The organism is Nonomuraea sediminis (assembly GCF_018531495.1).
In the GTDB taxonomy this organism is placed as follows: Bacteria; Actinomycetota; Actinomycetes; order Streptosporangiales; family Streptosporangiaceae; genus Nonomuraea; species Nonomuraea sediminis.
The window spans coordinates 283,589-396,827 of sequence record NZ_JAHDTI010000001.1; the positions used below are offsets into that span (position 1 = coordinate 283,589).

The 113,239-nt window shown below is 71.4% G+C and carries 100 protein-coding genes (2 of these 100 cut by a window edge); 38 read left to right on the forward strand and 62 right to left on the reverse strand.

Going from position 1 to position 113,239, the window contains the following annotated elements:
• The 3 genes in view from KIK09_RS01260 to KIK09_RS01270 are tightly spaced (at most 11 nt apart) and all read left to right on the forward strand, a layout consistent with a single transcriptional unit that may run on beyond the window.
• A protein-coding gene (locus KIK09_RS01260; protein WP_214316732.1) for an NAD(P)/FAD-dependent oxidoreductase crosses the window boundary here: on the forward strand, positions 1-66 show its 3' portion. It extends 1,254 nt beyond the left edge of the window; 66 of the gene's 1,320 nt are visible here — the last part of the coding sequence; its start codon lies off the left edge, out of view; its stop codon occupies positions 64-66.
• A gap of 11 nt (positions 67-77) precedes the next feature.
• Positions 78-2,885, forward strand: a complete 2,808-nt coding sequence (locus tag KIK09_RS01265) for a glycoside hydrolase family 2 TIM barrel-domain containing protein (protein ID WP_214316733.1) — start codon at positions 78-80, stop codon at positions 2,883-2,885.
• Positions 2,885-3,778 carry an aminoglycoside phosphotransferase family protein gene (locus KIK09_RS01270; RefSeq protein WP_214316734.1) on the forward strand — a complete coding sequence of 298 codons (894 nt, stop codon included), beginning with the start codon at positions 2,885-2,887 and terminating at the stop codon, positions 3,776-3,778. The genes KIK09_RS01265 and KIK09_RS01270 overlap by 1 nt, the downstream gene beginning before the upstream one ends.
• A 27-nt stretch (positions 3,779-3,805) precedes the next feature.
• Here KIK09_RS01270 and KIK09_RS01275 read toward each other — a convergent pair whose 3' ends face one another.
• Positions 3,806-7,153 (reverse strand): phosphodiester glycosidase family protein, encoded by a 3,348-nt coding sequence (locus tag KIK09_RS01275; protein WP_250572483.1) that lies wholly within the window; start codon positions 7,151-7,153, stop codon positions 3,806-3,808.
• Positions 7,154-7,253: 100 nt separating this feature from the next.
• Here KIK09_RS01275 and KIK09_RS01280 point away from each other — a divergent pair, with 100 nt between their 5' ends.
• Positions 7,254-8,423 carry a cytochrome P450 gene (locus tag KIK09_RS01280; protein ID WP_214316735.1) on the forward strand — a complete coding sequence of 390 codons (1,170 nt, stop codon included), beginning with the start codon at positions 7,254-7,256 and terminating at the stop codon, positions 8,421-8,423.
• Between the two features lie 53 nt (positions 8,424-8,476).
• On the opposite strand, the gene KIK09_RS01285 is transcribed toward KIK09_RS01280, so the two are convergent.
• Positions 8,477-11,359, reverse strand: a complete 2,883-nt coding sequence (locus KIK09_RS01285) for a YbhB/YbcL family Raf kinase inhibitor-like protein (protein WP_214316736.1) — start codon at positions 11,357-11,359, stop codon at positions 8,477-8,479.
• 160 nt (positions 11,360-11,519) lie between these two features.
• Here KIK09_RS01285 and KIK09_RS01290 point away from each other — a divergent pair, with 160 nt between their 5' ends.
• The 3 genes from KIK09_RS01290 to KIK09_RS01300 all read left to right on the forward strand — a co-directional run bounded on the left by KIK09_RS01290 (position 11,520) and on the right by KIK09_RS01300 (position 14,385).
• A complete protein-coding gene (locus KIK09_RS01290; protein ID WP_308163880.1) occupies positions 11,520-12,185 on the forward strand; it encodes a hypothetical protein in 666 nt (221 codons plus the stop codon).
• Between the two features lie 97 nt (positions 12,186-12,282).
• Positions 12,283-13,005: a VIT1/CCC1 transporter family protein gene (locus tag KIK09_RS01295; protein ID WP_214316737.1), complete on the forward strand. Its 723-nt coding sequence runs from the start codon at positions 12,283-12,285 to the stop codon at positions 13,003-13,005.
• A 249-nt stretch (positions 13,006-13,254) separates the two neighbouring features.
• Complete coding sequence (locus KIK09_RS01300) at positions 13,255-14,385, forward strand: ankyrin repeat domain-containing protein (RefSeq protein WP_214316738.1); 1,131 nt, start codon at positions 13,255-13,257, stop codon at positions 14,383-14,385.
• Positions 14,386-14,628: 243 nt separating this feature from the next.
• On the opposite strand, the gene KIK09_RS01305 is transcribed toward KIK09_RS01300, so the two are convergent.
• Genes KIK09_RS01305 through KIK09_RS01330 form a run of 6 tightly spaced genes read right to left on the reverse strand, consistent with a single transcriptional unit; the run spans position 14,629 to position 22,249 of the window.
• On the reverse strand, positions 14,629-14,967 hold the full coding sequence (locus tag KIK09_RS01305; protein WP_214316739.1) for a spore germination protein GerW family protein: 339 nt from the start codon (positions 14,965-14,967) through the stop codon (positions 14,629-14,631).
• Between the two features lie 16 nt (positions 14,968-14,983).
• Positions 14,984-17,065 (reverse strand): alpha-galactosidase, encoded by a 2,082-nt coding sequence (locus KIK09_RS01310; protein ID WP_214316740.1) that lies wholly within the window; start codon positions 17,063-17,065, stop codon positions 14,984-14,986.
• A gap of 41 nt (positions 17,066-17,106) precedes the next feature.
• Positions 17,107-19,665: an ABC transporter permease gene (locus KIK09_RS01315; protein WP_214316741.1), complete on the reverse strand. Its 2,559-nt coding sequence runs from the start codon at positions 19,663-19,665 to the stop codon at positions 17,107-17,109.
• Positions 19,659-20,306, reverse strand: a complete 648-nt coding sequence (locus tag KIK09_RS01320) for an ABC transporter ATP-binding protein (protein ID WP_214316742.1) — start codon at positions 20,304-20,306, stop codon at positions 19,659-19,661. The genes KIK09_RS01315 and KIK09_RS01320 overlap by 7 nt, the downstream gene beginning before the upstream one ends.
• On the reverse strand, positions 20,303-20,977 hold the full coding sequence (locus KIK09_RS01325; protein ID WP_214316743.1) for an ABC transporter ATP-binding protein: 675 nt from the start codon (positions 20,975-20,977) through the stop codon (positions 20,303-20,305). The genes KIK09_RS01320 and KIK09_RS01325 overlap by 4 nt, the downstream gene beginning before the upstream one ends.
• A 24-nt stretch (positions 20,978-21,001) precedes the next feature.
• Positions 21,002-22,249, reverse strand: a complete 1,248-nt coding sequence (locus tag KIK09_RS01330; RefSeq protein WP_214316744.1) for an MFS transporter — start codon at positions 22,247-22,249, stop codon at positions 21,002-21,004.
• A gap of 77 nt (positions 22,250-22,326) precedes the next feature.
• Here KIK09_RS01330 and KIK09_RS01335 point away from each other — a divergent pair, with 77 nt between their 5' ends.
• Positions 22,327-23,649: a HAMP domain-containing sensor histidine kinase gene (locus KIK09_RS01335; RefSeq protein ID WP_214316745.1), complete on the forward strand. Its 1,323-nt coding sequence runs from the start codon at positions 22,327-22,329 to the stop codon at positions 23,647-23,649.
• Here the strand turns inward: KIK09_RS01335 and KIK09_RS01340 are convergent.
• A complete protein-coding gene (locus tag KIK09_RS01340) occupies positions 23,606-24,286 on the reverse strand; it encodes a response regulator transcription factor (RefSeq protein ID WP_214316746.1) in 681 nt (226 codons plus the stop codon). The genes KIK09_RS01335 and KIK09_RS01340 overlap by 44 nt on opposite strands.
• On the reverse strand, positions 24,264-25,481 hold the full coding sequence (locus KIK09_RS01345) for a glycosyltransferase family 4 protein (protein WP_214317989.1): 1,218 nt from the start codon (positions 25,479-25,481) through the stop codon (positions 24,264-24,266). The genes KIK09_RS01340 and KIK09_RS01345 overlap by 23 nt, the downstream gene beginning before the upstream one ends.
• A 69-nt stretch (positions 25,482-25,550) precedes the next feature.
• Between KIK09_RS01345 and KIK09_RS01350 the strand changes: the two genes are divergently transcribed.
• Both KIK09_RS01350 and KIK09_RS01355 read left to right on the forward strand, forming a co-directional pair.
• Entirely contained in the window at positions 25,551-25,922 is a 372-nt protein-coding gene (locus KIK09_RS01350) for a BlaI/MecI/CopY family transcriptional regulator (RefSeq protein ID WP_214316747.1), read from the forward strand.
• A 1-nt stretch (position 25,923) separates the two neighbouring features.
• Positions 25,924-26,844: a M56 family metallopeptidase gene (locus KIK09_RS01355; protein WP_214316748.1), complete on the forward strand. Its 921-nt coding sequence runs from the start codon at positions 25,924-25,926 to the stop codon at positions 26,842-26,844.
• A gap of 1 nt (position 26,845) precedes the next feature.
• Here KIK09_RS01355 and KIK09_RS58895 read toward each other — a convergent pair whose 3' ends face one another.
• The 9 genes from KIK09_RS58895 to KIK09_RS01400 all read right to left on the reverse strand — a co-directional run bounded on the left by KIK09_RS58895 (position 26,846) and on the right by KIK09_RS01400 (position 40,165).
• The gene (locus tag KIK09_RS58895; RefSeq protein ID WP_214316749.1) at positions 26,846-28,690 is read right to left on the reverse strand and encodes a S8 family serine peptidase; all 1,845 of its coding nucleotides are present in this window, start codon (positions 28,688-28,690) and stop codon (positions 26,846-26,848) included.
• Positions 28,687-29,550 (reverse strand): copper resistance CopC family protein, encoded by an 864-nt coding sequence (locus KIK09_RS01365; RefSeq protein ID WP_214316750.1) that lies wholly within the window; start codon positions 29,548-29,550, stop codon positions 28,687-28,689. The genes KIK09_RS58895 and KIK09_RS01365 overlap by 4 nt, the downstream gene beginning before the upstream one ends.
• Positions 29,534-29,980 carry a hypothetical protein gene (locus KIK09_RS01370; protein WP_214316751.1) on the reverse strand — a complete coding sequence of 149 codons (447 nt, stop codon included), beginning with the start codon at positions 29,978-29,980 and terminating at the stop codon, positions 29,534-29,536. Before KIK09_RS01370 ends, KIK09_RS01365 begins: the two co-directional genes overlap by 17 nt.
• Entirely contained in the window at positions 29,977-30,798 is an 822-nt protein-coding gene (locus KIK09_RS01375; RefSeq protein WP_214316752.1) for a multicopper oxidase domain-containing protein, read from the reverse strand. Before KIK09_RS01375 ends, KIK09_RS01370 begins: the two co-directional genes overlap by 4 nt.
• Positions 30,799-30,806: 8 nt before the next feature.
• On the reverse strand, positions 30,807-32,402 hold the full coding sequence (locus tag KIK09_RS01380; protein ID WP_214316753.1) for a multicopper oxidase domain-containing protein: 1,596 nt from the start codon (positions 32,400-32,402) through the stop codon (positions 30,807-30,809).
• A complete protein-coding gene (locus tag KIK09_RS01385; RefSeq protein ID WP_214316754.1) occupies positions 32,395-33,564 on the reverse strand; it encodes a multicopper oxidase domain-containing protein in 1,170 nt (389 codons plus the stop codon). The genes KIK09_RS01380 and KIK09_RS01385 overlap by 8 nt, the downstream gene beginning before the upstream one ends.
• Before the next feature lie 2 nt (positions 33,565-33,566).
• Entirely contained in the window at positions 33,567-38,390 is a 4,824-nt protein-coding gene (locus tag KIK09_RS01390; RefSeq protein WP_214316755.1) for a choice-of-anchor Q domain-containing protein, read from the reverse strand.
• Between the two features lie 70 nt (positions 38,391-38,460).
• Positions 38,461-39,462 carry a sensor histidine kinase gene (locus KIK09_RS01395; protein WP_214316756.1) on the reverse strand — a complete coding sequence of 334 codons (1,002 nt, stop codon included), beginning with the start codon at positions 39,460-39,462 and terminating at the stop codon, positions 38,461-38,463.
• Between the two features lie 34 nt (positions 39,463-39,496).
• Complete coding sequence (locus tag KIK09_RS01400; protein ID WP_308163881.1) at positions 39,497-40,165, reverse strand: response regulator transcription factor; 669 nt, start codon at positions 40,163-40,165, stop codon at positions 39,497-39,499.
• A 173-nt stretch (positions 40,166-40,338) separates the two neighbouring features.
• On the opposite strand from KIK09_RS01400, the gene KIK09_RS01405 reads away from it, so the two are divergent.
• The 3 genes from KIK09_RS01405 (at position 40,339) to KIK09_RS01415 (ending at position 43,795) form a co-directional block, all read left to right on the forward strand.
• Positions 40,339-42,216 (forward strand): S8 family peptidase, encoded by a 1,878-nt coding sequence (locus tag KIK09_RS01405; protein ID WP_214316757.1) that lies wholly within the window; start codon positions 40,339-40,341, stop codon positions 42,214-42,216.
• A 153-nt stretch (positions 42,217-42,369) separates the two neighbouring features.
• Entirely contained in the window at positions 42,370-43,128 is a 759-nt protein-coding gene (locus KIK09_RS01410; protein ID WP_214316758.1) for a DeoR/GlpR family DNA-binding transcription regulator, read from the forward strand.
• Positions 43,129-43,132: 4 nt separating this feature from the next.
• Positions 43,133-43,795 carry an HAD family hydrolase gene (locus tag KIK09_RS01415; protein WP_214316759.1) on the forward strand — a complete coding sequence of 221 codons (663 nt, stop codon included), beginning with the start codon at positions 43,133-43,135 and terminating at the stop codon, positions 43,793-43,795.
• Here the strand turns inward: KIK09_RS01415 and KIK09_RS01420 are convergent.
• Positions 43,764-44,453, reverse strand: a complete 690-nt coding sequence (locus KIK09_RS01420; RefSeq protein ID WP_214316760.1) for a winged helix-turn-helix transcriptional regulator — start codon at positions 44,451-44,453, stop codon at positions 43,764-43,766. The genes KIK09_RS01415 and KIK09_RS01420 overlap by 32 nt on opposite strands.
• Positions 44,454-44,603: 150 nt before the next feature.
• Between KIK09_RS01420 and KIK09_RS01425 the strand changes: the two genes are divergently transcribed.
• On the forward strand, positions 44,604-45,971 hold the full coding sequence (locus KIK09_RS01425; RefSeq protein ID WP_214316761.1) for an FAD-binding oxidoreductase: 1,368 nt from the start codon (positions 44,604-44,606) through the stop codon (positions 45,969-45,971).
• A 44-nt stretch (positions 45,972-46,015) separates the two neighbouring features.
• On the opposite strand, the gene zwf is transcribed toward KIK09_RS01425, so the two are convergent.
• Together zwf and pgi are read right to left on the reverse strand one after the other, a co-directional pair.
• A complete protein-coding gene (zwf, locus tag KIK09_RS01430) occupies positions 46,016-47,386 on the reverse strand; it encodes a glucose-6-phosphate dehydrogenase (protein ID WP_214316762.1) in 1,371 nt (456 codons plus the stop codon).
• A 2-nt stretch (positions 47,387-47,388) separates the two neighbouring features.
• Positions 47,389-49,056 carry a glucose-6-phosphate isomerase gene (pgi, locus tag KIK09_RS01435; protein WP_214316763.1) on the reverse strand — a complete coding sequence of 556 codons (1,668 nt, stop codon included), beginning with the start codon at positions 49,054-49,056 and terminating at the stop codon, positions 47,389-47,391.
• A 302-nt stretch (positions 49,057-49,358) separates the two neighbouring features.
• Between pgi and KIK09_RS01440 the strand changes: the two genes are divergently transcribed.
• Positions 49,359-50,060 (forward strand): vWA domain-containing protein, encoded by a 702-nt coding sequence (locus KIK09_RS01440; RefSeq protein WP_214316764.1) that lies wholly within the window; start codon positions 49,359-49,361, stop codon positions 50,058-50,060.
• Positions 50,057-51,004 (forward strand): ARPP-1 family domain-containing protein, encoded by a 948-nt coding sequence (locus KIK09_RS01445; RefSeq protein ID WP_214316765.1) that lies wholly within the window; start codon positions 50,057-50,059, stop codon positions 51,002-51,004. Before KIK09_RS01440 ends, KIK09_RS01445 begins: the two co-directional genes overlap by 4 nt.
• Before the next feature lie 48 nt (positions 51,005-51,052).
• Here the strand turns inward: KIK09_RS01445 and KIK09_RS01450 are convergent, their stop codons facing one another.
• The 3 genes from KIK09_RS01450 to KIK09_RS01460 are packed head-to-tail and all read right to left on the reverse strand — an operon-like array spanning position 51,053 to position 55,988.
• Positions 51,053-52,468, reverse strand: coding sequence for an aminotransferase class V-fold PLP-dependent enzyme (locus tag KIK09_RS01450; RefSeq protein WP_214316766.1), 1,416 nt, complete (start codon positions 52,466-52,468; stop codon positions 51,053-51,055).
• Complete coding sequence (locus KIK09_RS01455; protein WP_214316767.1) at positions 52,465-54,339, reverse strand: primary-amine oxidase; 1,875 nt, start codon at positions 54,337-54,339, stop codon at positions 52,465-52,467. The genes KIK09_RS01450 and KIK09_RS01455 overlap by 4 nt, the downstream gene beginning before the upstream one ends.
• 20 nt (positions 54,340-54,359) lie before the next feature.
• Entirely contained in the window at positions 54,360-55,988 is a 1,629-nt protein-coding gene (locus tag KIK09_RS01460; protein WP_214316768.1) for an L-lactate permease, read from the reverse strand.
• Positions 55,989-56,069: 81 nt separating this feature from the next.
• Here KIK09_RS01460 and kduI point away from each other — a divergent pair, with 81 nt between their 5' ends.
• From kduI to KIK09_RS59845, 3 genes are read left to right on the forward strand one after another with little or no spacing between them, the layout of a single operon-like run.
• Complete coding sequence (gene kduI, locus KIK09_RS01465) at positions 56,070-56,876, forward strand: 5-dehydro-4-deoxy-D-glucuronate isomerase (RefSeq protein WP_214316769.1); 807 nt, start codon at positions 56,070-56,072, stop codon at positions 56,874-56,876.
• Positions 56,876-57,589 carry an SDR family oxidoreductase gene (locus KIK09_RS01470; RefSeq protein WP_214316770.1) on the forward strand — a complete coding sequence of 238 codons (714 nt, stop codon included), beginning with the start codon at positions 56,876-56,878 and terminating at the stop codon, positions 57,587-57,589. Before kduI ends, KIK09_RS01470 begins: the two co-directional genes overlap by 1 nt.
• A gap of 13 nt (positions 57,590-57,602) precedes the next feature.
• Positions 57,603-58,361 carry an IclR family transcriptional regulator gene (locus KIK09_RS59845; protein WP_214316771.1) on the forward strand — a complete coding sequence of 253 codons (759 nt, stop codon included), beginning with the start codon at positions 57,603-57,605 and terminating at the stop codon, positions 58,359-58,361.
• 28 nt (positions 58,362-58,389) lie between these two features.
• On the opposite strand, the gene KIK09_RS01480 is transcribed toward KIK09_RS59845, so the two are convergent.
• The gene (locus tag KIK09_RS01480) at positions 58,390-58,986 is read right to left on the reverse strand and encodes a TetR/AcrR family transcriptional regulator (protein WP_214316772.1); all 597 of its coding nucleotides are present in this window, start codon (positions 58,984-58,986) and stop codon (positions 58,390-58,392) included.
• Between the two features lie 29 nt (positions 58,987-59,015).
• On the reverse strand, positions 59,016-60,170 hold the full coding sequence (gene fxlM / locus KIK09_RS01485) for a methyltransferase, FxLD system (RefSeq protein ID WP_214316773.1): 1,155 nt from the start codon (positions 60,168-60,170) through the stop codon (positions 59,016-59,018).
• A 77-nt stretch (positions 60,171-60,247) separates the two neighbouring features.
• On the opposite strand from fxlM, the gene KIK09_RS01490 reads away from it, so the two are divergent.
• Both KIK09_RS01490 and KIK09_RS01495 read left to right on the forward strand, forming a co-directional pair.
• Positions 60,248-60,763, forward strand: coding sequence for a phosphoribosyltransferase family protein (locus KIK09_RS01490; protein WP_214316774.1), 516 nt, complete (start codon positions 60,248-60,250; stop codon positions 60,761-60,763).
• Between the two features lie 83 nt (positions 60,764-60,846).
• Positions 60,847-61,131, forward strand: a complete 285-nt coding sequence (locus tag KIK09_RS01495) for a HesB/IscA family protein (RefSeq protein ID WP_214316775.1) — start codon at positions 60,847-60,849, stop codon at positions 61,129-61,131.
• Positions 61,132-61,180: 49 nt separating this feature from the next.
• On the opposite strand, the gene KIK09_RS01500 is transcribed toward KIK09_RS01495, so the two are convergent.
• On the reverse strand, positions 61,181-62,155 hold the full coding sequence (locus tag KIK09_RS01500) for an acetylxylan esterase (RefSeq protein ID WP_214316776.1): 975 nt from the start codon (positions 62,153-62,155) through the stop codon (positions 61,181-61,183).
• Positions 62,156-62,374: 219 nt separating this feature from the next.
• On the opposite strand from KIK09_RS01500, the gene KIK09_RS58910 reads away from it, so the two are divergent.
• On the forward strand, positions 62,375-64,126 hold the full coding sequence (locus KIK09_RS58910) for a CBM35 domain-containing protein (protein WP_214316777.1): 1,752 nt from the start codon (positions 62,375-62,377) through the stop codon (positions 64,124-64,126).
• A 564-nt stretch (positions 64,127-64,690) separates the two neighbouring features.
• On the forward strand, positions 64,691-65,845 hold the full coding sequence (locus KIK09_RS01510) for an alpha/beta hydrolase (protein WP_214316778.1): 1,155 nt from the start codon (positions 64,691-64,693) through the stop codon (positions 65,843-65,845).
• 26 nt (positions 65,846-65,871) lie between these two features.
• Here the strand turns inward: KIK09_RS01510 and KIK09_RS01515 are convergent, their stop codons facing one another.
• From KIK09_RS01515 to KIK09_RS01525, 3 genes are read right to left on the reverse strand one after another with little or no spacing between them, the layout of a single operon-like run.
• Positions 65,872-66,603: an FAD:protein FMN transferase gene (locus KIK09_RS01515; RefSeq protein WP_214316779.1), complete on the reverse strand. Its 732-nt coding sequence runs from the start codon at positions 66,601-66,603 to the stop codon at positions 65,872-65,874.
• A complete protein-coding gene (locus KIK09_RS01520; RefSeq protein WP_214316780.1) occupies positions 66,603-67,034 on the reverse strand; it encodes an FMN-binding protein in 432 nt (143 codons plus the stop codon). Before KIK09_RS01520 ends, KIK09_RS01515 begins: the two co-directional genes overlap by 1 nt.
• Positions 67,035-67,043: 9 nt before the next feature.
• Positions 67,044-68,321 (reverse strand): ferredoxin reductase family protein, encoded by a 1,278-nt coding sequence (locus KIK09_RS01525; protein ID WP_308163882.1) that lies wholly within the window; start codon positions 68,319-68,321, stop codon positions 67,044-67,046.
• 91 nt (positions 68,322-68,412) lie between these two features.
• Between KIK09_RS01525 and KIK09_RS01530 the strand changes: the two genes are divergently transcribed.
• Together KIK09_RS01530 and KIK09_RS01535 are read left to right on the forward strand one after the other, a co-directional pair.
• Positions 68,413-69,129 (forward strand): response regulator transcription factor, encoded by a 717-nt coding sequence (locus KIK09_RS01530; RefSeq protein WP_275955985.1) that lies wholly within the window; start codon positions 68,413-68,415, stop codon positions 69,127-69,129.
• Positions 69,126-70,520, forward strand: a complete 1,395-nt coding sequence (locus tag KIK09_RS01535; RefSeq protein ID WP_214316782.1) for a sensor histidine kinase — start codon at positions 69,126-69,128, stop codon at positions 70,518-70,520. The genes KIK09_RS01530 and KIK09_RS01535 overlap by 4 nt, the downstream gene beginning before the upstream one ends.
• Here KIK09_RS01535 and KIK09_RS01540 read toward each other — a convergent pair.
• The gene (locus KIK09_RS01540; protein ID WP_214316783.1) at positions 70,517-70,957 is read right to left on the reverse strand and encodes a GlcG/HbpS family heme-binding protein; all 441 of its coding nucleotides are present in this window, start codon (positions 70,955-70,957) and stop codon (positions 70,517-70,519) included. The genes KIK09_RS01535 and KIK09_RS01540 overlap by 4 nt on opposite strands.
• Before the next feature lie 180 nt (positions 70,958-71,137).
• On the opposite strand from KIK09_RS01540, the gene KIK09_RS01545 reads away from it, so the two are divergent.
• A complete protein-coding gene (locus tag KIK09_RS01545) occupies positions 71,138-72,823 on the forward strand; it encodes a PucR family transcriptional regulator (protein WP_214316784.1) in 1,686 nt (561 codons plus the stop codon).
• A 216-nt stretch (positions 72,824-73,039) separates the two neighbouring features.
• On the opposite strand, the gene KIK09_RS01550 is transcribed toward KIK09_RS01545, so the two are convergent.
• Genes KIK09_RS01550 through KIK09_RS01570 form a run of 5 tightly spaced genes read right to left on the reverse strand, consistent with a single transcriptional unit; the run spans position 73,040 to position 77,044 of the window.
• Positions 73,040-73,393, reverse strand: a complete 354-nt coding sequence (locus KIK09_RS01550; RefSeq protein WP_214316785.1) for a Rieske (2Fe-2S) protein — start codon at positions 73,391-73,393, stop codon at positions 73,040-73,042.
• An 11-nt stretch (positions 73,394-73,404) separates the two neighbouring features.
• Positions 73,405-74,589, reverse strand: coding sequence for an NAD(P)/FAD-dependent oxidoreductase (locus KIK09_RS01555; RefSeq protein WP_214316786.1), 1,185 nt, complete (start codon positions 74,587-74,589; stop codon positions 73,405-73,407).
• A gap of 8 nt (positions 74,590-74,597) precedes the next feature.
• Positions 74,598-74,966 (reverse strand): Rieske (2Fe-2S) protein, encoded by a 369-nt coding sequence (locus tag KIK09_RS01560; RefSeq protein WP_214316787.1) that lies wholly within the window; start codon positions 74,964-74,966, stop codon positions 74,598-74,600.
• Positions 74,963-75,658 carry an iron-containing redox enzyme family protein gene (locus KIK09_RS01565; RefSeq protein WP_214316788.1) on the reverse strand — a complete coding sequence of 232 codons (696 nt, stop codon included), beginning with the start codon at positions 75,656-75,658 and terminating at the stop codon, positions 74,963-74,965. Before KIK09_RS01565 ends, KIK09_RS01560 begins: the two co-directional genes overlap by 4 nt.
• Positions 75,659-75,667: 9 nt before the next feature.
• On the reverse strand, positions 75,668-77,044 hold the full coding sequence (locus tag KIK09_RS01570) for an aldehyde dehydrogenase family protein (protein WP_214316789.1): 1,377 nt from the start codon (positions 77,042-77,044) through the stop codon (positions 75,668-75,670).
• Positions 77,045-77,358: 314 nt separating this feature from the next.
• Here KIK09_RS01570 and KIK09_RS01575 point away from each other — a divergent pair, with 314 nt between their 5' ends.
• Entirely contained in the window at positions 77,359-78,918 is a 1,560-nt protein-coding gene (locus KIK09_RS01575; protein ID WP_214316790.1) for a hypothetical protein, read from the forward strand.
• On the opposite strand, the gene KIK09_RS01580 is transcribed toward KIK09_RS01575, so the two are convergent.
• From KIK09_RS01580 to KIK09_RS59850, 4 genes are all read right to left on the reverse strand, one after another.
• Positions 78,915-79,838, reverse strand: coding sequence for a hypothetical protein (locus KIK09_RS01580; protein WP_214316791.1), 924 nt, complete (start codon positions 79,836-79,838; stop codon positions 78,915-78,917). The genes KIK09_RS01575 and KIK09_RS01580 overlap by 4 nt on opposite strands.
• Entirely contained in the window at positions 79,835-83,743 is a 3,909-nt protein-coding gene (locus KIK09_RS01585; RefSeq protein WP_214316792.1) for a hypothetical protein, read from the reverse strand. The genes KIK09_RS01580 and KIK09_RS01585 overlap by 4 nt, the downstream gene beginning before the upstream one ends.
• A gap of 180 nt (positions 83,744-83,923) precedes the next feature.
• The gene (locus tag KIK09_RS01590) at positions 83,924-84,421 is read right to left on the reverse strand and encodes a methyltransferase family protein (RefSeq protein WP_214316793.1); all 498 of its coding nucleotides are present in this window, start codon (positions 84,419-84,421) and stop codon (positions 83,924-83,926) included.
• Positions 84,422-84,463: 42 nt separating this feature from the next.
• The gene (locus KIK09_RS59850; RefSeq protein WP_214316794.1) at positions 84,464-85,354 is read right to left on the reverse strand and encodes an AEC family transporter; all 891 of its coding nucleotides are present in this window, start codon (positions 85,352-85,354) and stop codon (positions 84,464-84,466) included.
• 61 nt (positions 85,355-85,415) lie between these two features.
• Between KIK09_RS59850 and KIK09_RS01600 the strand changes: the two genes are divergently transcribed.
• Positions 85,416-85,928 carry a GNAT family N-acetyltransferase gene (locus KIK09_RS01600; protein ID WP_214316795.1) on the forward strand — a complete coding sequence of 171 codons (513 nt, stop codon included), beginning with the start codon at positions 85,416-85,418 and terminating at the stop codon, positions 85,926-85,928.
• A 4-nt stretch (positions 85,929-85,932) separates the two neighbouring features.
• Here the strand turns inward: KIK09_RS01600 and KIK09_RS01605 are convergent, their stop codons facing one another.
• Positions 85,933-86,466: a TetR/AcrR family transcriptional regulator gene (locus KIK09_RS01605; protein WP_214316796.1), complete on the reverse strand. Its 534-nt coding sequence runs from the start codon at positions 86,464-86,466 to the stop codon at positions 85,933-85,935.
• 78 nt (positions 86,467-86,544) lie between these two features.
• Between KIK09_RS01605 and KIK09_RS01610 the strand changes: the two genes are divergently transcribed.
• The gene (locus KIK09_RS01610) at positions 86,545-86,958 is read left to right on the forward strand and encodes an organic hydroperoxide resistance protein (protein WP_214316797.1); all 414 of its coding nucleotides are present in this window, start codon (positions 86,545-86,547) and stop codon (positions 86,956-86,958) included.
• 25 nt (positions 86,959-86,983) lie between these two features.
• On the opposite strand, the gene selD is transcribed toward KIK09_RS01610, so the two are convergent.
• A complete protein-coding gene (gene selD, locus KIK09_RS01615; protein ID WP_214316798.1) occupies positions 86,984-87,976 on the reverse strand; it encodes a selenide, water dikinase SelD in 993 nt (330 codons plus the stop codon).
• Between the two features lie 61 nt (positions 87,977-88,037).
• Between selD and KIK09_RS01620 the strand changes: the two genes are divergently transcribed.
• Complete coding sequence (locus tag KIK09_RS01620) at positions 88,038-91,061, forward strand: chondroitinase family polysaccharide lyase (protein ID WP_214316799.1); 3,024 nt, start codon at positions 88,038-88,040, stop codon at positions 91,059-91,061.
• On the opposite strand, the gene KIK09_RS01625 is transcribed toward KIK09_RS01620, so the two are convergent.
• From KIK09_RS01625 to KIK09_RS01665, 9 genes are all read right to left on the reverse strand, one after another.
• The gene (locus KIK09_RS01625; protein WP_214316800.1) at positions 91,048-92,508 is read right to left on the reverse strand and encodes a carbohydrate binding domain-containing protein; all 1,461 of its coding nucleotides are present in this window, start codon (positions 92,506-92,508) and stop codon (positions 91,048-91,050) included. The genes KIK09_RS01620 and KIK09_RS01625 overlap by 14 nt on opposite strands.
• A gap of 99 nt (positions 92,509-92,607) precedes the next feature.
• Positions 92,608-93,369: an SDR family NAD(P)-dependent oxidoreductase gene (locus KIK09_RS01630; RefSeq protein WP_214316801.1), complete on the reverse strand. Its 762-nt coding sequence runs from the start codon at positions 93,367-93,369 to the stop codon at positions 92,608-92,610.
• A 97-nt stretch (positions 93,370-93,466) separates the two neighbouring features.
• Entirely contained in the window at positions 93,467-93,799 is a 333-nt protein-coding gene (locus KIK09_RS01635; protein ID WP_214316802.1) for a hypothetical protein, read from the reverse strand.
• Positions 93,796-94,323, reverse strand: a complete 528-nt coding sequence (locus KIK09_RS01640; protein WP_214316803.1) for a hypothetical protein — start codon at positions 94,321-94,323, stop codon at positions 93,796-93,798. The genes KIK09_RS01635 and KIK09_RS01640 overlap by 4 nt, the downstream gene beginning before the upstream one ends.
• Positions 94,323-94,820 carry a hypothetical protein gene (locus KIK09_RS01645; RefSeq protein WP_214316804.1) on the reverse strand — a complete coding sequence of 166 codons (498 nt, stop codon included), beginning with the start codon at positions 94,818-94,820 and terminating at the stop codon, positions 94,323-94,325. The genes KIK09_RS01640 and KIK09_RS01645 overlap by 1 nt, the downstream gene beginning before the upstream one ends.
• 20 nt (positions 94,821-94,840) lie before the next feature.
• The gene (locus tag KIK09_RS01650) at positions 94,841-95,383 is read right to left on the reverse strand and encodes a hypothetical protein (protein WP_214316805.1); all 543 of its coding nucleotides are present in this window, start codon (positions 95,381-95,383) and stop codon (positions 94,841-94,843) included.
• Between the two features lie 18 nt (positions 95,384-95,401).
• On the reverse strand, positions 95,402-95,578 hold the full coding sequence (locus KIK09_RS01655) for a hypothetical protein (protein ID WP_214316806.1): 177 nt from the start codon (positions 95,576-95,578) through the stop codon (positions 95,402-95,404).
• Entirely contained in the window at positions 95,575-96,084 is a 510-nt protein-coding gene (locus KIK09_RS01660) for a hypothetical protein (RefSeq protein WP_214316807.1), read from the reverse strand. The genes KIK09_RS01655 and KIK09_RS01660 overlap by 4 nt, the downstream gene beginning before the upstream one ends.
• Positions 96,085-96,094: 10 nt before the next feature.
• Positions 96,095-96,598, reverse strand: coding sequence for a MauE/DoxX family redox-associated membrane protein (locus KIK09_RS01665; RefSeq protein WP_214316808.1), 504 nt, complete (start codon positions 96,596-96,598; stop codon positions 96,095-96,097).
• Between the two features lie 146 nt (positions 96,599-96,744).
• Here KIK09_RS01665 and KIK09_RS01670 point away from each other — a divergent pair, with 146 nt between their 5' ends.
• Positions 96,745-97,149, forward strand: coding sequence for a hypothetical protein (locus tag KIK09_RS01670; RefSeq protein WP_214316809.1), 405 nt, complete (start codon positions 96,745-96,747; stop codon positions 97,147-97,149).
• 6 nt (positions 97,150-97,155) lie between these two features.
• Here the strand turns inward: KIK09_RS01670 and KIK09_RS01675 are convergent, their stop codons facing one another.
• Genes KIK09_RS01675 through KIK09_RS01710 form a run of 8 tightly spaced genes read right to left on the reverse strand, consistent with a single transcriptional unit; the run spans position 97,156 to position 105,693 of the window.
• Positions 97,156-98,592 (reverse strand): aldehyde dehydrogenase family protein, encoded by a 1,437-nt coding sequence (locus tag KIK09_RS01675; protein WP_214316810.1) that lies wholly within the window; start codon positions 98,590-98,592, stop codon positions 97,156-97,158.
• Positions 98,589-99,596 (reverse strand): P1 family peptidase, encoded by a 1,008-nt coding sequence (locus KIK09_RS01680; RefSeq protein WP_214316811.1) that lies wholly within the window; start codon positions 99,594-99,596, stop codon positions 98,589-98,591. Before KIK09_RS01680 ends, KIK09_RS01675 begins: the two co-directional genes overlap by 4 nt.
• Entirely contained in the window at positions 99,593-100,768 is a 1,176-nt protein-coding gene (locus KIK09_RS01685) for a M20 family metallopeptidase (protein ID WP_308163883.1), read from the reverse strand. The genes KIK09_RS01680 and KIK09_RS01685 overlap by 4 nt, the downstream gene beginning before the upstream one ends.
• Positions 100,765-101,565, reverse strand: a complete 801-nt coding sequence (locus KIK09_RS01690; RefSeq protein ID WP_214316812.1) for an ATP-binding cassette domain-containing protein — start codon at positions 101,563-101,565, stop codon at positions 100,765-100,767. The genes KIK09_RS01685 and KIK09_RS01690 overlap by 4 nt, the downstream gene beginning before the upstream one ends.
• The gene (locus KIK09_RS01695; protein WP_214316813.1) at positions 101,534-102,448 is read right to left on the reverse strand and encodes an ABC transporter ATP-binding protein; all 915 of its coding nucleotides are present in this window, start codon (positions 102,446-102,448) and stop codon (positions 101,534-101,536) included. The genes KIK09_RS01690 and KIK09_RS01695 overlap by 32 nt, the downstream gene beginning before the upstream one ends.
• The gene (locus KIK09_RS01700) at positions 102,435-103,268 is read right to left on the reverse strand and encodes an ABC transporter permease (protein ID WP_214316814.1); all 834 of its coding nucleotides are present in this window, start codon (positions 103,266-103,268) and stop codon (positions 102,435-102,437) included. The genes KIK09_RS01695 and KIK09_RS01700 overlap by 14 nt, the downstream gene beginning before the upstream one ends.
• Positions 103,265-104,203 (reverse strand): ABC transporter permease, encoded by a 939-nt coding sequence (locus KIK09_RS01705; RefSeq protein WP_214316815.1) that lies wholly within the window; start codon positions 104,201-104,203, stop codon positions 103,265-103,267. Before KIK09_RS01705 ends, KIK09_RS01700 begins: the two co-directional genes overlap by 4 nt.
• A complete protein-coding gene (locus KIK09_RS01710) occupies positions 104,200-105,693 on the reverse strand; it encodes an ABC transporter substrate-binding protein (protein ID WP_214316816.1) in 1,494 nt (497 codons plus the stop codon). The genes KIK09_RS01705 and KIK09_RS01710 overlap by 4 nt, the downstream gene beginning before the upstream one ends.
• Positions 105,694-105,784: 91 nt before the next feature.
• Between KIK09_RS01710 and KIK09_RS01715 the strand changes: the two genes are divergently transcribed.
• Complete coding sequence (locus tag KIK09_RS01715; RefSeq protein ID WP_214316817.1) at positions 105,785-106,537, forward strand: FadR/GntR family transcriptional regulator; 753 nt, start codon at positions 105,785-105,787, stop codon at positions 106,535-106,537.
• Here KIK09_RS01715 and KIK09_RS01720 read toward each other — a convergent pair.
• Entirely contained in the window at positions 106,489-106,713 is a 225-nt protein-coding gene (locus KIK09_RS01720) for a DUF5708 family protein (RefSeq protein WP_214316818.1), read from the reverse strand. The two genes, KIK09_RS01715 and KIK09_RS01720, sit on opposite strands and share 49 nt — an antisense overlap.
• 96 nt (positions 106,714-106,809) lie before the next feature.
• On the opposite strand from KIK09_RS01720, the gene KIK09_RS59855 reads away from it, so the two are divergent.
• Complete coding sequence (locus KIK09_RS59855; protein ID WP_214316819.1) at positions 106,810-107,760, forward strand: adenylate/guanylate cyclase domain-containing protein; 951 nt, start codon at positions 106,810-106,812, stop codon at positions 107,758-107,760.
• Between the two features lie 9 nt (positions 107,761-107,769).
• Entirely contained in the window at positions 107,770-108,756 is a 987-nt protein-coding gene (locus KIK09_RS01730; RefSeq protein WP_250572485.1) for an LLM class flavin-dependent oxidoreductase, read from the forward strand.
• Between the two features lie 85 nt (positions 108,757-108,841).
• Here the strand turns inward: KIK09_RS01730 and KIK09_RS01735 are convergent, their stop codons facing one another.
• Positions 108,842-109,093, reverse strand: coding sequence for a hypothetical protein (locus tag KIK09_RS01735; protein WP_214316820.1), 252 nt, complete (start codon positions 109,091-109,093; stop codon positions 108,842-108,844).
• Between the two features lie 381 nt (positions 109,094-109,474).
• Between KIK09_RS01735 and KIK09_RS01740 the strand changes: the two genes are divergently transcribed.
• The 4 genes from KIK09_RS01740 to KIK09_RS01755 all read left to right on the forward strand — a co-directional run.
• Positions 109,475-110,521, forward strand: a complete 1,047-nt coding sequence (locus KIK09_RS01740; protein WP_214316821.1) for a hypothetical protein — start codon at positions 109,475-109,477, stop codon at positions 110,519-110,521.
• Positions 110,518-111,645 carry a hypothetical protein gene (locus tag KIK09_RS01745; RefSeq protein ID WP_214316822.1) on the forward strand — a complete coding sequence of 376 codons (1,128 nt, stop codon included), beginning with the start codon at positions 110,518-110,520 and terminating at the stop codon, positions 111,643-111,645. The genes KIK09_RS01740 and KIK09_RS01745 overlap by 4 nt, the downstream gene beginning before the upstream one ends.
• An 88-nt stretch (positions 111,646-111,733) precedes the next feature.
• Positions 111,734-112,273 (forward strand): GNAT family N-acetyltransferase, encoded by a 540-nt coding sequence (locus KIK09_RS01750; protein ID WP_250572618.1) that lies wholly within the window; start codon positions 111,734-111,736, stop codon positions 112,271-112,273.
• A gap of 11 nt (positions 112,274-112,284) precedes the next feature.
• Positions 112,285-113,239, forward strand: partial view of an acyl-CoA synthetase gene (locus tag KIK09_RS01755; protein WP_214316824.1) — the 5' portion only. Its footprint extends 554 nt past the window's final position; 955 of the gene's 1,509 nt are visible here — the first part of the coding sequence; the start codon lies at positions 112,285-112,287; its stop codon lies beyond the right edge, outside the window.

The following is a 113,239-nucleotide window of genomic DNA, read 5'->3' on the forward strand; positions in this document are numbered from 1 at the left end:
ATGCGGCAGGAGCGCCGGGATACGGTCGCAAGATTGACCGGTGACGGGCCGAACCGTTACCCGTAGGCTCTCGAGCGATGGATCTCCACGCTTACACCCCCGGCACCGGGCGGCTCGAACCCCGGGCTGCCCTCCACTCCGACGCGGCCGCGCTCGACCTCAACGGTCTGTGGCGGTTCCGCCTGTCGGCCACGGCGCACGTGTCCGACGCCTTCGCCGATCCGGCCTTCGACGATTCCGGCTGGGACGAGCTGCCCGTCCCTTCGCACTGGGTGCTGCACGGGTACGGCGCGCCCGCCTACACCAACGTGGCCTTCCCGTTCCCCGTCGATCCGCCGTTCGTGCCCGACGAGAACCCGACAGGCGACTACCGGCGCCTCTTCGAGCTGCCGTCGGGCTGGAGCGGGGGCCGGCTGCGGTTCGAAGGGGTCGACTGCGCGGCCACGGTGTGGCTGAACGGGCACGAGCTGGGCTCGACGACCGGGAGCAGGCTGCCGGTGGAGTTCGACGCCGGGCCGTGGCTGCGGCCGGGGTCGAACCTGCTCGCCGTACGGGTGCACCAGTGGTCGGCGGCCAGCTACCTGGAAGACCAGGACATGTGGTGGATGCCGGGCATCTTCCGCGAGGTGACGCTGACGAAGTCGTCGGCGGACGTCTTCGTGCACGCCTCCTACGCCGACGGGCTCGGCACGCTGAGCTTCGAGGGCGGCGGGCTGCTGTCGTGCGAGGAGCTCGGGATCGTGGATCTCGCTCCGGGCGAGCCGGTCACGGTGCCGGTGTCGCCCTGGTCGGCGGACTCGCCGCGGCTGTACTCGGCGGTCGTGAAATTTCCGGATGAGGTGGTTTCCGTCCGGATCGGGTTCCGGACGATCTCCATCGAGGACGGGGTGCTGCTGGCCAACGGGCGTCCGCTGAAGCTGCTCGGCGTGAACAGGCACGAGTTCCACCCGGAGCACGGCAGGGCCGTGCCGTACGAGACCATGCGCGAGGACGTGCTGCTGATGAAGCGGCACAACGTCAACGCGGTCAGGACCAGCCACTACCCGCCGCACCCCGCCTTCCTCGACCTGTGCGACGAGCTGGGGCTGTGGGTGATCGACGAGTGCGACCTGGAGACGCACGGGTTCGGGGACATCGACTGGCGCGGCAACCCGACCGACGACCCGCGCTACGCTCCGGCGCTGCTCGACCGGATGCGGCGGATGGTCGAGCGGGACAAGAACCACCCGTCGGTGTTCATGTGGTCGCTGGGCAACGAGTCGGGCGTCGGGCGGAACCTGGCCGTGATGGCCGACTGGGCGCGGCAGCGGGACCCCTCGCGGCCGCTGCACTACGAGGGCGACTGGTCGTGCGCGCACACCGACGTGTACTCGCGGATGTACGCCTCACACGAGGAGGTCGCGGCCATCGGGCAGCGGGCGGAGGAGCCCCTGGACGACCCCGAGCTGGACGCGCGACGGCGGGCGATGCCGTTCCTGCAGTGCGAGTACGCGCACGCGATGGGCAACGGACCCGGCGGCCTGGTGGAGTACCAGGAGCTCTTCGACCGGTATCCGCGGCTGGCCGGCGGGTTCATCTGGGAGTGGATCGACCACGGGCTGCGGCATCCCACGCTCGAGTACGCCTACGGCGGCGACTACGGCGAGCCGCTGCACGACGGGAACTTCGTCGTGGACGGGCTGGTGTTCCCCGACAGGACGCCCTCGCCCGGCCTGCTGGACCTCAAGCAGGTCTTCTCCCCGCTGCGCTTCTCCTTCGGCGACGGGTTCGTCGAGGTCGCCAACCTGTACGGCTTCCGCGACCTGTCCCACCTGCGCTTCGAGGGCGTGATCGAGGTCGACGGCGAGCCCGTGTCGGCGTTCCCTCTGGAGGTGCCCGCGTCAGGGGGCACGGCGAAGCTGCCCGCTTCGGCGGACGGCCCGGCCGGCGGCGAGACGTGGCTGACGGTCAGGGCGGTGCTCGCGGCCGACGAGCCGTGGGCCGCCGCCGGGCACGAGGTCGGCTGGGGCCAGGTCCGCCTCTCCCGGTCCGACGCGTCCCCGGTCACCGCGCCTGCTTCGGGAGGCTCTTCGGCTCGTGCGGAGGCGCGCGAGGGTGAGATCGTCCTCGGCGGCGGCGTGTTCGACGGGCGGAGCGGCCGGCTGACGCGGCTGTTCGGGCTCGACGTGGACGGTCCGCGACTGGAGCTGTGGCGGGCGGCCACCGACAACGACCGGTCGGCCGGGCTGGAGTGGCGCTGGCACCTGCTCGGCCTGCACCGCCTCACGCACAGGACCGACGCCGTCGAGCAGGTGGGCGAGGAACTGGTGGTGCGGACCCGCGTCGCGGCCGCCGCCACCGACCGCGGCATGCGGGTCGTCTACCGATGGTCGGCCGCGGACGGCGGGCTCGACCTCACCGCCGACATCACTCCCGAAGGCGACTGGAACGACCCGATCGCGCGCCTCGGCCTGACTCTGGCGCTGCCCTCGACGATCACCGAGGTGACCTGGTTCGGCCGCGGCCCCGGCGAGTCCTACCCCGACACGGGAGCCGCCACCAGGGTGGGCCGCTGGACCAGCACCGTTGACGACCTGCAAACGCCCTACGTCTATCCGCAGGAGAACGGTCATCGCTCCGATGTCCGCTGGGCGACCCTCACCGGGCCCGGCGGCGGTCTGCGCGTCTCCGGCCTGTTCGGGCTGACGGCCCGCCGCTGGACCACCGCCCAGCTCCGCGCCGCCAGACACCGCCCCGACCTGGTGCCGGGAGACCACGTCCACATCAACCTCGACCTGGCACACCACGGCATCGGCACGGCCTCCTGCGGTCCCGCCACGCTCCCCCAGTACGAACTGCGCGCCGCGCCCGCCACCCTCCACCTCCGCTTCACCGCGTCCCCCTGATGGTCAAGATGCATGCCGACGAGGCCGACATCGACGGGGACCTCGTGCGGCGGCTGGTGCACGGGCAGTTCCCGCGGTGGGCGGGGCTGCCCGTGGAGCGGGTGGCCTCGGGCGGCACCGTCAACGCGATCTACCGGCTCGGCGAGGGGCTTGCCGTACGGCTGCCGCTCACCGAGGGCGGCGTCGCGGCGCTCGAGCACGAGCAGCGGTGGCTGCCGAGGCTGGCCTCGGCGCTGCCGGTGCCGATTCCCGCGGTGGTGGCGATGGGCGAGCCCGCGCACGGGTATCCGTGGCCGTGGGCGGTCCACCGGTGGATCGAGGGGACGCCGCCCGTCGAGGGACGGGCGGACGACGGGCTCGCGGCGGATCTGGCGGCGTTCGTGCACGCCATGCGCAAGGCCGAGGTCGAGGAGGGGCCGCTCGCCTACCGGGGCGGGCCGCTGGCGGGGGTCGACCGCGGAACGCGGGCGGCGATCGAGGAACTGCGTCAGACCGACGAGCCGTTCGACCTCGAGGCGGCGACCGTCGCGTGGGAGGAGTCGCTCGCGGCGGCGCCCTGGACCGGGGCCCACCGCTGGGTGCACTCGGATCTCATGCCCAGCAACCTGCTCGCCCGCGACGGGCGGCTCACGGCGGTGCTCGACTTCGCGACCGCCGGGGTCGGGGATCCGGCCTGTGACCTCATCCCCGCCTGGAACCTGCTGACCGCGGCCGGTCGGCGGGTCTTCCGTGACGCGCTGGACGTCGACGAGGCGACCTGGCTGCGGGGGCGCGGCTGGGCATTGTCGATGGCGCTCATCCAGCTTCCCTACTACCGGCGCACCAACCCGATCATCTCGGCCAACGCCCGGTACACCATCCACGAGATCACGGCCTCGCCGTACAGGACATAGAGCCCTGTACGGCGAGCCGGGACGACGCTACGGCGTCAGCGTGATCGTGGTCTTGTGGTCCACGCCGCTGACGCTGGTGGTGAGTTCGACGGTGCTCGCGCGCAGGGCCGTGAAGGTGCCCGTGGCCGGGTCGAAGGTGGCCAGGTCACCGGGGCGGGCATGCGCGCCGACACGCAGGCCGGGCGAGCCCGTCCACTGCACCGACACCGGATAGGCGGCGGGGACCACGCGGGTGTCCTGCTTCAGTTCCGCTGTGATCTTCGCCGTGGCGCCGACCTTGACGGAGGCGGGGGCGGCGACGGCCAGGTCGTCGACGTGCGGGCGGACCTGGGCGGCCAGCCAGTCGGGGGCGTCGACGAACCAGTTGCGGCGCACGTGCTCGGCCTCCTGCGGGGTGACCGGGTCGACGCCCCACAGGGACCAGCCGGTGAAGCCGCCGTCCTCGGGAGCCGTGGCCGGGTTCTTGCCGGAGTTGCCGTTGATGAAGTACGGCACGGCGTCCACGTGACTGGCGTTGAACGTGCCGACGTGGGCGCCGATGTAGGCCGCGCCCTTGCCGGTCGTGCGCTGGAAGTCGGCCAGCCAGCCCTCCACCAGCGCGGCCTCCTTGCGGTCGCCGAGCTGGCTGCCCTTGCCGGGCGTCGGGTCCCTGGGCGGGACGTGGAACAGCACCACGACCGAGCCGATCGAGGGGTCCGCCGCCGCCTTGTCCAGCTCGGAGCGCAGCATGGCGACCTGGTCGAAGCCGCCGCCGCGCAGGTTGAGCCGGGAGGTGTCCAGCGTGACGAAGCGGGTCCCGTTGTGGTCGAAGACCCCGTTGGTCGCGCCGAAGACCGCCTTGAAGTTGTCGATCTTCCCGCCCATCACCTCATGGTTGCCCGGGATGTAGACGTACTTCAGCTCGTTGCCGAGCTCCTCGTCGAGGATCCGCTTGGCCAGCGCGAAGTCGTCCGGCGAGGCCTCGTCCACGAAGTCGCCGTTGATCAGCAGGAAGTCCGGCCTGGCCGCCTTGATCTCCTTGAGCGTACGGCGGGCGTTGCGCACGATGTCGCTGTCCGGCTGCCGCGCCACGAACTGGGCGTCGGACATCACCGCGAAGCGCCACGGCATCGAGGCGACCGACGGCTTGACCACCGGGTCCACCACCTTGGCGGCGGGCGGCACGGTGACGGACGGCGGGACCTTGGCCACCAGCCCGTCGATGGCGATCTCGTTGGTGTACTTGGCGTCCGCCCTGGTCTCGGCCACGTAGAAGCGGCGCAGCTTGAGCGGGTAGTTCACGCCCGGCGGGACGGCGAACTCGACGTACTTCCAGCCGGTCCAGGTCAGGTACGGCCCGCGCAGGATCTGCGACTGCCCCTGGGAGTCGTAGAACTCCAGGCTGGGCCACTCCCCCTTACCGGTGGAGTTGATCCACAGGCCGAACGCCTGCGGCTGCCCGGGGACCGTGAGCTGCTGCGGCGGGCTGGCGTAGGCCGCACGGGTGGCGGTCGACTGGGTGAAATCGTAGGACAGCTTCAGCCCGCCGCCGCTCTGCCCGGCCGTGGCCGACAGCGACCCGGTGGCGCGCGCCGCGGCGAACGTCCACGAGGCGGCGTCCTCGAAGTCGGCGACCGGCTTGTCCTCGAACCCGACGGTCACCGGCAGCGCCGTCGTGTTCTTGCCGACCTTGGCGGTGATCAGGCCCGACCCGCTCGCAGCCTTGGCCTTGACGGTGAAGAATCCCTGGTCGGCGGGCGTCACCTCGAAGAGGTCGTGATCGTAGTCCAGGCTGAGGTCGGCGGGCTCGATGGGCGCGGTGTTGCCGTTGCGGTCGTACCCGACGACGCCGAACGTGCCCGTGGCGCCCTGCCCCGCGAGCCCGACCCGGTCGGAGGTCATGCCGAGCCGCTCGAGCGGCTGGAGGACGGTCAGCCCGATCGTGCCCTTGGCCGATCCGCGGAAGGCGGTGACGGTCGTCTCGCCCGGCACCAGGGCGTGGAACCTGCCGTCCCGCACCACGCCGTGCACGGCCGGGTTGGCGCGCCAGATGGGCGCTCCCGACGCCGGGCCGTACGTCTCGTCGTAGCCGGCGGCGTTCAACCGCCGGGTGAGCCCGGGGAAGACCCGGTCGGGACGCCCGCCCGTGACGGGGCCGACACCTGGGGCCTTGGCGGGGTCGGAGGCGGTCTCCACCCAGAAGCCCTTGAGGCTGCCGCTGCCCTCGGGCGCGTACAGCGCCAGGCCGTTGGGCACGGGGCGCTCGCCGCCGTCGGAGGGACTGTTCTCCACCCGCACGTCGGCCGAGCCGGGCTCGCGCGCCAGCATCGTGGAGGAGCCGCCGCCGTCCAGGTTGAGCGCGTTGGCGGCGCCCAGCTCGACCATCATCGCGGCCAGCTCGTCGAGCGTGACGCCGCGGCTGTCGACCTGGCGGCCGTCCACGGTCAGCAGGATCATCTTGCGGCCGTCGGCGGAGAAGCCGACCGCGGTGCGCGGGTGGGCGGCCGGGTCGCCGGAGTTCTGGATCTTGCCGTCCTTGACCAGCACGTAGCTGCCGCTGACGGCCGTCCGCACGTCCTTGCCGTCGGAGGCCTTGGGCTGGAAGGCGACGTCGACCTTGTCACCGGGCTTGAGCGCGGCCAGCGCCGTGGCGCCTGCGTCGCGGCCGAGCAGGATCGACGTTGCCGCCGGGATCGGGCCGGTGCCCGGGGCCTGCCGTACCTCCTTGACGACGCCGTCGGCCAGCTCGACCTCGGTGACGGCGGAGGCGCCCTCGACCGTGCGCGAGCGCTGGTAGGAGCCCCACAGCGGGGTGAACAGGCCGATCCCGTCGCGCTGGATGACCTGGTTGAACTGCGTCAGCTTCAGCGGGGCGCCACCGGCGGGCGTGGCGGTGCCGTCGAAGTTCATGGTGACGACGCGGCCGATGCCGTCGCCGGTGAAGGCGACGGCGTTCGTCCAGCCCTGGGAGTTGGACTGCATCAGCTTGCCGTCCTGGACGCCCGTGCCGAGCGGCGCGCCTGAACGGTTGATGTCGAAAAAGTCGCCGTTGACCGCGGCGACCGCGTGGGCGCGCCTGGCGGGGCCCGACAGCGGCTCGTCCTTGGTCACCTCGCCCGACGACAGGTAGCCGGCCGTGGCGCTGCCGAGGTCGGCGCTGACCGCGTCGGCGCGCAGCCAGCCCGCGGCGTCGTAGCGGTCGAAGGAGGTGAGCGTGACGCCGGGCGCGACGGGCCGGGTCTTCTTGGCGGTCTCCAGCTGCTGGCCCGCGGGCGCGGCCAGCAGGACGGACGGCGGCGGATACGAGGACGCCTTGGGCGCGTCCTCGGCGGGAGGGGTGGGATCTGCCTGGGCGGGCGCGACTAACAGGCCGAGGGCGAGCGAAGCCCCGGCCATGATTCGGAGGGTCTGCACGCCCCGAACTCAATCGCCCGTGGATATTACTTTCAAGACCTTGGAGTGAACTAAAAGAAAATTTCAGATCTAGCATGGTCCCGTGGATCTCTACCGGGACCCGTATCCCCTGTATGCCGAAGCCCGCGCGAGACCTGCGCTGACGTTCGTGCCCGAGCTGGACGCCTGGCTGGTCGGCCGCCACGACGACGTGCGGGAGGTGCTGTCGCGGCCCGACGTGTTCTCCTCGGCGGGGGCGCTGCGGCCCGACTACCTGCCCGGCCCGGCGGCGCTGTCGGAGATGGCCAAGGGGCTGGGCGGCGTGCAGGCGGTGCTGACCGCCGACGGCGAGGCCCACCGCCGGCTGCGGCGGCCGCTCACCAGGGGGTTGTCGCCCTCGCGGGTGCAGGCGGCGCTCCCCTACGTCCGGCAGCGGGCGGCAGAGCTGCTCGACGGATTCGCCGGGCCTGGCGTGGAGTGGATGGCGGCCTACGCCCGGCCACTGCCCGCGAGCGTGATCGGGCACCTGTTCGGGCTCGACCCCGCCGACCTGCCGGGGGCGATCCTGGGCGGGCAGCGGGCCGAGGAGCTGCTGTTCTCGCGGCTGAGCGAGCAGGATCAGGTGTCGGCCGCCAGGCAGGTCGTGGCGCTGCAGCTGCTGCTGGACGCAGAAGCCCGCGACCGGGTGGCCTCCCCGCGCGACGACCTGGTCACCGAGATGGTGCGCGGCCTGGCGCCCGAGGCCGCCGAGCTCACGCTGGACCAGCGCAGGGAGATCGTGTCGAACCTGCAGAACCTGCTCCTGGCCGGCCACCTGACCACGACCGCGCTGCTCGGCACGTGCCTGCTGCACCTGCTGCGCGACCGCGCCCAGTGGGAGCTGCTGTGCGCGCGGCCCGAGCTGATCCCGGCCGCGGTCGAGGAGGCGGCCCGCTTCGACGCTCCCGTCCAGGGCTTCAGGCGTACGGTGACCGCGCCGGTAACGCTGGCGGGCACGGCTCTGGAGACGGGCGACACGGTGTTCGTGGCCTACGGCTCGGCCGGGCGGGACACGGGTGCCGCGTTCGACGTCACGCGGTCGCATGATCGCCACCTGAGCTTCGGCCACGGCGTGCACGGCTGTCCCGGGTCCCTGCTGGCCAGGGAGCAGGTGCGGATCACGCTGGAGCTGCTCGTCGAGCGGATGCCCGGGCTCAGGCTCGCCTCGGACGAGGTCACGATGGCGCCGACGCTGATCCACCGGGCTCCCGAGGAGCTCCACCTCGCGTGGTGATCCTCCTGGCGGGCCGTAGGGGGATGTCCGGCCCGCCAGGAGGTGGCACTGACTCAGGTGTGGGCGTCGGAGTTGCCCGCGAGCTTCACACTGGCCAGGTCGTGCGCCTGGATGGCGGTCTCCACGGCCGCGACCGTGGAGCTGGAGGTCACGCCCGGCAGCGTCGCCGTGTCGAGCGCGTAGAGGGTGAACTCGTACTTGTGCGAGGTCCCGCCCGGGCAGGGGCCGAAGTACTGCAGCGACTTGTTGCCGCTGCTCATCGCCTTCTGCTTGGCCGGCGACTGGTTCGGCACGTCGTAGCCGAGGCCGAGGCCCTCAGGCAGGCTCGACTTGGCGGCCGGGACGTCCCAGATCACCCAGTGCTTGTTGGAGTTGGCCGTGTCGATCAGCGTGATCGCGTAGCTCTTGGCCGCCGCCGGGGCTCCGGCCCAGGCCAGCGGGGGTGAGATGTCGTTGCCCGACACCCCGTCCTGCTGGCAGGTGTACTTGACCGGGATCGTGCCGTTGGCGGCGAAGGCCGTGCTCGTGAGCGAGAAGGGCGCTCCCGCGAACTTCAGCCGCACGATCACGTTGTCGAGCACCGACGGCGTGCCGCCGTTCTTGTCGTTGTTGGTGGAGGTCAGCCACAGGCCGCCGTCGGGGGTCTTGACCACCGTGCGCAGGCGTCCCCAGCGGCCGTTGAAGAACGCCCGCGGCGTGTCCGTGGTGTTGCCGGTGATCTTCATGACCCACAGCCGCTGGCCGCGCACCGCAGCCATGTAGATCCAGTCGTTGACGATCTCCAGCCCGCTCGGCGAGGCGGAGGCCACGTCCCACTGCTGGACCGGGTTGACGTAGCGGGAGTCGCTGCACTTGCCCTCGCAGTTCGGCCAGCCGTAGTTCTTGCCCGGCTGGATGAGGTTGAGCTCGTCCCAGGTGGAGTTGCCGAACTCCGACTCCCACAGCCTGCCCTGGGAGTCCCAGGCGATGCCCTGCGGGTTGCGGTGGCCCAGGCTGTAGACGCGCGGCGCGCTCGGGAACGGGTTGCCGGGCGCTCCCGCACCGGTCGGGGTGACGCGTAGGATCTTGCCGTTGAGCGAGTTGAGGTTCTGCGACAGCGTGTCGTTCTCGGCGTTGCCGGTGGTGATGTACAGCATGCCGTCAGGGCCGAACTTGATCCGGCCACCGTCGTGGTAGTGGCTCTTGGCGATGCCGGTGACGATCGGCTCGCGGGCGCCGATGGCCCCGTTCTCGTACTTGAAGCGCACCACCCGGTTGTCGCTCGCGGCCGTGTGGAAGGCGTAGACGTAGTGGTCGGTGGCGAAGTTCGGCGACGCGGCCAGGCCGAGCAGGCCGCCCTCGCCGCCCGTGGTCACCGCCTCGGTGATCTTGCCGACCACGGTCCTGGTGCCGTCGGGGGTGACGCGGACGACCTCGAACCGGTCCCGCTCGGCGACCAGCGCGCTGCCGTCGGGCAGGAACGTGATGCCCCACGGCAGGTCCATCTTGGTGTTGATGTCCTTGTCGTAGATGGGGTCGCCGCCAATCGCGGTGGAACTCGTCTTCACCTGGATGGCGGGGCTGCGCGGCGAGAGGTTGTTGTTGGCGTCGAACGCCTCCACCGCGAAGGAGTACGTGGTGTCGGCCGTCAGCCCGTCGGCGGTCGCCGTCAGGTCGGGCACCGTCGCGAACTTCACGCCGTCCTTGTAGACGTTGTAACCGGTGACGCCGATGTTGTCGGTGGCCGCGTCCCAGGCCAGGGTGACGCTGGTCGAGCCGGCGCTGACCGCGCGCAGGTTGCCGGGCACGGTCGGCGGCGTCGCGTCGTCGCTCGGCGGGGTGGTGATGACCACGACGTTGCTGACGTCGGAGGAGTTGCCCGCCGCGTCGACCGCGTGCACGTTCAGGTCGTAGCGGGTGTTGGGCGTCAGGCCCGTCAGCGTGGCCGAGGTGATCGAGCCGGAGACGGTCTTGAGCACGTTGCCGCCGTTGTAGATCTGGTAGAAGGCCACGCCCACGTTGTCCGTCGACGGGTCCCAGGCCAGGTCCACCTGGTACGGCTTGACGTCGCCGACCACGTGCAGGTTCGCCGGCGGGGTCGGGTTCTCCGTGTCGGTGGGCGTGGGCGCGGTCAGCTTGTCCAGGTTCGGGCCGCCGTTGGCGGTCGTGGCGGTCAGCCTGACCTTGTTGGCGCCCGCGACCAGGGCGGCGGGGACGCTCTTGTCCTTCCACGTGTCCCAGTTGCCCGTGCCGGGGAACGAGGCGCCGGGCGTGGTGACGGTGCCGTTGACCGCGACGTCCACCGGGCGGTCGGTGGTGGTGCCGTTGGCGTACCTGAGGGTCAGGTCGTAGTTGCCGGCCGTGGGCGCGTTGACGGTGAACTCCACGTAGGAGCCGACCGTGTTGACGTAGTCGACGAAGCCCGTGCCGGTGTACCCGGTGTGGTTGGTGGCCACGGTGGCCTGGTTGAGCGTGGCGTTCTCCGCCTGGTACTCGGTGGTCGGGCCGGCCACGTCCACGTCGAGGTAGTCGAGGTTGGGGTTGCCACCCGCGCCCGAGGCGGTCAGGCGGACCTTGTTGGCGCCCGCGTTGACCTGTGCGGTCACGGTAGCGGTGTCCCAGGTGTCCCAGTTGGTCGTGGGGTTGAAGGCCTTGGCCGCGGCGACCACGGTGCCGTTGACCGAGACATCGGAGGGGCGGTTGGCGGTGGTGCCGTTGGCGTAGCGGATGGAGATCGTCGCTGTGCCCGCGGCGGCGGCGTTCACCGTGAACTCGGTGTAGCTTCCGGCGACGTTGTCGCCGTTGACGAAACCGGTGCCGGAGAATCCCGTGTGATTGGATTCCACGACACCCTGGGAAATCGTCGCGTTCTCCGCCTCGTATCGGGGCGGAGCGGCGGCCTGTGCGGGTAACGCCCCCACCAGGCCAAGCATTAATCCGACGGCTAGAAGACGCATGGATCCTCCGGGGGGTGGTCGTTAGGAAGGTTTCCTAACCCACAAAGGATGGGATCACTCGTCACAAGCGCCTGTCAATACATCCCATCACTGGTGTTCCGCCCGCCGTCGGCGCAAACTGGACAGAACAGGCGAGACGGCGCGGAGCAGTGGAGCACCCGTGGACAATCACCTCGATCACATGCCGATCCTCTCCCGCGGCAGGCACCGCAATCCCAAGCGCGGCGCGTGCTTCATGGAGTTGGCGTCCTATCTGGCCGGAGAGCGGTGGAGCGACCATCCGGGGTGCACGCACCCGTTGCTGGCCGCCCTCGCCCGCCTGGTCAACGACAACACGAGCGATGAAAGCCGCAGCAAGCTCGTCCATCTGGTCCCGTCGATCATCGGGCTGACCAGCGACGACCTGCGGGTCGACGCGCAGATCGCGCTGCGCTGCGCGACGGCCGCGCTGCCCGTGGCCGCGGCCGAGCGGCAGCTCGCCCTGGCCGTGTCGGTACTGGCCGCCGAGGAGATGATGGCCAGGCTGGACGGGGCGCCCTCCGGGCGGATGAGCGAGCTCAGCGTCCGCGCGATGGCCCAGGTGCCGCACGCGGCCCAGCAGGCCCACAAGTTCAGCAGGGCGGCGAGGATCACCGAGAAGGGCTTCCGCAGGTACGCGGCGCCCAACGCGGTGCAGCTGGCGGTGGTGGGCATCGTCCAGGCGTGCATCCCCGACCCCGACGCGCTGCTGCGCGGGCTGCTCGAGGACGCGATCACCGACTGCCAGGCGATGATCAAGAAGCCGGTGGAGTTTTCGCCAACAGATTCGGCACAAGCTGTCATATAAACGCTTCATCGCAGGTCAGGGAAGCCTCCCCTTCGTTGCGGATCAACGGGCCATGTGCCTTAATTCCGTGACGAGTCGCTAAATTGCGGAGGTTTTCATGACTGCCGAGCTGGCCCCGCCGTACACCGCCGAGAAGCATCACAGCCACCGGGACGTCACCGGGGGCTGGCTCCGCCCGGCGGTGTTCGGCGCGATGGACGGCCTGGTGTCCAACTTCGCGTTGATCGCGGGTGTGGTGGGCGCCGCGGGGGCGGGTCGCGGTGCGGTCCTCGCCGGGTTCGCGGGGCTGGTGGCCGGGGCGTGCTCGATGGCCGCGGGTGAGTACACCTCGGTCAAGTCGCAGACCGAGCTGATGCGGGCCGAGATCGCGGTCGAACGGCGTGAGCTGGCGCGCAACCCCGAGGGCGAGCAGGCCGAGCTGGCGGCGCTCTACCGGGCCCGCGGCCTGGACGCCGAACTCGCCGACCGGGTGGCGGCCGGACTGTCGGCCAACCCCGAGCAGGCGCTGCGCGTGCACGTACGCGAGGAACTCGGCGTCGACCCCGACGACCTGCCCTCGCCCTACGTGGCGGCGGCCTCGTCCTTCTGCGCCTTCGCGGCCGGGGCGCTGGTGCCTCTGGCGCCGTTCCTCTTTGGAGCGTCCGGAATGATGGTCGCCCTGATCCTCAGCGTCGTGGCCCTGTTCATCTCGGGCGCGGCGGTCGCCCGCATGACGGCCCGCCCCTGGTGGCTCGGCGGCCTCCGCCAGCTCACCCTCGGCGTCGCCGCCGCCGCAATCACCTACGCCCTCGGCCACCTCCTCGGCGTAGCCGTCTCCTGACCCCCTGTACGGCCAACCCCACCCGCCCTCACCCGCCAGCCGCCTTCAGGCCCGGTCCTACGCCCACGCCCACGCCCCAGACCGGACCCGCAAAGCACCGCGTCAGCCCTTGCCTCTCGGTCTTAGACCGCCGGGCACGCCCTAACCTCCACGCGGGGCTCAGCCAGGGGATCCCGGCCTTCGGGGAGCGGCGGGTTGTGTCGTGCGGGGCCGCGGGAAATGTCGGTGGGGGTGGTTACGGTGTGGGGCATGGACGGGATCGAGCGGGTGCTTCTCGATGCCGACGTGGATGCGCTGGGCCCGCTGTTGCGTGCCGACCCGGCGGCGGCCACCTCGGCAGTGGACGGGCACGCGCCGTTGCTGGTGCTGCTGCGACGGTCCACGGGAGCGCGGCCGGCCGTACAGGAGTGTGCGCGGCTGCTGCTCGAGGCGGGGGCCGACCCGGGGAGCCACACGGTCGAGCGGGACGGCGAGGGGGCGCAGACCGCGCTGTTCGACGCGGTCGAGCGGGGCGATCTGGCGCTGGTGCGCTTGCTGGTCGAGTACGGCGCGCCACCCGACGAGGACGCGTTCTACCATGCGTGCGAGCAGGGCGACACGGCCTTCCTCGATGCCCTCCACCATCCGGGGTTCGAGCGCATGGTGGCGCACAAGCTGGACTTCGAGGACGCGGCCGGGCTCCGGTGGTTCCTCGACCACGGTGTCGACGTCGACGCCACGCGGGCGCTGCACCACGCCATCGCCCGGGGCCGCGGCACGACCATCCTGACGATGCTCCTCGACGCCGGCGCCGACGTGAACCTGCCCTGGGACCGCTGGGACGTCGGCCGTCTGCCGCTCGCGCTGGCCGCCCGCTGCGGCCACCTGGCGGCCTACGACCTGCTCGCCTCCCGGGGCGCCCGCGCCGACCTGGACCCCGTGGACGCGGCCGTGCTTGCCGTGGCCAGGGGCGAGTCGGTCCGCCTGCCCACGGCGCCGCCTCCTGCCCTGGGTCTTCCCGACAGGACGGATTTCGGGTGGATCCTCGGCCAGTTCGCCGTCCTCGGCCGGACGGACGTCCTGCGAGCCCTCCTCGACGCCGGCTGGCCCGTCGACACCCGCGGCTGGAGCGACTTCACCCCGCTCGACCAGGCGGCCATGCACGGCCGGGCCGACACGGTCCGCCTCCTGATCGCCCGCGGGGCCGACCTTGAAGACCGCGCCTTCGACGACCACGGCCCCACACCCCTCGACTGCGCCCTCTGGGCCCTGCGCAACAACCGCGCCGACGACGGCGACTACGCCTCCACAGTCCGCGCCCTCCGCGACGCCGGCGCCCCCACCACCATCACCCCACCCACCGGCGACCCCACCATCGATCCCCTCCTCCCCACTCCCTGACCCCAACCACCCCTTCCCCACCCGACCTGATGGCCGCACTGCGCACCCGTGCGTCCCCATGAGTCGGACCGTGAGCTCGGGTGGCACGCCGTAGTGGCCGGGCCTGGTGCGCGTTCAGACGAGTGGGAGCGCACCAGGGACGTGGTCTCGTTGAGGCGTGCCGGGTTGCGGCGCCTGGCGGCCCGGTGGTGCGTCGCCGGGCAGGTCCATCACCACGTCAGAGGGCCTACGCCTGGCGGAGGGTCAGCGGCGGCGCTTGAGGTGGCGTTTGAGGACGGCACGGACCGTCAGCAGGAGGACGACGGCGACGATCTGGCTGCCGATGACGATGCGGTTGACGTCCACGACCGGCTGCCACCGCACGTCGCCGTCCTTGATCACGAACACTCCGGCGGGTGCCGCGCCGAGGCCGAACCCGACCCCGCCTCCCTCTTCCTCACCCGACCCCTTGCCCCCGCCGCTGCCCTGGATGACCTTGGCGACGGGGATGACGGTGACGTCCCCCTGGTGGATGGGCTCGCCGAAGACGCGGCCGACGGTGGCCGCGTCCTTCGACTTCTCCACGATCTGCATGATGTCCATCTCCACACTCTTCCCATCAGACCCGCCGCAGCACCACCATCTCGCTGCGGTAGTCCTCCCCGGTGTGGAACCAGGTGGGCAGGGCGAGGCCGTGGTTCATCAGCGTGGCGCCGTGGACCCGGGTGTCGTCGAAGCAGTAGACCGCCGAGGGGTCGAGCCCGGCCAGCCGTACCCGCCGGGGCGGCTGCTTGGTGAGCCCGTAGGGGTGGTAGGCGAGCACGACGACCTGCGAGTCCAGGACGTACTGCACGGCCGAGGCGGTGACCCCTGGCTGCCCGAAGAGCCGGTGGAGCCGCCCGTGCTGAACGGTCTGGCGGACCTCCTTGTAGGCGGCGATCAGCGAGCGGGCCTCGGTGAGCTCTTCGGTGGACCAGGACCGCAGGTCGCCGCCTAGGCCGAGCGTGCCGGCCATCGCCACGTGGAAGCGGTAGCGCAGCGGCACGGACCGCTGGGTGACTGCGTTGGGGCTGTCGGTGACCCAGCACGACATGACGCTCGCCGGATACAGGTAGGAGAAGCCCTGCTGGATGGGCTGCCGGTCGCGGGCGTCGGTGTTGTCGGAGGTCCACACCTGGTCGGTGCGGCGCAGGATGCCGAAGTCGGCGCGCCCGCCGCCGCCGGAGCAGGATTCGATCCGCAGCCGCGGGTGGCGGCTGCGCAGTTCGTCCATGACGGCGTAGACGCCGCGGGTGTGGTCGATCCACAGCAGGTCGCCGGGGCCCGCCTGGGTGAAGCTGCGGTTCATGTCCCACTTGAGGTAGGCCAGGCCGTACTCGCGCACGAGCCGGTCGAGCCAGTCCAGTGCCCAGGCGCGCACGTCGTCGCGGGCGAAGTTGAGGACGAGCTGGTTGCGCATGGTGTCGCGGCGCCGCGCGGGGTAGTGCAGGACCCAGTCGGGGTTCTTGCGGTAGAGGTCGCTGTCGGGGTTGACCATCTCGGGCTCGACCCAGAGCCCGGCCTGCATGCCCAGCTCCCGGACCCCGTCGAAGAGCCGGCCGAGCCCGTCGGGGAAGCGGTCGGGGTCGGGGTGCCAGTCGCCCAGACCGCGGGTGTCGTCGGTGCGCCCGGCGAACCAGCCGTCGTCCACCACGAACAGCTCCACGCCCAGGTCGGCGGCCCGCCGGGCGAGGCCGAGCTGGCCCTCCTCGGTGACGTCGAACCCGGTGGCCTCCCAGGAGTTGTACAGCACCGGCCGCACCTCGCCGGGCGTGGGCAGCACGTGCGCCCTGGCGTAGGCGTGCCAGGCCGCGCTGGCCTCGCCGTACCCGCCGTCGGTGAACAGGCCGAGCGCGGGCGGCGTGCGCAGCGTCCGGCCGGGGGCCAGCGGCCAGATGAGGCCCTCGTGGCCGAACCCGGCGCTGACGGCGATGTCGCCTTCCGGGCGGCGCTGGGTGGTCATCCGCCATGATCCGCTCCAGGCCAGGGCGACCGTCCAGACGCGGCCGCGGTCCTCACCCGCGTCGCCGATCATGATCCACGGGTTGGCCTTGTGCGAGGTGGTGCCGGTGCGGCTGCCGAACGTGGTCTCCCCCACGGGCAGTTCGCCGCGCTGGAGCTGCGTCTCGTGGGCCCAGCCGCCCGCGGCCCCCAGGAACACGGCCCCCGCCTGCTCGGGGATCACCCAGCTGCCGGAGTCGAGCCGTTGCAGCCGCACGGGAGCCGTGGACTCGTTGGTCACGCTCACCCAGCGTTCGAGCACGTCGGTGTCGTCGCGCAGGCGCAGGTGCAGCCCGACGCGCAGCCCGTGGGCGCGGTCGCGCAGGACGAGCTCCAGCGAGTTCTCCCCGCTGACGGCCTCGTCGAAGTCCAGCTCGACCGAGCGGACGCCGCCCTCGTAGACGGCCTGCAGCGCGGGCACGCCCCAGCGCCGCCCGCCGTCGACGGGCAGCAGCTCGGCGATGTCGTCAGGGTCGAGGAACCCGGTCTTGATCCACCCGGGCGTCTCGGAGACGACCTCGGACAGGGCCTCGGCGGGCAGGCGCGGCCCCCAGTACCACTGCACGACCCGGCCCTCCTCGAGGACCCCGAACACATACGCGGATTCTTCCGTCAACGCCGCCCAGGTCTGGTCGCGGCCGGATACGGGGATGATGGGCATGCCTGTGATCGTCAATGCTGACAAATCATCCCGTCAATGGCTCACAGATCACGCAGCACCCGCAGTGGCGGTCTGCGTGCCACCCGTACGGCCAGCACCCCGGCACCCACCAGCGCGAGCACCGCGATCCCCGCCAGCACCCCCAGGTAAGCCCACGGGACCGCCAGGTGGCTGGGCGGCGGGTCGAACACCCCGCCGAGCACCGTGACCAGCATGCGCGACAGCCCCCACCCGGTCAGCGCGCCGAACGCGGCCGTGCCCAGCCCGACGAGCGCCACCTCGGTCCACACGAACCCGCCCAGCTGCCGCCCCCGTGCCCCGAGCACGGCGGCCAGAGCCAGGGTCCGCCGCCGCTCGGCGAACCCGAGCGCGAGCAGCAGCCCGGTGGCGGCCACGGCGAGCAGCAGCGCGCACGACAGCTCGATCCCGGTGAGCCCGGTCAGGTCGACCGCGGTGAGGCTGGAGCCGATCACCCGCCGGGTGGTGTCCAGGTCGCTGAGGTGCGCCTGGGGTCCGAGGGCGCTGCGCAGCCGGGCGGCCACCTCGTGCGGCGCGGTCCCGTCGGTGGTGACCAGGTAGGTGTCGACGGTGCCCGACCCGGTCTTGGAGGCGATGTAGGAGGCGTTGGCCACCAGGAACCCCTCGTGCGGCGCGGTGGGGAACTCCTCCACGACCCCGGCGAAGCGGAAGGAGATGGGCGGCCCGTCGCCGATCCGCAGCCGCAGTTCCTCCCCCATGTGCAGCTGGTAGTCCTCCACGGTGGCCTTGCTGACCAGGATCGCGTCGGGGCTGGCGGCCAGGCGTCCGATCACCTCGCGGGCGTCGTCACCGTCGAAGTAGTCGTCGTCGAGCCGGGTGGTGTCGAGCAGCGTGCTCGGGCGCACGCCGTACAGGTCCGTCAGGTCGGCGCCGACGTAGGCGACGCGGTGCTGCAGCGGCTCGACGGCGCGCACGCCCTGGATGGAGCGGATCGAGCTCTCGTCGGCGCCGGGCGCATGGCTGACGGTGACGTCGGCGCCGTTGGTCAGCTTGGCGTCGGCCAGCGCCTGCTGACGGTAGGTGGCGGCGAAGGTGGCCGTGGAGACCGCGAACACCACGGCCAGCGCGGCGATCGCGACGGTCCTGCCCACGGCGGACCGCTGCCGCGCGATCGTCGCGGCGACGGTGCCCGCCAGGCCGCCGGAGACCGGCCTGGCGAGCCCGCGCAGCAGGGGTCGCGAGCCCGCCAGGCGGCTGGTGAGCCGCCAGATGAGCAGCCCCGCCCCCGCCCACAGCAGCGCGGGCCCGGCGAAGGCCCAGTAGTCGATCGACACGCGCGGCGCGCCCTGGGCCGCGATCACGAGCCGGTACCCGGAGCTTCCCGTGGCCACGAACACCGCCGCCGCCCCGGCCAGCAGCCACAGGTCGAGCCCGTACCGCAGCCAGCGGGGCGCCGCCTGCCCGCCGACGCTCGCGCGCGCGGCCACGACGGTGACGCCCCTGGCATCCCGTACGGCGGGCAGCACCATCGCCACCACCCCGCTCCCCGCCGCGACGGCACCGGCCGCCACCGCCCACGCCGCCGGCAGCCCCGCGCCGACGACGTAGCGGTCGAGCAGCGCCGCGGGCACGAGCCCGCCCGCCGCCCCCACGGTGCCGACGGCCAGCGCCTCGGCCAGCGCCAGGCGGACCAGGTGGCCGAGCCCGGCGCCGCGGGCTCGCAGCAGCGCCTGCTCGGCCCGCCGCCGCTGCCGCCCGGCGGCCGCGATGGAGGCGGTCAGCAGCAGGGCCAGCGCCGCTCCCGGCAGGCCGAGGAACAGGAACAGGGCCCGGGCGTACTCGGCGTCCTCGCGGGCCGAGCCGAGCGCGGCGCCCAGGTTGTCGCCGACGAGCGCGCCGCCCGCGGTCCGCGCCTCGAAGGCGCGCGCACGGTCGGTGACCTGCTCGTAGGCGGTGGCGGGATCGGGGTCGAGGTCGTGGGCCAGCCGTACGTGGAACTGCCAGCGCACGTCGGAGCCGAACAGCTGGGTGAAGCGCTGCCCGGGCAGCAGCAGGACGTCGGCGGGCGGCTGCCGGTCCGGCGCGCCGACGGTCTGCAGGAGCGTGGTGGCCTCGGGCAGCTCGACCACGCCGTCGATCTTCACGGTGACGTCGGGGTGGTCGGCGCGGCGCAGCGTGACGGAGTCGCCCGGCTTGGCGCGCAGGTCGGCGGCGGTCGGCTGGGCGAGCAGCACGCCGCTGGCGACCCCGGCGAGGAGGCGCAGTTCCCCGGGGAAGGCGGTGGCGTAGTCGGGGGGCATGCCGAGCACCTGTCCTGCGCCGGTCTCGGCGGCGTCCGACTCGAACCCGGTGACGGTGGCGTAGCCGACGGGCCTGGCGGTGATGATGCCGGTGTCCTGCTGGACGGCCTGGGTGACGGCGGAGGGGTCGCCGTCCCTGGTGACCTCGATCTGCCAGTCGACGGGGACCCGCTGGATGGTGCGGGTGGTCATCGTCGACTGGGCGGCGGACAGGAACGCGCCGAGCGAGGCGAGCAGCCCGGCGGTCAGCGCGATGCCGGCGGCGGTGGCGAGCATCCGCCACGGTCGCCGCAGGACCAGGCCGCGCAGCCAGATCAGCATGGCCGGTCCTGCGGGGTGGCGACGCGCAGGGTGCCGTCGCGCATCTCCCAGCGGCCGGGCAGCCGGGCGGCGATCGCCTCGTCGTGCGTGGCGACCACCACGGCCACGCCGGTGCGCGCCAGTTCGGCCAGCAGGTCGGCGATCTGGAGGGCGCGCTCGGAGTCCACCCTGCCGGTGGGCTCGTCGGCCAGCACCAGGTCGGGGCGTTCGGCCAGCACGCGGGCCAGCGCGACCCGCTGGGCCTGACCGCCGGACAGCTCCTGGGGCAGGCGCCAGGCCAGTTCGGACACGCCCACGGACTCCAGCGCGCGCATCCCCTCCCGCCTTGCCTCCTGCTCGCCGCGGCCGGCGATCAGCAGGGGCAGCGCCACGTTCTCCAGCGCGTCGAGCGAGGGGACCAGGCTGTCGCCCTGGAACACCATGCCCGCGCGTGCCTCGGCCCGCCGTACCTCGCCGGCGGTGGGCTCATCGAGCCCGGCCAGCAGGTGCAGCAGTGTGGTCTTGCCCGAGCCGGAGGGGCCGGTGACGGCGATGGCGTCGCCGGCGGCCACGGCGCAGCTGATGTCGTGCAGGGCGACGACGGAGCGGCGTCCGCGGCCGTAGACGCGGGCCACGTCCACGCAGCGGACCAGCTCGCTCACCGGACGCGCCCGTCGAGGAGCGACACCATACGATCGGCGAACCTGCGTACTGCGGCGCTGTGCGAGGCGATCACCACGGCCGTGCTGTCGCCCGCCAGCTCTCGCACCAGTCGCAGCACGTCGGCCTCCCTGCCGCGGTCGAGCTCGCCCGTCGGCTCGTCGGCCAGCAGCACCGAGGGCTTGTTGGCCAGCGCCACCGCCAGTCCGGCGCGGGCCGCCTCACCGCCGGACAGCATGGCCGGGCTAGCGAGCGCGCGGTCGGCCAGCCCGACCCGTTCGAGCAGTTCGTCGCGCCAGTGCCTCGACTCCGTCCGGGCCCGCGCGTTCCGGGCGGGGTCGAAACGCTGGGCGAGATCGATGTTGCCGCGCACCGACAGGTGCTCCACGAGGTTGCCCGACTGCAGGACCACGCCGATGTGCCGGGCGCGCAGCGCGGCCCGCTCCCGCTCGGGACGGTGGCTGATGCGCGTGCCCGCCACCCACACCGCGCCGCCGTCGGGCTCGTCCAGCCCTGCCAGGCACGAGATCAGCGTGGACTTGCCTGCTCCCGACGGCCCGGTGACGGCGACGATCTCGCCGGGTTCGACCTCGATCGAGACGCCCCGCAGGGCCTTGACCTCCTCATCGCCCGACCGATGAAAGCGGTAGAGCTCATCGGCGAACAGCAGCATGCGGGAAGCCTAGGCCCGGGCCGGTCAGCGTCGGCTGAGCGCTGTGTTAGCGCGGTGTTTACCTTTCCGGTACGGCTCGGCCAGCACCTGCAGCCGGTCGAGCAGCAGCACCGCCAGCGCGCTCCCCACGCCGATCAGGACGAGCGTGGCCCAGGGCAGCCAGGCTACGCCCCAGGAGCCGGCGCTGTCCCAGATGACGCCGGTGACCAGGCTGCCCGCGGTGATGCCGAGCCCGGAGACGGTGGCGTAGACGCCGTAGTGGGTGGCCACGAGGCGGCCGCGCGCCAGCCGTACGATCACGTCCATCTCGAAGGGCAGGATGAGCATCGTGCCGAGCGCCAGCAGCGCGGCGGTGGCCAGCATGGGCAGCGTGGCCAGGTGCTCGGCCAGCTCCTCGTAGCCCAGGTCGGGTGCCGTGGGGGTGGAGAAGGCCACCATCGGCACGAACGCCAGCCCGAGCACGGCCACGCCGATCGCCATGGCCCTGGGCGGCGTCCAGCGCTCCGCGGCCCAGGTGCTGACCCGCTTCTGCAAGGTGATCACCAGCAGGGCGGACAGGGCGAACATCTCGCTCATCCCGATGTTCTGCTCGGGGCCGAGCGCGCGCTCCATCACCAGCGGCAGCGCCAGGTAGACCTGGAAGGCGAGCACGGCGGAGCCGACCATGGCCAGCGAGAAGCACAGGAACGCCTTGTTGCGCAGCACCGGACCCCACCGCACGGGCTTGGCCTTGCGCCGCTGGTTCCCGCGCGGGAGCCAGATCGCCTGCACCACGGTGAGCGCGGCGAACACGGCCGCCGCGACCATCGCGATGCCGGGGAACGGCAGCCACGACAGTCCCAGCCCGGCCAGCGGCCCCAGCAGCAGTCCCGCCTGCCCGGCGATGTTGAAGCGGGCGAACGCCTCCACGCGCCCCTCCCCCGCCGCCTGCGACACCAGCGTGCGCACCCCGGGGTCGAAGAGCGCGCCGGCGAACCCGGTCGCCGCCGCGGCCAGCACCAGCGCGGGCACCCCTGTGGCCGTCCCCAGCAGGGCGAACCCGAGGGTCCGCAGCGCGCACCCGGCGATGACGGCCGTGCGGCAACCGAGCCGGTCGGACAGGTACCCTCCCACCAGCGACAGACCTCGCTGGCTGGCGTTGCGCACCCCGAGCACGACGCCGAGCACCCACGCGGCCATGCCCAGGCCGTGGCTGAGATGGCCGGCGAGGTAGGGCATGAGCAGGTTGAAGCCCAGCTTGATCGCGAACTGGGACGAAAGCAGAAGACGCATAGTGACCGAAAGACTACGCAGCGTTACATCAGCGGGAGGTTAGCGGGTGGCTCACTTCGTTCTGACAGGCTGGGCGCATGACGCGTGAGCCCGGAGGAACCCCGCTGCGGCGCCGGGTCCTGGTGGCGATGGTCGGCGTGGCGTCACTGGCCGTCGCGCTGTTCGCGGTGCCGCTCGCGCTCTCGCTCGGCACGCTCTACCGCGACGAGACCGCGGTGTCGCTGGGCCGCGACGCCGCCTGGATCGCCGCCAACGTGCCCGACGAGCCGCTGGGCAACTCCTCGATGGCGCTGCCCTCGGGCGTGCCGCACGGGCTGACGGTCGGCGTCTACAGCTCCGAGGGCAAGCTGCTGTTCGGGCACGGGCCCGCCTCGTCCAAGGTGGTGCGGAACTCCGTCGACGGGCGGCCGCACGAGGCCGTCGAGGAAGGCTACCTGGCCGTCTCCGCCCCGGTGCCGACCGACGAGCGGGTCAAGGGCGTGGTGCGGGTGGCCACGCCGTACGACATGATCGAGCGGCGCGTGCACAAGTCGTGGATGCTGATGGGCGGGCTGGCGATCGTCGTGGTCGGGCTGGCGGCGGCGTTCGCGCTGAGCCAGGCGGCGCGGCTGGCGCGGCCGCTGGAGCGGCTGACGCGGGCCGCCGAGGCGCTGGGCGCGGGCGACTTCTCCATCCGCGCGCCGCACTCGGGGGTGCGCGAGGCGGACGTGGCCGGGCAGGCGCTGGCCGCGACGGCGCGCCGGCTGGGCGACGTGCTGGCACGCGAGCGGGCCTTCTCCGTCGACGTCTCCCACCAGCTGCGCACCCGGCTCACCGCCACGCTGCTCGGCCTGGAGTCGGCCCTCACCCGCCCGGACGCCGACCTGCGCGCCGCGATCGAGACCGCGCTGGGGCGGGGCGAGCAGCTGCGCACGACGGTGGAGGACCTGGTACGGCTGACGCGCGACGGCGGCCACGGCGACGCCGCCCCGCTCGACGTGGTGGCGCTGCTCAACGACATCCGCGACGACCGGCACGGCGAGGCGGTCACCGTCAACGTGCCGATCGGGCTGCCGCACGTGGCGGCCTCGGCGGCGGCCGTGCGGCAGGTGGTGCAGGTGCTGCTGGACAACGCGACCGAGCACGGCGCGGGCGAGATCACCGTGGACGCCGCCGACCTGGGCGACGCCGTGGCGATCGAGGTGTCCGACCGCGGCCCCGGCATCCCCGAGGGGGTGGACCCGTTCGTGCGCAGGCCGGACGCGCGCGAGGGGCACGGCATCGGGCTGGCGCTGGCCAGGTCGCTGGCCGAGGCCGAGGGCGGCAGGCTGGTGCTGCGGGAGTCGTCACCGCCGGTCTTCAGCCTGCTGCTGCCGGTCAGTCAAGCTCGTAGCGGTAGCCGCGGCCACGCAGCGTCGTGATGCGCTGCGGGTCCTCGCCGTGCTCGGCGAGCTTGCGGCGCAGCGCGAACACGTGCACGTCGAGAGTCTTGGTGGGGCCGAACCAGTTGGCGTCCCACACCTCGTCCATCAGCTCCTCGCGGGTGATCACCTCGCCCGCCCGGCCGGCCAGCACCGCCAGCAGGTCGAACTCCTTGGGCCGCAGCGCCAGCTCGTGCCCGGCCACGAACGCCCGCCTGCCCGGCAGGTCGAGCGTCAGCTTGCCCACCGAGACGGTGCGCTCCTCGCCGGGCGGGGCCTGGCGGCGCAGGTGGGCGCGGAGCCTGGCCAGCAGCTCGGTCAGCCGGAACGGCTTCATCAGGTAGTCGTCGGCGCCCGCGTCGAGCGCGACCACGACCTCGAACTCCTGGGTGCGCGCGGTCAGCACCACGATCACGGTGTGCGGCAGCACCACGCGGAGCCTGCGGCACAGGGCGACGCCGTCCACGTCGGGCAGGCCCAGGTCGAGCAGGATCAGGTCGGGCGGGTCGAGCTCGGCCTGGTCCACGGCGGCGGCGCCGGTCGTGGCCAGCGCCGTTCGGTAGCCGCTGCCGGTCAGCGCCTGCGCCAGCTCGGGTCCGATCTCCGGATCATCCTCAACGACCAGGACGTGCGTCATGGGCCGATGTTATCCGCGCTAGGAGATCGTCCCACTGTCCTCCGACGACTCGCAGGTCGTAGCGGGTCGCGGTGCGCAGGGCGGCCGCGCCGAGCTTGACCCGCAGGTCCCGGTTCCCGATCAGCGCGCAGACGGCCTCGGCCAGGGCTTCGACGTCGCGGGGCGGGACGAGCACGCCGTCCACCCCGTCCGTGATCATCTCCTGCGGCCCGCTGGGGCAGGCGAACGAGACCACCGGCAGGCCCTTGCTCATCGCCTCGATGATCACCATGGGCAGCGCTTCCGAGCGGGAGCTCAGCACGAACATCCCGGCCTCGGCCAGTTCCTCGCCGACGCGGCCTGTGCGGCCCATGAGGAACGCGCCGTCCTCCAGGCCGAGCTCCGTGACCTGCCTGCGCAGCCTGCCCAGCTGCGGGCCCGAGCCGAAGACGCGCAGCGTCCAGTCCGGGTGGCGCTGCCTGACCAACTGCCACGCCCGCAGCAGCAGGTCGTAGCCCTTGATCTTGTCCAGCCTGCCGAGCGCGACGGCCACCTTGCTGTCGGGCGAGGCCAGGCCGCCGCCCAGCGGGGTGAGCGCGTTGGGGATGCGGAACACCGTGGCGCCTGGGACGGCCCGGGCGAAGCGGTCCTCGTCGTCGCGGGTGAGCACGACCACGGCGGACAGCCTGCCGTACCTGCGTTTGATCACCTTGCGCAGCGGGGCGGCGTAGGAGGCGAAGTGGCGGTGCTCCTGGCCGATGGTGACGACGCCGGGCGGGGCGAAGGCGGCCATGAGGTTGAGCGACGGCCTGGTCGTGACGAGCACGCCGCCGCGCAGCGAGCGCAGGTAGCGAAGCAGGACCAGGTCGGTCCAGAGGGAGCTGAGGCGGTGGACGTGCTCCGACCCCGGCACCAGGACGCTCCTGCGGCGCGACAGCAGCCGGTAGAGCCCGCCCGGCGGGTCGAGCCTGTCCTCCAGGTAAGTGATCCGCACGCCCGGAGGGAGGGGGAAGAACGGCTCCGCCCGGGTGCGGACGACGCTGACGATCTCCACCTGCCGGGTCATGGCCAGGTATCCGGCCAGGTTGTAGACGCTGCGGATGGTGCCGCCCATGCCGTTGGCGTGGAAGAGGATGAAGCGCACGGTCCCGGCGTCCGGCGGTGGCGCCCTCCTGGCGCGCCGGCGGTTGGCCAGGTTCAGCAGCCACAGCAACATGCGCTTCACGCCTTCCTTACTACTACATGATTGGTAGTAGGTGCGGTGTGGGTGCACGATGGTCCGGTGATGACACGCTCACCCGGCCGCCGCGACCGGGGAGACCTGGAGGCCGAGGTGCTGGCGGTGCTGACGGCCGCCGGGTCGGCGATGACGCCGCGCGAGGTCGCGGCCGGGCTGGCGGGGCCGCTGGCGTACACGACGGTCATGACGGTGCTGACGCGGCTGCACGAGAAGGGGGCCGTCACGCGCGAACGGGCGGGACGCGCCTACGCCTACTCCTTCCAGCGCGATGAGGACTCGCGACTGGCCGCGCAGATGCGGCGGCTGCTTGACGGAGGCACTTCCAGGGAGCGGGTGCTGTCGCACTTCGTGGGCGAGTTGTCGGCGGAGGAGGAGTCTCTGCTCCAGCGGCTGCTGCGCGAGGCGGGCGGGCAGTGACGTGCGCGTCGACGTCTACCTGCCGCTGATCACCTCGCTGCTGCTCGGGCTGGCCGCGCCGCGGCTGGCCCGGTGGCTGCCGCCCGCCACGGCGGCGCGGGCGCTGCTGGTGGCCGGGCTGACCGCGGCGATGAGCACGGTGTACGCGCTCGTGCTGCTGGCCTGGACGCTCGCGGCGGAGATCCCGCTGGTGGCCTGGCTGGGCGGGTGGTCGTTCCTGGCCTGGGCGCGGCTCGATCCCGTCGCCCCGCCGGTGGCGGCGCTCGCGGTGGCGGCGCTGATGGTCTGCGGCGTACGGCTGGCCGCGGCGGTACGGCGGTACCGGCTTTCGCGTGCGGACGTGGCGCTGCTGGGGCGGGAGCTGGCGGGTTCCCCGGCGGGGCCGCTGGTCGTGGTGCCCTCGGACTCGCCTGAGGCGTTCGCGCTGCCGTACGGGCGGGGCCTGGTGGTCGTGTCGACCGGCATGTTCGCGGCGCTGTCGCCGGCCGAGCGCGGGGCGCTGCTCGCGCACGAGCAGGCTCATCTGGCGCACGCCCACCACGTGTACCGGACGCTGGCGGGCTTCGCAGCGGCGGTGAACCCGCTGCTGGTGTCGCTGCCGGGGGCGGTCCGCTTCGCCACCGAGCGGTGGGCCGACGAGGACGCGGCCGCTATCACGGCCGACCGCGCGCTGGCGGCCCGCGCCCTGGCCCGCGCCGCCCTCGCGACCCTGGCCTCACCGCCCCGGGCGGGGCTCGGCTACCACTCGTGCGACGTCTCCGACCGCGTCAGCTCGCTCCTGCGGCCCACCCCGCGGCACCGCCCGCTTCTGGTCGCGACCCTCGCGACGCTCATCACGATCACGCTCTGGGCCCCGGTCGACGCCAACGCCGACTCCGACACCCTGCTCGCCCACGCCTGCACCACCTCCTGCGACGGCTGAGTCAGCGGACCGTCAGGGACAGCGTCGCCGTGTGGGTGAGAGGGGACGACGTGCCGGTGACGCGGATCGTGAAGGTGCCTCGCGGGGTGGAGGACGTGGTCCTGATGGTGATGCGGCTCGTGGCCGGCACCGGGATCGGGTTGGTGGTGAAGGACGCGGTGGAGGCCGCCGGGAGTCCGGTGGCGGTGAGGGTCACCGTGCCGGGGTAGGCGCCGGAGGTCGTGATCGTCGCGGTGGCCGAGCCGCCGCGGCTGACCGACAGCGTGGCGGGGGCGGCCGAGATCGCGTAGTCGGACGGGGTGACGACCAGGGTGACCTGGTAGGCGTGGCTGAGCGGGCCCGAGGCGGCGCCGAGGGTGAGCGGGTAGGAGCCGGGGGCGACGCAGGCGGGGGTGGCGACGGTGAGCTGGGTGGTGCCCGAGCCGGTGACCGTGGCGGGGGTCCAGGTGGCCGAGGCGCCGGCTGGCAGCCCGGTGACCGTGGGGGTGACGGTGCCGGTGAAGCCGTTCATGGCGCCGATCGTGGCCGTGTAGGGGGCCGAGGCGCCGACGAGGGCCGTGCGGGTGGCGGGGGCCGCCGAGAAGGTGAAGTCGGGGGCCGAGGCGAGCCACTGGTAGGCGGCCAGCGCGTCCAGCCTGCCGTACCCGGTGCCCGGGTCGACGCCGGCGGGGGCCAGGTCGGTGGCGCCGTGTTCGAGCGCGGCCGACTGGCGGCCGGGGTCGAGGTCCGGGTAGGCGCCGAGCAGGAGCGCCAGTGTGCCGGCGACGTGCGGGGCGGCCACCGAGGTGCCGGTGACCGTGGCGTAGCCGCCGTACAGGTCCGTGGTGGTCACGTCGACGCCGGGCGCCACCAGATGGGGCGCCGTCGCGCCCGCGCAGGCGGAGGGGCCGCGGCCGCTGTCGGCGGCCAGGACGTCGGCGCCGTCGGCTGCGCCGACGGCGAGCGCCTCGGGCAGGTTGGCGGGCGAATAGACCGAGCCGGGCGACGGGCCGAAGTTGCCGGCGGCGAACACCGGCTGGATCCCGGCGGCCCGCAGCGCGCGCAGGTCCGGCTGGAAGTCGGTCAGGCAGCCGCCGGAGGCGCCGGTCCACGAGGCGTTCACCACGTCGGGTGCGTCGGCGGTGGCGGGGTCGCCGTCGGGGTCGAGCAGCCACTGCATGGCCAGGTGGATGCCGCTGGTGGTGGCGGTGCCCCGGTCGTTGAAGATCTTGGCGGCCATCCAGGAGGCTTCCGGCGCCACGCCGTAACCGTTCGCGCCGGCCATGACGCCCATCACCTGCGTGCCGTGGCCGCTGACGTCGGTCGGGACGGTGGGGTGCTCGCCGTTGGGGTCGTACCAGCCGCGGTTGCGGCCGGCCAGGTCGGGATGGGTGGCGTCGACGCCGGTGTCGAGTTCGGCCACGGTGACGCCATGGCCGCGCAGGCCGAGGCTCCACAGGTCGGGGGCGCGGACGTGGGCGAGGTTGGGCTGGGCGGGAGCCGTCGCCGGGGCCAGGGCGGGCGCGGTGTAGGCGGTGTCGGGCAGGACCTGCTTCACCTCGGGGCGGGCCGCCAGCTCGGCGATGACGGCGGGGGTGGCGGTGACGGCGACCGCGTTGACGATCCACAACGGCTGCACCCGCTGGGCGCGCGCCCGGGCGCGGGCCAGTAATCCCCGCTGGGTGTCGCCGGCCTTGGCGCGCAGGGCGCGGACGATCGCCGCGCCGCGCAGGTGCCTGGTCGGGCCCTTGACCGTGCCGGGATCGGCCTGGTCGCGCAGGACGAGGATGACCTGCTGGGGTGACTGGGTGACGGGCGCGGGCGTCCCGCCCAGGGCGAGCACCAGCGCGAGGATCAGGTGGTTCATGGGTGGCTCCAGGTGACCGGGACGTCGAGGCGGGCGCCGCCCCGGTAGGCGGTGACGGTGGCGGTGCCCGTGCCGGGGCAGGTGCCGAGGTAGCGGCCGGGTCCGATGGGACGCAGCCCGTTGCCGCCGATCGTCACCCGATCGACGGGCGCGGGCGGCGGGCGCCGCGAGCTGGCGACGGTCACGGCGCACGCGCCGCCCGCCGACACCGACACGGTCACCAGCAGGTCGCCCGCGAAGGCCTCCCCCGCGGCCGCGACGGCCGGCGGCGGCGCGGGCTGTGGCCAGGCCGCCAGCAGGAGTACGGCTGCCGCCAAGGCGATGAGCCTGCGCCGGGTCGCGTCATGGCCGGGTGGGGGAACCGGTGGCGCGGCCCGGCGCAGGGAGCGAGCGGCCACCCCGATGCCGCAGACCAGGGCGATGACGAGCAGCACGCGCAGCAGCCCGGCCAGATCGCCGGGCTCGTTCACGGCGGTGTCGAACACCGAGCCGGCGATCGAGGCCGATCCGACGGTGAACAGCACGATCCCCTCGGTGGTGTGCCCGTCGCGCCCGGTGAAGACCCGCCAGGCCACGCCGTACACCCCGGCGCCGAGGCGGGGCAGCGGCAGCCGTACCGTGGCGCCGTCGAAGGCGGCCCGGTCGGCGAGGACCCTGCCGTTGCCGTCCACGAGCCTGGCCAGGCTGAAGCGGGGCGTGACCGGCTCGTTGAACCGCAGCGTGGCCGTGCCTGGCGCGCCGGACAGCGCCGCGCCGTTGGCGGGATCGGAGGACACCAGCACCCCGTGCGCCGAGGCGGGAGCGGCCCACAGGGCGACGAGCAGCAGGGCGAGCAGGACCGCCCTAGACGACCACGACATGTTCCACCTGCGCGTCGCCGAGCAGCACGGTCACGCGGCTGCCGCTGTGCACCCAGTTGCCGGAGTTCTCGAAGACCAGGTAGTAGGTGATGGCCGCCTTGAGGTCGCCGCTGTGCGCGTGGTTCATGTAGAGCTTGCTGACGACCAGGCCCGACGCCTCGTCGATGATCACCGGCGGGGTGGCGGGGTCGTGCACCGAGGCGGCCTTGGCCGGGTCGGTCACCTGGAAGCGCAGGTCTAGCAGCCCGCCCGCGCCGCTCACCGACAGCCGCACCAGCCGCACCCCGACCCGGGCGGGCAACTGGCCGGCGGCCACGACGGGCCGCCGGACCGCGGGGGTGGCGCTGGCGGGCCACAGCCACCAGGCCACCCCGGCGACCAGGGCCAGCGCGAGCGCCAGCCCGGCCGGCAGCCGCGTCCGGGCGGTCATGGCACCTGCAGGAAGGTGAGCATGCCCATGTGCAGCTGCCGGTTGTAGATCGGGAACCGGGTGCCCGAGGCGGGGACGGTGACCAGCGCGTCCTCGGTGGCGCCGGCCGGGATCGTGTCGGTGGTGACGTCGACGGGGTCGGCCAGCGGCTGCGCGTCGCGGGCCAGGACGCGCTCGTAGGCGCCGAGCAGCCGCATCGTGGTGTTGTCGTATCCGGCGTTCACGTACCGCAGCAGCACCTTGGTGCCCGCGGCCACGCCGTGGACCGGGTCGGTGTCCGGGTACGCCTTCCCATTGATAAGCCAATATTTCGGGTTATAGGTGTACAGATCGGCGGTCGTCGGGGCCGCGTTGAACGCGGGATCGATCGCCGAGAGCACCAGCACGGCGTCCCTGTCGTAGGAGGGCGTGGCGGGGCGGACGACCAGCGCGCCGTACAGGCCCATCGCCAGCTGCCGCTCGGTCCCCTGGTACAGGTACGTCCCCGCGGTCGAGGCGGTGAAGGCGGCGGTGGCCGTACCGCCCACCGGCGCCTGGACGGCGGCGGTCAGGCCGGGGATCTCCAGCGACACGGGCACGGACAGGCTGTTGTGCACCACGAGCGTCACCGCGTCGCCCTGGTCGACCGAGAGCACGGGCCCCGGCACCGAGGCCGCGCCTGGACAGACGGAGAAGCCCCAGACGGGCGCGGTGACCGAGCCGGGCAGCGTGAGCGTGCCCGGCTTGGCGCACAGGTCGATGGTGACGGCGGCCGCCTGGGCGGGCGCCCCGATGACCAGGCCGGCGGCGATCAGGATGAGCACCAGGATTGCGCGCATGTGGGTCCTCATGGTGCGTCGTAGGTGAGCTTGAGCAGGTTGGCCGAGGTGAAGAAGCCGGCGGGACCGGTCGTCTGCACCCGGATGCGGACCTGGCCCTGCGAGCTGATGGCGTCGGCGGGCACGCTCCTGGTGACGGTGACGTCGGACGTGCCGATCGCGGTGGCCGCGCCGAGCGCCACCCAGGAGCTGGTGGACCACCGGTAGTAGGACAGCTGGGTGGCCAGGCCGGAGACCGAGTTGTGGCCCGTGTAGGTGGCGACCAGGTTGGCCGAGCCTCTGGGGACCGCGGCGAAGCCGCCGTACCAGTCGGTGCTCGTGCCCGCCGCGTTGACCTGGTAGTAGCTGGAGTCGGCGGCGGCCAGGGCGGCGGCGTTGCCGGACCGCAGGGTCCCGGCGAGGATCGTCGCCGATCCGGCCACCGACGAGCATCCGGCGGGCGGATCGACCCGCAGGAGGGTGGCCATGCCGCCGAAGCTGGCGTCGTAGTTGGCGAACTCGTTGAGCGCGTGGCTGTGCCACGGGAAGTACCACTCGCCGCAGACGTTCTGCGAGGCGGTGCCCGTCGGCAGCGTGCCCTTGGCACCCAGGTACGCGCTCCCGCTGTACCAGGTGTTGCCGTCGACGAAGGTCAGGTTGCGGTAGTCGGGGTTGGCCACCGAGGGCGGGAACGGGTTCGTCCCCGAGCTCCACGAGTCCTGGTCGGTCCACGAGAACAGGTAGTCCAGCGTCTGGCCGGAGGCGATGGTCTCGGCGAAGTGCTCGGTGGAGACCGCCAGCTTCCTGCCGTCCTGGGCGATCTGCCGCAGGTGGTTGCCGTGCGGGTGGTAGGGGTGGTTGAGCGTGCCCACGTTGATCATGCGGATGAGCACGGGCAGCGGGTTGCCGGTGGCGTTGTACGGCTTGACCCGCACGAGCGCGCCGTAGGGCTGGTTGGGCAGCCAGCTCACCCCGTTGTCCTGGATCGTGTCGGGGAACTGGCGGCCGTTGACGGCGAAGTAGCGGTTGCGCAGCGTGTCGAAGTCGTAGGTGCCGCCGGTCTCGACCGCGTGGTGCAGGTCGGGGTCGATGTCGCTCAGCAGGATCAGGTACTCGCCGGAGAAGCGGGTGGCGAGGTCGTAGGCATAGTCGGGGTGGCCGGCCGGCCGTACCACCAGCGCGCCGTACAGCCCCATCGCGACCTGCTTGGAGGGGTCGGTGCCGCTCTCGTAGACGTACGTCCCGGGCTGCGAGGCCGTGAAGGTGTAGGTGGCGTCGCCGCCGGGAGCGGCCTCCTTGGCCAGGAGCCCGGCGCTGCCCGTGCCGCCCACGTCCGACTGCCCAGGCAAGACGATCGAGACCGGGTCGGGCAGCGCGTTGTGCAGGTTGATCGTGACCGTGTCGCCCTGGTTGACGCAGAGCACCGGGCCGGGGCTCTGGAAGTTCGGCGCGCCGTAGCTCCACATCAGCACGCTGTTGCCGTCGGGGGTCTCGATGTAGCCGCTGGAGGCCGTCAGGTTGAACGTGGGCCCGTTGGCGCAGACCATCCCCTGCCGCGGGACCGGCGCCGCCTGCACGCTCAGCGGCGCCGCGACCAGCAGGAGGGCCGCGAGGATCTTAAGCATAGGTCTCCCCCACCGTGGTCTGCGCCGGCAGCGGCGAGCCCTGATAGACGCGCACCTGCGTGGCCATCCCGCCCAGGCCCGGCGCGCCGTGGTTGGACAGCCGCCGGAAGTCCCTGTTCTTGAACCAGTAGGTGTTGTACGAGCCGCGCGCGTCCGTCGAGACCGGCTTGGCCGCGTCGAACGGCGGCGCCACGAAGATGACGTCGCGCGCCTCGCCCGGCCCGAGGTAGAGCGTGCTGGTGACGTACGGCGTGGCGAGCGGCGTGGCGTCCTGCCCGACCACCTTCAGCGCGATCCCCGGCAGTTGCATGGCGTGCTGCTGGTAGCCGAGGTTGGCCAGCCGCAGCAGCGCCCGGTCGCCCGGGTTGACCTGGATCAGCGACGAGTGCGGCTGCAAGGGCAGCGACGGGTCGTCGTTGGGCAGGATCGTCTGCGGGTAGACGCGGCCGTTCAGCGTGAAGTACTGCGGCTGGTAGTCAGTGAAGATGAACTCCTGGATCTGCTCGTCGGCGTCGTGCTGGCGTTCCTCGATCTCGTTGAGCAGGATCGCGAAGTGCCTGTCGTAGGCCGTCGAGCCGTTGCCGTCCTGGTAGGCGTAGCTGGAGGAGCGGTGCAGCGGGTCGAGGGCGCCGTTGCCGTCCTGGGCGGGCCGCACGTAGACGATGCCGGTCATGCCCATCTGGACGTGCTCGACGTCCTCGAAGTGGCAGTGGTACATGTACGTGCCCGCGTTGTGCGGCCGGAAGAAGTAGGTGAACTGCCGCGAGATCGGCACCGACACCGACACCTCGGGCACCCCGTCGAACAGCGCGGTCGGGGTGCGGAAGCCGTGCCAGTGCACGGTGTGGGAGTCGGTGAGGTCGGGCCTGCCGACCAGGCCCAGGTTGGTCAGCGTGAGGTAGAGGTCGCTGTCCTGCCTGCCCTCCATGAAGGGCGCCGTGTGCTGGGCCTTGCCCTTGTAGGCGCTCTCCAGATCGGAGACCGGCATGTTCGCCGGCACCGGCAGGAAGCCGAAGATGTACAGCGGCGCCCTGCCGGGGAGCGTGATGTGCCCGTCGGTCGCGGCCAGCGAGACGCTGCTTGACGAGGCGTTCGCCTGCGCCGACCGCGTTCCGAGCAGCAGGGCCAGCCCGCCGAGGGTGAACAGATCCCGTCGTCTCATCACTACAGCACCTCGTCCGCGCCGAGATCGTAGGGCGTGGGAGCGGGCGTCACCGGTCTGACCTGCCCGTCGATGTCGTTGGTCGGCGCGGCGACGCCGGAGTCCGTGGTCGGTCCCTTGTTGATCGCGGGCGAGCCCGCGTTCAGGTGGTAGTTGCCCGTCAGGCCCACCGGCGGGTCCTGCCCGATGATCGTGACCGCGGCCATCTGCGGGTCCAGCCGCGACCCCGCCACTGCCAGCTCCAGCGTGAACGGCTGGACGAAGGAGGGCGTGGCGCCGAAGACGTTGCCCGGCGCCGCGGGCAGCGGGTGGGTGTTGCCGTCGGAGCCGAGCACGGCGTTGGCGGTGATCATCGAGTAGCGCGGCGTGAAGGTGTCCGCGGCGTTGGTGGTGCCGTGCACCTCCAGGTCGATGAAGCCCCGGTTGACCAGCGTCGCTCCCGGGCCAGGCCGGCTCAGCGTGAACGCCTGGTTGTTGGAGAAGATGTTGTTGTAGAAGGCCACCGGGTTGGAGAAGTCCGGCGACCCGGCCGGCAGCGTCGCCTGGAAGAGCGGGTCGTTGGCCTCGGCCGCCAGCCCCGCCGAGTGCGGCGTGTCGTCGCACGTCTCGCAGGAGGCGGTGGAGACGTTGTTGGCCACGGTGTTGTTGACGATCGCCACGTTGGAGGAGTCGTCCAGCATCACCGCGCCGCCCAGGTCGGCCGCGCCGTTGTCGACGATCATGTTGTTGCGGATGTTGACCCTGGCGGTGTGGGCGTTCTCCACGAACACGCCGCCGCCGTCGTCGCCGGAGTAGTTGCTCTGGATGAGGTTGCGGTCGATATCGACGTTGCCCGACCCGTCGCCGAGCGTGCCCGGCGTGCGCGGCATCTCCTGCGCGATCGTGATGCCCGCGCCCGAGTCGACCGAGTCGTTGTAGTAGACCTGGTTGTCGTGGATGTTCCCGCCGGGTGACAGCCCCCAGTGGGAGATGCCCGCGCCGTACTCGACGCCGAAGTTGCCGCAGATGATGCTCCGTCCCACCTCGTAGCCGTCGGAGCCGCGGAAGATCCCGATCGCGCCGCTGCGGGTCAGCCCGCCGCTGCCCAGCACCCGGTCGTAGAGGATCTTCACGCCGGTGTTGTGGCTGTTGTAGTACGGCTGGCCGAGGCCGATCCCGCCGGCGAAGATGCCGCCGTCGCTCTCCAGGATGTCGTTGGTGATCTGCAGGTTGGCCGCGTAGGACTGCAGCTGGATGCCGCCCGCGCCCTGGCCGTGGCCGGTCGTGATGCCCAGGCCGTCGATCCGCGCCGCGTTGAACGCTCCGCTCGGGTAGGCCGTGGTGGTCTTGGCCGCGACCGTGATCCCGGCTCCCTCGAGCACCGGGTGGCCGGCGTCCACGCCCGCCAGCGACCCGGCCGCCGACAGGGCGGCGGTCCAGGTGGCCTTGTTGTCGTGGAAGAAGCGGCCGTCGACCGTGGTGCCCTGGATGTTGAAGCGCGGGTCGTCGGGTGCGCGCTGCTGCAGCTCGCGGGCGCCGACGATGCCGCCGGGGCCGAGTCCCTGCAGGAACACCGGCTTCCACATGAGCACGTTCTCGTGGTAGACGCCCGGCTGCAGGATCAGCAGGCTGCCGGGGGCGGCGCCGTTGACCGCCGTCTGGATGGCGCCCGGGGTGGTGGGCGGTCCGACGTTCACGACGGGCGGCTGGTAGGTGAAGCCGCCCACGCTGCCGCGCACGTGGAAGGTCAGGCCGTTGACCGAGGTCCCGCCTGCCGCGGTCCTGATCTGCAGTTGCTTGGGTCCCGGGCGGATCTGCGTGCCGAGCTGGCCGACCGTGGGCACGCTGATCACGATCTGCCTGTCGGACCAGCTGACGATGCCGCCGTTGGCCGTGGTGAGCGTCCTGTTCTGGGCGCCGCCCGCCGGGTCGACCAGCGTCACGCTGCCGGCTGCCGTGCCGAAGAAATCGCCCTGGATGGTGATCTGCCTGGCGGCCGCCGAGTCGCCCGCGCTGGTGTACGGCTTGGACACCTGCAGCAGTTCGGGGGTGTTGAGCGGCAGTTCGCAGGCCGTGCCCGAGATCGGGTCGAGCGGGGTGTCGAGCTGGTCGGTCTGGCCCGGCCAGACGTCCCAGGCGAAGGAGGCGGTCAGGTAGTTGGGGTTGTAGTTCGGGTTCGGGTGCGCCTTGTCACCCGGGTCGTTGACCACCACCACGTACATGCCCGGGCAGGGGCCCTGCGGGATGGGGCAGTTGAAGGTCTGGGTCGACGGGAGCAGGGCCTCGTAGGCGCCGTTCTCGCTGGTGTTCACCGTGGTGATGAGGCGCCAGTTGTAGTCGCGGATGCCGATCGGGAGGTTGCCGATCGCGCGCGGCTCGCCGTACCAGATGGACTTGGGGTCGCGGTCGAAGTAGATGTCGTCGGAGACCAGGCCGACGATGCGGCCGGGCTCGGCCACGTCGATGCCGTTCTTCCAGTTGGTCATCAGGAAGAAGTCGGCGTTGGCGTTCTGCTTGTTCTGCAGCACGACCAGGCGCTTGTCGCACAGCGGCTTGGACGGGCTGGGCGTCACGCCGTAGTACGGGCTGCGCGGGGTCAGCGTGGACTGGTCGATCTGGTGCGCGTCGCCGGTGCACGGTGGCGGCGGGATCGCCGGCGGGAACTGGTCGCCGAGATCGACGTTGACGTCCTCCTCGGCCACCGGGCGGAACAGGCATCCGTTCCCGCCGGAGCCGCTGACGTACTTGTTGGTCGCGGTGTTGCACGGCCTGGCGTCCGTGGCGTCCTTCGGCATGATCACGTGCGTGATGTAGGTGCCGGCGACCAGCGGGACCGGCGAGCCGCCGCCGGCGCAGACGCTGTCACCGTCGGCGTCGAAGTGGTCCCAGCCGTTGGGGCAGTAGTCGGCGAAGGCGTAACCGCCGTCGAAGGCGGCGTCCTTGGTCTCGTTGCCGGTGGCGGGCACCTCGACGCACTTGGGACCGATGAGCGGGTTGAGCTGGGCGCTGATGTCGTTGCCGTTCTTGTCCAGGACGTCGCAGTTCGTCGAGGCCTGCCAGTGGTCGGTCACGTACTCGTTCAGCACCGGGTCGTCGGCCGTGTTGGGCTGGCCGTCGGGGCCCAGGCCCTCCAGGCGGACCGTCACGTCGGGGATGGCCGCCTCGTAGTCCTCGTGCGCCTGCATGCGGGCGTCGAACTCGTTGCGGGTGGTGGCGTAGTAGGTGATGCCGACGATCTGGCCCGGCTCGTTGCCGTACTGGTACTTGCCCCAGTCGACCTCGCTGCGGTGGCCCTCGACGATCAGCTGGTTGGTCAGCAGGCCGCCGCCGACGTCGGTCGGCACGTGGGTGGAGACCGCCTGGTCGTACTCGGAGTGAACCGCGGCGCCGGTGGTGCCGAAGCGGGAGAAGCCGACCTCGCCGATGAACCACTTGCCGAGCGGGCCTCCCTCGGAGTTGGTGTACTCGTAGCGGCCCTGCGCGTCGGTGAAGGTGGAGTCCTTGATGGAGCCGTCCCGCCAGCGGTTGTCGACGTCGGTGTTGGGGATCGCGGGCTCGCAGGTCTGCTCGTCGTTGATGTCGGCGCAGTCGCGGACGCCGTTCTTGGCGCTGCCCGCGGGCAGCGGCGTGCCGTTGGCGGCGATGCCGTTGTCCTGGTAGACGTGGCCCGACAGCCAGCCGAACCAGCGCGAGACGCCCACGTCGCCGAGCGCCACCTGTTGACCGGCGGCCACGTCGACGGGCAGGAAGCGGATGATGTAGCTCAGCTGCTCGTCCCAGATCGACAGCGTGTAGGAGCCGGGCGGCACGTTCGGGATGTGGAAGTTGCCGTCCGCGTCGCCCTGGCCGACGTAGAGCGTGGTGTCGGTGGCGCTGCTCGACAGCGCCACGTACGGGTTCTCGACCGGCTCGGCCGTCTGCAGCTCCTCGAACGGCGGGAAGGCCTTCCAGTTCTTGGCCGTCCCGCTGATCGAGCCCGTGCCGGGGCTGGCGAAGTCGGTGGCGGTGCAGACGAAACCGAACCAGTAGCCGGTGCGCCGGTCGGGCGGCTCCCACAGCGCCTCACCCGGCGCACCGGTGCCATCGGACCCCTCCTCGACGCCCGCCTGCAGGCCGAGCCCGCCGTCGATGGTGGTGGTCTGCGTCCACTTGCCCGTCCCGCCGGGCCCGCAGCTGTCGGGCGGCGTGACGTAGATGAAGTACGTTGCGGGACCCATGTTGTCGATCTGCACGAACCCGTCCGAGGCGGTCCGGCAGTCGCCGCCGCACAGCGGGTTGTTGTGGTAGTCGACCGAGACCTGCGAGTTGGTCTGCTCCTCCAGCGTCACCTGGAAGTTCTCCAGGCCCTGCTCGCCGGTGTCGGGCGCGCCGTTGGTCCACTGGCTGTCGTTGAAGACGAACACCCGGATCTTGCCCAGCGGCAGCGGGTGCGCCGCGCTGGCCTCCTGCATGTCGATCCGGATCGTTCCAGCGTCGCGGGGAAGCGTGACGTGTTTGCCCCACATCTTGTGGTCGGCCGACCTGACCGAGATCAGGTACCTGCCGTCCGGCAGCGTGAGCGAGGCCCTGTTCTGGTCGCCCTCCGCGACGACCGGGCTGTTGCTCTCGGTCGGCGCCACGCCCGTGCGCATCGCCGGGACCGGGTCGTTCGGCAGGCGCGTGTTGTCGACGTTGACCAGGTACTGGAACGTCGTCAGCGCCGAGCCTGTGCCCAGGTCGTGCGGCTGGATGGTGATCGAGCTGGTCTGGGCCCGGGCAGGCGACGCCAGCGCGAGCGGCGGCAGCAGTGCGGCCAGGACGGTGAGGACCACCGCCCAGGGGGCGTACTTCTTCCTACGGCGACGCATCCTCGACCTCCACCGGGGGCGATGCTCCTGCCCCGGATGATGCGGTCGGGTTGATCGTCGCGGCCACGCTTCATGACGTGGCTGTCATCTGGTTGTCATCTTTCCTTATGTGGATCTTATCCACCGTGACAGGGATGCTCAGGGTCACCGTGGTGCCCAGGCCCGGGCTGCCGCTCACCCGGAGCGTGCCGCCCCACGTCTCGATAACGGCGCGGGCGATGGCCAGCCCGAGACCGCTGCCCGTCGCGGTGCGGTGCGGGAAGGGCTCCTTGGCCTTGGTGAGCGCCCTGGCCTGCTCGCCGGTCATGCCGACACCGGTGTCCGCCACCTCGATGACCCACGCGTCCCCGGAGAGGTATCCCGTCACCGCGATCCTGTCGCCCGGGGAGGTGAACTTGACCGCGTTCTCCAGCAGGCAGTCCAGCGCCGTCTCCAGGCGTTCCGGGTTGACGGGCATCGAGCCGATCGTCGAGCGCACCGCCCACTCCCTGGGCGCGGCGGGCTCCCACCTGCGCACGATCCGGACGAGCTGGGCGTCGACGTCCCTGACCTCCAGCTCGTAGGCGGCGTCCACCTGCATGAGCGTGACCAGGCGCTGGCTGATGCGGGCCATCTTGTCCAGCTCCTCGATGACGATCGCCAGGTCCTCCCCGTCGTCGGCCGCCTTCAGCGCCAGCTCGGCGTAGCCGCGGGCGATCGTGATCGGGGTGCGCAGCTCGTGCGAGGCCAGCCGGACGAACAGCTGCTGGCGTTCGGCGCGGCGCTGCTCGGCCTCGGCCATCCGCGCCACCTGCGCCAGCGCCCGCTGCCTGCGGTGCACGTGCCAGGCCATGACCCCGAAGATGGCCGACATCAGCGGCACCTCGGTGGTCTCCTCCCAGCCGATCTCGCCGAGCTCGGCGTGGTGCGCCAGCACGTACCCGGTGCTGGTCGCGACCGCGACGAGCGCGAGCACCATCGCGTACGGTCGCCACACGGTGAACCCGTAGATGAGGGACAGCCCTATCCAGACCAGGTGGAACGGAATGGTCTCGGCGCCGGGGAAGGCGTACATCAGGGCGATGTTCACCACCGCGCTGACCGCCCACCCCGCGATGAGCCAGCGGCTAATCCTCGATAAAGCGGTATCCGACATTGCGGACCGTCTCCACACGATCGGGATTGTCTAATTTGGCGCGCAGCCGCCGCACGCACACGTCCACGACGTTACTGCCCGGGTCGAAGGTCATCCCCCAGACGTCGGCCAGCAGTTCGGCGCGGCTGCACGCCTGGCCCGCCTGTGACATCAGGTGCTGCAGCAGCAGGAACTCGCGGAAGGGCAGTTCGATCTGCCTGTCGCCCACCGTCGCCCGGCGCAGCCGCAGGTCCAGCTTGACCGGGCCGGACGTCAGCCAGCGCTTGGCCGCGCCCGGCGCCTGGGCCCGCATCCGGGTGTGGACCCTGGCGATGAGCTCGGCCACGGCGAAGGGCTTGCCCAGGAAGTCGGCGGCGCCCGCCTCCAGGCAGGCCACCCTGACGCTCACGTCCGACATCGCCGACAGGACCAGCACGCGCTGCTCGGGCCTGGCCTCCACCAGGCGCTCGAGCACGCGGCTGCCGTCCAGGCCGGGCAGCATCAGATCCAGCACGACCAGGTCGAAGTCGCGGGCCAGCGCGGTGCTCAACCCGTCGGGACCCGTCATCGCGGTGTCCACGCTGTGGCCGTCGTCGCGCAGGGCGCGAGCCACCAATCTGGCGATCCTGTCGTCGTCCTCGACGACCAACACCCGTCCCACCGTGGAGCCCCCTTCCCACCCTGAGCAGAGGATCACACAGGGGTTCACGTAAGTCACCCCCTTGCGCGGATGACCAACATGTCATGTTTCGACTGCATCACGGGCCCCATTGCTTATCACGACTTGTCGGTAATCTCCGAAGTCCCGTGATCACATTCCCGGAGGGATCCCCGATGAGCATGCGCCGCCATTTCGCGGGCGCCCTGGTAGCCGTGGCCGCTTTATCATCCTTGGCCCTGACGGGCCCCACGGCCAACGCCGCGCCCGTCCGCCTGCTACCGGTGAGCGCCAAGGTCGCCGCCGAGGCCAAGAAGGGTATGTCGCGCGTGATCGTCGGCGTCAAGCCCGCCCTCGACGCCAAGACCCTGATGGGGGCCTCCTCGGCCAAGGCGCGCTCGGGGAACGGCATCACCCTGGTCCGCACGATCGCCACGCCCACCCCGATGATGGCGCTGAACGTCACGAACGCGGGCCTGCGGCGACTGCGCAAGACCGGCGGCGTGCTCTGGATCCGCGAGGACCGCAGGAGCAAGGCCGTCCTCGACTCCAGCACCCACGTGATCGGCGCCGACAAGGCCCACGCGGCCGGGCAGACGGGCACGGGGCAGACGGTGGCCGTCATCGACACCGGCGTGGACACCACGCACCCCTTCCTGGCCGGCAGGATCGTGGCCGAGCGGTGCTTCTCCCACCCGCAGGCGCCGGGTGAGACGCCGCTGTGCCCCAACGGCACGACCGACCAGGAGGGCGCGGGCGCCTCCGACGTGAAGACCGGCAACTGCGTGGCGGGGGCGACCAACCTGTGCACGCACGGCACCCACGTGGCCGGCATCGCGGCGGGCAAGAAGGCCGCGGGCTCCCCCGCCGACGGTGTGGCTCCTGGCGCGAGCATCATCTCCGTCCAGGTCTTCACCCGCGGCAACGACCTGGACGCCTGCCCCGGTGGCGCCCCCTGCGTCTACACCTACGACAGCGACCAGCTCGCGGCGCTGGCCTGGGTGGACGCGCAGGCTGCCGTCCACCACGTGGCGGCCGCCAACCTGAGCATCGGCCTGCCCGGCAGCGCGTATGACACGCCGTGCGACAGCTTCCCCGACGACCCGAACCCGCCGGTCGCCAACCCCTTCAAGGGGGCCGTGGACCTGCTGCGCGCCAGTGGCGTGGCCACGGTGTTCGCCGCAGGCAACGACGGCAACGCGGCCGGGGTGAACTACCCGGGCTGCGTCTCCACCGGTGTCACCGTGGGTGCCACCAACGACGCGGACGCGATCGCCTCCTTCTCCAACCGGGGCAAGGTGCTCGACTTCTTCGCCCCCGGCGTGGACGTCAAGTCGTCGGTCCCCGGCGGCGGGTACGAGTCCATGAACGGCACCTCGATGGCCGCCCCGCACGTGACGGGCGCGTTCGCGGTGCTCAAGGCCGCCTACCCGGGCAAGAGCGTCGACTTCCTGGAGGCCAGGCTGCGCGACACGGGCAAGCAGATCACGTTCGGCTCGCTGACCAGGCCGCGCATCGACCTGTTCGCCGCGCTGCCGCCGGTCTCGACGCCGACGCCCACGCCCACGCCGACCACGTCCGGCACGCCCACGCCCACGCACTCGCCCACCAAGCTGCACGACCAGGTCTACACCGGCGACACCACCGTGTCGGACACCGGTACGGCGGCCACGGAGTGCAAGCGCGGCCACGCCAAGAAGCCGCGTACCGCGGCGCAGTGGGCGGCGAGCATGAAGTCCGGCAGGTCCGGCGCGGTGCTCGCCTGCTACCTCAAGATCGCCGGTACGGCGAGCAAGGTCTTCGACGAGAAGGTGGCCGCGAGCACCCCCGCCCAGGCCTACCCCCTGCTCGCGGCAGGCAAGCTCGACGGGCAGCTCCTGGCCGCCTGGCTCAACTACGCCTCCGGCGCCAGGAACCTGTCGACCAAGGTCACGTCGTCGACGACCTTCGCCAAGGCCGTCAAGATCGTGGAAGGTGACCGGCTCAACCCCAAGACCCCCGCGGCCAAGCTGGCCAAGGACGCGGCCTACCTGGCCGGGCACGTCAACAAGTAAGGCGTCGGGCCGGGCGTGACACCCCCTCACCGCCCGGCCCGCACGGGGCGCGCGCCTGCGAACCGCCTCCGCAGGCGCGCGCCCTTTCCATTCCGAACATGATTGCTGTGCTCCAGGTCGCGTTTCGAACAGAAATGTTGTTCAATATGTGACATGGGGAGCACCGAGCGGCTGCGGCTGATCAGGGACGCCGTTCGCGAGGCGGGGCAGCTTGGCGTGGGAGAGCTGGCCGAGCTGACCGGCGCCTCGGAGATGACCATCCGGCGCGACCTGGAGATCCTGGCCGATCAGGGCGTCCTCGAGCGGTATCGGGGCGGGGCGCGCAGCGTGCTGCTGCGCGGGCAGGAGCCGCCGTTCGCGTGGCGGGCGGGCGAGGGCACGGACGCCAAGCGCAGGATCGCCGCGGAGGTCGCCGCGCTGATCGCCGACGGCGAGTCGGTCGTGATCGACAGCGGCACCACGTGCCTGGAGGTCGCCCGCGCCCTCCACGACCGGCGGCTGACCGTGATGCCGCTCTCGCTGCACGCCGTCAACGCCCTGACCGGCGGCCCGCAGCTCACGCTCCTGGTCCCGGGCGGCCAGCCGCGGCCCGGCGAGCTGGCGCTGACGGGACCGCTGACCGAGGCGTCGCTGGCCGTGCTGCGCTTCGACACCGCCGTCCTCGGCTGCTGCGGGCTGACCGCCGCCGACGGCATGACCGCCCACGACCTGGCCGACAGCGCGATCAAGCGCGCGGCGATCGCCTCGGCCCGCCGCGTCATCGCGGCCGCCGACGCCGCCAAGTTCTCCCGTACGGCTCTCGCCTTCGTCGCCCCCATCTCCGCCCTGCACGCCGTCGTCACCGACCAGGCGGCCCCCGACTCCGAGGTGGACGCCCTGCGGGCGGCCGGGGTCACCGTACGAAAGGTATGACCGCATGACCGACGCGATCCTCTTCGACCTGTTCGGCGTCATCGCCCGCAACCAGTCACCCGAGGGCAAGGACCACCTGTGCCGTACGTCCGGCGTCACGGACGGCTTCTGGGGCGCCTACTGGTCGCTCCGCCCGCCGTACGACCGCGGCCAGGTGACCGGGCGCGCGTACTGGCAGCAGGTGGGCGAGGCGCTCGGCACGCGCTTCTCCCCCGCCCGCGTGGACGCCCTCATCGCCGCCGACATCGCGAGCTGGGACGACGTCGACGACCGCATGGTCGCCCTGATCGAGAAACTCGCCGCCTCCGGCCACCGCCTGGCCCTGCTGTCGAACATCCCCGAAGACCTGGCGGCCCACTACGAGACCCGGCACGCCTGGCTGCGCCACTTCGACCCCCGCGCCTTCTCCTGCCGCATCGGCCACGCCAAGCCCTCCCACGCCACCTACCTCTGGTGCCGCGACGCCCTCGCCATCCCCGCCGACCGCATCCTCTTCATCGACGACCGCCAGGAAAACCTCGACGCCGCCCAGTCACTCGGCCTGCGAACCCACCTGTTCACCTCCCCGGACCACCTAGAGCAGGCCCTCGGTCTTCGACACCGAGTAGCGGGCGGCAGAGGGTACGTCGAAGACGTCAAGCCGCCGAGCTCTGGGAGACCGGCGTGACGCGGGCGAACATGCTGCGGCCGTTCCACGTGGGGAACGCTCGTACGAGCCACGAGGGGCCGTGGAGCTGGATGCGGCGGTCGCGGGTGGCTTCGGCCCAGGTGAGCCGGCCGGCATGCCATTTGACGAAGGCCTCGGCCTCCGCCGTGATGTAGAGATCCTCGTCGAGGCCCGGGTACACCTTGCAGATCTCGGTTTCTCCGCGCTCGATCAGCAGCCAGAACCGCTCGCGGTGCCGGCGGTCGGTGAAGTCGAAGCGGATGACGACGCGGCGTTGCGGGAGCCGGTCCCGGCGGAGCGCGTTGCACATCGACCACAGAGCCACAAAGGGATCCAGGTGCTCGGGGGCGATCTCGAGCCAGGCCGCACCCCACTCTCCGAGCGACACGCAGACCTTGAAGAGGTCATGACCCGCGGGCGTGAGCGCGTAGTGGCGTCCGCGGCCTTCGGACTTGAGCGCGGACTCGACGATGCCGAACCGTTCGAGCTGCTTGAGCCGCTGCGAGAGCAGGGTGCGGGAGAGCCCGGGCGCACCCTCCAGGATCTCGCTGAAGCTTCCGCAGCCCAGGTGCAGGTTTCGGATGATCAGTGGCGTCCAGCGCTCGGCGAAGATCTCGGCTCCGCGGGCGATGGGGCAGTACTGGCCGTACGTCCGCATGACACCAGTGTCGCGCGCCCGATTTCGGATGTGAAGTCCAGATTCCTGACTTCACGACCGGAGTGCACGGTGGTGCGATGGGACCGTCGAGAGAGGAGGACAGCGCCTGTTGAGCAAGTCGGCCGGTTGAGCAAGAAGGAGGCAACCGCGATGAAGATAGACGGATTCCGGGGCCAGCTGATCACCGCTGACCACGCCGAATACGACACCGCCCGAACCGTGTGGAACGGCGCCGTCGACCGGCGTCCCCGGCTGATCGCCCGGTGCGGCGGGACGGCCGACGTGGCCGCGGCCGTGCGCTTCGCCCGCTGCCACGACCTGGAGATCGCCGTACGGGGCGGGGGCCACAACGTGGCCGGCACCGCCGTGTGCGATGACGGGATCGTCATCGACCTCTCGGCGATGCGGGCTGTGTGGGCCGACCCCGCCGGACGGACGGCCCGGGTGCAAGGTGGTGCTCTGTGGGGCGACGTCGACCACGAGACGCAGGCCCACGGTCTGGCCACCACCGGCGGCATCGTGGGCCACACCGGGGTCGCCGGGCTCACCCTCGGCGGCGGCATCGGCTTCCTCATGCGCAAACACGGGCTCACCATCGACAACCTGCTCGCCGCCGAGGTGGTCACCGCCGAGGGCGAAATCCTCCGGGCGTCCGCCGACGAACACCCTGACCTGTTCTGGGCGCTGCGCGGCGGCGGCGGCAACTTCGGAGTCGTCGCCTCGTTCCGGTTCGCACTGCACCCCGTCGGCCCGACCGTGATGGCCGGACCCCTCTTCTGGGCGGCCGGCGACACCGTAGACGTGCTGCGCTTCTACCGGGATTTCATCTCCGAAGCGCCCGACGAGCTCGGCACCGTCATCAGGCTCGGCACCGTCCCTCCGCTGCCGGTCATCCCCGAGGACCTGCACTGGCGACCGGCCATCGCCGTGGCCTGCTGTTACGCGGGTGCCGTCGAGGACGGCGAGCGCGCGGTGCGGGCCCTGCGCCGGTTCGGATCTCCGCTCGTGGACCTGCTCGCACCCATGCCGTACGCCGTCTTCCAGGGCGGCTTCGACGACACGGTCCTGCACGGATGGCACTACTACTGGAAGGCCACCGACCTCACCGGCCTCTCCGACGACGCCATCGCCGTCATCGCCGATCACGCCTACGCCGCCACCTCGGCCCGGTCGTACTCGGCGATGTTCCACCTGGGTGGCGCCGTCGCCCGGATCCCACGCGATGCCACCGCCTACGCCGCTCGCGACGTGGCCCACAACATCATCATCGATGCCGTGTGGCTCCCTGACGAGTCCGGCGATCACGCGGCGACCGAGAGCGCATGGGCCCGAGGATTCCTGAAGGCCCTTCAACCGCACCGCGCCGGCAGCGTCTACGTGAACCTCCTCGATTCCGACGACACCGCCCGCGTCCGGGAGGCCTACGGCGACCACACCTACCAGCGACTCGCCGAGATCAAGGCGAAATACGACCCCGACAACACCTTCCACCACAACAAGAACATCCGCCCCAGCTGAGCTGGGCTCGGCAGGGGGTGCTACCGAGCCCAGAGGCAGGCGGGCTAGTCGAAAGTGGTGGAGATTTCGTGCCAGCCGCCGGGGGCGATCTTTTCGGCTGCGGTGGGGCCCCAGGTGCCGCGGGTGTAGGGCAGGGGGCGGTCCGGGAGGTCGAGGATGGGGGCGACGATGCGCCAGGATTCCTCGACGAGGTCGTAGCGGACGAATCTGCGGGGATCCCCGCTGACCGCGTCGGTGAGGATGCGCTGGTAGGCCGCCTCCATCGGCCCGAGGATCTTGGTGAAGTCGACGCTGACCGGCACCGGGCGGGCACGGTCCTTGCCCGGTTCCTTGGCCAGCAGGTCGAAGGTCACCCCGGCGTCAGGCTGGAGCCGGAAGCGGATCAGGTTGTGCGCCGGCACCGCCTTCTCGTGACCCTTGAAGTACGTGACCGGCGGCTTGTGCAGCTCGGCGACGATCTCCAGGTCCGTGGTCGGCAGGTTCTTGCCCGAGCGGATGCAGAAGGGCACCCCCGCCCACCGCCAGTTGTCGACGTAGGCCCGCAGCGCCACGTAGGTCTCCGTGGTCGAGCCGGGTTTGACGCCCTCGGTGTCCAGGTAGCCCTCGTACTGCCCGCGCACGACGTCACCGGGCTCGATCTGCTTGACGGCCCGCAGCACCCGCCACTTCTCGTCGATCTGGGCGCGGGCCTCCATGGAGGGCGGCGCGTCCATCGCCAGGTAGGCCAGGATCTGCAGCAGGTGGTTCTGCACCACGTCCCGCACGGTGCCGTTGGCGTCGTAGAAGGCGCCCCTGTCGGCGACGTCGAAGTCCTCGGCCATGGTGATCTGGACGCTGCGCACGAAGTGCCGGTTCCAGATGGGTTCGATCATCGTGTTGGAGAAGCGGAAGACCAGCAGGTCCTCCACGGGCTCCTTGCCGAGGAAGTGGTCGACGCGCCGCAGGTGCTCCTCGTCGAAGTACCGCAGCAGCGAGGCGTTGAGCTCCCTGGCCGAGGCCAGATCGTGGCCGAAGGGCTTCTCGACCACGAGCCTGGCGTCCTGGTTGAGCCCGACCGACGCCAGCCCCGAGGCGACGACGGCGAACAGGGACGGCGGGACCGCCAGGTAGTGCACGAGCGGTCCGTGTCCCGAAGCCTCGTCGCGCAGCCGCTCGAAGGTGCCGGGGTCCTGGTAGTCGCCCGCCACGAGCCGCAGGTTGGCGGCCAGCTTGTCGAAGGCCTCGTCGTGCACGTCCCCGCACGCCGTGCGGACCTTTTCGATGAGGCCGGGCAGGTCGAGGTCGGTCTTGGCGACGCCGATGATCGGCAGGTCGAGCACCCCGTCGGCGGTCAGCCGGTAGAGCGCAGGCAGCACCAGCTTGTGGGCCAGGTCGCCCGTGATCCCGAACAGGACCAGCGCCCCCGCGTGTCCCATGATCAGACCCGCCTTCCCCGCAGTTCACGATATTTCCGGACCAGCTGCTCGGTGGACGCGTCAGGGAAGGACGTGGGCGGCGCCTCGGAGGTCAGCGCGGGAGCCAGGTCCAGCGCCATCTTCTTGCCCAGCTCGACCCCCCACTGGTCGAAGGAGTCGATCCCCCAGATCGTCCCCTCCACGAACACCGCGTGCTCGTAGAGCGCGACGAGCTCTCCCAGCGTACGGGGCGTCAGCTTGGGCGCCAAGATCGTCGAGGTGGGCCGGTTGCCCGGCATGACCTTGTGCGGCACGACCGCGGCCGCGGTGCCCTCGGCCTCGATCTCGGCGGCGGTCTTGCCGAAGGCCAGCGCGGAGGTCTGCGCGAACAGGTTCGCCGTCAGCAGGTCCTGCATGCCCTCGCGGTCCTCGAAGGGCTCGGCAAACCCGATGAAGTCGGCGGGCACGAGCCGCGTGCCCTGGTGCAGCAGCTGGTAGAAGGCGTGCTGGCCATTGGTGCCCGGCTCGCCCCAGAAGATCTCGCCGGTGTCGGTGGTCACGGGCCGGCCGTCGGCCCGCACGGACTTGCCGTTGGACTCCATCGTCAGCTGCTGCAGGTAGGCGGGGAAGCGGTGCAGCCGCTGGCTGTAGGGCAGCACGGCCCTGGTCTGCGCCCCGAAGAAGTCGTTGTACCAGATGCCGAGCATGCCCATCAGCACCGGCAGGTTCGAGGCGAAGGGCGTGGTGCGGAAGTGCTCGTCGATCGCGTGGAAGCCGTCGAGCATCTCGCGGAACCGCTCGGGCCCGATCGCGATCATCAGGGAGAGCCCGATGGCGCCGTCGTAGGAGTAGCGGCCGCCCACCCAGTCCCAGAAGCCGAACATGTTGGCGGTGTCGATGCCGAACTCGGCCACTTTCTCGGCATTGGTCGACACGGCCACGAAGTGCTTGGAGACCGCCTGCTCGCCCAGCGCGGCCACCAGCCACTCGCGCGCCACCCGGGCGTTGGTGAGCGTCTCCAGCGTGGTGAAGGTCTTGGAGCTGACCACGACGAGCGTCGTGGCCGGGTTGAGATCGGCCAGGTTGCCGATGATGTCGGCCGGGTCGATGTTGGAGACGAAGCGCGCCTCGATCCCCGCGTCGGCGTAGTCGCGCAGCGCCTCGTAGGCCATCGCGGGCCCCAGGTCGGAGCCGCCGATGCCGATGTTGACCACGGTCCTGATCGGGTGCCCCGTCGCGCCGCGCCACTCCGTCGCGCGCACCCGCGTCGCGAAGTCGCTCATCTTGTCCAGTACGGCATGCACGTCCGCGACCACGTCCTGCCCGTCGACCACGAGCTTGGCGTCGGCGGGCATGCGCAGCGCGACGTGGAGCACCGCCCGGTTCTCGCTGACGTTGATGTGCTCGCCGGTGAACATCGCCTCGATGCGATCGCGCAGCCCTGCCCGCTCGGCCAGCCGTACCAGCAGGTCGAGCGTCTCGGCGGTGGCCCGGTGCTTGGAGTAGTCGAGGTAGAGGTCGCCGCCGGTGGCGGCCATCCGGGTCGCCCGGTCCGGGTCCTCGGCGAACAGCTCCCGCAGCGTTCTCCCCGCCAGCTCTTCGTGGTGCTTGGCCAGAGCCGCCCATTCCTGGCTCTGGGTGATGTCGCCGCTCACGTTTCCTCCTCGGGCCGTCAAACCGATCACAATCATCCCGTAACCGAGTACCCGTTCACGTTGTTTCCGTGCGCGGCGCAGCAGACTCTTTGCGCACTCCAGGGTCCCCCTCAACTACTCATATCAGGACATAAATGGATAGTCGGGCGTAAATCACCTATATGGAGGTCGCGATGTGGCGCTCGATCCATGTCGACGGCCTCGGCTACCAGGAGACGGCCGGCGGGACGTGCGAGACTCGCGGCGAGCTCGGCTGGGCGTTCGGGCCCTGCCTGCAGCCCCAATAATTCGATGTCCTCGCGATCTGGTGATCCCTACCATGATTGCGGAGGACAATCATGGACACCCCCACCATCCTCGCCCATTTACCGCTGGACAGGCACGACGAGCGGCCCGCGGCGGTGACCGCGACGAATCGCGGCGACATCGCGGCGACGCTGGTGCACCGGCTGCGCGGCGGGCCCGCGGCCGAGCTGGACCCAGCGCTGGCGGGCTACGTGCGCGCGGCGACCGCCGGGCTGCCGCGGCTGGCCGCCCGGGTGGCGCTGGTCCTCGACTGCTCGGCCTCGATGCGCGGGTACGGCGAGCGGGAGTGGGCCGTGCTCTCCCAGGCGGTCGCGCTGCGCCTGGTGCTGGCCGAGGTCTGCGAGCGGCTGGACGTGATCGAGGTGGGCGGCCGCGAGGACGCGCCCGTCGGCGCGACGGACCTGGCCCTCGGCCTGCTCGACGCGGCCGAGCTCGAGCCCGGCCTGGTGGTGATCGTGACCGACGGCTACGAGAACACCTGGCCGGGAGACCTGGCCAGGGTCGCGGCGTCGCTGGCCGGCCCGCCGGTGCTGCTGTGCCACGCGGCCTACTCCCACAGCGACGACCTGGCGCTGCGCGACCCCGCACCGGGGCTGCCCAGCCGCGCCTTCTGGCACGAGCAGGACTTCGAGCACCTGCTGCCGTGGCTGTTCGCGCACTCCCCGGCGGGCAAGGCCTGGATCCGCGATCTGGTCCTGAGCGCCCCCGACGTCCAGGAAGGAGGACGGACATGACCCAGCTCGACCGCATCACCCAGCTGGACCTGGCCGGGCACCGGCTCGGCGAGCCGCAGCGGGCGGGCGCGCTCACCATGGTGCCCGTCACCGGGCCGGAGCGGGCGGGCATCGCGGCGCCCCGCTCCGGGCTGAAGCTGAGCCGCGTGCGCGGCTACGGCGACGTGGAGCTGCACAACGCCGGCGACGGCGTGGCGATCGTGCCGCTGCACCTGGGCTACATCCAGGACGCCGCGCAGAACCACGCGCTGTGCCGCTCCGCGCTCATGCCCGCGGGGCAGCGGCGGCGCTTCCGCGACGCCTGCTGCGTGCAGGCCTCCCAGGGCGGCTACCTGCAGGGCCGCGACCAGTGGTTCTTCGTGCTGCCGCTGGAGCTGAGGGCCCGCGCTCTCGAGCTGCGCGGCCAGGAAGGCTACAGCAAGCTGTGGGAGGACATCACGCGGCTCAACCACCGCTGCGGCCTGCCTGCGCGGGGCCACCTGGAGCAGATCCTGTCGCGCAAGCGGCCGACGCTGACGCAGTTCCGCGGGCGCCTGGAGCCGGTTCCCGGCCAGGTGGGCGCGCTGTTCTTCGTCGGCGACCGCTTCGCCGGGCTGGAGCTGGCGCCCGACCGCCGCTACTTCGCCGAGATGTGGATGGCCCTGGTCTGCTTCGCGTACGGCGTGGCCGCCTGGCAGGCCGAGCCCGCCAGGCAGGAGGCGGAGCCGTACCCGGTGTCGAGCCCGGCCGAGGTCCGGCGGGCGCTCGAGCGCGACAGGGACGAGCGCAGGGCCGAGGTCGGGCGCTGGCTGGCGGCGGTGCCCGAGGGCGGGCTCGAGGTCCAGGAGGAGGAGCGCTACCTGGACCTGCGGCTGTCCACGGTCACCGGTGACCACCTGGCGGGTCAGGTGGTCACCGAGCGCGGGCGGCCGATATATGCCTCGCTTTTCGCCAGGCGGTGGTGATCTAATAAGGCTTGCGGGAACTGCGCTGGGCGCGGTGGGCAAAAACCCTCATTCCATGTAAGGGATGTCGTCGCTATGGACGACACTGGTGCCCCCCGACGCGCCGGCCGCCTGTCCCGCACGGATCCTGTCCCAGGCCGCGCGCACGTGCCTGAGCTCGGTGTAGGTGCCGCCGATGGCCATGCGCAGCCACACCCGGTCGCCGATCTTGGTGTGGGTGAGGTAGAGGGCGCCGCTCGCGTTGAGCCGTTCCATCAGCTCCAGCGGGTCGCCCTGCCTGGGGCGGAAGCAGACCAGGCCGAACGGGTGCGCCTCGCGGACCTCGAAGGCCGGGTCCTGCGCCACCCAGGCGGCGAACCGCTGCGCCAGGTCGACGTGGTTGCGGATGTGGGCCTGCAGGCCCTGCCTGCCGTACCAGCGGATGACGGTCCAGAGCTTGAGCGCGCGGAAGCGGCGGCCGAGCGGCACCTGCCAGTCGCGGTAGTCGATCACGGCGCCCGAGCCGCTGGCCCTGTTGCGCAGGTATTCGGGCTGGATCGACAGGGCCTCGATCATCGGGGCGGGGTCGGCCAGCCAGAGCACGTCGCAGTCGAAGTTGGTCAGCAGCCACTTGTGCGGATTGGTGCAGTAGGAGTCGGCGTACTCGGCCACGCCGTCGTTGATCCAGGCGAACTCGGAGCAGACGGCGGCCACGCCCGCGTAGGCGGCGTCGACATGCAGCCAGGCGCCGTGCCGGCGGCACAGCCGCCCGATGGCCGCGACCGGGTCGACGGCGGTGGTGGAGGTGGTGCCGACCGTGGCGCACACCATCGCGGGCGTCAGCCCCTCCGCCAGATCCTCGGCCATCAGGCGCTGCAGGTCGGCGGGGTCCATGGCCAGCGTGGCCGGGTCCACGGCCACCGTGCGGACCGCGCCGGCGTCGAGTCCGGCGATCCTGACCGCCTTGACCAGCGAGGAGTGGGTCTCGGACGTCAGGTAAACGCGGGCCCTGTCGCGGCCCGACCTCTGCAGCGCGGCCAGCAGAGCGATCAGGCTGGCGCTCGAGGCGGAGTCCTGGATGACGCCGTGGAAGCCGCCGGGCAGGCCGAGCAGCCGGGCCAGCCAGCCGACGACCACGGTCTCGAGTTCGGTGCAGGCGGGGCTGGTCGCCCAGAGCATGCCCTGCACGCCGAGGCCGCCTGACAGCAGGTCGCCGAGGATGGCGGGGCCGCTGGCGTTGGAGGGGAAGTAGGCGAAGAAGCCGGGGTGCTGCCAGTGGGTGATGCCCGGCAGGATGATCCGGTCGAGGTCGGCCAGCACGTCGGCGAACGGCTCGCCCCGCTCGGGCGGGGTCTCGGGCAGGGCCCGGGTGACGTCGCCCGGGCTCACCTGCGACAGGACCGGATATTTCTCGATGTTGGCGAGGTAGTCCGCGATCCAGTCGACGGCCTGCTTGCCGTACTCGCGGAACTCTTCCGGGGTCAATGCGCGCTCCCGGGGACGTCCAGGGTGGGGTTGCGGTCGAAGAAGCCCACCGGCCGCAGCGTGAACCCGGTGTACTCGACCGGCATGACCGGCCAGTCCTCGGGTCGCGGGAAGTGCGTGAGGCCGAAGGTGTGCCACAGCACGATGTCCTCGCCGTCGATGCCGCGGTCGCCCGCCGTCCACGCGGGCAGCCCCGCCCCGCCGGGATGCTGGTTGGGCAGGTCGCCGGCCGGGAAGCGCTCGTCGTCGGCGTGCCGGGTGACCCACAGGTGGTGGGCGGCGAAGCCGGCCCTGGAGGCGATCGAGGAGGACGGGTCGGCCAGCAGCGCCGGCAGGCCCTCAGGCACGAGCGCGTAGCCGACCGGCTGCCCGAGGCGGTTGGTCACCTCGGGGTTGACCACCCGCCACACCCGCGCCACGCTCCTGTCGGCGTCGCGTCTGGCCTGCAGCTCGCTGCTCAGCCGGGTGGCCTTCCTGGTGAAGGCGTTGCCGTACGGGTTGCCGTCGCCGGGGGGCACGCGGACCGCGTCCAGCTCGTCCACCGCGTTGCGCTGCCCGTCGACCGCCATGTCCAGGCGCGCGGAGAACAGGTGCTGGTGGTACGGCGCGCCCAGCCCCGGAGCCACCTCGGCGGCGTACGGCCTGCCCGCCTCCCGGTAGCCGGAGGTGGACAGCACCCCGGTGGCCTTGACCTCGCAGGCGATCGTGCCGTCGAGGTAGAAGTACCAGTAGAAGCCGTAGTCGTAGTTGCCGGCCGTGGTGAAGTACGACACGACCAGGCGGCGCTGCCTGCGGGTCTCGCTGACCCCCGTGTAGAGGTCGGAGTGCTTCCACAGCACGCCGAAGTCCTCCTCGTGCAGGCAGATCGCGTTCTCGATGGTGTGCGGCTCGCCCTGCTCGTCGGCGACCACGACGTCGGTGTAGTGGATCTCGCCCAGGCAGTCGCAGCCGTGGTGCAGGGGGTTGGCGAACGCGGCGAACAGGTACTCGCCCGCGTCGAAGTAGTTCTGCCAGAACCGGTCGGGCGACGGGTCGGCGTAGGGCACGACCATCTCGGCGATCGAGGCCCGGTGGATCACCGATCGGTCGCGGTCCTGGTCGGGGTCGCGGAAGGAGATCTGGTGCAGGGTCAGGCCCTCGCGCACGTTGAAGCCGATGCGCAGCGTCCAGTTCTCCCAGCGCACGACGCCGTCCTCGACGGTGAAGCCGGGGCCGTCGGGCTGGGTGATCTCGATGGGGCGCAGCGTGGTGCGCCGTCGCGGGTGCTCGTGGTAGTTGCCGTGTTCCTGCGGTACCGGCACGACCCCCTCGTCGATCACGGTGAGCACGCTGCGGCCGGTCAGGTCGACGTAGGCGACCAGCCCATCGACCGGGTGGGCCCACGGGTGGTCGCCGTCGTGCTCCTGGTGGAAGCCGAAGCTGCGGATGATCCGCCGCCCGGTCTCGTCGGGGAAGCCGTAGTTGCCCGCCGACAGCGGCAAGGCGCGCACGGTGTCGGTGGTCAGGCCGCGCCTGGCCAGGGCCTTGGCCCAGGCCTCGTCGGCGTCCACGATCTCCTGCACGACCGCGAACTCCGAGACCATGATGGGCGGCTGGCCCGACACGGCCGGGTCGAGCCGCTCGGCGTGCTCGACGACGCCCCTGGTGACCGAGACGACGGCCTGGGAGGAGGAGCCGTCCTTCGTGTCGAGCAGCACGACCCTGACGCGCCGGTCCACCGGCTCACCGGCGAGCAACTCGGCCTTGGCGGGTTCCTCGGGCCCGAGATAGGCGAAGCGTACGTCTGGCCCTAGGTGTCCGGCCGCCTCGAGAACGGCGCGGGCCGTGCTGATCTCGTCGGCGGAAAGCAACGCTAACGGATGAGACGTCATCTCCCCATCATGATCCGGGGCTAGGGCACGAGCCACCCCAGAACCGGGGTCGACTGCAGGAACACCAGCACGCACAGCACGAGCAGCAGCACGGCGCTCCAGCCGATCACCCGGCGGAAGAGCGTGCCCTCCTCGCCCACCAGGCCGACGGCGGCCGTGCCGATGGCCAGGTTCTGCGGGGAGATCATCTTGCCCATGACGCCGCCCGAGCTGTTGGCCGCGCCGAACAGCTCCGGTGGGATGTTGAGCTGACCTGCGGCCGTCGTCTGCAGCTTGGCCATCAGCGCGTTGGCGCCCGCGTCCGTGCCCGTGATCGCCACGCCGAACCAGCCGACGATCGGCGACAGGAACGCGAAGAACGCCCCGGCGCCGGCCAGCAGCAGGCCCAGGGTCTGGATCTGGCCCGAGTACTGCATGACGAAGGCCAGCGCGAACACCGCCAGGATCGTCACGATCGCCCAGCCGAACTGCCGGATCGTGGCGGCGTAGGCCTTGACCGGGTTCGTCCAGAGGGTCAGCGCGGTCAGCAGGCCCGCCACGAACAGCAGCGTGCCCGGGTGGGAGGCCCACGGCAGGTCGTAGGTGACCACGACCGGCTTGCCGGCCGGGTTCACCAGGTGCAGGCCGGGCCAGACCGGCTTGACCAGCGCCTTGTCCAGGACGGCCTTGATCGCGGGGATCTGCGCCAGCGAGAACAGCACGATCACGTACACGTAGGGCAGGAAGGCCACGACCTTGTCACGGGTGGAGTCGCCGCCGGGCCTGCCGTGGGTGCGCACGAAGACCGGGTCGTCGACCGAGCCGCCGGCGATGGTGGGCACCGCGCCGACCGTCTCGACCGGCTTCCACACCTTGCCGAAGGCGACCAGCACCACGGCCGAGACCAGCGCGGCGGCGATGTCGGTGAGCTTGTAGTTGAACTGCGAGAACAGGATCTGGGTGGCGCCGAAGCTGACGCCCGCGACCAGCGCGGCAGGCCAGGCCTGGCGCAGCCCGCGCCGCCCGTCGGCCACGAACACCAGCACGAACGGGATGATCAGCGCGATGAAGGCCACCTGGCGCCCGGCCATCGCGCCGAACGGCTCGGGCGGCAGGCCGGTGACGCTGCCCAGGATCGTGATCGGGTTGCCCATCCCGCCGAAGGCGACGGGCGCGGTGTTGGCGATGAGCGCGAGGACCGCCGCCCTGATCGGCTCGAAGCCGATGGCGATCAGCATGACCGCGCAGATGGCGATCGGCGAGCCGCCCCCGGCCAGGGCCTCGAGCAGCGCGCCGAAGGAGAAGGCGATGACGATGGCGGAGATCCGCTTGTCGTCGCTGATGCCGGCGAAGGCCCGGCGCAGGACGGCGAAGTGGCCGCTCCGCTCGGTCATCTTGTAGATCCAGATGGCGTTGAAGGTGATCCACAGGATCAGCAGCACCGCCCTGGCGGCTCCGAACAGGGCCGAGTCCAGCGCCTGCCCGATCGGCATGGAGTAGGCGAAGGGCAGCATCGCGATCAGCAGGCCGACCACCAGGCCCGACAGGCCCGCCCAGTGCGCCTTCCACTTGAAGACGCCGAGCAGCACCAGCACGGTCAGCAGCGGCAGCGCCGCGAGCAGGGCCGACAGGCCTAAGGATCCGGTGGGATTGAAGTTCTGGTGATACACCGCGGGCCTCCCGGTGTTCCATTGGATAGAACGGCGTTCCGTGTTTAGGATCGTAGGACGCGGAACGACCGGAGGGAAGAGATGGAAGTACGGCATGCCACGGCGCCCGACCAGATCCGCCACTTCGACACTGCGGAACTCCGGAAGAGGTACCTGGTGGAGGGCCTGTTCGGGCCCGAGGTGGACGGCGTCTACACCCACCAGGACCGCATGGTCGTGGCCGGGGTCAAGCCGGTCACCAGATCACGACTTGCCGCCTTTGATCCCTTAAGAAGCCGATATTTCCTGGAAAGGCGGGAGCTGGGGGTTATCAACATCGGCGACCCGGGCGTGGTCACGGTGGACGGCACGCCGTACGAGATGGACCGGAAGGACTGCCTGTACGTGGGGATGGGCACCGAGGACGTCACGTTCGAGGGCGGCACGTTCTACCTGGTCTCCGCGCCCGCGCACGAGCGCCACCCCACCACGCACGCCCGGCTGAAGGACGTCGAGCCGGTCAGGCTGGGCGCCCAGGAGGGCTCGAACGACCGGACGATCTACAAGTACGTCCACCTGGACGGCATCCACAGCTGCCAGCTCGTCATGGGGGTGACGGTGCTGGAGCCGGGCAGCATGTGGAACACGATGCCGTGCCACACCCACGACCGCCGCACCGAGGTCTACCTGTACTTCGACCTGCCGCCGCAGGAGCGGGTGATCCACCTGATGGGGCGTCCCGACGAGACGCGCAATCTGGTGGTGGCCAACGAGCAGGCGGTGATCTCGCCGAGCTGGTCGGTGCACTGCGGGTTCGGCACCCGCAGCTACGCCTTCGTGTGGGCGATGGCCGGCGAGAACCAGGCCTTCGACGACATGGACCAGGTCTCGATCGGCGAGATGCGGTGATGTTCTCGCTGGAGGGCCGGACCGCGCTGGTGACAGGTGCGCGGGCGGGCATCGGCCGGGCGATCGCGGTCGGCCTCGCGAGGGCAGGGGCCGACCTGATCCTGCACGGACACCACGACGACCTCGACGACACCGAACGGGAGGTCAAGGCACACGGCCGCGCGGTGAGCAGGCTGGTGCTCGACCTGTCGCGGACCGACGAGATCGCCGCGGCCGTGGCCGGCCTGGAGGCCGACATCCTGGTCAACAACGCGGGCACGATCGCGCGCGGCTCGACCAGCCTGGCGGACTGGCGACGCGTGCTGGCGGTCAACCTGGACGCCGTCTACATGCTCAGCCAGGGCCTGCTTGAGCGGGGGGCGACCAAGGTGATCTCGATCGCGTCGCTGCTGTCGTTCCAGGGCGGCGTCAACGTGACCTCCTACGCCGCCGCCAAGCACGCGGTCGCCGGGCTGACCAAGGCGCTGTCGAACGAGTGGGCGCCGCGCGGCGCCCAGGTCAACGCCATCGCGCCCGGCTACATCCGCACCGACGTGACCAGGGCGCTGCAGGAGGACCGGGTGCGCGAGCGGGAGATCACCGCCAGGATCCCGGCCGGCCGCTGGGGCGCGCCCGAGGACCTGGCGGGCGCGGCGGTGTTCCTGGCCTCGCCCGCCTCCGACTACGTCACCGGGCACGTCCTGGTCGTGGACGGCGGGTGGCTGGCGCGCTAACTATGATGAGCCGGTGACCAGCAGCGCCATCGACAAGGCCCTGTGGGTGCTCGAAGCACTCGCGGAGCACGAGAGCGTCACCAAGATCTCCCAGGTGACCGGCCTGCCGAAGTCGACCACGCACCGCATCCTGCAGTCGCTGGCCGAGCACGGCTTCGCCCGGCCCGACGGCAGCGGCGGCTACCTGCCGGGCCCGAAGATCCTGACGCTGGCGGGCCGCATGCTGGCCCGCTTCGATCCGGTACGGCAGGCCTCGCCGGTGCTGCAACGCCTGCACGACCAGACGGGCTACACCGTGCACCTCGCGGTGCTCAACGGCGACGAGGCGGTGTACGCGGCCAAGCTGGAGGGCCGCAAGCCGTACCAGATGCCCTCGCGCGTGGGCATGTCGCTGTGGCTGCACTCCAGCGCGATCGGCAAGGCGATGCTGGCCGCCATGTCGGAAGAGGAGGTGGCGGGCATCGCCTCACGCACCGGGCTGACCAGGCGCACGCCCGGCACCATCACCACGCAGGCCGCCCTCCGCCGCCACCTGGCGGTGGTCAGGGAGCACGGCTTCGCCATCGACGACGAGGAGAACGAGGCGGGCATCAGGTGCGTGGGCGCCGCCGTGTTCGACCACACCGGGCACGTCGTGGCCGGGGTGAGCATCTCGACGCTGACCCACGAGCTGTCGGTGGCCGACGCCGAGGAACTGGGCCCGCTGGTGGCGGGCACGGCCCGTGAGGTGTCACTGACCCTGGGCGCCCCGGTCGAGCTGCTGGCTCGCTAGGCGGAGCCGGCCCAGCTGTCCGGGATGCTCATGCCAGCAGCCCTTTCGCCAGCGCGGTGATCGTGGTGTCGACCACCTGCTCGTAGTCGTCGCCGTACCTGTCGCGGTTGAGCACGAGCAGGCCCGCCGTACGCAGGACGCCGATCAGGGTCTGCGGCGGCACGTCGGCGGTGAACACGCCCGCCCGCTGCCCCGCGGCCAGGTAGTCCGTCAGCGGCGTGACCAGGTGCGGGGTGACGCGGGCGATCTCCTCGGGGCCGACGCGCCTGGTCACCGCCTCCAGCTCGTCCGGCCGTTCCATGAGCCTTCTGTAGAAGGGGTCGGTGCCGAGCAGCTCGACCATCCCGCGCATGATCCCGACCAGGGCGTCCACGCCCGGCGGCCGGTCGAGCGCGGCGGTCAGGCGCGCGCCGAGCATGGGCGCGCGCGCCACCATGACCTCGGCGTAGAGCGCCTCCTTGGACTCGAAGAAGGCGTAGAAGCTGCCCTTCGCGATGCCGGAGGGGGCGACCAGCTCGTCGAGCGAGGTCTTCTTCAGCCCCTGGGTGGCGAACAGCTTCTCGCCGGTCGCCAGCAGCTCGTCCCTGATGCGGGCACGTTCCTCCGCGCTGAATGCCACGGCCATGCCCGTGCCCCTATGACTTGATTGGATATTCAGTCATAACTTAGCACGAGCGTGCTGTGGCGCTTGGGGATCACCACCTGACCCGCGGGCGCCGATCCTCGGTGGACGTCGATGCGCAGTCCGTCGGTCATCGGCTGTCCCGCCTCGTCCCAGGCTCTGACGTGCGCGGCCAGCTCCTCCGCCAGCCGTTCGCCCCCGGGCCCGTATCCCCGCGCGGTCAGCCCGGCGCCCAGGACGGCCAGCCCATCGCTCGCCGCGATCCCGGCGGTCATGCGGAAGCCCCGCGACTCGATCGGCGGGTCGACGAGGGTGACCCGCGTGCCGTGTTCGGACAGCGTGCACCAGCGCGGTTCGTGTACGGCCAGCCACAGGCCCAGCCCGATCGAGTAGGCGAGCCGTGACGCGCTCACGCCCGTCTCGATCTCGGCGACCTTCTTCCTCAGCGCTCCGGGCACGTCACCGATCACGTCGTCCCGCGCCTCGGGCACGAACAGGGTCAGCCCGTTGTCCTCCAGCACGACGGTCTCCTCGGGGCCCTTCGCCGAGCCGCGCATCCGCATGAAGCCGCACGGCGCCACCGAGACGCTCCGCCAGTGGCCTGCGGCCCTTTCGAACGCCGCCGAGACCTGCACGCCGCGCAGGTCGAGCGGCACCACGATGCGGCCGCCCGGGGCCAGTTGCTCCAGCCAGGCCGGGGCCAGTTCCCAGACGCCGACCGTGGCGATCACCCGGTCGTAGGGTGCCGCCTCGGCGAAGCCGCCCGCACCGTCGGCGCACTCCACCCTGACGTGCGGGTACCCGGCCGTCTCCAGGTGCCCTCTGGCCCGCTCGACCAGGTCCTCGTCGATGTCGAGGCTGACCACCCGCTCCGCCAGGTGGCTGAGCAGCGCGGCGTTGTAGCCGGTGCCCGCCCCGATCTCCAGCACGCGGTGTCCCGGCCGGGCGCCGAGCTGGCCGAGCATCGTCGCCATGATCGCGGGCTGGGAGGAGGAGCTGATCGGCCTGCCGCGCTCGTCGCGCTTGGTCACGATGGCCTCGTCCCGGTAGGCCTCCTCGGGTTCGTGCCCGGGCAGGAACAGGTGCCGGGGGACCGCCAGGAACGCCTCGGCGACCTCGGGGCTCACCGCCTGCCGCGCTCGCAGGATCGCCACCAGGGCCTCGCGAAGTGCCGCATGGTCCGCCATGACCTCCACGCTACGCACGTGACAGTGCCGTTCGCGGTCTTGACTGGGTCGGGAACGGCATGCTCACCCTGGAAGATGTGCTGACGGAGCTCTGCCGGGTGGTCCCGATCGCGTCCTTCCACACCGGCGACCCGTTGGCCGACGATCTGCGCCGCTACAAGGACGATCCGTCGCCCGCCGTGCGCCGCGAGCGCGCCGCGGCGCTCGCCGCGATCCTCTCGCGCTTCCTCGAACGGCACGGGGGCTGCCTCGGCGGGCCGTTCACGCTGGTCACCACTGTGCCGAGCGCCAGGGACGGTCCCGCGCCCCTGGTGCACCCGCTGGTGGGCGTGGTCACCCGCGTGGCCGCGCTCGCCCCGCTCTACCGTCCCGCGCTGCGCGACGACTTCACCGCCTGGGAGCTCGTCCGCGGCCACTCGGTCCTGCTGGTGGACGACACCTTCGTCACGGGCGTCCACCTCCGGCGAGCCGCCGCGGCCCTGCTCGCCGCCGGAGCCCGCGAGGTGGTCGCGCTCGTGATCGGACGCAAAGTCTCGTACGAGACCCCCGCAACGTTCGCCTTGGACCGCTGCTGCCTCTGCAACCCAGCGTAAAAAATCGCGGCTCAAGGATTGGGTCAGGGAAAGCGGGGAAGGGCTGACGACTCCTGAACGCCGAAACGGGAGGAGGAGCCGTAGTGCTCACCCTGACCGCCAACGCCGCCCAGGCGATCCGTGATCTGACCGAGGGCTCGCCCGAGCCCTCGCAGAGCGGGATCCGCATATCCGCACAGGGCGAGGGCACCAATTCGCTGACCTTGACGATCGCCCCCCGGCCCGAACCGGCCGACGAGGTGATCGAGGCAGAGGGCGCCCGGGTGTACCTGGATCCTGTGGCCGCATCCGTACTGGAGGACAAGTCGCTCGACGCGGGCGCCGACGACCAGGGGGGCGTCTCCTTCCTGGTGACCGAACAGACCTGACCGACTTCGAGTGGTCCGGTACGGCACGCCGTACCGGACCCTCCTGCTGTCAGGCGAAGAACTTGTGCAGGTAGCGCAGCGCCTGCTCGCGGTGGAAGCCGCTGCCGCCCTCGTGCTCGTTCCACGGGTAGACGGCGATCTCCTTGGGGCCCTGCCAGTGGTTGTAGGCGGCGAAGACCGTCGACGGCGGGCAGACGGCGTCCATGAGCGCCACCGAGTAGAGCGCCGCCGCCGTGCCGCGGGCGGCGAAGTTGACGCCGTCGAAGTACGACAGCGTGCGGAAGACGCGCTCCTCGGCCGCTCTGTTGCCGGCCAGGTAGCGGACGAGCTCCTGGTAGGGGTCCTTGTCGGTGATCTCGACGGCCCGGCGGAAGTGGGTCAGGAACGGCACGTCGACGAGCGCGGCCTTGACCGCCGGGTGGAGCGCGGCGACCGCCTGGGCGATGCCGCCGCCCTGGCTGCCGCCGTGGACCACGATCCGCTCGGGATCCACCAGCGGGTGGGTGGCCACCACGTCGATCGCGCGGACGGCGTCGGTGAAGACGCGGCGGTAGTAGTACTCGTTCTCGTCCAGGATGCCGCGCGTCATCATGCCGGCCGTCTGCGCCGACGAGCCGCCGTGCGGGTCGCCCGTGGCGCCCGGGCTGCTGTAGCTGCCGCCGCCCTGGCCGCGGGTCTCCACCACCATGAAGGCGTACCCGGCCGACGGCCACACCAGGTGATCGTGCGGGAAGCCGCGGCCGCCGCTGTAACCGATGTACTGCACCACGATCGGCAGCGGTCCCTGAGCACCGCGCGGCGCGATGAACCAGCCGTTGATCCTGTCACCGCCCCACCCCGCGAACGAGGTGTCGTACACGTCCACCGCAGGCAGCGGCAGGTCGAAAGGGGTGTAGACCGGGGCGGCGTCGAACGCGCGGGCCTCGGCCAGCGTCCTGCTCCAGAAGTCGTCGAAGTCGGCGGGCTCGTCGCGGTCGGGACGGTAGGCGCGAAGCTGATCAAGCGGCAGGTCGAACAGGGGCACAGGACGCTCCAAGTGATCGTGGGTCCCGATATTTCATAGCAACGATCCGCGGCAAGCGCTATCCCCGTTCATCTGCCGGAACACGCCTCCGACCTTTCTCAAATCACTACATGTCAATAATTGGGCCCCTTAACAGACTTGACGGGAATTGTCGGGAGTGGTCCCATCTCCAGTTGTTAGGAATGCTTCCTAACAAAGTCCGGCAGAAGGGCCCCCGCCGTGCTTCGCTTACGCCGCACCCCCTTAGTCCTGACCCTGCTCTCCGTCGTCTCCCTCGTCACCAGCGCCTTCTTCGCGTTACCCGCGCAGGCGGCCACGATCCGCTACGAGGCCGAGAACGCCACGATCGTCCAGGGCGTGGTCGAGTCCAACCACACCGGCTTCTCCGGCACCGGCTTCGTCAACAGCACCAACACCACCGGCGTCTACACGGAATGGACGATCAACGCCCCCGTGGCGGGCACCGCGCAGATCGCCATCCGCTACGCCAACGGCACCACCAGCGCCCGCACCGCCGACGTCTCGGTCAACGGCACCGTCGTGTCGGCCAACCGGTCGTTCGGGACCACCGCGAACTGGGACACCTGGGCCACCTCCACGCTCACCGCCACGCTGAACGCCGGTGACAACAAGATCCGCGTCACCGCCACCAACGCGGGCGGCAACGCCAACCTCGACTACCTCGAGGCCACCACGGCCGACGCGCCCGCCACCGAGTACCAGGCCGAGGCGGCGACGCTGAACCAGGCGATGGTCGCCACCAACCACACCGGCTACACAGGGACCGGCTTCGTCGACTACGTCAACACCGTCGGCGGCTACATCGAGTGGCAGGTCAACGTGGCCGACGCGGGCACCCACACGCTGACCCTCCGCTACGCCAACGGCACCACGGTCACCAGGCCGATGGACATCTCGGTCAACGGCACCGTGGTCACCAGCGCCAGCTACGCCGGCACCGGCACCTGGGACACCTGGGCCGACGGCAACGTCACCGTCAACCTGAACGCCGGCGTCAACACCATCCGCGCCACCGCCACCAGCGCCAACGGCGGCCCGAACGTGGACAGGCTCTCCGTCAGCGGCTCCGGCGGCCCCGACGGGCAGGCGCCCACCATCCCCAGCGGCGTCAGGGTGACCGGCACCAGCGCCTCCAGCATCTCCCTCGCCTGGACCGACTCCACCGACAACGTGGGCGTGACCGGCTACAAGGTGTACGAGGGCAGCACGGTCGTGGCGACCTCGCCGACCGCCAGCGCCACGATCAGCGGCCTGGCCGCGAACTCCACCCACACCTACACGGTCACGGCCTTCGACGCGGCGGGCAACGAGTCCGGCCACAGCTCCTCGGTGAGCGGCACGACCGGCAGCGGCACCGGCGGCCCGACGGCCGACCAGCTGCTGGCCAAGGTCACCACGTGCAGCCAGATCTCCAACGGCAAGTACAAGACCGACTCCGACGTCAGCACGGCCACGGTGCCCGTGTGCAACAAGACCGGCGCGGTCTTCTGGAAGGCCGACATGGACATCGACTGCGACGGCATCCGCACCACGCAGTGCAACGAGCAGACCGACTGCTGCTTCCAGCCCGACACGTTCTGCCACACCACGACCGACTCGCCGCTCAACGCGGCGCAGCTGCCGTACGTGGTGGTGCCGAGCACCAGCAGCATCTGGAACTACACCACCAAGGGCATCGGCTGCGGGACGGTCGTGGCGGTGATCTACAACGGGCAGGTCGAATATGCCGTGATGGGTGACACCGGGCCGAGCGGGATCATCGGCGAGGCGTCCTACAAGACGGCCGCCGACCTCGGCATCAACCCGGACCCGAGCAACGGCGGCACGGACACGGGCGTCACCTACATCGTCTTCACCGGCTCCGGCACCAAGGTGTCGACCATCGAGAACCACAGCCAGGCCGTCAGCCTGGGGCAGTCGCTGGCCCAGCAGTTCCTCAACAACAACTGACCGCACCATCTCCCCCGCGCCCGGCCACACCCCGGGCGCGGGGGGCACCTCTCCGCCTGTCCTGCACGACAGGCCCCTTTGCAGGCCGCTTCTCGTACGGCAGGCCGCTTCTTGTACGGCAGGCCGCTTCTTGTACGGCGGGCCGCCCCACCGGCCGCCCACCGCACTCCGGTCGACGGCCCGCGCCCGGCGCTTCCGGCGAGTCGATGACACTTGCTCACCGCCACGACTCCACCCTTGGCCGGGCACAGGGTCCCGCCCCCTCGCCGCAGACGGGCGCCGCCCCCGCCGCACTACACCTCACCGCCACGACTCCGCCCTAGGCCGGGCACCAGGATCCCGCGCCTCCCTCGCCGCAGACGGGCGCCGCCCCCGCCGCACAACGCCTCACCGCCCCGGCGACCGAAGCGGGATCCCGTTTCGGGTGTTCACTACCGGTGATCGGGGTGGCTCGCTCGGGGTCGGGTGGGGTGGGAGTGGGGAAATTGGGGTCCGGGGGGCGGTGGAGGCGGTAGTTTCGGCACGGTGCAGGCTGTTCGTCCCCTTGCGGCGCGCGCGTTACGGATGTCGGGTCGCGTCCTGGCCGGCGTATGCGTGCTGGCCCTGTCGCCCGTGCTGGGCCTGGCGGCGCTGGCCGGCATGTCGACCGTGACGCAGGACCCGAAGGTCTTCACGATCACCGGGCTGGCCGCGTTCGGCGCGGTGTTCTTCCTCGGCCTGCTGCTGTGCGTGCCACGGCCCAGGTCCGGGTGGGGGCGGTGGCTGCGGGCGCTCGCCGTACTCGGGATCGAGGCGTGGGCCGTGTGGCACGTCAGCGAGGCGACGCTGAACCCCGTCGCGTTCACGCCGCCGCCCGCAGTGGCCGGCCAGCGGGAGTGGCGCCTGGACACGGGCTCGCGGCTGGCCTACGTGCGGATCGCGCCCAAGCGGGTGACGCGCCCCGACCCGGTCGTCGTGGTGGACGGCGTGACGGCCGCGGCCACGCTCGGCCTGCCCCTGACGCGCGAGGGGTTCCAGGTGTACGGCTACGACCGCCTCGGCTCCGGCCGTTCCGAGCGCCTGGCCGACCCCCGCCGCTACGGCCTGACCAGGGACGTCTCGGATCTGGAGTCGGTACGGCAGGCCATCGGCGCCAAGCGGATGCTGCTGATCGCCCACGGGGACGGGGCCCGCCTCGCCACCGCCTACCTGGCCGCCCACCCGGACCAGGTGGCCCGCGTCGTCCTGGACTCCCCCGCGCCGCTGGGCGGCGGCCCCGCCACGGCGCTGTCGGCCCTCCAGCCGGGCACGGCGGAGCTGGCCAGGCCCAGGGAACTGGCCGTCTACACGCTGATGCGCCTCGACCCGGTCGCCGCGCACGCCTTCGCCGGTGACGCGGAGGTCGACGCCCGCCTCGACGACCGCCTCCGCCACGAGGTGCCTGGCCCCGGCTGCCCGGCCCCCACCCCTTCGGGCCCCGGCGGCTACGCGAGCCTCACCAGCCGCTCCCCCGGCCAGGTGCGCGACCTCCTCTCGGAGGTGACCACCCCGGTCCTGATCGTCAAACGCCGCTGCGACAAGGAGAGCTGGTCGGCCGCCCTCGAATACCGCCACGACCTACCAGGCTCGACCCTCGCCTACGCCCCCGACACGGGCACGGTCCGCACCTTCCTCCTGGGCACCCCCGTCCACGACACCACCCCCCAAACCCCACCTCCCGACTTCCTCGGCCCCCGCTGATCCGGAGGCCCGCAGCTCTTGCCGCCTCACGCGCCGGCGCGGGCGAGGCCCTTCGCCCAGCCGCTGGTCGTCCAGGTGTCGCCGGTGGGGGTGATCGCGAAGGCTTCCAGCCCGTCGAGCTCCTCCACCCAGTCCCTGGCCTGGTGGCCCATGGCGAAGGCCGCCGTGGCGTAGGCGTCGACGGTCGCCAGGCGGGGACCGACCAGGGTGATGGATGCCAGTTCCGTGGCTGGCCTGCCCGTGTGCGGGTCGACGATGTGGGCGCCGCGTTCCGCCGTGCCGGAGGTGGCCACGGCCAGGTCGCCGCCGGTCACGACCGCGGCGACCGTGTGGGGGCGCAGCGGGTCGGCGATGCCGATGCGCCAGTGCCCGGCGCCGACCTGGAGGTCGCCTCCGCCGTTGACGCAGTGTTCCGGCAGGCCCGCCGCGCGCAGCAGCGCGGCGGCGCGCTCGACGGCCCAGCCCTTGACCAGGCCGGTGGGGTCGAGCCGGCCGTACGGAGTGAGCGTGAAATAGCCGAGGGTGTCGCGCTCGACCTGGGTGCACAGGGTGAGCACCTCGGTCACCTCGGCGGGGCAGCGGGTCTGGTCTCCCGCGGCCAGGCGGCTGATGACGCTGTCCGGGCGGTAGGTGGAGAAGACCGCGTCGACCTGGTGGAGCCAGTCGACCGCTTCGGCCACCGCCTCCCAGGCCTCCGGACCGGCGTGCCGTACGTCGAAGGACACGACCGTGCCCATCACGCGCTCGGCGTGGCGCATCACAGGCCTGCCTGGTCGATCGCGCTCTGGAGGGAGCGCATGTAGCCGTCGCTGGTGTAGGTGGCGCCCGACACGCTGTCGATGTGGGCGCTCTGGGCGGAGAGCGCCTCGCTCTGGAGGATCGGGAGGGCCCTGTTGCTGATCTCGATGTCGCGCGGGTTCTCGTCCGGTGACTTGAGGACCCGGATGTCGGCGATCTTCCCGTCCGCGACGCGGATCTTCACCTGGACGGGACCCCACCGGGTGTCGGCGGCGTCTCCTGTGTAGTCGTGGGCCGTCTTCGCGGAAGCGCTGGGGGTGGAGCGGGAGGAGGGCGTGGAGCTGGCGGCGGCGGGCGGCTGGGCCGCCGTGGTGACCGCATGCGGTTTGAACGACAGCAGCAGGACCAGACCCACGGCCGTGACGACGATGGCGAGCGCGATCCGAAGCATCGGAACCCCCTAGAACTCGAACGACTCGTGGTGGATGCGGCCGGCCGGCACCCCTGCCGCCTTCAAGGCGTCGATCGCGGCGTCCGCCATCGAGGGCGGCCCGCAGACGTAGGCGTCGTGCTCGGGCAGACCGGGCACGAGCCGTGACAGGGTGGCCGGATCGAACAGATCGGCGGGGCGCGGGCCTGCCGACACGAACAGGCGGGCGCCGCGGGCCGCCGCGATGGCCTCCAGTTCCGCGCGCAGCACCGGCTCGCGCGCCCGGTAGAGCAGCGTGACCTCGCCGGGCAGCGTCTCGAACAGGGCGCGCAGCGGGGTGATGCCGACGCCACCGGCGATCAGCAGGGTCCGGTCGCGCCTGCGGCGGCGGGCCGTGAGCGCGCCGTACGGGCCTTCCGCGAACACCGGCGTGCCCGGCCGCAGCCGCGTCAGCGCGGCGCTGTGGTCGCCCAGGGCCTTCACCGTGATGCGCAGCGATCCGTCACTGGCCGGTGCCGACAGCGAGTACGGGTTGGCCGACCACCACGTCCGCCGCGTCAGGAACCGCCAGCGGAAGAACTGGCCCGGCTCGGCCCGCAGCCGGCCGAGGTCGCGGCCGGTGATCCGGACGGACACCACCCCTGGCGCCTCCCGGACGACCTCGGCCACCCGCAGCCGGTGCCGCCACGACAGCACCACCGGGGCCAGGAAGCGGTACCACAGCAGCAGCGCGGCCACCCCGAGGTAGAGCGCGTACCAGGCGACCTGGGCCGCGCGATCGCCGGTGAACTCGGCGCCCGTGCTCAACTGGTGCCCGAAGGCCAGCCATGCGGCCAGGTAGGTGTAGAAGTGCAGCAGGTACCACGTCTCGTAGCGCAGGCGCCGCCGCGCCGCCCGCGCCGACACGATGCCGGTGCCGGTCAGCAGCAGCACCGCCACGGTCGCCTTGAGAACATCGGGAAACGTCAACGCCATCGTGACCGACTCGCCGACCACGCCTTTCCCGTCGGCCAGCGCGTACCCCCAGATGGTGGCCAGCGTGTGGGTCACGGCCAGGCCGATCACGTACCGGCCGCCCATGGCGTGCCAGCGGGTCAGCGTGTCGGTGCCCACTCCGCGCTCCAGCGCCGGGACGCGGGCCATCAACGCCAGCAGGACGGCCAGGCCGTACCCGGCGAGCAGGCCGGTGATCCGTCCGGCGTTGGTCAGCCAGCCGGACGGCCCGGCCACGGCGGCCGTGTCGTGCCACCACAGCGCCAGCACGGCGGCGGCGCCCAGGCCGATCACGGCGAGCAGGGTGTTCCTCACAGGCGTCACCGTGCCAGGCGTTTCTCTGCTTTCCCTATGAACGGGGGCACTTTTAGGCGATTCTCAGAAGCCGCCCATAGTCTGAATGGCGATGGTGGAACTGCTGCGACCCGATGGCGCCCCGATCAGGATCCTCGTCGTGGACGACGAGCCCGACCTGGTCGAGGTCCTGGACGGCGTGCTGCGCCAGGAGGGCTGGCACGTGGCCACCGCCGGGTGCGGCGCGGACGCGCTGCGGGCGGCGATCGAGTTCGGGCCGGACGCGGTGGTCCTGGACGTCATGCTGCCCGACATGGACGGCCTGCAGGTCATGCGCAGGCTGCGCGAGCGCGCCCCCGAGCTGTGCGTGCTGTTCCTGACCGCACGCGACGCCGTCGAGGACCGGGTGGCCGGGATCACCGCGGGCGGCGACGACTACGTCACCAAGCCGTTCAGCCTGGAGGAGGTGGTGGCCAGGCTGCGCGGGCTGCTGCGCAGGGCCGGCATGGCCCGTCCAGGCAACGGCGACCGGCTGGTGGTCGCGGACCTGGTGATGGACGAGGACGCCAGGGAGGTCACCAGGGCGGGCACGCTCGTCGACCTGACGCCCACCGAGTTCGAGCTGCTCAGGCTGCTCATGCTGAACCCGCGCCGGGTGCTCAGCAAGTCCAGGATCTTGGACGAGGTGTGGTCCTACGACTTCGGCGGCCAGGCGCACGTGGTCGAGCTGTACATCAGCTACCTCCGCAAGAAGATCGACGCCGGCCGCCCGCCGCTGATCCACACCGTGCGCGGCGTCGGCTACGTGCTCAAGCCGCCACCGCCATGAGGCACACGCTGCGCTGGCGGCTCGTCGCCGGTGTGCTCGCGCTGCTGGCCGCGGCCTGCCTGGCGGTGGGCGTGGCCTCTTCGCTGTTCACGCAGCACCTGCTGGTGGCGCGGGTCGACGCCCAGCTGGTCAGCGCGGGCGTCCGCTTCGCCACCAGTCTCGAACACGAGGAGCCGGGAGAGCTCGGGGACACGCGCGGCCAGATCCCGGGCACGTTCGGCGCCAGGCTGCTGAACGGCCGGGTCACGAAGGCCGGCGTGGTGACAGGCAATGCCGGTCTCGGCTCCACGCTCAGCGCCGCGGATCAGGCGCTGCTCGCCTCCCTGCGCGCCGACGGCAACCCTCGTTCGATCGAGCTGTCGTCGCTGGACGAGTACCGGGTCAGGGCCATGCCGGGCAAGGACGGCGACGTGCTGATCACCGGGCTGCCGCTTGAAGAGGTGGAGCGGACGCTGCGCCGGCTGCAGCTGGTCGAGCTGGCCCTGTTCGGCGGGGCGCTGCTGGTCACAGGCGTGGCCGGCTTTTTCTGGGTACGGCTGGCGCTGCGCCCCCTGGACCGCGTGGCGGCCACCGCCCGCAGCGTCAGCGAGCTGCCGCTGGCCAGCGGTGAGGTGACGCTGGCCGAGCGGGTTCCCGACGCCGACCCGCGGTCCGAGATCGGCCAGGTCGCCGCGGCCTTCAACCGGATGCTCGGCCACGTCGAGGACGCGCTGGCTCAGCGGCACCGGGGTGAGCAGCGCCTGCGCTCGTTCGCGGCCGACGCCAGCCACGAACTGCGCTCTCCGCTGGCCGCCATCCTCGGGCACGCGCAGCTCGCGCTGCGCCGCGACGACCTGTCCGCCGACGTACGGCACGCCCTGGGTCGCATCCGCTCGGAGTCGGGGCGGATGACGGAGCTGGTGGAGGACCTCCTGCTGCTGGCCAGGCTCGACGCAGGCAGGCCGCTGGCGCGCGAGGAGGTGGACCTGACCCGGCTGGCCGTCGAGGCGGCCGGGGACGCCCAGGTCGCCGGGCCGTCCCACGTGTGGCGGCTGGACCTGCCCGAGTCCCCCGTGACGGTGTGCGGTGATCCCGGCAGGCTGCGGCAGGTGGTGGTGAACCTGCTGGCCAACGCCCGTGTCCACACACCGCCGGGCACGACGGTCACGCTGGCCGTGGCGCGCGCGGACGGGCGGGCGGAGGTCCGCGTCACCGACACCGGGCCGGGAATCGCGCCGGACGTCGACGTCTTCGAGCGCTTCTCCCGGACCGACCGCGGCAGGTCCCGCGCGTCCGGCGGGACCGGGCTCGGACTGGCGATCGTGCGGGCCGTGGTCTCGGCCCACCAGGGGACGGTGGACGTGGACAGCCGCCCTGGCCACACCTGTTTCCGGGTCCGCCTGCCCGCCTAACCGGCGATCTTCTTCTGGAACGCTCTGAGGGCGGCGGCGCCGACCGCCTTGTCCTGGTCCCCGGTGCCGCCGCTCACCCCTACGGCACCCACCACCTGGCCGTCGTGCACGATCGGGAAGCCGCCCACGAAGATGGCGAACTTGCCGGGATGCATGTGGCTGATCCCGAAGGCCTCGTTCCCGGGGAGCGCCGGGCCGTCGGGCGGTTCGTTGAAGCGGTGGGTGTCGCGCTGGTGCCCAGCGGCGGTGAACGCCTTCGCCATCGCGATCTCCACGCCCGTCAGGCGGGCGCCGGTCATCCGGTGCAGGGCGATGGGATGCGCGCCGTCGTCGGCGATGCAGATCGTCTGCAGGACGCCGATCCTGGTGGCCTCCCGCTCGGCGGCCTCCAGCATCACCAGCGCGTCTTCGAGGGTCAAACGGTGCACGAGATGCATGTGTCACTCCAGGCTGGGTCGCGCAATCGACCCGGACAAATGGCCTATTGCGTAGGAAATCCAGGGAAAGCAGACTGGGGTGGGCTCCTTCCCGCTGCAGGCCGGCACCGTCAGTCTCCGAGGGACCCCGACCTCGGGCAATGGACAGAATGCCGAACCAGCGGGACAGGAATTGGGCACATGGCACAAGAGCACCATGACGGCATCGACTGCAACGGACGCGTCCCTCTCAGCACCCTGCTCGCGGAACCGCTGCTGCGTGGGCGGCTCATCGGCGGCCAGGCCGGGCTCGGCGGCACCGCCTCCTGGTGCCTGCCGCTGTCGGAGGTCGGCCCGCAGGACGGGCTCGACGGCGTGGTCGTCCACCTCCCGGCGGCCGTACTGTCCCCCGAGCTGATCACCGGGCTGGCCAGGCGGGAGGCGACCGCGCTGTTCGCCCATCCGGCCGGCGACGGGCCCGATCCCGACCTGTCGGCGGCTGGTTCCGCCGCCGACGCCGCGGGACTGCCGCTGCTGCTGCTCGGCCCCACCGCCGGCTACCGGGCCGTGGGGCGGCTGGTCGGGCAGAAGGCGCTCGCGCAGGCCTCGCACGTGCTCGAATACAGCAGCCGCGTGCACAGGGCGCTCGCGGAGGTGCTGGCCCGCGGCTCCGGCATCCCCGCCATGGCCAGGGCCATCGCGGGGCTGTCGCACGGTCCCGTGCTGGTCCTGGACGCCGACGGCGAGACACAGGCCTACGCGGGCTTCGACGGGCCTGCCCTCGACCCCGGCGCGATCGCCGAGGAACTGGCCGAGCGGCTGCCCGAACTCGGCCATGACGGCGTGGCCGAGCTCGACCTGACCCCTGAGGGGCCGCTGGTGCTGATCGCGCCGATCGTCGTGGGCGGAGACCTGTACGGCAGGCTCGTGCTGGTCGAGTCCGGGTCGCCACCCGACGAGCACGACCTGGCGCAGCACCGGGTGGTGGCCGAGCACGGCGCGACGCTGACGGGCTCGGAGATGCTGCGGCAGCGGTCGGTGCGGGCGGCCGAGGAGCGGGCCAGGGGCGACTTCCTGGAGTCGCTGGTGCACGGGCGGTTCGCCGATCCCCACGAGCTGGAGGCCAGGGCGCGGCACCACGGCTTCGACGTGGCGGGACGCTATGCCGTACATGTCGTGACAGCGCCGGCGCTGGTGCCGACGGGGCGCAGCGACCAGCGCAGGGCGGCCACCATCACGCGCGTCGCGCAGGGCGTCGAGCCGTCGGCCAACCGGTGGACCCTGGCGGCGGCCGTGGCCACGTTCGTGGTCGTGATCCGGCAGATCCCCGAGGGCGACCCGCTGTCCGAGCAGCAGGCGGTCACACACTTCGCGCAGCAGCTGCACCGCACGCTCGGGCCCCGGCTCGGCGACGACCTGCGGGTGACGTCGGGGCGTCCCGGCGACGGGGCGGCCGGGGTGGCGGCCAGCTACTACGAGGCGCGGGTGGCGATGGGGCTGGCCAGGCACACGGGCGCCGCGGCCGTGTGCGGGTACGACGACCTGCGGATCTACGCGGCGCTCAAGTCGGTGGCGGCCAGCGCGGAAGGGCAGGCGTTCGCGCGGGAGATCCTGGAGTCGCTGCGCCGGGTGCACAGCCAGACGGGGGACCTGGAGCAGGTGGTGATCGCCTACATCAAGTCGGCGGGCAACCTCAACGCCGCGGCCCGCACGCTCAAGCTGCACCGCAACACGATGCTCTACAAACTGGACCGCGCCTCACGGGCGCTGCGCATGGACATCCGCTCGGCGGACACCCAGTTCATGGTGTGGCTCGCCCACCACATCGATACCCTCGCCGCCGTGACCGGCGCCCTGACCGAAGAATTCACCCCACCCACCGCATAGCCCGTTGTCAGAGGTACGGCGGGCCGCCGCCACCGGCCGCCCGCCGTCATGGGCTCGCGGCCCGCGCCCGGCGCTTCCGGCGAGTCGATGCCACCTTCCCGCCGTCACGCCGCCCGGAACGCAGGTCCCACGGTCCCGTGCGCCGGGCGACGAGGAGGGGTGCGGCCCGCCGTACCTCAGGAAGACCCGCTGTGCCTCAGGGAGGTCGGGAAGGGGTCATCGGTGGGTTGGGCGGGCGCGGGGGCGGTCGTTGGTGGGGTTCGGGGGGAGGAGGACGAGGATCTCGCCGTTGTCCTCCTTGACCGGGTAGGTGCGGATCGGGCGGGTGGCCGGGGGTTGGATGGGCTCGCCCGTGTCGTAGTCGAAGACGCTGCCGTGGCAGGAGCAGCGCAGCCCGTCCTCCGTGGCGTGCCCGGACGACAGGAGGCAGTCGAGGTGGGTGCAGTAGTTGGACATGGCGTACACGCGCCCGCCCCACCGCGCCACCGCGAGCTCGACCTCCCCCACGAAGAAGCGCCGCACGATGCCGTCGGGCACCTGTCCCGACCGGGCCACCCGCTGGTAGTCCATGAGATTCCTCCTCACAACAGGTCGGTCAGGTCGACGTCCTCGTCGGCCAGCACCCGAGGGTCCGGTACGGCTGCCGCCGCGATGAGCTGCCGGGCGACCGCGATCTCGCCGCCCCGTTCCATCCCGAAGGCCGCCTCGAGGCGGCCTCCGCGAAGATAGAAGGCGACGAAGTCGTAGGTGTCGGGAGAGCCGCGCACGACCAGCTGGTCCCACTCCTCGCAGTGCCCGGTGTACTGCAGGTTGCGGTCGAACTGGTCCGACCAGAACCAGTGCGGCGCGCTGTACGGCGTGGCCCGCCCGAGCAGGTTCTTGGCCACCGCCGTCCCGTGCGCGCTCGCGTGGTCGAAGTGCTCCACCCGGACCTTCCGGCCGTAGAGCGGGTGGTGGTGACGGGCCACGTCGCCCGCCGCGTACACCCCTTCGACGCTGGTCAGCCCATACGGGTCGACCAGCACGCCGTCGTCGACGTCGAACCCGGCGAGCAGTTCGGTGTTGGGCCTCACGCCGACCCCCACGACCACGACGTCGCACTCGAAGACCTGGCCGTCGCCCGTGGTGACCCTGGCCCCGTCCGCGGTCTCGGCGTACCCGGTGACGGACACGCCGGTCCGCAGGTCGACGCCCGAGTCCCGCTGCAGCGCGCCGCACACCTGCCCCAGCCGGGCGCCCACGATTCGTTGCAGCGGGCTGCCCAGTCCTTCGAGCACGGTGACGGAGGCTCCCCTGCCGAGGGCCGTCGAGGCCACCTCCGAGCCGATGAACCCGGCCCCCACCACGACCACCCGCGCCCCGGGCACCAGGTCGGCCCGCAGCCGGTCGGCGTCGGCCACGGTGCGCAGGTAGCGGACCCGCTCCCCCGCCACGCCGGGCAGCGCGCGGGGGCGGGCCCCGGTGGTGATCACGAGCGCGTCGGCGGTCAGCACGGCGCTGCCGTCCAGCTCGACCTCGCGGCCCTTGACGGCGGCGGCGCGCGTGCCGAGCCGCAGCTCCACGTCGTTGGCCGCGCACCACTCCGCGCCGAGCAGCGCGAGCTCGTCCAGCCCCGCCTCGCCTGCCAGGTACTCCTTCGACAGGGGCGGCCGCTGGTACGGCGGGGCCGTCTCGTCGCCGACGACGATCAGGCCGCCGTCGTAGCCGAGGCGGCGCAGCGTCCTGGCGGTGACGGCGCCGCTCTGCCCGGCTCCCACGATGATCACGGACCGGATCACACGCTTCCCTCCCCCGAAACGGCGACCGCGGGCGCGGGAACCGCGGAGACCTTGCTGACGCGCGGGCGGGGATCGACGTAGATCACGTCGCCCTCGACCAGGACCGCGTAGGTGGGCTGGCACTCGGTCTGCCCCTCCGCCTGCCCGGTGACGGGGTCGAAGGACCACTGGTGCCCTGGGCAGATGACCCGGCCGTGGAGGATCGTCCCGTTGCTGAGCTGACGCTGCTTGTGCACGCACACGTCGCGCAGGGCGTAGACGGTCCCCTCGATCAGGAACAGCGCGACCTGCTGCCCGCCCACCTCGACGAGTTTGCGCCTGCGCCTGGTCAGCTCGCGCAGGGAGGCGGCCTCGACCCAGCTCATGACGACTTGACGTAGTAGTCGTAGAGGCTCTGGGTGTAGGAGAAGCGCATCTCGGCGCCCCACCGGCACATCTTCAGGCACCGCTGCTGCAATTCAGGGGTGTCGGCGTGGTCGAGCACGATCTGATATCCGCGCTCCCCGTGCACCTCGTCGGAGGTGATGTGCAGGTCGAAGAACTCGATCTCGTCCTCGGTGAATCCGTACACCTCGCGCAGCGGCACGATCTGCCTGCGGTAAATGCTCGGCACCTGCGATTCGAGGCCGACGACGAGCGCGGCGGTGGCGACCACGAAATGCTCGCGCATGGAGACCGCGTAGCACCACGACTGGAGTCCCCGGGTGATGGGATTCATGTTGTCGGGGTTCTCGACGCGTTCCCTGGTGGTGCCGCACGCCTCGGCGAATTTGATGAGCAGGTCGGTGTGCCTGATGTCGGCGAGTTCCTCCTCGTACATGTTCTGGAGTGTGAAGTCCTTGGCGCCGGTGAACTCGTCGGGCGTGTTGGCGTAGACGTAGGCGAGGTAGTCGGCGAAGGGCCCCACGTAGTGGTAGTGGTTCTCGGCCCAGCGGGCGAAGTGCTCCCGCTTGAGCCGGCCGTCGGCCCAGGCCTTGCTGAAGGAGGCGTTCTTGGCCTCGCGGCCCTTGATGGCGTCCTGCAGCGCCTGGCGGAACTCGTCCCTCGACAACAGCATGTCCGGCTCCTATTCCGAGAGGTAGACGGTCTTCTGGTGGGTGTAGAAGTGCATGAGCGCGGGCCCGGCCTGTTCCTTGAACGGCTGCTCGATCCCGCCGAAGGGCGCGTTCATCGCCATTCCCGTGGTCGGCTGGTTGACCTTCACCAGGCCGCTGCGGCTCCGCCTGGCGAACTCCAGCGCCCGCCCGAGGTCGCGGGTGACGATCCCGGCGGCCAGCCCGTAGTCGGTGCCGTTGGCCAGCGCGATCGCCTCGTCGAGGTCCGCGGCCCGCTGGAAGGCCAGCACCGGGCCGAAGATCTCCTCCCGCGCCAGCCGCATCCCCGGCGTGACCTCCGCGAAGATCGCGGGCGTGACGAAGAACCCCTTGCCGTCGCGGCGCCGCCCACCTGAGACCAGCCGCGCGCCCTCCTCCTGGCCGGCGCGGACGTACTCCAGGGTCTTGCGGAGCTGGAAATCGGCCGCGAGCGGGCCCATCTCGTGCTCCTCCGCGAGCTTGACCACGCGCTCGAGCAGCGGGTCGTGCACCGGCGGCGGCGCGATCACCCGGCTGGTGCCGGTGCACGCCTGTCCCGACAGCCCGAAGGCGCCCTTCACGATCAGGCGGGCGGCCCTGTCCAGGTCGGCGTCGGGCAGGACCACCACCGGGTTCTTGCCGCCCATCTCCAGCTGCGCCCGCCGCTCCGGCCCCACCCTGCGATGGATGTCGCGTCCCGCCGCGGTGGAGCCGGTGAACGTCACCGCGCCGACGCGCGGGTCGTCGGCGAGCGCGGCGCCCGGCTCGGCTCCGCCGTGCACGAGCGCGAGCGCCACGGGTGGCACTCCGGCGGCGAGCAGCGCCTCGACCAGGCGCTGCGCCATCAGCGGCGTCACCGGCGACGGCTTGAACACCACGCCGTTGCCCGCGGCCAGCGCCGGTCCGAGCTTGCGGGAGGGGATGTTGAGCGGGAAGTTCCATGGCGTGATCGCGGCCACCACGCCCACGGGCTCGCGCCAGGTGTAGACGAGCGTGGCGTCGGCCTGGTAGGTCTCGCCGCCGACGCGGTGCGCCTCGGCGGCGTAGAAGCGCAGGTTGAGCGGGGTTCGCGAGGTCTCCATGGCGGCCTCGGCGGGCGTCTTGCCCTCTTCCCTGACCAGTTCGGCGGTCAGGTCGGCCCGCCGTACCTCCAGCAGTTCGGCCGCCCTGACCAGCACGCGCGCCCGCTCGTCGGCGGGGGCGGCGGCCCAGGCGCCCGCTCCCTCGGCGACCGCGCCGAGGGCCGCGGCCACGTCCGCGCGGCCCGACTGCGGGAACTCGCCGATGACGTCGTCGGGGTCGGCCGGGTTGCGACTGGCGAAGGTCTCGCCGGACAGCGCGGGCACCCACTGCCCTCCGATGAGGTTCACGTTTCCTCCTGTACGGCTGCCGCCACGATCTCGACCTCGACCGGCGCCCCACCCGGCAGCGCGCGAACACGGTATTCGCCTTGAGGTCGTCGCACGGGGCCAGTCTCGGCGCCGACGCAGGAACCCGGATATGGGAAATGTGCCGCACCTGGCGCGGAGAACATGGGCGCTGTGCACATTCGCTGGAAAGGCGACGCGGGTTACTGGCAGGCTGCACAAACGACCCGCCGCCTAATGTGCAGTTTTCTCATTGTTCACCGAACGTGGACCGAGCAGATTCTGTGCATCTCCGCCCGTCAAGAAAGGGAGGTGCCATGAACCTGGGTGCCGCTCACTGGATCTATCTGGCCGGAATAGTAGTGATCATCGCGGTCATGATCATGCGGAAGAACATCGTCATCCCCGCGGTGGCGGCCACGTTCTTCACCGCCTGGGCGTTCACGGGCGACCTCGTCAAGGGGCTGCAGTCGATCTTCGGGGCGAGCCTGACGGCGGCGGCCGAGCTGTTCAACATCTTCCTCATCATCGCGCTGGTGACGGCGCTGCTCGGGGCGCTGAAGGCGATCGGGGCAGACCAGCGGATGATCGAGCCGTTCCGCACGGTGATGCGCAACGGTCACGCGGCGTTCTGGGTGATCGCCGGCGTGACGTACGTCATCAGCCTGTTCTTCTGGCCGACTCCCGCGGTGCCGCTCATCGGGGCGATCCTGCTGCCGGTGGCGATCAGGGCCGGGCTGCCGCCGCTGGCCGCGGGCCTGTCGGTGGCGATCGCGGGCCAGGGGATGGCGCTGTCCAGCGACTACGTCATGCAGGTCGCGCCGGGCCTGTCGGCCAAGGCGGCGGGGGTGGGGACGACCGTGGTGGCCGACCGGGCGATGGTGCTGTCGCTGATCGTCGGGGTCATCGCGCTGGTGCTCGGGTACCTCATGACCCGCCGCACCATCCAGGCGCCCAGCGTCGACCACCTGCTGGCCTGGGAGGGTACGGCGAGCTCGGGCCTGGCCGCGGCTCCGCGCACCACCGGCACCCGCAAGGGCCGCACAGCGGCGCAGGCCGCCACGGCCGAGGGCGGGACCGGTTCCGTGGACGGCGGGCAGGGCGTGGCGACCGCGGTCGCCACGGACGAGGACGACGAGCCGATGGAAGCGGGCGGGACCCGGCGGGCCGTGGCGCGGTCGAAGGCGTTCGCGGTGATCGTGCCGGTGACGTTCGCGGCCCTGGTGGCGTACATGCTGCTCGGCAAGTTCACCGACCTGGTGCCCGACACCATCGGCGGGCAGGCGGCGGCGCTGGTGGGCGGGGTGGTGGCGGTGCTGCTGCTGTTCGCCACGCTGGTGACCGACGGGCGGCGGAGCCTGGAGACGTGCGCCGAGCACGTGGTGGACGGGCTGGTGTTCTCGGTGAAGGCGATGGGCATCGTGCTGCCGATCGCGGGCTTCTTCTTCATCGGCAACGCCGACTTCGCCGCCAGGATCATGGGGCTCGAGGAGGGCGCCAAGGCGCCGAACTTCCTGTTCGACCTGGTGAGCGCCGCCCAGCAGGGCATCCCGCACAACTCGTTCCTGATGGCGTTCGGGATCCTGATCGTGGGCGTGATCACCGGGCTCGACGGTTCCGGGTTCGCCGGGCTGCCGCTGACCGGGTCGCTGTCCGGGGCGCTCGGACCGGCGGTCGGCATGGACCCGGCCACGCTGGCGGCGGTCGGGCAGATGGGCTGCGTGTGGTCGGGCGGCGGCGTGCTGATCGCGTGGTCGTCGCTGATCGCGGTGGCCGGGTTCGCCCGGGTGCCGGTGCTCGACCTGGCCAGGAAGGCGTTCGTCCCGGTGATCGCGGGCCTGGTCGCCGCGACGCTGTTCGCGGTGATCGTCTTCTAGCGGAGCTCCAGGATCCGCTTGCCGCTCAGGGCCCACACCCGCCCGCCGCCGTCGGCGAGCGCGGTGATGGGCCTCGGCGGCGTGTTGCGCAGCCACCGCCCGCCCGTCTGCCGCAGCAGGTTCCCGTTGGCCGCCCAGATCCGGCCGTCATGCCGGACGAGGGAGGTGATGGGCGCCGACCTGAGCGCGACGGGCGCCCACCTGGCACCGTCCCACCGGTAGAGCAGCGGGGTTTCCGTGTTGTTCGCGCCGGCGGCCCAGACCTCGGTCGGCGACATCGCCAGCACCGTGGTCAGCTCGTGGGTGCCGTCGCCGGCGACGGGCGGCACCGGCACGCGGGTCCAGGCCCGGCCGTCGAAGTGGACGGCGGCGGGCTGCGTGGATCCGTCCCCTTCGTAGCCGACCGCCCAGATGTCGTTCTCGGCCAGGGCGTCGGCGGCCTCCACCTCGATCGGCACGTCGAAGCGCCGCTTTCCGGCCCCCTCGAACAGGTAGGCGTGCTTCGGGGTGAACGCCCACGCCTTGTCCGCGCCCACGGCGACGGCCTCGGTGGCGCCGCGCAGCCCCAGGAAGCGCCACCGGTGGCCGTCGTAGCGCAGCAGCCCGTCGTCGCCGTTCTCGTAGTCCTGCGCGACGACCCACACGTTGTCCGGGCCGGCGGCGTCGACCTTGACCAGGTCGAGCCAGGCGCCCTTCTTCGGCAGGACCTGGCGCCGCCAGGCGAGGCCGTCCCAGCGCACCAGCACCGAGTAGTGCCCGTCGGTGCCCCACTGGTTCTCGCCCACCGCCCAGGCGTGCCGGGCGTCGGTGGCGGCGATGTCCTGGAAGCGGGTGCCGTGGTCGAGGTCGAGCCAGGGGTGGGGCGGCTCGGTGTAGGCCACCTGCCACGACAGCAGCAGCGACAGCGCCAGCGCGATCATCGCTTCACACTAGTGGCGCAGTGGCCGGCGTTCACCCCCGCCACCCGCCAGTCGGCCCCGGGGAAGGGCGACATGAAGTGGGTCAGCAGGTCCACCGCGTAGCCGGGCACCTGGCCGCCGGGGTCGAGCAGGGAGACCATCTGCGGCCCGTCCGCCCCGCGCAGCGAGATCGAGTTCGTGCCCTGGCCGGCCGCGTACCCCGGCTTGGCGTCCACGGTCAGGCAGGCCAGCTGGATCCCGGCCGCGCGGATCGCCTGCTTGCTGCCGATGCGCCGCATCCGCTGGTCGTAACGGCGCAGCGACAGCGAGGTGACGGGCCCGAGCCGCATCGAGTCGCGGAAGAGATCCTCGCCCAGCTTGCGCGACAGCTTCACGTCGAGCCGGACGTCGGGCCGCAGGTCCACGCCGTTCGCGCCGATGTCGATCCGGTCGTAGTTCCCCTCGAAGCCGGGCGCGACGAAGCCGAGCGCGGGCGGCGCCTTCATGCCGAACGGGACCTTGCCCGGCCGGATCTTCAGCCAGGACAGCTTCCGCACGGCGAACGACACGTCCTCGACCTTGCTCGGCCCGAGCCCGAAGTCGCCGCCGACCTGGTAGGACAGGAATCCGCTCGTGTAGGGGACGTCCTTGCTGACGGCGATCCGCTGCCGCGGCACGCCGTCCACGCGCAGCCCGGCGTGCAGCTCGACCCTCCCGGTCGGCACCGGCTTGGACACCAGGTCGATGGACTGGTCGGGGTTGAGCCTGACCGTGGTGTCGGCCGCCAGGTCCTTGACCGCGAGCGACACGTCGCCCAGCCGTCCCGACCTGTCGATCAGCCCGCCGTCGACGCCCAGGTACCCGTCGAGCGTGTTGACCCCGCCCGGCGCGTGGTAGGTGACGGCGGGCACGCGCAGCGCGCCGCCGGTGGCGTCGGCGTCCACGCCGAACGTGGCGGGCACGTCGGTGAAGCGCGCCTCGCCGCTGCCCTGCCCGTCCACGGTCAGCTTGGCGTCCAGCCGCTTGACCGCCGCCGAGTTGGTCACCCTGATCCTGGTCTGCGGCCCGTAGGTTCCCTGGACGGCGACCGCCGCGGGAACCGGGTTGATCGACACGCGCCCGCGCAGGGCGCCCGCGTCGGCCTGCAGGTCGAGCGACCCGAGCGTGGCGGCCGGCTGGATCTGGTAGCCGGCGTTGACGGCGTTGCCCGCCACGTCGAACGGCCCGAGCGACAGCTTGGTGATCGTGGCGGGCAGGCCGGTGAGCGTGGCCTTGGCCTTGATCGGCACCGGCGCCAGGACGGAGCTGGCCAGGTACACGCCTAGCCTTCGCTGCTTGGGCCGGAACCCGGCGAAGGTGAACGTCTTCTTGGCCACGTCCACCGTGACCTGGTCGGGCAGCCCGCTCACGTCGAGGTAGCCCTGGATGCCGAAGCAGCCGCGGCCCGCCGTACAGAACGGGCCCTGATCGGCGCAGCCGGGGCAGGCGCCGTCGATCAGCGAGATGCCTCCCGCGACGGCGGGGGCGGGCTGCATCCTGGCGAGCGCGGCGCTCTTGCCGAGCCAGGCGCGGCCCTTCAGGTCCAGGTTCGGGCCCGAGTAGGTGAAGGCGCCGTTGGCGGCGCCGACGGCCAGCTTGCCGGGGACGGGGCCGAGCCGGCCGAGCACGCCGAAGCGCAGGTCACCCTGGGTGAGGTCGGCGTCGAGCGCGAGCGTCTGCCTGGCGGCGCCGAAGTCGGCGGTGAAGCCCTGCTCGGCAGGGGCGAACTCGACCGACTTCAGGCCCTTGACCTGCACGCTGGCGTCCAGGTCACCGGAGGCCTGGTCGTAGTGGGCGGCCAGGTGCGGGCCCGCGGGGGCCTTGGCGCCGTCGTGGTTGGTGAAGGCCACCGACGCCGACCCGAGCGGGCCGGACAGGCCGCGGAAGCGGTAGCCGGAGGCGCCCCACGAGGCGTCGAAGCGGGCGGGCACGCCGGTCACGTGCGCGGCCGCGCGCAGGTAGCGGCCCTGGTACTTGGCTCTGGCCAGCGCGTCGACCGAGTCGACCGGCGCGGAGGAGTCCCAGGTCAGCGTCTTGGCGGTGGTGTCGGCGACCAGTTCGAGGTGCTTGGTGACGCCCTCGACGGTCGCCTTGAGGTCCTCGCCCTGCGGCGTGGTCACGTAGTCCTTGTTGGCGTAGATCCCGACCTGGCGCAGCTTGGAGGAGGTGTCCACGGTCACGGTCGAGCGGGCGCCCAGCTCCCACGCGGCCTTGACGTCGTCGTGCACGCCGAGCACGGTGCCGTCGATGGTGGGGCCGGTCTTGAGGTTGGCGTAGGCGGCGCGCAGCTTGGAGATCACGCCGCTGGCCTGGTAGATGGCCTTCCTGGCCGCGGGGTCGAGGGTGACGTCGACCTTGGCGGGGGTGTTGGAGATCTCCAGCCTGGCCAGGTGGGTGCCGTCGATGCTGGCCGCGCCGAGGAACGACCTGCCGTTCGAATCGACCTCCAGGTGGGCGTGCGGGGCGGCGCCGTACGTCACGTCGAAGCCGGACAGGCCCGACAGCAGGCCTGAGACGCCGACCGCGTCACCGTTCTTGATCATGGTGACGTGGCCGCCGCGGGGGCTGGAGATGGCGCCCTCGTTGCGCTGCAGGATGACCGCGAAGCGGCCGATGGCCGAGCTGGTGGTGTGCGTGACCCGGTGCGCCGCCAGGTCGTTGACCAGGCGGACCTTGGCCGGCAGGTCGCTCAGCTCGGCGCGCAGGACGGTCTTGTCCGCGGCGCGGTCGAAGTAGAGGATCCTGGCCGTCCCCGCGCCCGACCGGTCGGAGTCGACGGTCAGCACCTGCTTGCCCCCGGACGTGCCGTACTTGGCGGTGAAGGTCGCCGGCACGTGCTCGAGCGAGACGCTGGCGACCCGGGCGAGCTCGCCGTCGCGGTAGACGTAGTTGTGCAGCTGCGCCTGCTTGATCGAGGAGTGGCCCTCGAAGCGGATCCGGGCCGAGCCGTCCTTGCCCCGGTCCAGCTCGACGCGCGCCTTGGTGGGCATCCGGTCGAGTACCGCCTGGGTGAACTGCCGGGAGCTGACCGCGAGCGCGTCCAGCCGGGAGGGCGCCGAGCTGATCACGTCGAGCCTGGGACGGTCGAGATCGGCGGAGACCGTGAACTTCTCGGCGGCAGGCGACTGGCGCAGGCTCATCACGGTCTTGCCGATCAGCCCGGCGATCACGGCCGCCGACGCGGCCGGGCCGGTCCGTTTGACGCTCGCCTTGACCTTCTTGCCGGCCAGGTCGACCGTGAACGACCCCCAGTCCATCTCCGACAGGCCGGCGCCGCGGTTGAGCCCGTCGAATCCGACGGCCACCTTGCCGTCGTACTCGGCCCAGACCTGCGCCTTCAGCGCGGCGTCGCTGCCCGGCAGCCGCCTGACCGCGAAGCCGAGCCCCACCTCGCCGTCGGCAGGGCTGGCGGTGGGCACCAGGTCGGCGGCCACGTCCGCGTCGCCGTCGCCGGTGACGTCGGCGATGACGGGCACGGCCACCGGCTGCGTGATCGAGCAGGAGACCTGCTGGTCGGCGTTCTGCACGCACAGCCGGTAGGTCAGCGGCCCCGCGGCCTTGCCCAGCGCCTCGAACGACTTGACCACCGAGGCCAGCGGCTTGCCCAGCGTCAGCGGCTCCGCCTGGGCGGTGTCCGGCAGCAGCCGGTCCAGCTTCTGCCGCCTGGCGTCCGCTTCCTTGGCGATCTGGTCGATCAGCTGCGGTCCTGCCGGGATCGTCACCTCCGGCGCCTGCGGCCCGACCTTCTCCTCCCCCGAAGGTCTGGCCGCCAGTGACGCCTCCAGCGGCACGTTCACCGCCGCGGGCGCGGGCTGCTGTACGGCGGGCGCGGCGGTGATCGCCGGTTGCCCCGGTTCCGCAGCCTGCGCGGCAGCGGGCACCGCCACAAGGGCCGTGCTGGTCAAAAAGGCGGATATGGACACGCGACCTAGGGCGTGCCATGAAAACCGCAACATGGAGCGCTCTCCCCCGAAGCGGTCTGAATCATCCCATCAGAAACATAGGGCCCGAGCCGACCATAGTTCTCACAAGCCGTCAACTTGGATCCGACATGGGACCCCCAATGGTCACCGGCTGATACGGGGCCACCATCCGGGGACGGTCCGCACGTACTCTTCGTAATCGGCTCCGAACGTCCTGCGCAGGTGCGGCTCCTCGTACCAGCGCACGAACGAGACCACGGGCACGGCCACGATCACGAAGTAGAGCAGCAGCCGCGGATCGCCGAACAGGAGCGCCTGCCCGATGATCGCCGCGAGGATCGACACGTACATCGGGTTGCGGACGTAGCGGTAGACCCCGCCCACGACCAGCTTCTCCGGCGGGGCCAGCGGCATCGGCGTGCCGAACCCCTCGGCCACGAACCGTACGAACGCACGCACCAGGAACGACAGCCCCGCCAGCGCGAGCAGCCCACCGGCGATCCGCAGCGGCACCATCGCCCATCCGGCCAGCGGGTCCTGGAACTCCCAGTGCGTGATCAGCCACGGGACGAGCACGGCCACCGTCCCTGGCGCGGCGGCGAAGAAGAGGGTGGAGCCGATGGCCGCGGGGGTTCTGCGCATGACGCCTCCCGAAGGAATTCATCTAGCGATGAGTTTAATCCTTCAGGTGGCGAGGAGCCAGTCGGCGATGGCGAGGGTGGCCATGGACAGGGCGGTGCCGACGAGAACGACCCAGCGGGTCACCGCCTCGGCCTGGCCGTACTCGCGGGCGAAGATGTAGACGTTCTGCGCCGTGGGCAGGGCCGCGCAGACGACCAGCGGGCGCAGGTCCGCCGCGGGCAGCCCGACGAGGACCCCGAGCCCGTAGGCCACCAGCGGCTGCCCCGCCAGCTTGAGCGCCGACAACGTGAAGATCTCGCTACGGCCGGCGATGGCGGGACCGCGGACGTTGAGCGACAGGCCGAGCGCCACCAGGGCCGTCGGGACGGCGGCGGCGCCCAGCAGGGCGAGCGGATCGGCCACCACCGGCGGCGGTCTCCAGCCCGCGATCGAGCAGGCCGCCCCGGCGGCGAGCCCGAGGATGACCGGGTTGCGCAGCGGCAGCGTGACCAGTCGCCGCAGCCGCAGCCCCGAGTCCAGGGACGCCAGCACCACCGGCGTGACCACGAGGACCTGGAAGAGCAGCACGCCGGTCAGGAACGAGGCGTTGCCCAGCACGTGCAGCGCGACGGGGATGCCGAGGTTGGCGGAGTTGACGTAGCCGCCGGTCATCCCGCCCAGCAGGGACTCGCCGGGTTTGCGGTCGAAGAGGCGGCGGCTGATCACGTATCCGGCGACCATCGTGATCACCGTGCTGGCGGCGAACACGGCGATGCCGGGCCCGCTGACCGCTAACCGGGTCCTGCTCAGCGTAGTGAAGAGCGCGGCGGGCATCGCGATGTGGAACACGAACCCGCCGAGCACGCGGTCGGCGTCCTCCCCGATCAACCGGTAGCGGCCGGCCACGTAGCCGATCAGGGTGAGCGCCCAGATGGGGATGAACGCCGTGAACACCCCACTAGCTATATCTCACGCCCTTGCGCGCCCTTGCCCGGGCTGCTTGTAGCGTGGCCGCGTGGCGACTCTCCTGCGTACGGCGCGGCTGTCACTTCGGGACTTCACCGCGGCGGACGCCGACGAGCTGGTGACGTTGCACAACGATCCCGGGGTGATGCGCTACCTCAACGGCGGCCGTCCCACGCCACGCGAGGTCGTGGTGAACGAGACGCTCCCGCATTTCATCCAGGAAGGCCACTACGCCGCGGAGGTGTCGGGGCGCTTCGTCGGCTGGTTCCACCTGCTGCCGGACTTCGAGCTGGGCTATCGCCTCCGCACGGACGCCTGGGGCAACGGGTACGCGACGGAGGGCACGCGCGCCCTCATCGACCGCGCCTTCCGCGACCTGGGAGCGGAGCGCGTCTGGGGCCAGACGATGACGGTCAACCTGGCCTCCCGCCGCGTCATGGAGAAATGCGGCCTCCGCTACGTCCGCACCTTCTTCGAGGACTGGCCCGACCAGATCGAGGGCTCGGACCAGGGAGACGTCGAATACGAACTCCTCCGCCCCGACTGGCGCCCCACCCCGTAACCCCTCAGGGGGTGTCGATCGTGGTCAGAGCCGTGTCGATGCCGCTGCGGATGGCCGCCATGTCCCCCAGGCCGGCGCTGACCGCGACCCCGTCGCGCATGACCAGCAGGAAGTCCGCCTTGGCGACCGCGTCGGCCCGCCCGCCCAGCAGCGTCCGCATGTAGCCGCGGAACCAGTCGCGGTAGTCGTCCACGATCCCCCGCACGGGATGCGCCGGGTCCGCGAACTCCGCCGCCGCGTTGAGGAACGGGCACCCGCGGAATCCGGGCCCCCGGCTCAGCTCCTCCAGCCGTTCGAAGATCAACTTGATCCGCTCCACGCCGTCGCCGGGAGCGGCCTCCAGGGCCTTGCGCTGCATCTCGTACTGCTGCGACAGGTAGGCCCCGACCAGGTCGTCCTTGGCCTTGAAGTGGTGGTAGAAGGTGGCCTTCGCCACACCGGCCTCGGCGATGATCCGGTCGATGCCCACGGTGTGGATGCCCTCGGCGTAGAAGAGCCGAGAGGCGGTCTCCAGCAGCCGACGTCGCGCATCACTCACGAGCTTGACTTTACCAGACAGACCTGTCTACCGTGGCCTCAATGAAACAGACAGGTCTGTCTAGGAAGGCTTGAGAACATGACCGCCATCTACACCGCCATCGCCACCTCCACCGGCCGCGACGGTCACTCCGTCACCAACGACGGCAAGCTCGACCTCACGCTGGCCATGCCCAAGGAGCTCGGCGGCGACGGCAACGGCACCAACCCCGAGCAGTTGTTCGCGGTCGGATACTCGGCATGCTTCGCCAGTGCCATGAAGCTCGTCGCCGCCCGCCAGCAGGTCGACGCCTCCGAGGCCTCGGTCACGGCGGAGGTCGGCCTCAACCCGCTCGACGGCGGCCGTTTCGGCCTCTCGGTCGTCCTCCGCGTCGAGTTGCCCGACCACCTCCAGGGCGAGGCGGGCCGCAAGCTCGTCGAGGCCACCCACCAGGTCTGCCCCTACTCCAACGCCACCCGCGGCAACATCCCCGTCGACCTGGTCATCGAGTAACCCGGCCTCCTCGTGGAGTCGTCGGTCAGCCCCTGATGAGCAGGGGCAGCGGGCCCTGGGGGATGAGTTCGCCGATCACCGGTGCGCCAGGGATCTCGCCGGCTATCAGGAGGCCGCCTGAGGTCTGGGCGTCTGCCAGCAGGAGGAGGTCCTCCTCGGGGACGCCGATGGTCTGGGTGTGGTCGGCCACCCAGGCCAGGTTGCGGCGTGATCCGCCGGGCACGTAGCCGTCCTTGACGGCCTCGCGGGCGCCCTCCAGCAGGGGCACGGCAGCCGCGTCGATCACCGCGGTGACGCCGGAGGCGCGCGCCAGTTTGTACAGGTGGCCGAGCAGGCCGAAGCCGGTCACGTCGGTCGCGCACTCGGCTCCCGCCTCGAGGGCGGCCCGGCTCGCGGCCTCGTTCAGCGTGACCATCGTCCTGATCGCCTCGGGGAACACCTCGCCGGTCGCCTTGTGCCGGTTGTTGAGCACGCCGAGGCCGAGCGGCTTGGTCAGCGACAGCGGCAGTCCCGGGCGTCCCGCGCTGTTGCGCAGCAGCCGCGCCGGGTCCGCCAGGCCGGTGACGGCCATGCCGTACTTGGGCTCGACGTCGGTGACGCTGTGGCCGCCCGCCAGGTGACAGCGCGCCTCGCGCGCCACGTCCGCGCCGCCGCGCAGCACCTCACGCGCCAGCTCGTACGGCAAGGCCTCGACGGGCCAGCACAGCAGGTTGAGCGCCACCAGCGGCGTGCCGCCCATCGCGTAGACGTCGGAAAGGGCGTTGGCGGCCGCGATCCTGCCCCAGTCGTAGGGGTCGTCGACGACCGGGGTGAAGAAGTCGGCGGTGCTGATCACCGCGCGGTCGCCGTCGATGCGGACGACCGCGGCGTCGTCACCCGTCTCCAGTCCCACGAGCAGTTCGCCCGCCGCGTCGGCGGGCGGCTCCAGGCCCAGCCCCGCCAGCACCTGCTCCAGCTCGCCCGCGGGGATCTTGCAAGCACACCCGCCACCCTGCGCGTACTGCGTCAAGCGCTTCATGATCACACCTTATGTGATGAAGGATATTTACAGTTTTGCGTCGTTCGCGTTGGATATCGCCATGGTGGAGATCACGCGAAGGTCGTTGCTCGCGAGCGGTGCGGCAAGCGCTTTCCTGGCAGGTGTCCCGTGGGCGGCCGATGAAGCCGCGGCCGATGACCTGGAGCAGCGGGCCATGGCCATGGAGCCGCCGGTGTTCCTGCTGGAGAGCGCCGTGCCTCTGCACTTCTCCGGCGAAGGGCTGTCGATCGGCGACCAGGTGGCCGTGTGCGGGACCCGGTCGCTGCGGTGGGAGCACGCGAGCCGCGCCGTCATCACCGTCGAGGCGCCGCTGAAGTGGGCCGCCGACCCCTACCGGTACGGCGACGACCAGGCCTGGCAGGGGCTCGTCGACGCGTTCTGCGTGTGGGTGCACAACCAGGAGCCGGTCGACGACGTGCTGCGGTTCGAGTTCGGGCGGGGTGAGCGGACGGACCTGTGGTTCGAGTTCCGGCTCGGCTTCACCGGCTGGCGGACGGCGTGGGTGCGCTACGCCTACGACATGCACGGCCGGCCCCGCGAGGACATGGACACCGTGCGGATCATCGCGCCCGCCAGAGCGGGGACGCTCCACCTCGACCAGCTCATGCTCAACGTGCCGCTGCGGCCCGACGCGCCCTGCCGCGACCACCAGTTGCCCGGCATCGCCCCCGAAGGCGACGAGTACGACAACCAGCACTGGCAGGCCCTCCACCGCTTCGACCAGCTCCTCAGCACGAAGCACCCGGACAGGACGCCGCCCACCGCGCAGGAGCTGGCGGACCTCCGAAAGCTCCACACGCGCTACCAGGACGACTACCTGGCCGCCCCCGTCAAGGTGGACGTGCCCGCCCTCACCAGGCAGACCGAGGCGCTGCTCGGCCACCCGGTCCACTCCTACCAGGCGCAGATCTACCCCGTCGAGATCGCCGCCGAGCTCAAGGCCTTCGTCAACCCCGTCACCCTGCGCGCCTGCACCGACCTGATGAAGGCGATCGCGCAGGCCCACCACGCCGGCCCGCAGGACCGCCCCGCCCTCGCCGCCCTCTACCTGAAGATCGTCGGCCACCTGCGCGAGCAGGGCTGGACCAAGGGCAGCTGCCAGGGCACCATCCACCACCTCGGCTACGACGCACGCGGCTACTACGACTCCGTCTACCTCATGGCCGGCGCGCTGCGCGAGGCGGGCCTGTTCGAGCAGGTCCGCGCCGACCTGGAGTGGCTGACCGGCCTCGGCAGGATCTTCCGCGGCTGGGGCTTCCGCATGGCGCACGGCAGCACGATGGACATCTTCAACACCACCTTCCGCGGCATGCTGGCCGCGGTGCTGCTGCGCGACGGCGAGGCCGAGCAGGTCGCCTACCTGCGCGCCCTGCGCGACTGGCTCGACCGGGCGCTGCTGCCCACCGACGGCATCCAGGACGGCGTCAAGGTCGACGGCACCGCCTTCCACCATGTCGGCTTCTTCCCCGACTACGTCCGCGACGGCTTCACGGGCCTGGCCCCGCTGGTCTACGTGATGAGCGGCGGCGTCTTCGCAGTCTCCGCGGAGTCGTACGGCTGGCTGAAGCGCGCGCTGCTGGCCCAGCGGGTCTACGCGGGCAGGCAGCAGTGGCCGATCTCCATCAGCGGGCGCAACCCGAGCGGCCTGACGGCACTGTCGATCGTGCCGTTCCAGTGGCTGGCCAGGATCGACGACGAGGTCGGCGCCGCCTTCCTCCGGTTGCTGCCCGCCGTACCGACCGCCGAGCAGAAGGCGATCGCGGACCAGCTGGCCGCGCGCGGCGTCAAGGCGGAGCCGGCGCCGAACGGGACGTGGGTGCTGAACTACGCGGCGCTGGCCGTGCACCGGCGCGGCGAGTGGCAGGTCAGCGTGCGCGGCCACAACCGCTACCTGTGGAGCACCGAGATCTACGTGGGCGCGAACTGGTACGGCAGGTACAACACCTACGGCCAGATCCAGGTCGTCCACCGCGGCACCAACCTCGACAGCGGCTACGCCCAGCCTGGCTGGGACTGGAACAGGCGCCCGGGCACGACCACGATCCACAAACCGCTCGAACGGCTCAAGGGCGACCTGACCGGGGCGATCGAGGAGATGCTCCTCACCGACGCCCGTTTCTGCGGCGCGCACAGCATCGACGAGCGCAACGGCATGTTCGCCATGGACCTGCATGAGCATCCCAAGTACGACGGGTCGCACCGGGCCCGCAAGTCGGTGTTCCTGTTCGACGACCGGATCGTCGCGATCGGCACCGGCATCACCAACGCGAACGCCGTCGACGAGACCGAGACCACGCTGTTCCAGACGCGCCTGACGGGCCCCACCGTGGTGGACGGGCAGGCGATCACCGCCATGCCCTACCAGGAACGGCTGCGGCCGCGCTGGCTGCTGGACGACAAGGGCATCGGCTACTACGTGGCGCCCGGCCAGGACGTGGCGCTGGCGCGCTCGACGCAGAACTCGCGCAACAACGCCACCGAGGAGCCCACCACCGGTGACTTCGCCACGGCGTGGCTGCCGCACGGCAGGGCGCCCGCGGACGCGCGCTACGAGTACGCCATGGTGGTCGACACGACCGCCGAGCGGATGGCCGCCTTCGCCGAGGAGATGGCGGATCCGGGCCGCGCGCCGTACCGGGTGCTGCGGGCCGACGAGCGGGTGCACGTGGTCAGCGACCGCGCGACCGGGATCACCGGGTACGCGGTGTTCGAGCGGGTGGCGCTGGACGGGCTCGTGCGCGAGGTCGACACGCCGTGCCTGGTGCTCCACCGTTCGGAGGGCGAGGCTCTGGTGCTGGCGGTGTGCGATCCCGACCTGCGCCTCTATGGCGGGATCGACCACGATCAGTACCAGGGAGGGCGCTACGTCGGGCACTACAGCCCGTGGTCACGGCCGTGGCTGGCCGGCCCGAGCCATCCGCACCGGCTGCGCGTCACCCTCGACGGGCGCTGGCGTGCCGACGGGTCGCAGCCGTGCGCGGTGCGGGTGAGCGGCCGGCGGACGGTCGTCGAGTTCGAGACCGTCCACGGCCGCCCCGTCCAGGTGCGGCTCACAGGCTCATGAAGTTGTCGCCGAACGTCCAGCCGCGCGAGCCGTCCCAGTTGACGGACCAGGTCATCAGGCCCTTGAGCGCGCCGCCGAAGCTGTTCCAGCTCTGCTTGACCAGCCCGGTGGACATGTAGCCGCCGCCGGCTCCCGGCTGGGCGGGCAGGCCGGGAACCTGCTTGTCGTAGGGGACCCTGATCGTGGTGCCCTGGATCGTCAGGCCGTCGTTCAGGCAGGTGGTCTGCCTGACGAAGCCCTCGACCGTGCCCGCCTGGTAGGAGTCGCCGGCGCAGCCGTACATGCTGCCGTTGTAGTACTGCATGTTCAGCCACCACAGGCGGCCGTTGTCGGCGTACTTCTTGATGATCGGCAGGTAGGCGCCCCAGATCGAGCCGTAGGTGACGCTGCCGCCGGTGACGTAGGCCGTCTCGGGCGCCATCGTCAGGCCGAACCCGGCGGGCATCTGGGCGAGCACGCCGTCGATGACGCGGATCAGGTTCGCCTGCGACGCCGACAGCGTGCCGATGCTGCCGCTGCCCGTCAGGCCGGTCTCGATGTCGATGTCGATGCCGTCGAAGTTGTACTGCTTGAGTATCGGCACGATCGTGGCGACGAAGCGGTCTGCGACGGCGCTGGAGTTGAGGTCGATGCCGGCGGCGGCGCCGCCGATGGACATCAGGATCGTCGCGCCCGCCGCCTTGGCCTGGCACATCTCCGCCGGGGTGGCCACCTTGACGGTGGCGTCCATCCCGTCCTCCCACAGCGCGGTCCCGTCGGAGCGGATCACGGGGAACGCGGCGTTGATCACGTTGTAGCCGTGGGCGGCGATGCGCGAGTCGGTGATCGGGATCCAGCCGAGCGGCGGGTGCACGCCGTTGGCCGCGCCGTCCCAGTTCTCCCAGTAGCCCTGCAGGACCTTCCCCGCCGGGCGCGGCTTCAAAGGACAGGTGGTCGACGTCGGGGTGGGGGTGGGCGTCACGGTGGGAGTGCTCGTCGGGGGCTGGCCGGGTCCGTCCAGGCCGACGTCGTCGGCGTAGTAGGTGCCCTGGCCGTACCAGCCGTGCAGGTAGATCACGGCGGTGGACTGGTTGGCCGCGGTGGTGAAGGTGAGGCTCAGCTGCGTGTACTGCTGGGAGGAGGTCCACGTCGACGGGCCGCCGTTGACGCCCAGGTAGACGTAGCCGCCCCTGACCCAGGCCGTCAGCGTGTACGGCGTGCCGGGCCGGACGGCCACCTGCTGGGTGCACTGGGCGGTGTCGGAACCCGAGGCGGCCCCGGCCAGCGCCCTGGCGCCGGAGTGCACGGGCGTGGTCACCACGGAACCGGCGGAGCAGGACCACGGCGCCAGGGTTCCGGATTCGAAGCCGGGGTTCTCCAGCAGGTTGGCGGCTTGCGCTTCCGTCTGGGTCAGGACGACCCAGACGGAGGCCAGCAGTAACGCCACGGCGAGCAGGGTTTTCTTCATGACCGGACCACCCTTTCCGCGCCCATTGTCGGAACAGGTCAGGCCTGGTGTCCACGAAGATTCCATACCGACGCGGGTGCCCCCGGCCGGTATGGGCCGTCAGTTCGGCGGGTCGAAGCGGCCGTCCACCGCGGTCCAGCCGCCGTCGACGTACAGGACCGAGCCAGTGACGAAGCTGGCCGCGTCGGAGGCGAGGTAGACCACGGCTCCGGCCATCTCCTCCGCCTGGGCCCACCTGCCGAGCGCGCTCTTGGCCGCGTAGGCCTCGTACCAGGCGGGGTTGTCCTTGATCTGCTTGGTCAGCGGGGTCTCCACGACGCCCGGCGCGACGGCGTTCACCCGCACCCCGCTCGGCCCGAACTCGGCGGCAGCCGTACGCAGCAACTGGACGAGCCCGGCCTTGGTGGCCGAGTAGACCCCCTGACCCGGCTCGGTCACGGACGCCCTGATCGAGGCGAACCCGATGATCGAGCCGCGCCCGCGCGCCACCATCCCGGCGCCGAAGGCCCTGACGACATCGAAGGACGCCTTCAGGTTCAGGTCGACGACGCGCTGGAACTCCTCGGCGGAGTAGTCGAGCAGCCGCTTGCGCACGTTCGTGGCGGCGGTGAACACCAGCACGTCCGGGCTGGTGTCATCGGCCGCCCGCGCCACGGCCGCGGCGTCCAGGACGTCGAGCTCCCTGGCCGTCCCCCCGCACGCCGCGGCGGTCGCCTCGGCCGCGGGCACGTCCCGGTCGGCGCACACGACCTCGGCCCCGTGCGCGGCCAGCGCCAGCGCCGCCTCCCGCCCGATCCCGCTCCCGGCCCCGATCACCACGGCCCGCCGTCCGTCCAGCCGGAACAGTCCCTCGTAAGTCATACCTGCACTCTAACGACTGGTCAGACCAGTACACCAGGTGCACTCGCGCGTTTCGTTCCCCGGGGCGACGGCGGTCGACGCCCCGGGGACCGCGTCCCTAGCTGCAGGTGCGGTAGTTGACGCGGCAGATGCAGAGCGAGCCGCCCTTGGTGTAGTCACAGCAGTCGAAGCGGTACAGCGAGCTGCCCAGGTAGGCGCAGCTGGTCCAGCAGTGCTTGCCGCCACAGCTGTAGGCGCTGCTGCAGCCGCTGGCGCAGCACGTGGTGGCGCTGCAGCAACTGCAGGTGGGGGCGCCGTAGCAGCCGTCGGGCGCGGCCTCGGCCCGGCCGGGGAACCAGGCCTTGGTCGCCACGCCGACGAGCGTGGCCCCGGCGACGGCCAGGAACTTGCTCCTGGTCAGCCGGGTCCTCTGCATCTCCTTCACGATCATGCCTGTGCCTCCTCGGCGAATTCGGGTCTCTGTGCCCACAGCACTTCCAGAGCCTCGGCGCTGTCGGCGCTGCTGCCCTGGCCGACGGCGACGATGAACCCGTCCCGCTGCAGGATGGCCGTCGGCCACATGGCCATCGGCAGGTCCGCGTCCACGGCCTTGGCCCGCTCTCCCTGGATCACAGCGATCTCGGGGGGAAGCAGGGCGACCAGTTCGGCGGTCTGCTGGCCCTCGACGCAGGCCACCACCTGGCGGCCCTGCAGCCTGTCCAGCTCGGCGGCGAGGCCGTGGCAGGTTCCGCAGGTGGCGGACATGAAGACCACCAGCGCGTCGCGGGTCGCGTCGGGGATCAGCCCGACGAGGGAGTCCGGCAGCTTCCTGCCGATGATCAGCTGGCTGGCAGGGTCGATGCCCTTGCCCGTCAGGCGCAGGCGCAGTTCGGCGATGCCACGCAGGCACGCCAGGAACGCCACGGTGAGCGCGACGCACGCCGCGATCACCACCACGGCGAGGACGCGCTCCATCAGGCCTTCCCGATCCGCCGCATGAAGTGGACCGTGAGCGTGCCGTCGTTGCGGTTGTCCAGGCATTCCAGTACGACGGTGTCGCCCGTCCTGACCGGGTCGGACGCGGAGCGCGCGCTCGGCTCCGGTGCCTGGCCCTCGTAGTAGAGCGTGCGGGGGTCCAGCCCGCAGCGGGTGCCGTTGACGGTGATGTGGTCGGCGGCGACCTCCTCGACGCTTCCTGTGACGTTGCGGTGCAGCGCGACCGCCGTGCGCGTGCCGGGGGTGGACTCGTCGAGAACGACGAGGTCCCCGGGACGCAGCGCCCAGCCGTACGGGAGTTCCTCGGCCTTGGCCGCGACGGGCGCGAGGCCCGCCGAGCGGCCGTAACCGCGGACGGTGACGTCCTGCCCCGAGACCGAGGCCAGCACCGCGACCGGCGCGTCCGGTGGAGGCAGCGGAGACCTGTTGGCGAACGCGCCGCCGAACAGGCCGCGCCGGGTCGTGCCCTCTTCCATGTGCCCTTCCTTCCTGTGGGTTACAACAGCCAGACCAGTGCGGGGTAGAGCGCGCCGAGGGCGAGGGCCGCCAGCACGTCGGTGGCCGCGCGGGCGCGGTCGATGCCGCCCTGGAGCGCGACGTCGGCCGCGGCCAGCAGCGCCGAGACACCGACCCTGCTCAGGGCGAAGGCGGCGTAGCCGAGCGCGCCGAGCAGCGGGTCGGCCCCGGCGAAGGCGGCCAGCGGGACCAGGTAGAACAGCCAGAACCCGATGCGGGTGGTGAACCCCAGGCCGAGCGCGAGCCCGTTGTAGGCGGCGGTACGCCAGTCCTGGTAGGCCAGCCACCGCGTGTCGGTCTCGCGGTCGAGCTGCCACGGTACGGCGCGCAGGATCACTCCCGCGGTCATCGCCGCGGCGGCGGCCAGGGCGAGCAGCGCACGCGTCCCGGGTTCGAGTACCGCGCCGAGCAGACCGAGCGCCGCCCCGGTGAGCGCCGCCCCGCCCAGAGCGGACAGCAGGAGGATCGCACCGGCCACGACCGGCGAACGGAAGCACCCGGACACGCGGGCGCGCGTGATCATGACGATCACGTTCGGGCCTCAAGGGAGGGTCTGCTGCGCGAGCCCCACGATCAGCGCCGCCGTGACCAGCAGCGCCCACGGGTCCACCCTGACCGACCACCCGGCGAGCACCCCGGCTCCGACCAGCGGGATCAGGACCGCCCGCCTTATGAGAGCGCTCCCAAAACGGCCGCGCGCAAGGCCGCCCGCCCTCACGCGCGGACCCCCTGGGCCATCCGGCGCAGGTCCTCCAGATCGCCGGGGTGGCGCAGGATGCCCTTGGCCACGACCAGCCCGCCGGACACGGCCACGCCGAACGGCCCCGAGTGCACCCGGTACCGTCCCCTGACGTCGGCGGCCGAGGCGCCGGTGAGCACGCGGGCCTGCGCGGGCAGCATCCCCGCCACGCCGGCGCCCGAGTCCGGCACCGTCCCGTCGCTGACCACGCAGGCGTACTCGGCCGCCTCGCCCGAGCGGCCCACCTCCTGGGCCATCTCGTGGCACGGCGCGCAGTCGCCGAAGAAGAACAGGACCACGTCGTCGGGCCGCAGCCCGGCGAAGCGCGGCGCGGGCGAGCCGATGGCGATGCCGTCGGCGGGCGCGCTGCCCGTCGCGGCGACGCGGTCGGCGAGGATGGCCAGTTCGCGGCGGACCACGAGCAGCCCGATGGACAGCAGAATCAGCCAGGCAAGGGATACGAGAAGTAATCCGCTATTACCCATTTCACCTGCTCTAGTCAAGTCGCGCGGTAAATGGCTTCAGGTGAACCATCGTGGAAATCAGCAAATAGCCGCAGGTCACTGTCGTGCCGAGAAGAAGCCCGGTAATGAGCTGGTCCAATCCCGGCGCCGCGGGAGCCAGCCCGACGAACACCGACACGCCGATCAGGACCACATTGCGCACCACGCTCACCCAGGAGGTCATCTCCCCGGTGCCGAAGCACGCGCATTCGACGCTTTGGCCCGCCAGCAGCGACCGTACGATCACTGCTGTGAAGGCGACCAGGAGCAGCAGCGCGGCGAGCGCCGCACGTGGGACGAGGAGTACGGCGAGGCCGACCAGCACCTCGGCGGCACCGAGGAGCCGTCCGAGCCCGGGCCTCACCCGGCTGACGACGCCGAAGCGGACGAGCGCGATGGCGAGCCCGAACGGTCGTCTGATCTTGGGAACACCACTGGCCACGAAGAGCGCTGCGAGAAGGCCGCAGCCTGCACCGACTAGATCGGCTAAGCCCATGGACGTGATCATAAATGGCCGCCATATTTGGATCAATGGCGAAATCTAGGGTTTCTATGATGGCAGTGGCACTTGTCATGACATTTAGCCAAACTGCCTGTTCAGCGGACAAGTCAGCGGCCACAGACGTTGGAACTCCCGGTCCTGTGGCGACCACGAGCCCGGTCGTGCTGCCGGCCACGCCCAAGGACGGGGTGCCGTGCCTCTCCGGGGACAGCGTGGGCGAGAAGGGCGCCTCGAACGGCGGCGTGCGCGCGGGCCCGCTCGGTTCGGCGCTGCGGCGGCAGAAGGGCGGGGTGGCCAAGTTCTGGGTCGCCCAGGACCCCTACCGGGCCGCGGCGGACGCGCTCATCCGGGTGGAGCACGTGGAGTCCACCACGGTGGCCTACTACGTGCGCGACAAAGCCGCCATCGTCACGCCGCTCAACGATGACGGCTCCTCCGCGCGGGACCCGATCTACCCGGGGTCGATCCTGCTGCCGCCCGACGGGCACGTCCGGATCACGGTCACGATCGGCAAGGCGTCGGCCTGCTTCGAGGTGACGATGTAGCGGGCTTCACGGGCGGATGATCGCCATCCGGGTGACCGTGAGCTCCTCGATGGCGAAGCGGGGGCCTTCGCGGCCGATGCCCGAGTCCTTGACGCCGCCGTAGGGCATGTTGTCGGCGCGGAAGCCGGGCACCTCGTTGACCACGACGCCGCCGGCCTCGATCGTGTCGATCGCGGTGAAGGCGGTGGCCAGGGAACGGGTGAAGACGGAGGCGTGCAGGCCGTACCGGGAACGGTTGACGGTCTCCAGCGCCTGGTCCAGGTCGGCGACGGTGCGGACGCAGACGACGGGGCCGAAGATCTCCTCATCCCACGCGGCCGCCCCGTCGGGCACGTCGGCCAGCACGGTCGGCGCGACGGTCCGCTCGGCCCGGGTGCCACCGGTGACGAGCGTGGCTCCTGCGGCCACGGCGGCCTCGATCCACTCCAGGACGCGGGCGGTGGAGCGCTCGTCGATGAGCGGCGCGACCCGGGTGCCGGGCAGGCGGGGGTCGCCGACGGCGACGTCCTTCATGCGGACGGCGAGCAGCCCGAGGAAGGCGTCCCTGACCGGCTCCTCGACCAGCACCCGCTGCACGGAGATGCACGCCTGACCGGAGGCGTAGTACCCGCCCCTGACGACGGCGTCGGCGGCGGCCTCCAGGTCGGCGTCCGCGGCGACCACGAGCGCGGCGTTCGAGCCCAGCTCGAGCAGCACCTTGGTGGGCGCGGCGTTGCGGGCGATGGCGTGCCCGGCGGCAGCCGAGCCGGTGAAGGAGACCGCGCCGATGCGGCGGTCCTCGACCAGGCGCCGCCCGACCTCGACATCGCCGGTGACGAGCTGGACGGCGGCGGGCGGCAGCGCGCCGCTCTCGCGCAGCAGGTGCACCAGCCAGAGCGTGGCCAGCGGGGTCGACGGCGCGGGCTTGACGATCACCGGGCAGCCCGCGGCGACGGCCGGCGCGATCTTGTGGGCGGCCAGCAGCAGCGGGTAGTTGTAGCCGGTGATGCCGACCACGACCCCGATCGGCCGCCGCGTCCAGAACCCGACCAGCCCCTCCCCCGCGGGCAGCAGGTCGAGCGGCACGGTCTCGCCGTGCAGCCTGGCCACCTCCTCGGCGGCGGTCGCCAGCGTGACGATGGTCCTGGCCACCTCGACCTTGCAGTCGACCAGCGGTTTGCCGGTCTCGAGCACGAGCAGGCGCTCGAACTCCTCGCGCCTGACCTTCAGCTCGTCGTGCGCGGCGAGCAGCGCCTCGCGGCGGGCGTGCGACGGCAGCCTGGCCATCACCCCGGCCACGGCGAGCGCCTCGTCGAGGGCCCTTCCCGCCAGGTCGGCGGTGCCCAGCGGCGCCGCGGCGACCACGGACCCGTCGTAGGGGAAGACCACGTCGGTGGATCCGGCGGTCTCGACCCAGCCGTCACCGACGGGCAGCCCGGACGGCCACCCTTGCTGAAAAGTCATGCGATCTCCCCCTGAGCGCTTGGAAACACTTCGAGATAGGCGGGCGCGTCCTCGCGCCCGGTCGCGGCCAGCACGGCGTGCGCCACGGCGCGGGCGAACACGTCGGCCGCCACGGCCAGCACGTCCTGGAAGGCCTCCCGCTCAGGCGCGGCCAGCGCGCAGGTGGCCAGGCCGAAGATCGTGTCACCGTCCACCATCGTGTGGGCGGGCCTGATGGCCCTGGCCAGGCCGTCGTGCGCGACCCCGGCCAGCTTGCCGCACTGCGCCTTCGACAGCGACACGTCGGTGGCCACCACCCCGATCGTAGTGTTGAACGACCCGGCCTGCGGCGGCGCCCAGGCCGCGTAGTCCTCGGCCGACGGCTCGCTGAGGTGGTCGAACTCCCCCGGCAGCCCGTACCGGGTCCCGGCCAGCCGCCCGCTGCGCGGGTCGAGCACCGACCCGTGCGGGTTGACGACCACGAGCGCCGCCACCGTCACCCCGCCGGGCAGTACGGCGCTGGCCGTGCCGATGCCGCCCGCCAGCCCACCGGCCAGGGCACCCGCCCCCGCACCGATCGACCCGCTGTCGGCGGAAGAGGCTTCCAACGCGGCGTCGTAGGCCGCCGCGCCCAGCGCCGCGTCGGGCACGGCGCGGAAGGAGCCGCCGCGGCCAAGGTCGAAGATGACGGCCGCGGGCACGATCGGGACCACGCCGCCCGCCACGGGGAAGCCGATCCCGGCGTCGGCCAGCCGCCCCATCACGCCGGTCGCGGCGTCGAGCCCGTAGGCGCTGCCCCCGGTGAGCACGACGGCGTGGACCCGCTCGACCAGGTTGCGCGGGTCGAGCAGCTCGGTCTCGCGGGTGCCGGGAGCGGCTCCGCGCACGTCCACCCCCGCCACCATGCCTTCAGGCGGCGGGACGACCACGGTCGTGCCGGTGCGGTAGCCGCCGCCGACCCGGTGGGCGTGCCCCACCCGCAGCCCGGCGACGTCGATCAGCGAGTTGGTGGGCCCGGGCTTCATGCGGACCTCGTCAGGAAGCGGCGGGCGGCCTCGGCGAACACCCGGGTGCACCGGACGATCTCCTCGACCTCCACGAACTCGTCGGCCTGGTGCGCGATCCACTTCCCGCCGGGACCGTAGACCACGGACGGGATGCCGCCCCAGTGCGTCAGCACGGTCCCGTCGGTGGACCCGGGCACCCCTCCGTAGACGGCGGGAGCGCCGGTGACGGCCTCGTGCGCCCCGGCCAGCGCCACGATCAGCGGATCGGACACGGGCACGTCCACCGGCGGCCGGTCCACCAGCACCGTCACCTCCGCGGAGATCCCTTCGTAGCCGGCCAGGTCCAGGACCCGCGCCGCGACCTCGTCGTGCGACACGCCGGTGATCGTCCTGACGTCGATGAAGACGGAGGCCACCGCCGGGATGACGTTGACCTGCTCCTCGGTCCCCGCGCGGGCCACGGTCGGCGTCACGTACACCTCGCCCAGGTGCTCGTGGGCGGGGAAGCGCTTCTGCAGCTCCTCCTGGTAGGTCCGCAGCGCCACCAGCAGCGACCCGACCGCCTGGATCGGGTTGCGCCCGTGCTGCGGCATCGCGCCGTGCGCCATCTTGCCGGTGAAGTCCACCCGCAGCCGCAGCGCCCCCTTGGCGACTGCGCAGATCTCGCCCGCCTCGGGCTCGGCCACGATCGCGCCGTCCACGTCGGCGGCCAGTCCTGACTCGACGAAGTGGTGGGCGCCGATCATCAAGCCCTCCTCGTCGGCCAGCGCGCACACCTTGATCCTGCCGGGGAACGGTCCAGCCAGTTGCAGGGCCCGGGTGGCGTACAGGGTGGCGGCCAGCCCGGACTTCATGTCGGCGCTGCCGCGCCCCCACAGCTTCCCGTCGCGGATCTCCCCGCCGAACGGGTCGACGGTCCACTCCGACAGGTCACCCTCGGTCACCACGTCGGTGTGGCCCTCGAACATCAGCGTCGGCCCCGGCAACCCGCCCTCGACGACGGCCACCACGTTCGGCCGGCCGGGCGCCGCCTCGTAGAAGACCGGCTCCCAGCCCCATGACCGCATCTTCTCGGCGACCAGTTCCGCGGCCGGCTGCTCGTCGCGCCCGCGCGCGGGGTCGTTGGTGCTGGGAATGCGCACCAGGGCCTGGGTGAACTCGACGACTCCCTCGGCATCGACCTCGATCACAGCAATCCTTCCAAAGTCGGTACGGCCTGCAGCAAGGTCCGCGTGTACGGGTGTCGGGGCGAGGCCCACACCTCGTCCACGGGTCCGGTCTCGACGATCTCGCCCTGGTTCATCACCGCCACGGTCTCGCACACGTGCCGGACCACGGACAGGTCGTGGGAGACGAAGACCAGCGTCAGCCCGAGCTCGTCGACCAGGTCGGCGAGCAGGTTCAGTATCTGTCCGCGCACCGACACGTCCAGGGCGCTGACCGGCTCGTCGGCGACCAGCACCTGCGGCTTGGGCGCGAGCGCGCGGGCGATGGCGATGCGCTGGCGCTGCCCGCCGGAGAACTGGTGCGGGTAGCGCTCGGCGGCCGAGGCGGGCAGGCCGACAGCCTCGAGCAGCTCGGCGACCCGCCCGCCGGCGGGCCGGCCGAGCGAGACGAGCGGCTCGGCGACCAGGTCGCGCACCTTCATCCGCGGGTCGAGCGAGCTCATCGGGTCCTGGAAGACGATCTGCAGGTTCTCCCGCAGGAAGCGCAGCCGCCGCTCGGGCAGCCCGGCGATCTCCTGCCCGTCGAACCTGATCGAGCCGCCGGTCGGCCGGTCGAGCCCGCACAGCAGGCGCAGCAGCGTGGACTTGCCCGACCCCGACTCGCCGACGATGCCGAACCGCTCGCCCTTGGCGATGCTCAGCGAGACGCCCTTGAGCGCCCGCACCTCCTCGCCCGGCTTGGTGAGCGAGGTCCGCGGCCTCCTGTACGTCCTGACGAGATCGGTGGCCTCAATCACTGGGGTGCCAGCAGGCGTAGGCATGGCCGCCTCCCGTCAGCTCCGGTTCGGTCTCGCACTCCGGGGCGGAGTGCGGGCAGCGGTTGCGGAAGACGCACCCGTCGGGGAAGTGGCCCGCGGCGGGGACGCTGCCCTTGATCGTGGGCAGGCGGGTGCCGCGCGGCGTCATCCTCGAGGCGGCGAGCAGGCCCTCGGTGTAGCGGTGCCGGGGCTTGGCGAACACCTCGCGGATGGGGCCTGACTCGACGATGCGCCCGCCGTACATGACCAGGACGCGTTCGCAGACGGAGGCGACGACGGCCAGGTCGTGCGTGATGAACAGCAGCGCGGGTGCGACCTCGGCGATCAGGTCGAGCATCTGCTTCTGCACGGTGACGTCGAGCGCGGTGGTGGGCTCGTCGCAGATGAGCAGGTCGGGCTCGTTGGCCAGGGCGATGGCGAGCATGACGCGCTGGCGCTGGCCGCCGGACAGCTGGTGCGGGTAGGAGCGCGCGATCTGCGGCGGGTTGGGGAGCTTGACCCGTTCGAGCAGCTCGACGGCCCGGGCTCCGGCGGCCTCGCGGGCCACGCCGTGCAGGCTCATGACCTCGGCGACCTGGGCGCCGACGCGCATGAGCGGGTTGAGCGCGGTCATCGGCTCCTGGAAGACCATCGAGATCTTCTGCCCGCGCAGCGACTTGACCTGCTTCTCCGGGACGCCGACGAGCGGGGTGCCGGAGATCTCGGCCTTGCCGGACGCCGTGACGCCTTCGGGGAGGAGTCCCATCAGTGACAGCGCCGTCAGCGATTTGCCGGATCCGGACTCGCCGATCAGGCCGACGCGCTCGCCGGGCCCGATGTTCAGGGAGATGTCCGACACCAGGCGGATGCCGTCGGAGCTGACGGTCAGTCCCTCAACGCTCAGCACGGATCCTCCTGAGCTTGGGGTCGAGGTAGTCGCGCAGGCCGTCGCCGAGCAGGTTGAACCCGAGTACGGCCAGCGCGATCGCCAGGCCGGGCCACAGCGCCAGCCGCGGCGTGGAGAACAGCAGCTCCTGCGACTCCTGCAGCATCCGCCCCCAGGACGGGGTCGGCGGCCGGGTGCCGAAGCCGAGGAACGACAGCGCCGCCTCGGCCAGGATCGCGATCGCGAACGACACCGAGGCCTGCACGATCAGCACCGAGCTGATGTTGGGCAGCACGTGCCGTACGGCTATCGCGAGCCGCGAGCGCCCGGCGGCGCGCGCGGCCAGGATGTAGTCGGTGACCATGACCTGCATGGTCGCGGCCCGCCCGATGCGCGCGAACGCCGGCACCGTGGCCACGCCGATCGCGATCATCGCCGTCAGCGTGCCGGCGCCGTAGACGGCGCCCAGCATCACGGCCAGCAGCAGTGCGGGGAAGGCGAACACCAGGTCGTTGATCCGCATGATGAGTTCGGACAGCCAGCCCTGCGGCCGCATCCCGGCGATCATGCCCAGCGGGGTGCCGATCAGCGCGGCGATGCCCACGGCCACGATGCCCACGTACAGGGTGGTGCGGGCGCCCACCATGAGCTGGCTGAGCGTGTCGCGGCCGAACTTGTCGGCCCCGAGCAGGTAGCCGCCGCCCGGCTCGCGCAGCTTCCGCGCGGCGTCGACCAGCGTCGGGTCGTGCGGCGTCCACACGAACGACACCAGCGCGGCGATCACCACGATCCCGACCAGCACTCCCCCGGCGATCAGCCCGGCGTTGACGCGGCCTCTCATCGCAGCCTCGGATCCAGCGCGCGGTAGGCCACGTCGACCACGAAGTTGATCAGCAGCACCGCGACGACGAGCACCATCACCACCCCTTGCACGAGCAGCAGGTCACGGGAGGACACGCCGTTGAGCAGCAGGTCGCCGAGCCCGGGGATGACGAACACCCGCTCGACCACGACCGCGCCGATCAGCAGCGTGGCCAGTTGCAGCCCGAGCACGGTCACCACGGGCACGGAGGCGTTGCGCAGCCCGTGCCGCCACAGCGCGCCCATCCTGCCCCGGCCCTTGGCGCGGGCCGTGCGCACGTAGTCCTCGCGCATCACGTCGAGTACGGCGGAGCGGACGTACCGGGTGAGCACCGCGCCCTGCACCAGCCCGAGCGACAGCCATGGCAGCAGCAGGCTCAGCAGCCACTGCGCCGGATCCTCGGAGAGGGCGACGTAGCCGCCGGACGGCAGTGCCTGGGCCTTCACCGCGAACACGAACACCAGCAGGATGCCGGCCAGGAAGGCGGGGATCGCGATGCCGACCTGGCTGCCCGCGCTGATCGCCGCGCCGAGCGGGTTGCGGTGGTGCACGGCCGCGAACGTGCCCGCCGGGACCGCGATGAGCAGCGCGATCGCCATGCCGCCGAGCACGAGCACGACGGTGACGCCCAGGCGCTCGCTGATCTGCGGCCCGATGGGCGACTGGGTGACGTAGGAGGTGCCGAAGTCGCCGTGCAGCAGCCCGCCGAACCAGTCGAGGAACTGGATCACGGCCGGCCTGTCGGTTCCGAACTGCTTGCGCAGCGCCGCGACCGCCTCGGGCGTCGCGTTGACGCCCAGCGCGACCTCGGCGGGGTCTCCCGGCAGCAGCGCCATGAAGGCGAAGACCACCACACCGGCGACGGCCGTGCTCGCCACGAGCACGGCCAGCCGCTTGAGGAAATACAGGATCACTGCTTGGCGAGCCCGGTGAAGTCGAAGGACTCGGCGATGGCGTTCTTCGGCAGCCCGGTCACGTCCTTCTTGGCGACGATCAGGTTGGGGAACAGGAACAGCCAGTCGGCCGCCGCGTCGTCGGACAGCAGCTTGGCCGCCTGCTTCAGGTCGTCGACCTGCTGCTGCTCGCTGCCCTCGTCGGCCTGGGCGAGGAGCTTGCCGAACTGGGGGTTGTCGTAGTGGAAGTAGTACGACTTGTCGGCGAAGATGCCCATGTCACGGGGTTCGACGTGGTTGATGATGGACATGTCGTAGTCGCCCTGCTTGAACACGACGTCCAGCCAGCGGGCCGGGAACTCCAGCGGCTCGATGTCGGCGTTGATGCCCACCTGCGCGAGCTGCGACTTGACCACCTGGGCGCTGGCCACCGCGTAGGGCAGGTTGGGGATGCGCATCTTGACGTTGTAGGTCTTGCCGCCCAGCAGTTGCTTGGCCTTGGCCTGGTCGTAGGGGTAGTCGCCGGTCCTGTCCTCGTACCAGGGGTCGGTCGGCGGGACCATGGTCCCGATCGGCTGGCCGCGCCCGGCCCACGCCGTGTCGATGAGCGCCTTGTGGTCGATGGCGTAGCGGACGGCCTGCCGTACCTTCTTGTCGCTGAAGGGCGGGCGGGCGTTGTTCAGCGACAGTACGACCTCGCCGTTGGTGGTGCCCTCGACCGTCTGGAAGCGGTTGGGGTCGCTGAACTGCTGCAGCGACTCGGGGGCCTGGACGCTGGAGATGACGTCGATGCCGCCGGTCAGCAGCGCGTTGTTCATCGCCGTGGCGTCCTTGAAGTACTTCAGCGTGATCGGTGACAGCGCCGGCTTGGTGCCCCAGTAGGAGGGGTTGGCCGTCAGCTGGATCGAGTCGCCGCGCTTCCAGCTCCCCAGCGTGTAGGGGCCGGTGCCGATCGGCTTGTTGGCCAGGTCGGAGACGCCGGTGCGGCTGAACATCGCGCCGAGCCTGGTGGCCATGGAGTACAGGAAGCCGTTGCTCGGGTGCTTGAGCGTGACGATCGCGGTCTGGTCGTCGTCCTTGTCGACCTTGTCGATGACATCGAGCTGGGCCTTGATCTTCAGCTTCCAGTCGGTCTTGACCCGGTTGAGGGAGAAGATCACGTCGTCGGCGGTGAACGGCTTGCCGTCGCTGAACGTGACGCCCTTGCGCAGGCTGAAGGTGTAGGTCTTGCGGTCGGGCGAGACCTCCCACTTCTCGGCGAGCAGCGGCTGGATCTTGCCGTCCTGGTCCAGCTTCACCAGACCCTCGTAGACGTTGACCAGCAGCGCCTGCGGGATCGCGGCGCCCTCGGTCGAGGTGAAGTCGAGGTTGGCAGGCTCGGCCACGAATCCGACCGACAGCTGCTGCGCCTTCGAGGTGGCCTGGCCGGTGGAGCCAGTGGAGCCGCCGCCACAGGCGGCCACCCCCATCAGGAGACCGCCTACGGCGATCCACGTTCCGATGCGCCTCATAACTTGCTGCCTCCTGGCTAGTGCACTGGTCCGACCAGTAGGCTAAGCACATTGCCAGTCCGCGACGGCTCAGGTCAAGGGGGCTTTTACCATGGCTGCTCCGCGTTTCGAGCCGGTCCGGACCGTGCGTGCGTACGAGCGCATCGTCGAGCAGGTCGAGGATGCGATCGAGTCCGGCACGCTGTCTCCCGGCCAGCGGCTGCCGAGCGAGCGCGACCTGATGGCGCAGTTCTCGGTGAGCCGCTCCACCGTGCGTGAGGCGCTGCGGGTGCTGCAGGCCAGGGGGCTGGTGCGCTCGCGTCCCGGCGATCCGCACGGTGCTGAGGTGCTGCCCTTCTCCCCCGCCGCGCTGCACAAGTCGATGACCACGCTGGCCAGGGTGGACGAGCTGTCGCTCGGCGAGCTGGTGCAGTTCCGCATGGTGCTCGACTCCTCGGCCAACCTGCTGGCGGCCAGGCTGCGGACCGAGGCCGAGCTGGCGGAGATGGACGCGGCGATCGCCCGCATGCGCGAGGCCGTCGACGTCGGCTACGACGAGTTCAGCGCCGCCGACGTGGCCTTCCACGACGCCGTGGCGCGGGCGAGCGGGAACAAGCTCATCCAGATCTGCACGGACGTGGTCCGTTCGATCGTGCTCGGCCTGGTCGCCGAGAAGATCGCGCAGGCGCCCGACCGGGTGGCGCTGATGCGGGACAGCATCCGCCACCACGAGGAGGTGCTGGCCGCCGTCCGCGCGGGCGACGGCCCGCTGGCCGCCCGGCTGTCACGGCAGACGATGTACGACTACTACGTGGGCTACGTCCCGTCGGAGGAGCGGGACGCGGTGGCGGCCTTGCTTGAGTGACGCCAGGTTCTGTAGACGCCGTACAGAGCTTCGGCGCCGCCGACGACCATGAGGACGACGCCGACCTTCGACGGCGTGAAGATGAAGATCTGCGTGTCGAGGCCGAACAGCCACAGGGCCGTGCCCACGGCGAAGGTGGCCAGGCCGGTCAGGATCGTCTTGGTCGCGGAGGTCATGCGATCACTGTTGCGCACCCGCAGGTCAGGGAGCTTCCTGCGCGTTGACGAAACCGGTGTACATCTTTCGGGTGATCCGGGTGTTATGTTGCGGCCGTGGAGCCGGATGGGCTGGCGGAGGCGTTCCTGCGGGAGCACCGCCGGTACACGAGCCACCAGGTCGCCGAGATGGCCGGGGTGCCGGTCTACCGTGCGCGCAGGTTCTGGCGGGCGCTGGGGTTCGCCAACGTGGCCGACGACGCCGTGGAGTTCACCGACTCCGACGTCGATGCGCTGAGGACGCTGCTCGGCATGGTCAGCGACGGCGTCTACGACGAGGAGCACGTGCTGCTGATGGCCCGCTCGCTGGGCAGGGCCACGGCGCGGCTGGCCGAGTCGCAGGCGCAGCTCGGCGCCGAGGCGCTTGACCTGGCGGGCGTGCCGCTCGCCGAGCGGCCTCGGGTGTGGGCGCGACGCGCCCGGCGGGTGGTGCCCGACCTGGAGCGGCTGCTGGTCTACGCCTGGCGCAGGCAGCTGGCCGTCTCGGCGGGACGCATGGTGGACCAGGAGAAGTCCGCCGTCCAGCTCGCGGTCGGGTTCGCCGATCTGGTCGGGTTCACCCGGCTGAGCAGGCAGATCAGCGAGACGGAGCTGGCCGGGCTGGTCGACAGCTTCGAAGGGCGCTCGGCCGACGTGGTCACCGGGTGCGGCGGGCGGGTGGTCAAGACGCTGGGCGACTCGGTGCTGTTCGTGTCGGGCAAGGCGCACGACGCCGCGGAGATCGGGCTGCGGCTGATCGAGCTGCACGCCAAGGTGCGGGGCATGCCGGAGCTGCGGGTGGGCCTGGCGATGGGGCCGGTGATCGGCCGGATGGGCGACGTGTTCGGCACCACGGTGAACCTGGCCAGTCGGCTGACCGCGCTCGCACTGCCGGGCTCCGTGCTGGCGGATCCCGCGCTGGCCGACGAGCTGGCGGACGACCGCGCCTTCGCGCTGCGGGCGGTGGACCGGCTGACCGTGCGGGGGCTGGGCGAGCTGGCGCCGTTCCGGCTGACCAGGAATCCCTAGCCCTGCCTGTTGTTGCACTGGTACGTGACTCGGCTGTCGATTCTCGATCGTTCGCTCGTCCGCCAGGGGCAGGACCCGGCTTCCGCGCTGCGCGACACCGTGCGCTTCGCCCAGCAGGCCGAGGAACTCGGCTACCACCGGTTCTGGGTCTCCGAGCACCACAGCGTGCCCGGGGTGGCCGGTTCCGCGCCCACGGTCCTGGCCGCGGCCGTCGCCGGAGCCACCGGTGAGATCCGCGTCGGCACCGGCGGGGTGATGCTGCCCAACCACCGGCCGCTGGTGGTGGCCGAGCAGTTCGGTGTGCTCGAATCCCTGCATCCCGGGCGGATCGACATGGGCCTGGGGCGTTCCGTCGGGTTCACCGGCGGCATCCGCGACGCGCTCGGCCACGGCAAGGACGACGCCGACGACTTCGGCGGGCAGCTCGAGGAGCTGCTCGGGTACTTCACCGGCACCCAGCGGGCCCATCCCGGCGTGCACGCGCTGCCCGCCGAGGGGCTCTCGCCTCAGGTGTTCGTGCTGGCCATGGGCGCGGGCGCGGACATTGCGGCGGCACACGGGCTGCCCATGGTGATCGGCCACGGCTCCCGCACCCTCGAGGCGATCACCCGCTACCGATCCTCCTTCCGCCCTTCGGGCTGGGCGGCCCGGCCGTACGTCATCGTGGCGGTCAACGTCGCGGTCGGCGAGACGTCCTCCCAGGCCGCCCTGCTCCAGGTCCCCGAAGCCTGGGCCACCGCACACTCACGCACGCGCGGCTCCTTCCCGCCCCTGCGCCCCGCCGCCGAGATCCTGGCCCTGGACATGACAGACAGGGAACGCGCCCTCTTCGAGGAATCACGCAAAGGCCAGATCCACGGCACGACCGCCCAGGTGTCACTGGCCCTGGACACCCTCCTCGACACCACAGCCGCCGACGAACTCCTCATCACGATGAACACCTACTCCCCCGAAGACCGCCTCGCCTCCTACCGGCGCCTGATCACCCTGTTGTGACCCGGGGAAATCGCGTCGATTCAGACCGGCGTGGGCGGCTCCACAGGAGATGGGCGCGTGGGGCGCCCATCTCGGGGGGAAGGGCCTACATGGGGCCGATGGTGAGGTAGACCTGCGCGATGATCGCGATGGCGGCGGCACCGAAGGCGGCGACGGCGATCATGACGAGCAGGAGGCGGAGCAAGGTCGTCACGACCTTTCTCACCTGGTGCAGGGCGAGGACGAGCGCCCAGAACGCGACTGCGGCGAAGAGGCCGAGGACGCCGCGCGCCGCGCTGACGCCCTCGGGACTGGCCAGCGCCATTGCCAGCCCGGAGTGAAGTACTAATGTGGTCATGGAGGTTCCCGGTGTTCGACGCGCCGATGGTGGCCTTGACGAGTGCGGGCACTCCTGGTGATCGTTGGCCCGATCCGGGAGTGCCTGCCCGTGTGAGGGGGTGCCTGCCCGCGTCTGGTGCGAAAGCTGCGGCGGCCCGCGTGAATGCTTCATACTGAACCTTCACTGAATCTTCAGTTCAACTACACTTCTTTTCTGAAGTAAAGAGTTCCCTGGATTCCGAGCGGAAAACCCGGCACGCAAAGGCTTCCGGCGCTAGAGTGGGCCGACCAGCCCGCACACGACCTGTCGCGCCTGGTCAAAATAGTGCTCGCATCTGAGCATCAGTAGAGGTCTACTTAGATACTGAAGTTCAGATGAAGGGTGTAGACGATGGAGCCGATGGACGACGGAGTCCGGGCTCTGGCGCGACGGCTGCGAGAGCTGCGCACCGGGCACTGGGCCGACGTCAAGATCACCCAACCGATGCTGAGCCAGGCGCTCGGCGGCGCCAAGGGCCCGCTCAGCGTGGCGTTGATCTCCTCGTGGGAGTCCGACGTCCACCCCAAGATCCCGCCCAACGCCCGGCTCGAGGGCTACGCCACGCTGTTCTGCACCGACCGGTCGCTGCACGGCGGCAAGCTCCGCCTGCTGTCCGAGGACGAGCTCACCCCCGACGAGTTGCTGGCCCGCGACCGGCTCAGGGACGAGCTGCTGGCCCTGCGCTCGGCCGCGCTCGGCCAGCCGGTGCGCGAGGCTCCCACCGAGGGGTTCTGGCACTTCCCCGACGGCAAGCCGATCCGGCTGATCTGCGCCCAGCTGCCACCCAAGATGCTGCGCCGCATGCCGTACGTCGATCCTGACGACCCCGACTACGTCGAGCTGTACACCTACGCCGACCTGGACGCGCTGCTCGAGCTGTTCGGGCACATCCGCGCGGTCAATCCCGCAAGCGAGGTGCGCATCCGCAAGGCCGGCGCCGAGCCGCTGGCGGCCGACGACTACACCACCCACCTGGTGCTGATCGGCGGTGTCGACTGGAACGCCGTGACGCGCAGCGTGCTGGAGCAGCTGTCGCTGCCGGTCGAGCAGGTCGTCGACTGGGACAGCGAGAAGGGCCCGTACTTCCTGGCCGGCGACCAGCGCCACTACCCGACGCTGCGCGACGGAAAGCTGCACGAGGACGTCGCGCTCTTCTACCGCGGCGTCAGCCCGTTAAACCGCAAGCGCACGCTGACGATCTGCAACGGCATGTACGGCAGGGGCACCTACGGTGCCGTGCGCGCGCTCACCGACAGTCGCTTCCGCGACCGGAACACGGCCTACCTGCACAGCCGATTCTCCGAGGAGGAGTCCTTCGGCCTGGTCACCCGCGTCCCGGTGTTCGAGGGCGCGGTGATCACCCCCGACTGGACCGACGAGGAATCCCGGCTGTTCGAATGGCCATGACAGAGAACCACCACGGATCGCATCGGCACCTGCTGCTCGCCCACGACGCACCGGAGAGCGACGATCCGATCGACGCGATCATCGTGCCGACGGTACGGCCGGCCGTCTACCTCAGGCACGCCATCTCCCAGGCCAGGAAGCTCGGCTGCCCGCTGATCGCCCTGGCCAGCGGCCGGTACTACCAGCAGGGCTTCCACGACCTGCGCAAGGCCTGCGAACCCGATACAGAGGTGCACGCCCTGATCGTGGGCGACCCCGCGAACCTGGCGCTACCGGCGCTGCGGACCTCGACCGTGCCGCCGCCCTACCTGCGCCGCGGCACCGACACCGCGGCCAAGCGCAACCTCGGGCTGGTGCTGGCCAGGCTGCTCGGCTGGCGGCGGGTGATCTTCCTCGACGACGACATCACCGTGCCCGCCCCCGGCGACCTGAGGAAGGCCGCCGGGCTGCTCAGGACCTACAGCGCCGTCGGGCTGTCGGTGGGCGGGTTCCCTGACAACTCGGTCGCCTGCCACGCCTTCCGTGCGGTCGGCGGGCATCAGGAGACGTTCGTGGGGGGCGGCGCCCTCGCCATCGACGCCGGACATATCTCCTTTTTCCCGGACATCTACAACGAGGACTGGTTCTACCTGCTCGAGGACGACGGGCTCAGGCAGCTCGCGGTGACCGGGGCGGTCAAGCAGTACCCCTACGACCCGTTCCGCACCGTCGAGCGCGCCAAGAGCGAGGAGTTCGGCGACGTCCTGGCCGAGGGCGTCTTCTGGCTGCTCGACGAGGGCAGGAGCCCGCTCGAGGCCGACCTGGAGCACTGGCGGAAGTTCCTGCACAGGCGGGCGATGTTCCTGCGCGACATCCTCGACGGGATCCCCGGATGCGCGGCCGACCGAGGTGAGAGGGAGCGCATGGCCGCCGCGCTGCGGGCCGCGCTGCGCCGCCACGAGCTCATCACGCCGGAGCTGTGCGTCCGCTACCTGCACGCTTGGCGCGCCGACCGCAGGACGTGGCACGACTTCGTCGCCCGCCTGCGCCCCGCCCCGTCCGTCGAGGCCGCGATGGAGCGGCTCACCCTCAAGGGCAGACCCAAGCTGCCCGCCCTCCATCTGGCCGGACGCACGAACTTCTGACAAAGAAGCGGGAGCCGTTGGGCGGGTCCTGACAGACTTGCCGCCTAGAGGTTGTGACACCTCGATTTATCACCCGATCGTGAGTGTTATGCGTCATGTCCGCATTAGGACGGCTTTCGAGCAGGACCTGCCGGCCCTGGTGACCGCGCTCGGCCAGGAGCCGTACTTCGCGCACCAGCTGGCCAGGCAGCGCGCCGGTCACGGCCTGCTGCTCGTGGCCTGGCAGGTGTTCACCCCGGTGGGCGACGTCTACCTGTGGCTCGACGCCGCCGAGGAGCCCGAGCTGCGCGACCGCCTGCCCGGGGTGCCGCTGCTCACCCACCTCGAGGTCGCCCCGGATCACCGCAACCAGCGCATCGGCACCGAGCTGGTCCGCGCCGCCGAGGCCCATCTGCGCGAGCTCGGCCACGACAAGGTCGCGTTGGGCGTCGACCTGGACAATCCCCGCGTGTGCCGCCTCTACCGGCGGCTCGGCTACGCCGAGTGGCCCTACCCGCCGATCCGCACCACGCGCGACGTCTTCCTCCCCGACGGCGGCATCGAGCGGCAGGCCGACGCCTGCCGCATCCTGGTCAAGGACCTGCGGACGATGGGGCTAGGATCACCGAATATCGTTCGGCACACGTGACGGAGGCCCCCATGACGACCCGCCAGCATGCCATCGGGGATCTGTTGCGTCGTACTGCTGGGCGGCGGCCTGGCAAGGTGGCACTGGTGTACGGCGAGCGTCGCCGGAGCTACGCCGAGTTGGACGGCGAGGTCGATCGGATGGCCAACGCGCTGGCCGAGCGGGGCGTGGCCAAGGGCGACAGGTTCGCCCTGTTCAGCCATAACAATGATGATTTCGTGCTGGCCTACTTCGCGCTGGCGCGGCTGGGTGCGATCTCCGTGCCGATCAACTTCATGCTCGGGCCCGACGAGGTCGGCTACATCCTGGATCATTCGGGGGCCACGGGCATTCTTGCCGAGGACGCCCTGGTTCCGGTCGCGAACCAGGCCATCGACGGAAATATCGGTATCAGGGGGGTGATTGGCGAGGCGGACGGCTGGGAGCCCGTCACCGCGTGGCGGAGCGACGTGGAACGCCCCCAGGTGGAGATCGCCGACGACGACCCCATCCAGATCATGTACACCAGCGGCACCGAGTCCCGCCCCAAGGGCGCCACCCTGTCCAGCCGCAGCCTGATCGCCCAGTACGTGACGTGCCTGGTCGACGGCGAGATGGCCCACGACGACGTGGAGGTCCACTCGCTGCCGCTCTACCACTGCGCGCAGCTGCACTGCTTCCTCACGCCCGGCATCTACGTCGGCGCCACGAACATCGTCCTGGACAAGGCCGACCCGGCAGTGATCCTGGAGACGATCGAGCGTGAGAAGGCCACCAAGCTGTTCTGCCCGCCCACGGTCTGGATCGGCCTGCTGCGCCACCCGGACTTCGACAGGCGTGACCTGTCGTCGCTGCGCAAGGGCTACTACGGCGCCTCGATCATGCCGGTCGAGGTGCTCAAGGAGATCGCCGCCAGGCTGCCGCAGACGAGGCTGTTCAACTTCTACGGCCAGACCGAGATGGCCCCCGTCGCGACGATCCTGGGCC

What these genes read in the sequence shown, in the direction of transcription:
- KIK09_RS01265 (WP_214316733.1), top strand. Translation starts at nt 78, where the DNA reads ATGGATCTCCACGCTTACACCCCCGGCACCGGGCGGCTCGAACCCCGG.
- KIK09_RS01270 (WP_214316734.1), top strand. Translation starts at nt 2,885, where the DNA reads ATGGTCAAGATGCATGCCGACGAGGCCGACATCGACGGGGACCTCGTG.
- KIK09_RS01275 (WP_250572483.1), bottom strand. Translation starts at nt 7,153, where the DNA reads ATGGCCGGGGCTTCGCTCGCCCTCGGCCTGTTAGTCGCGCCCGCCCAG.
- KIK09_RS01285 (WP_214316736.1), bottom strand. Translation starts at nt 11,359, where the DNA reads ATGCGTCTTCTAGCCGTCGGATTAATGCTTGGCCTGGTGGGGGCGTTA.
- KIK09_RS01295 (WP_214316737.1), top strand. Translation starts at nt 12,283, where the DNA reads ATGACTGCCGAGCTGGCCCCGCCGTACACCGCCGAGAAGCATCACAGC.
- KIK09_RS01300 (WP_214316738.1), top strand. Translation starts at nt 13,255, where the DNA reads ATGGACGGGATCGAGCGGGTGCTTCTCGATGCCGACGTGGATGCGCTG.
- KIK09_RS01305 (WP_214316739.1), bottom strand. Translation starts at nt 14,967, where the DNA reads ATGGACATCATGCAGATCGTGGAGAAGTCGAAGGACGCGGCCACCGTC.
- KIK09_RS01310 (WP_214316740.1), bottom strand. Translation starts at nt 17,065, where the DNA reads ATGCCCATCATCCCCGTATCCGGCCGCGACCAGACCTGGGCGGCGTTG.
- KIK09_RS01315 (WP_214316741.1), bottom strand. Translation starts at nt 19,665, where the DNA reads ATGCTGATCTGGCTGCGCGGCCTGGTCCTGCGGCGACCGTGGCGGATG.
- KIK09_RS01325 (WP_214316743.1), bottom strand. Translation starts at nt 20,977, where the DNA reads ATGCTGCTGTTCGCCGATGAGCTCTACCGCTTTCATCGGTCGGGCGAT.
- KIK09_RS01330 (WP_214316744.1), bottom strand. Translation starts at nt 22,249, where the DNA reads ATGCGTCTTCTGCTTTCGTCCCAGTTCGCGATCAAGCTGGGCTTCAAC.
- KIK09_RS01335 (WP_214316745.1), top strand. Translation starts at nt 22,327, where the DNA reads ATGACGCGTGAGCCCGGAGGAACCCCGCTGCGGCGCCGGGTCCTGGTG.
- KIK09_RS01340 (WP_214316746.1), bottom strand. Translation starts at nt 24,286, where the DNA reads ATGACGCACGTCCTGGTCGTTGAGGATGATCCGGAGATCGGACCCGAG.
- KIK09_RS01345 (WP_214317989.1), bottom strand. Translation starts at nt 25,481, where the DNA reads ATGTTGCTGTGGCTGCTGAACCTGGCCAACCGCCGGCGCGCCAGGAGG.
- KIK09_RS01350 (WP_214316747.1), top strand. Translation starts at nt 25,551, where the DNA reads ATGACACGCTCACCCGGCCGCCGCGACCGGGGAGACCTGGAGGCCGAG.
- KIK09_RS58895 (WP_214316749.1), bottom strand. Translation starts at nt 28,690, where the DNA reads ATGAACCACCTGATCCTCGCGCTGGTGCTCGCCCTGGGCGGGACGCCC.
- KIK09_RS01365 (WP_214316750.1), bottom strand. Translation starts at nt 29,550, where the DNA reads ATGTCGTGGTCGTCTAGGGCGGTCCTGCTCGCCCTGCTGCTCGTCGCC.
- KIK09_RS01370 (WP_214316751.1), bottom strand. Translation starts at nt 29,980, where the DNA reads ATGACCGCCCGGACGCGGCTGCCGGCCGGGCTGGCGCTCGCGCTGGCC.
- KIK09_RS01375 (WP_214316752.1), bottom strand. Translation starts at nt 30,798, where the DNA reads ATGCGCGCAATCCTGGTGCTCATCCTGATCGCCGCCGGCCTGGTCATC.
- KIK09_RS01380 (WP_214316753.1), bottom strand. Translation starts at nt 32,402, where the DNA reads ATGCTTAAGATCCTCGCGGCCCTCCTGCTGGTCGCGGCGCCGCTGAGC.
- KIK09_RS01385 (WP_214316754.1), bottom strand. Translation starts at nt 33,564, where the DNA reads ATGAGACGACGGGATCTGTTCACCCTCGGCGGGCTGGCCCTGCTGCTC.
- KIK09_RS01390 (WP_214316755.1), bottom strand. Translation starts at nt 38,390, where the DNA reads ATGCGTCGCCGTAGGAAGAAGTACGCCCCCTGGGCGGTGGTCCTCACC.
- KIK09_RS01405 (WP_214316757.1), top strand. Translation starts at nt 40,339, where the DNA reads ATGAGCATGCGCCGCCATTTCGCGGGCGCCCTGGTAGCCGTGGCCGCT.
- KIK09_RS01410 (WP_214316758.1), top strand. Translation starts at nt 42,370, where the DNA reads ATGGGGAGCACCGAGCGGCTGCGGCTGATCAGGGACGCCGTTCGCGAG.
- KIK09_RS01415 (WP_214316759.1), top strand. Translation starts at nt 43,133, where the DNA reads ATGACCGACGCGATCCTCTTCGACCTGTTCGGCGTCATCGCCCGCAAC.
- KIK09_RS01420 (WP_214316760.1), bottom strand. Translation starts at nt 44,453, where the DNA reads ATGCGGACGTACGGCCAGTACTGCCCCATCGCCCGCGGAGCCGAGATC.
- KIK09_RS01425 (WP_214316761.1), top strand. Translation starts at nt 44,604, where the DNA reads ATGAAGATAGACGGATTCCGGGGCCAGCTGATCACCGCTGACCACGCC.
- zwf (WP_214316762.1), bottom strand. Translation starts at nt 47,386, where the DNA reads ATGGGACACGCGGGGGCGCTGGTCCTGTTCGGGATCACGGGCGACCTG.
- pgi (WP_214316763.1), bottom strand. Translation starts at nt 49,056, where the DNA reads ATGATTGTGATCGGTTTGACGGCCCGAGGAGGAAACGTGAGCGGCGAC.
- KIK09_RS01440 (WP_214316764.1), top strand. Translation starts at nt 49,359, where the DNA reads ATGGACACCCCCACCATCCTCGCCCATTTACCGCTGGACAGGCACGAC.
- KIK09_RS01445 (WP_214316765.1), top strand. Translation starts at nt 50,057, where the DNA reads ATGACCCAGCTCGACCGCATCACCCAGCTGGACCTGGCCGGGCACCGG.
- KIK09_RS01455 (WP_214316767.1), bottom strand. Translation starts at nt 54,339, where the DNA reads ATGACGTCTCATCCGTTAGCGTTGCTTTCCGCCGACGAGATCAGCACG.
- kduI (WP_214316769.1), top strand. Translation starts at nt 56,070, where the DNA reads ATGGAAGTACGGCATGCCACGGCGCCCGACCAGATCCGCCACTTCGAC.
- KIK09_RS01470 (WP_214316770.1), top strand. Translation starts at nt 56,876, where the DNA reads ATGTTCTCGCTGGAGGGCCGGACCGCGCTGGTGACAGGTGCGCGGGCG.
- KIK09_RS01480 (WP_214316772.1), bottom strand. Translation starts at nt 58,986, where the DNA reads ATGGCCGTGGCATTCAGCGCGGAGGAACGTGCCCGCATCAGGGACGAG.
- fxlM (WP_214316773.1), bottom strand. Translation starts at nt 60,170, where the DNA reads ATGGCGGACCATGCGGCACTTCGCGAGGCCCTGGTGGCGATCCTGCGA.
- KIK09_RS01510 (WP_214316778.1), top strand. Translation starts at nt 64,691, where the DNA reads ATGTCGGGTCGCGTCCTGGCCGGCGTATGCGTGCTGGCCCTGTCGCCC.
- KIK09_RS01515 (WP_214316779.1), bottom strand. Translation starts at nt 66,603, where the DNA reads ATGCGCCACGCCGAGCGCGTGATGGGCACGGTCGTGTCCTTCGACGTA.
- KIK09_RS01520 (WP_214316780.1), bottom strand. Translation starts at nt 67,034, where the DNA reads ATGCTTCGGATCGCGCTCGCCATCGTCGTCACGGCCGTGGGTCTGGTC.
- KIK09_RS01530 (WP_275955985.1), top strand. Translation starts at nt 68,413, where the DNA reads ATGGTGGAACTGCTGCGACCCGATGGCGCCCCGATCAGGATCCTCGTC.
- KIK09_RS01535 (WP_214316782.1), top strand. Translation starts at nt 69,126, where the DNA reads ATGAGGCACACGCTGCGCTGGCGGCTCGTCGCCGGTGTGCTCGCGCTG.
- KIK09_RS01540 (WP_214316783.1), bottom strand. Translation starts at nt 70,957, where the DNA reads ATGCATCTCGTGCACCGTTTGACCCTCGAAGACGCGCTGGTGATGCTG.
- KIK09_RS01545 (WP_214316784.1), top strand. Translation starts at nt 71,138, where the DNA reads ATGGCACAAGAGCACCATGACGGCATCGACTGCAACGGACGCGTCCCT.
- KIK09_RS01550 (WP_214316785.1), bottom strand. Translation starts at nt 73,393, where the DNA reads ATGGACTACCAGCGGGTGGCCCGGTCGGGACAGGTGCCCGACGGCATC.
- KIK09_RS01560 (WP_214316787.1), bottom strand. Translation starts at nt 74,966, where the DNA reads ATGAGCTGGGTCGAGGCCGCCTCCCTGCGCGAGCTGACCAGGCGCAGG.
- KIK09_RS01565 (WP_214316788.1), bottom strand. Translation starts at nt 75,658, where the DNA reads ATGCTGTTGTCGAGGGACGAGTTCCGCCAGGCGCTGCAGGACGCCATC.
- KIK09_RS01575 (WP_214316790.1), top strand. Translation starts at nt 77,359, where the DNA reads ATGAACCTGGGTGCCGCTCACTGGATCTATCTGGCCGGAATAGTAGTG.
- KIK09_RS01580 (WP_214316791.1), bottom strand. Translation starts at nt 79,838, where the DNA reads ATGATCGCGCTGGCGCTGTCGCTGCTGCTGTCGTGGCAGGTGGCCTAC.
- KIK09_RS01590 (WP_214316793.1), bottom strand. Translation starts at nt 84,421, where the DNA reads ATGCGCAGAACCCCCGCGGCCATCGGCTCCACCCTCTTCTTCGCCGCC.
- KIK09_RS01610 (WP_214316797.1), top strand. Translation starts at nt 86,545, where the DNA reads ATGACCGCCATCTACACCGCCATCGCCACCTCCACCGGCCGCGACGGT.
- selD (WP_214316798.1), bottom strand. Translation starts at nt 87,976, where the DNA reads ATGAAGCGCTTGACGCAGTACGCGCAGGGTGGCGGGTGTGCTTGCAAG.
- KIK09_RS01620 (WP_214316799.1), top strand. Translation starts at nt 88,038, where the DNA reads ATGGTGGAGATCACGCGAAGGTCGTTGCTCGCGAGCGGTGCGGCAAGC.
- KIK09_RS01625 (WP_214316800.1), bottom strand. Translation starts at nt 92,508, where the DNA reads ATGAAGAAAACCCTGCTCGCCGTGGCGTTACTGCTGGCCTCCGTCTGG.
- KIK09_RS01630 (WP_214316801.1), bottom strand. Translation starts at nt 93,369, where the DNA reads ATGACTTACGAGGGACTGTTCCGGCTGGACGGACGGCGGGCCGTGGTG.
- KIK09_RS01635 (WP_214316802.1), bottom strand. Translation starts at nt 93,799, where the DNA reads ATGATCGTGAAGGAGATGCAGAGGACCCGGCTGACCAGGAGCAAGTTC.
- KIK09_RS01640 (WP_214316803.1), bottom strand. Translation starts at nt 94,323, where the DNA reads ATGGAGCGCGTCCTCGCCGTGGTGGTGATCGCGGCGTGCGTCGCGCTC.
- KIK09_RS01645 (WP_214316804.1), bottom strand. Translation starts at nt 94,820, where the DNA reads ATGGAAGAGGGCACGACCCGGCGCGGCCTGTTCGGCGGCGCGTTCGCC.
- KIK09_RS01650 (WP_214316805.1), bottom strand. Translation starts at nt 95,383, where the DNA reads ATGATCACGCGCGCCCGCGTGTCCGGGTGCTTCCGTTCGCCGGTCGTG.
- KIK09_RS01660 (WP_214316807.1), bottom strand. Translation starts at nt 96,084, where the DNA reads ATGGGTAATAGCGGATTACTTCTCGTATCCCTTGCCTGGCTGATTCTG.
- KIK09_RS01665 (WP_214316808.1), bottom strand. Translation starts at nt 96,598, where the DNA reads ATGGGCTTAGCCGATCTAGTCGGTGCAGGCTGCGGCCTTCTCGCAGCG.
- KIK09_RS01675 (WP_214316810.1), bottom strand. Translation starts at nt 98,592, where the DNA reads ATGACTTTTCAGCAAGGGTGGCCGTCCGGGCTGCCCGTCGGTGACGGC.
- KIK09_RS01680 (WP_214316811.1), bottom strand. Translation starts at nt 99,596, where the DNA reads ATGAAGCCCGGGCCCACCAACTCGCTGATCGACGTCGCCGGGCTGCGG.
- KIK09_RS01690 (WP_214316812.1), bottom strand. Translation starts at nt 101,565, where the DNA reads ATGCCTACGCCTGCTGGCACCCCAGTGATTGAGGCCACCGATCTCGTC.
- KIK09_RS01700 (WP_214316814.1), bottom strand. Translation starts at nt 103,268, where the DNA reads ATGAGAGGCCGCGTCAACGCCGGGCTGATCGCCGGGGGAGTGCTGGTC.
- KIK09_RS01710 (WP_214316816.1), bottom strand. Translation starts at nt 105,693, where the DNA reads ATGAGGCGCATCGGAACGTGGATCGCCGTAGGCGGTCTCCTGATGGGG.
- KIK09_RS01715 (WP_214316817.1), top strand. Translation starts at nt 105,785, where the DNA reads ATGGCTGCTCCGCGTTTCGAGCCGGTCCGGACCGTGCGTGCGTACGAG.
- KIK09_RS01720 (WP_214316818.1), bottom strand. Translation starts at nt 106,713, where the DNA reads ATGACCTCCGCGACCAAGACGATCCTGACCGGCCTGGCCACCTTCGCC.
- KIK09_RS01735 (WP_214316820.1), bottom strand. Translation starts at nt 109,093, where the DNA reads ATGACCACATTAGTACTTCACTCCGGGCTGGCAATGGCGCTGGCCAGT.
- KIK09_RS01740 (WP_214316821.1), top strand. Translation starts at nt 109,475, where the DNA reads ATGGACGACGGAGTCCGGGCTCTGGCGCGACGGCTGCGAGAGCTGCGC.
- KIK09_RS01745 (WP_214316822.1), top strand. Translation starts at nt 110,518, where the DNA reads ATGACAGAGAACCACCACGGATCGCATCGGCACCTGCTGCTCGCCCAC.
- KIK09_RS01750 (WP_250572618.1), top strand. Translation starts at nt 111,734, where the DNA reads ATGCGTCATGTCCGCATTAGGACGGCTTTCGAGCAGGACCTGCCGGCC.